This window comes from Mesorhizobium sp. B2-4-7 (genome assembly GCF_006442685.1).
Taxonomy (GTDB): Bacteria; Pseudomonadota; Alphaproteobacteria; order Rhizobiales; family Rhizobiaceae; genus Mesorhizobium.
This window is the reverse complement of the sequence record NZ_VFVH01000003.1, coordinates 202,392-313,174: the sequence shown is the minus strand read 5'-3', so window position 1 is coordinate 313,174 and position 110,783 is coordinate 202,392. Positions and strand designations below refer to the sequence as shown.

The 110,783-nt window shown below is 64.1% G+C and carries 115 protein-coding genes, 1 tRNA gene and 1 pseudogene (2 of these 117 cut by a window edge); 56 read left to right on the top strand and 61 right to left on the bottom strand.

Going from position 1 to position 110,783, the window contains the following annotated elements; genetic code table 11:
* The 6 genes from kdpB to FJ946_RS11640 form a co-directional block, all read right to left on the bottom strand.
* Positions 1-1,030 carry the start of a potassium-transporting ATPase subunit KdpB gene (gene kdpB / locus FJ946_RS11665; protein WP_140566143.1) on the bottom strand. 1,064 nt of this gene lie to the left of the window's left edge, so 1,030 of the gene's 2,094 nt are visible here — the first part of the coding sequence; it begins with the start codon at positions 1,028-1,030; its stop codon lies beyond the left edge, outside the window.
* Positions 1,027-1,257 (bottom strand): hypothetical protein, encoded by a 231-nt coding sequence (locus tag FJ946_RS11660; RefSeq protein WP_224518924.1) that lies wholly within the window; start codon positions 1,255-1,257, stop codon positions 1,027-1,029. The genes kdpB and FJ946_RS11660 overlap by 4 nt, the downstream gene beginning before the upstream one ends.
* A 12-nt stretch (positions 1,258-1,269) precedes the next feature.
* Entirely contained in the window at positions 1,270-2,970 is a 1,701-nt protein-coding gene (gene kdpA / locus FJ946_RS11655; RefSeq protein WP_140566140.1) for a potassium-transporting ATPase subunit KdpA, read from the bottom strand.
* 22 nt (positions 2,971-2,992) lie between these two features.
* The gene (gene kdpF, locus FJ946_RS11650) at positions 2,993-3,082 is read right to left on the bottom strand and encodes a K(+)-transporting ATPase subunit F (RefSeq protein WP_015315765.1); all 90 of its coding nucleotides are present in this window, start codon (positions 3,080-3,082) and stop codon (positions 2,993-2,995) included.
* 428 nt (positions 3,083-3,510) lie between these two features.
* The gene (locus tag FJ946_RS11645; RefSeq protein WP_140566138.1) at positions 3,511-3,735 is read right to left on the bottom strand and encodes an alkylphosphonate utilization protein; all 225 of its coding nucleotides are present in this window, start codon (positions 3,733-3,735) and stop codon (positions 3,511-3,513) included.
* 202 nt (positions 3,736-3,937) lie between these two features.
* Positions 3,938-4,027 (bottom strand) — tRNA-Ser (locus tag FJ946_RS11640).
* A gap of 375 nt (positions 4,028-4,402) precedes the next feature.
* Between FJ946_RS11640 and FJ946_RS11635 the strand changes: the two genes are divergently transcribed.
* The 4 genes from FJ946_RS11635 to FJ946_RS11620 all read left to right on the top strand — a co-directional run bounded on the left by FJ946_RS11635 (position 4,403) and on the right by FJ946_RS11620 (position 7,332).
* A complete protein-coding gene (locus FJ946_RS11635) occupies positions 4,403-5,152 on the top strand; it encodes a hypothetical protein (RefSeq protein WP_246673086.1) in 750 nt (249 codons plus the stop codon).
* Between the two features lie 130 nt (positions 5,153-5,282).
* Positions 5,283-5,600, top strand: coding sequence for a hypothetical protein (locus FJ946_RS11630; RefSeq protein WP_140513730.1), 318 nt, complete (start codon positions 5,283-5,285; stop codon positions 5,598-5,600).
* Positions 5,601-5,794: 194 nt separating this feature from the next.
* Entirely contained in the window at positions 5,795-6,784 is a 990-nt protein-coding gene (locus FJ946_RS11625) for a BMP family ABC transporter substrate-binding protein (protein ID WP_140496350.1), read from the top strand.
* Between the two features lie 107 nt (positions 6,785-6,891).
* Positions 6,892-7,332 carry a GNAT family N-acetyltransferase gene (locus FJ946_RS11620; RefSeq protein WP_246673085.1) on the top strand — a complete coding sequence of 147 codons (441 nt, stop codon included), beginning with the start codon at positions 6,892-6,894 and terminating at the stop codon, positions 7,330-7,332.
* Here the strand turns inward: FJ946_RS11620 and FJ946_RS11615 are convergent.
* Complete coding sequence (locus tag FJ946_RS11615) at positions 7,327-7,713, bottom strand: hypothetical protein (RefSeq protein WP_140566135.1); 387 nt, start codon at positions 7,711-7,713, stop codon at positions 7,327-7,329. The genes FJ946_RS11620 and FJ946_RS11615 overlap by 6 nt on opposite strands.
* A 17-nt stretch (positions 7,714-7,730) precedes the next feature.
* Positions 7,731-7,940 (bottom strand): SlyX family protein, encoded by a 210-nt coding sequence (locus tag FJ946_RS11610; RefSeq protein WP_140513732.1) that lies wholly within the window; start codon positions 7,938-7,940, stop codon positions 7,731-7,733.
* Positions 7,941-8,153: 213 nt separating this feature from the next.
* Here FJ946_RS11610 and FJ946_RS11605 point away from each other — a divergent pair, with 213 nt between their 5' ends.
* From FJ946_RS11605 to deoA, 6 genes are all read left to right on the top strand, one after another.
* On the top strand, positions 8,154-9,686 hold the full coding sequence (locus FJ946_RS11605) for an ABC transporter ATP-binding protein (protein ID WP_140566353.1): 1,533 nt from the start codon (positions 8,154-8,156) through the stop codon (positions 9,684-9,686).
* Positions 9,683-10,822, top strand: a complete 1,140-nt coding sequence (locus tag FJ946_RS11600) for an ABC transporter permease (protein ID WP_140513733.1) — start codon at positions 9,683-9,685, stop codon at positions 10,820-10,822. The genes FJ946_RS11605 and FJ946_RS11600 overlap by 4 nt, the downstream gene beginning before the upstream one ends.
* Before the next feature lies 1 nt (position 10,823).
* Positions 10,824-11,795 (top strand): ABC transporter permease, encoded by a 972-nt coding sequence (locus FJ946_RS11595; RefSeq protein ID WP_140496358.1) that lies wholly within the window; start codon positions 10,824-10,826, stop codon positions 11,793-11,795.
* A gap of 65 nt (positions 11,796-11,860) precedes the next feature.
* Entirely contained in the window at positions 11,861-12,253 is a 393-nt protein-coding gene (cdd, locus tag FJ946_RS11590) for a cytidine deaminase (RefSeq protein ID WP_140522725.1), read from the top strand.
* Entirely contained in the window at positions 12,250-13,056 is an 807-nt protein-coding gene (locus FJ946_RS11585; RefSeq protein WP_140522472.1) for a purine-nucleoside phosphorylase, read from the top strand. The genes cdd and FJ946_RS11585 overlap by 4 nt, the downstream gene beginning before the upstream one ends.
* Positions 13,056-14,375 (top strand): thymidine phosphorylase, encoded by a 1,320-nt coding sequence (gene deoA, locus FJ946_RS11580; protein WP_140566132.1) that lies wholly within the window; start codon positions 13,056-13,058, stop codon positions 14,373-14,375. Before FJ946_RS11585 ends, deoA begins: the two co-directional genes overlap by 1 nt.
* A 30-nt stretch (positions 14,376-14,405) precedes the next feature.
* On the opposite strand, the gene FJ946_RS11575 is transcribed toward deoA, so the two are convergent.
* From FJ946_RS11575 to FJ946_RS11565, 3 genes are all read right to left on the bottom strand, one after another.
* Positions 14,406-14,969, bottom strand: coding sequence for a TIGR02281 family clan AA aspartic protease (locus FJ946_RS11575; protein WP_140566130.1), 564 nt, complete (start codon positions 14,967-14,969; stop codon positions 14,406-14,408).
* Positions 14,970-15,156: 187 nt separating this feature from the next.
* Positions 15,157-15,786 carry a uracil phosphoribosyltransferase gene (upp, locus tag FJ946_RS11570; RefSeq protein ID WP_140496366.1) on the bottom strand — a complete coding sequence of 210 codons (630 nt, stop codon included), beginning with the start codon at positions 15,784-15,786 and terminating at the stop codon, positions 15,157-15,159.
* A 130-nt stretch (positions 15,787-15,916) separates the two neighbouring features.
* A complete protein-coding gene (locus tag FJ946_RS11565; RefSeq protein ID WP_140513737.1) occupies positions 15,917-16,891 on the bottom strand; it encodes an adenosine deaminase in 975 nt (324 codons plus the stop codon).
* A 133-nt stretch (positions 16,892-17,024) separates the two neighbouring features.
* On the opposite strand from FJ946_RS11565, the gene ubiE reads away from it, so the two are divergent.
* The 4 genes from ubiE to coaBC all read left to right on the top strand — a co-directional run bounded on the left by ubiE (position 17,025) and on the right by coaBC (position 21,148).
* Positions 17,025-17,801: a bifunctional demethylmenaquinone methyltransferase/2-methoxy-6-polyprenyl-1,4-benzoquinol methylase UbiE gene (gene ubiE, locus FJ946_RS11560; RefSeq protein WP_140513738.1), complete on the top strand. Its 777-nt coding sequence runs from the start codon at positions 17,025-17,027 to the stop codon at positions 17,799-17,801.
* Between the two features lie 13 nt (positions 17,802-17,814).
* On the top strand, positions 17,815-19,389 hold the full coding sequence (gene ubiB, locus FJ946_RS11555) for a 2-polyprenylphenol 6-hydroxylase (protein WP_140566124.1): 1,575 nt from the start codon (positions 17,815-17,817) through the stop codon (positions 19,387-19,389).
* A gap of 74 nt (positions 19,390-19,463) precedes the next feature.
* Positions 19,464-19,673 carry a plasmid stabilization protein gene (locus FJ946_RS11550; RefSeq protein WP_140496375.1) on the top strand — a complete coding sequence of 70 codons (210 nt, stop codon included), beginning with the start codon at positions 19,464-19,466 and terminating at the stop codon, positions 19,671-19,673.
* 2 nt (positions 19,674-19,675) lie between these two features.
* Positions 19,676-21,148, top strand: a complete 1,473-nt coding sequence (gene coaBC, locus FJ946_RS11545; RefSeq protein WP_210240090.1) for a bifunctional phosphopantothenoylcysteine decarboxylase/phosphopantothenate--cysteine ligase CoaBC — start codon at positions 19,676-19,678, stop codon at positions 21,146-21,148.
* Between the two features lie 74 nt (positions 21,149-21,222).
* On the opposite strand, the gene FJ946_RS11540 is transcribed toward coaBC, so the two are convergent.
* Positions 21,223-21,771, bottom strand: coding sequence for an invasion associated locus B family protein (locus FJ946_RS11540; protein WP_246673084.1), 549 nt, complete (start codon positions 21,769-21,771; stop codon positions 21,223-21,225).
* Positions 21,772-22,164: 393 nt separating this feature from the next.
* Here FJ946_RS11540 and FJ946_RS11535 point away from each other — a divergent pair, with 393 nt between their 5' ends.
* Both FJ946_RS11535 and FJ946_RS11530 read left to right on the top strand, forming a co-directional pair.
* On the top strand, positions 22,165-22,443 hold the full coding sequence (locus tag FJ946_RS11535) for a hypothetical protein (protein WP_224618054.1): 279 nt from the start codon (positions 22,165-22,167) through the stop codon (positions 22,441-22,443).
* A gap of 122 nt (positions 22,444-22,565) precedes the next feature.
* A complete protein-coding gene (locus FJ946_RS11530; RefSeq protein ID WP_140496381.1) occupies positions 22,566-23,042 on the top strand; it encodes an NUDIX hydrolase in 477 nt (158 codons plus the stop codon).
* A 5-nt stretch (positions 23,043-23,047) separates the two neighbouring features.
* Here FJ946_RS11530 and FJ946_RS11525 read toward each other — a convergent pair whose 3' ends face one another.
* The 5 genes from FJ946_RS11525 to FJ946_RS11505 all read right to left on the bottom strand — a co-directional run bounded on the left by FJ946_RS11525 (position 23,048) and on the right by FJ946_RS11505 (position 28,281).
* Entirely contained in the window at positions 23,048-23,893 is an 846-nt protein-coding gene (locus FJ946_RS11525) for a citryl-CoA lyase (protein WP_140496383.1), read from the bottom strand.
* Between the two features lie 16 nt (positions 23,894-23,909).
* Positions 23,910-25,094, bottom strand: coding sequence for a CoA transferase (locus FJ946_RS11520; RefSeq protein WP_140566121.1), 1,185 nt, complete (start codon positions 25,092-25,094; stop codon positions 23,910-23,912).
* 15 nt (positions 25,095-25,109) lie between these two features.
* On the bottom strand, positions 25,110-26,633 hold the full coding sequence (locus FJ946_RS11515; protein ID WP_140556474.1) for a tripartite tricarboxylate transporter permease: 1,524 nt from the start codon (positions 26,631-26,633) through the stop codon (positions 25,110-25,112).
* 4 nt (positions 26,634-26,637) lie between these two features.
* Positions 26,638-27,174 carry a tripartite tricarboxylate transporter TctB family protein gene (locus FJ946_RS11510; protein ID WP_140522492.1) on the bottom strand — a complete coding sequence of 179 codons (537 nt, stop codon included), beginning with the start codon at positions 27,172-27,174 and terminating at the stop codon, positions 26,638-26,640.
* 129 nt (positions 27,175-27,303) lie between these two features.
* Positions 27,304-28,281 (bottom strand): tripartite tricarboxylate transporter substrate-binding protein, encoded by a 978-nt coding sequence (locus tag FJ946_RS11505; RefSeq protein ID WP_140496391.1) that lies wholly within the window; start codon positions 28,279-28,281, stop codon positions 27,304-27,306.
* A 183-nt stretch (positions 28,282-28,464) separates the two neighbouring features.
* On the opposite strand from FJ946_RS11505, the gene FJ946_RS11500 reads away from it, so the two are divergent.
* Complete coding sequence (locus tag FJ946_RS11500; RefSeq protein WP_224680568.1) at positions 28,465-29,313, top strand: IclR family transcriptional regulator; 849 nt, start codon at positions 28,465-28,467, stop codon at positions 29,311-29,313.
* Between the two features lie 112 nt (positions 29,314-29,425).
* On the opposite strand, the gene FJ946_RS11495 is transcribed toward FJ946_RS11500, so the two are convergent.
* Positions 29,426-29,965, bottom strand: a complete 540-nt coding sequence (locus FJ946_RS11495) for a GNAT family N-acetyltransferase (protein WP_140560257.1) — start codon at positions 29,963-29,965, stop codon at positions 29,426-29,428.
* A gap of 309 nt (positions 29,966-30,274) precedes the next feature.
* Between FJ946_RS11495 and FJ946_RS11490 the strand changes: the two genes are divergently transcribed.
* From FJ946_RS11490 to FJ946_RS11480, 3 genes are all read left to right on the top strand, one after another.
* Entirely contained in the window at positions 30,275-31,252 is a 978-nt protein-coding gene (locus tag FJ946_RS11490) for a tripartite tricarboxylate transporter substrate-binding protein (protein ID WP_140513748.1), read from the top strand.
* A gap of 75 nt (positions 31,253-31,327) precedes the next feature.
* Positions 31,328-31,789 (top strand): tripartite tricarboxylate transporter TctB family protein, encoded by a 462-nt coding sequence (locus FJ946_RS11485; protein WP_140513749.1) that lies wholly within the window; start codon positions 31,328-31,330, stop codon positions 31,787-31,789.
* 10 nt (positions 31,790-31,799) lie between these two features.
* A complete protein-coding gene (locus FJ946_RS11480) occupies positions 31,800-33,308 on the top strand; it encodes a tripartite tricarboxylate transporter permease (RefSeq protein ID WP_140732225.1) in 1,509 nt (502 codons plus the stop codon).
* 1 nt (position 33,309) lies between these two features.
* Here FJ946_RS11480 and nth read toward each other — a convergent pair whose 3' ends face one another.
* Positions 33,310-34,113 (bottom strand): endonuclease III, encoded by an 804-nt coding sequence (gene nth, locus FJ946_RS11475; RefSeq protein WP_140560249.1) that lies wholly within the window; start codon positions 34,111-34,113, stop codon positions 33,310-33,312.
* A gap of 22 nt (positions 34,114-34,135) precedes the next feature.
* On the opposite strand from nth, the gene FJ946_RS11470 reads away from it, so the two are divergent.
* The gene (locus FJ946_RS11470) at positions 34,136-34,630 is read left to right on the top strand and encodes a DUF2244 domain-containing protein (protein ID WP_140500184.1); all 495 of its coding nucleotides are present in this window, start codon (positions 34,136-34,138) and stop codon (positions 34,628-34,630) included.
* A gap of 45 nt (positions 34,631-34,675) precedes the next feature.
* On the opposite strand, the gene FJ946_RS11465 is transcribed toward FJ946_RS11470, so the two are convergent.
* Complete coding sequence (locus tag FJ946_RS11465) at positions 34,676-35,491, bottom strand: class I SAM-dependent methyltransferase (RefSeq protein ID WP_140558411.1); 816 nt, start codon at positions 35,489-35,491, stop codon at positions 34,676-34,678.
* A gap of 114 nt (positions 35,492-35,605) precedes the next feature.
* Between FJ946_RS11465 and FJ946_RS11460 the strand changes: the two genes are divergently transcribed.
* The 4 genes from FJ946_RS11460 to FJ946_RS11445 all read left to right on the top strand — a co-directional run bounded on the left by FJ946_RS11460 (position 35,606) and on the right by FJ946_RS11445 (position 39,725).
* Entirely contained in the window at positions 35,606-36,484 is an 879-nt protein-coding gene (locus FJ946_RS11460; RefSeq protein WP_140500187.1) for a bifunctional helix-turn-helix domain-containing protein/methylated-DNA--[protein]-cysteine S-methyltransferase, read from the top strand.
* Between the two features lie 161 nt (positions 36,485-36,645).
* On the top strand, positions 36,646-37,551 hold the full coding sequence (locus FJ946_RS11455; protein WP_140500189.1) for a ribokinase: 906 nt from the start codon (positions 36,646-36,648) through the stop codon (positions 37,549-37,551).
* A 9-nt stretch (positions 37,552-37,560) separates the two neighbouring features.
* Positions 37,561-39,000 carry an amidase gene (locus FJ946_RS11450; RefSeq protein ID WP_140513752.1) on the top strand — a complete coding sequence of 480 codons (1,440 nt, stop codon included), beginning with the start codon at positions 37,561-37,563 and terminating at the stop codon, positions 38,998-39,000.
* Positions 39,001-39,110: 110 nt separating this feature from the next.
* On the top strand, positions 39,111-39,725 hold the full coding sequence (locus FJ946_RS11445; RefSeq protein ID WP_140522507.1) for a LysE family translocator: 615 nt from the start codon (positions 39,111-39,113) through the stop codon (positions 39,723-39,725).
* A gap of 173 nt (positions 39,726-39,898) precedes the next feature.
* Here FJ946_RS11445 and FJ946_RS11440 read toward each other — a convergent pair whose 3' ends face one another.
* Positions 39,899-40,840, bottom strand: coding sequence for a nucleoside hydrolase (locus FJ946_RS11440; RefSeq protein WP_140500193.1), 942 nt, complete (start codon positions 40,838-40,840; stop codon positions 39,899-39,901).
* Positions 40,841-41,141: 301 nt separating this feature from the next.
* On the opposite strand from FJ946_RS11440, the gene FJ946_RS11435 reads away from it, so the two are divergent.
* Positions 41,142-41,567 (top strand): Hsp20 family protein, encoded by a 426-nt coding sequence (locus FJ946_RS11435; protein WP_027143034.1) that lies wholly within the window; start codon positions 41,142-41,144, stop codon positions 41,565-41,567.
* Positions 41,568-41,643: 76 nt separating this feature from the next.
* Entirely contained in the window at positions 41,644-41,913 is a 270-nt protein-coding gene (locus FJ946_RS11430) for a DUF1150 family protein (protein WP_140500195.1), read from the top strand.
* A gap of 67 nt (positions 41,914-41,980) precedes the next feature.
* On the opposite strand, the gene ptsN is transcribed toward FJ946_RS11430, so the two are convergent.
* The 6 genes from ptsN to lptC form a co-directional block, all read right to left on the bottom strand.
* A complete protein-coding gene (ptsN, locus tag FJ946_RS11425) occupies positions 41,981-42,445 on the bottom strand; it encodes a PTS IIA-like nitrogen regulatory protein PtsN (RefSeq protein ID WP_135898701.1) in 465 nt (154 codons plus the stop codon).
* 58 nt (positions 42,446-42,503) lie between these two features.
* Positions 42,504-43,082, bottom strand: a complete 579-nt coding sequence (gene raiA / locus FJ946_RS11420; RefSeq protein WP_140500197.1) for a ribosome-associated translation inhibitor RaiA — start codon at positions 43,080-43,082, stop codon at positions 42,504-42,506.
* A 264-nt stretch (positions 43,083-43,346) separates the two neighbouring features.
* Positions 43,347-44,873, bottom strand: a complete 1,527-nt coding sequence (rpoN, locus tag FJ946_RS11415) for an RNA polymerase factor sigma-54 (protein ID WP_140566100.1) — start codon at positions 44,871-44,873, stop codon at positions 43,347-43,349.
* 195 nt (positions 44,874-45,068) lie between these two features.
* The gene (gene lptB / locus FJ946_RS11410; RefSeq protein ID WP_140500202.1) at positions 45,069-45,887 is read right to left on the bottom strand and encodes an LPS export ABC transporter ATP-binding protein; all 819 of its coding nucleotides are present in this window, start codon (positions 45,885-45,887) and stop codon (positions 45,069-45,071) included.
* Positions 45,887-46,471 carry an LptA/OstA family protein gene (locus FJ946_RS11405; protein WP_140566097.1) on the bottom strand — a complete coding sequence of 195 codons (585 nt, stop codon included), beginning with the start codon at positions 46,469-46,471 and terminating at the stop codon, positions 45,887-45,889. Before FJ946_RS11405 ends, lptB begins: the two co-directional genes overlap by 1 nt.
* On the bottom strand, positions 46,458-47,171 hold the full coding sequence (gene lptC, locus FJ946_RS11400; protein WP_140513755.1) for an LPS export ABC transporter periplasmic protein LptC: 714 nt from the start codon (positions 47,169-47,171) through the stop codon (positions 46,458-46,460). The genes FJ946_RS11405 and lptC overlap by 14 nt, the downstream gene beginning before the upstream one ends.
* Before the next feature lie 383 nt (positions 47,172-47,554).
* On the opposite strand from lptC, the gene sppA reads away from it, so the two are divergent.
* The 4 genes from sppA (at position 47,555) to FJ946_RS11380 (ending at position 50,285) form a co-directional block, all read left to right on the top strand.
* Entirely contained in the window at positions 47,555-48,511 is a 957-nt protein-coding gene (sppA, locus tag FJ946_RS11395) for a signal peptide peptidase SppA (RefSeq protein WP_140566094.1), read from the top strand.
* A gap of 80 nt (positions 48,512-48,591) precedes the next feature.
* Positions 48,592-48,876, top strand: a complete 285-nt coding sequence (locus FJ946_RS11390; RefSeq protein ID WP_006200394.1) for an integration host factor subunit beta — start codon at positions 48,592-48,594, stop codon at positions 48,874-48,876.
* 53 nt (positions 48,877-48,929) lie between these two features.
* Positions 48,930-49,262, top strand: coding sequence for a DUF1049 domain-containing protein (locus FJ946_RS11385; protein ID WP_140522516.1), 333 nt, complete (start codon positions 48,930-48,932; stop codon positions 49,260-49,262).
* Positions 49,263-49,319: 57 nt separating this feature from the next.
* Positions 49,320-50,285 (top strand): ornithine cyclodeaminase family protein, encoded by a 966-nt coding sequence (locus tag FJ946_RS11380; RefSeq protein WP_140566092.1) that lies wholly within the window; start codon positions 49,320-49,322, stop codon positions 50,283-50,285.
* Here FJ946_RS11380 and FJ946_RS11375 read toward each other — a convergent pair.
* From FJ946_RS11375 to FJ946_RS11365, 3 genes are all read right to left on the bottom strand, one after another.
* Positions 50,282-50,719 (bottom strand): EVE domain-containing protein, encoded by a 438-nt coding sequence (locus FJ946_RS11375; RefSeq protein WP_140566089.1) that lies wholly within the window; start codon positions 50,717-50,719, stop codon positions 50,282-50,284. The two genes, FJ946_RS11380 and FJ946_RS11375, sit on opposite strands and share 4 nt — an antisense overlap.
* Positions 50,716-51,111, bottom strand: a complete 396-nt coding sequence (locus tag FJ946_RS11370; protein WP_140566087.1) for a VOC family protein — start codon at positions 51,109-51,111, stop codon at positions 50,716-50,718. The genes FJ946_RS11375 and FJ946_RS11370 overlap by 4 nt, the downstream gene beginning before the upstream one ends.
* Before the next feature lie 102 nt (positions 51,112-51,213).
* Positions 51,214-51,900, bottom strand: coding sequence for a YafY family protein (locus FJ946_RS11365; RefSeq protein WP_140566084.1), 687 nt, complete (start codon positions 51,898-51,900; stop codon positions 51,214-51,216).
* A gap of 134 nt (positions 51,901-52,034) precedes the next feature.
* Between FJ946_RS11365 and FJ946_RS11360 the strand changes: the two genes are divergently transcribed.
* The 6 genes from FJ946_RS11360 to FJ946_RS11335 all read left to right on the top strand — a co-directional run bounded on the left by FJ946_RS11360 (position 52,035) and on the right by FJ946_RS11335 (position 58,991).
* Positions 52,035-53,108, top strand: a complete 1,074-nt coding sequence (locus FJ946_RS11360; protein WP_140566082.1) for a class I SAM-dependent rRNA methyltransferase — start codon at positions 52,035-52,037, stop codon at positions 53,106-53,108.
* Positions 53,108-53,968, top strand: a complete 861-nt coding sequence (locus tag FJ946_RS11355) for an RNA methyltransferase (RefSeq protein ID WP_140566078.1) — start codon at positions 53,108-53,110, stop codon at positions 53,966-53,968. The genes FJ946_RS11360 and FJ946_RS11355 overlap by 1 nt, the downstream gene beginning before the upstream one ends.
* Positions 53,969-53,981: 13 nt before the next feature.
* Positions 53,982-54,470: a signal peptidase II gene (gene lspA, locus FJ946_RS11350; RefSeq protein ID WP_140500223.1), complete on the top strand. Its 489-nt coding sequence runs from the start codon at positions 53,982-53,984 to the stop codon at positions 54,468-54,470.
* A 62-nt stretch (positions 54,471-54,532) separates the two neighbouring features.
* Positions 54,533-55,525, top strand: coding sequence for an MDR family oxidoreductase (locus FJ946_RS11345; protein WP_140500225.1), 993 nt, complete (start codon positions 54,533-54,535; stop codon positions 55,523-55,525).
* 85 nt (positions 55,526-55,610) lie between these two features.
* The gene (locus FJ946_RS11340; RefSeq protein WP_140566074.1) at positions 55,611-57,920 is read left to right on the top strand and encodes a PAS domain-containing hybrid sensor histidine kinase/response regulator; all 2,310 of its coding nucleotides are present in this window, start codon (positions 55,611-55,613) and stop codon (positions 57,918-57,920) included.
* Positions 57,921-58,103: 183 nt separating this feature from the next.
* A complete protein-coding gene (locus tag FJ946_RS11335; RefSeq protein WP_140500229.1) occupies positions 58,104-58,991 on the top strand; it encodes a GNAT family N-acetyltransferase in 888 nt (295 codons plus the stop codon).
* 138 nt (positions 58,992-59,129) lie between these two features.
* Here the strand turns inward: FJ946_RS11335 and FJ946_RS11330 are convergent, their stop codons facing one another.
* Both FJ946_RS11330 and grpE read right to left on the bottom strand, forming a co-directional pair.
* The gene (locus FJ946_RS11330) at positions 59,130-59,762 is read right to left on the bottom strand and encodes a trimeric intracellular cation channel family protein (RefSeq protein ID WP_140500230.1); all 633 of its coding nucleotides are present in this window, start codon (positions 59,760-59,762) and stop codon (positions 59,130-59,132) included.
* Positions 59,763-59,905: 143 nt separating this feature from the next.
* The gene (grpE, locus tag FJ946_RS11325) at positions 59,906-60,541 is read right to left on the bottom strand and encodes a nucleotide exchange factor GrpE (RefSeq protein WP_140549492.1); all 636 of its coding nucleotides are present in this window, start codon (positions 60,539-60,541) and stop codon (positions 59,906-59,908) included.
* Positions 60,542-60,780: 239 nt separating this feature from the next.
* On the opposite strand from grpE, the gene FJ946_RS11320 reads away from it, so the two are divergent.
* Together FJ946_RS11320 and FJ946_RS11315 are read left to right on the top strand one after the other, a co-directional pair.
* A complete protein-coding gene (locus FJ946_RS11320) occupies positions 60,781-60,981 on the top strand; it encodes a hypothetical protein (RefSeq protein WP_140500234.1) in 201 nt (66 codons plus the stop codon).
* A gap of 164 nt (positions 60,982-61,145) precedes the next feature.
* On the top strand, positions 61,146-62,168 hold the full coding sequence (locus tag FJ946_RS11315; RefSeq protein ID WP_140566117.1) for a fatty acid desaturase: 1,023 nt from the start codon (positions 61,146-61,148) through the stop codon (positions 62,166-62,168).
* A 110-nt stretch (positions 62,169-62,278) separates the two neighbouring features.
* On the opposite strand, the gene FJ946_RS11310 is transcribed toward FJ946_RS11315, so the two are convergent.
* From FJ946_RS11310 to cysG, 5 genes are all read right to left on the bottom strand, one after another.
* Positions 62,279-62,812 (bottom strand): DUF934 domain-containing protein, encoded by a 534-nt coding sequence (locus FJ946_RS11310; RefSeq protein ID WP_140500236.1) that lies wholly within the window; start codon positions 62,810-62,812, stop codon positions 62,279-62,281.
* A gap of 162 nt (positions 62,813-62,974) precedes the next feature.
* Entirely contained in the window at positions 62,975-63,739 is a 765-nt protein-coding gene (locus FJ946_RS11305) for a phosphoadenylyl-sulfate reductase (RefSeq protein ID WP_140500238.1), read from the bottom strand.
* The gene (locus FJ946_RS11300) at positions 63,714-65,384 is read right to left on the bottom strand and encodes a nitrite/sulfite reductase (protein ID WP_140500240.1); all 1,671 of its coding nucleotides are present in this window, start codon (positions 65,382-65,384) and stop codon (positions 63,714-63,716) included. The genes FJ946_RS11305 and FJ946_RS11300 overlap by 26 nt, the downstream gene beginning before the upstream one ends.
* Before the next feature lie 48 nt (positions 65,385-65,432).
* Positions 65,433-65,726: a DUF2849 domain-containing protein gene (locus tag FJ946_RS11295; protein WP_140500242.1), complete on the bottom strand. Its 294-nt coding sequence runs from the start codon at positions 65,724-65,726 to the stop codon at positions 65,433-65,435.
* The gene (gene cysG, locus FJ946_RS11290) at positions 65,723-67,168 is read right to left on the bottom strand and encodes a siroheme synthase CysG (RefSeq protein ID WP_140500244.1); all 1,446 of its coding nucleotides are present in this window, start codon (positions 67,166-67,168) and stop codon (positions 65,723-65,725) included. Before cysG ends, FJ946_RS11295 begins: the two co-directional genes overlap by 4 nt.
* 432 nt (positions 67,169-67,600) lie before the next feature.
* Here cysG and FJ946_RS11285 point away from each other — a divergent pair, with 432 nt between their 5' ends.
* Both FJ946_RS11285 and FJ946_RS11280 read left to right on the top strand, forming a co-directional pair.
* Positions 67,601-68,050, top strand: coding sequence for a host attachment family protein (locus tag FJ946_RS11285; RefSeq protein WP_140500246.1), 450 nt, complete (start codon positions 67,601-67,603; stop codon positions 68,048-68,050).
* Between the two features lie 215 nt (positions 68,051-68,265).
* Positions 68,266-70,050 (top strand): cation:proton antiporter, encoded by a 1,785-nt coding sequence (locus FJ946_RS11280; RefSeq protein ID WP_140560241.1) that lies wholly within the window; start codon positions 68,266-68,268, stop codon positions 70,048-70,050.
* A 136-nt stretch (positions 70,051-70,186) separates the two neighbouring features.
* Here FJ946_RS11280 and FJ946_RS11275 read toward each other — a convergent pair whose 3' ends face one another.
* Positions 70,187-70,624, bottom strand: a complete 438-nt coding sequence (locus FJ946_RS11275; RefSeq protein WP_140566071.1) for a VOC family protein — start codon at positions 70,622-70,624, stop codon at positions 70,187-70,189.
* 90 nt (positions 70,625-70,714) lie between these two features.
* Entirely contained in the window at positions 70,715-71,524 is an 810-nt protein-coding gene (locus FJ946_RS11270; RefSeq protein WP_140558379.1) for a helix-turn-helix transcriptional regulator, read from the bottom strand.
* 143 nt (positions 71,525-71,667) lie between these two features.
* On the opposite strand from FJ946_RS11270, the gene FJ946_RS11265 reads away from it, so the two are divergent.
* Positions 71,668-72,588 (top strand): zinc-binding dehydrogenase, encoded by a 921-nt coding sequence (locus tag FJ946_RS11265; RefSeq protein ID WP_140566069.1) that lies wholly within the window; start codon positions 71,668-71,670, stop codon positions 72,586-72,588.
* A gap of 27 nt (positions 72,589-72,615) precedes the next feature.
* Here FJ946_RS11265 and FJ946_RS11260 read toward each other — a convergent pair whose 3' ends face one another.
* From FJ946_RS11260 to FJ946_RS11230, 7 genes are all read right to left on the bottom strand, one after another.
* Positions 72,616-73,368, bottom strand: coding sequence for an SDR family oxidoreductase (locus tag FJ946_RS11260; protein WP_140500256.1), 753 nt, complete (start codon positions 73,366-73,368; stop codon positions 72,616-72,618).
* Positions 73,369-73,418: 50 nt separating this feature from the next.
* Positions 73,419-75,683: a transglycosylase domain-containing protein gene (locus tag FJ946_RS11255; RefSeq protein WP_140522540.1), complete on the bottom strand. Its 2,265-nt coding sequence runs from the start codon at positions 75,681-75,683 to the stop codon at positions 73,419-73,421.
* Between the two features lie 137 nt (positions 75,684-75,820).
* Entirely contained in the window at positions 75,821-75,967 is a 147-nt protein-coding gene (locus FJ946_RS11250) for a hypothetical protein (protein ID WP_140500260.1), read from the bottom strand.
* A gap of 23 nt (positions 75,968-75,990) precedes the next feature.
* Entirely contained in the window at positions 75,991-76,245 is a 255-nt protein-coding gene (locus FJ946_RS11245; RefSeq protein ID WP_140500262.1) for a GlsB/YeaQ/YmgE family stress response membrane protein, read from the bottom strand.
* A gap of 110 nt (positions 76,246-76,355) precedes the next feature.
* On the bottom strand, positions 76,356-76,559 hold the full coding sequence (locus FJ946_RS11240; protein ID WP_140547282.1) for a hypothetical protein: 204 nt from the start codon (positions 76,557-76,559) through the stop codon (positions 76,356-76,358).
* Positions 76,560-76,642: 83 nt separating this feature from the next.
* Positions 76,643-77,263, bottom strand: a complete 621-nt coding sequence (locus tag FJ946_RS11235) for a ribonuclease D (protein ID WP_140500266.1) — start codon at positions 77,261-77,263, stop codon at positions 76,643-76,645.
* Between the two features lie 148 nt (positions 77,264-77,411).
* A complete protein-coding gene (locus FJ946_RS11230; RefSeq protein ID WP_140566066.1) occupies positions 77,412-78,794 on the bottom strand; it encodes a M20/M25/M40 family metallo-hydrolase in 1,383 nt (460 codons plus the stop codon).
* A 473-nt stretch (positions 78,795-79,267) separates the two neighbouring features.
* Here FJ946_RS11230 and polA point away from each other — a divergent pair, with 473 nt between their 5' ends.
* Positions 79,268-82,219 (top strand): DNA polymerase I, encoded by a 2,952-nt coding sequence (gene polA / locus FJ946_RS11225; protein ID WP_181167738.1) that lies wholly within the window; start codon positions 79,268-79,270, stop codon positions 82,217-82,219.
* A 39-nt stretch (positions 82,220-82,258) separates the two neighbouring features.
* On the opposite strand, the gene FJ946_RS11220 is transcribed toward polA, so the two are convergent.
* From FJ946_RS11220 to FJ946_RS11185, 8 genes are all read right to left on the bottom strand, one after another.
* Positions 82,259-82,663, bottom strand: coding sequence for a Fur family transcriptional regulator (locus FJ946_RS11220; protein ID WP_140500273.1), 405 nt, complete (start codon positions 82,661-82,663; stop codon positions 82,259-82,261).
* A gap of 184 nt (positions 82,664-82,847) precedes the next feature.
* The gene (mgrA, locus tag FJ946_RS11215) at positions 82,848-83,894 is read right to left on the bottom strand and encodes an L-glyceraldehyde 3-phosphate reductase (protein ID WP_140566061.1); all 1,047 of its coding nucleotides are present in this window, start codon (positions 83,892-83,894) and stop codon (positions 82,848-82,850) included.
* Positions 83,895-84,028: 134 nt separating this feature from the next.
* The gene (locus tag FJ946_RS11210) at positions 84,029-85,171 is read right to left on the bottom strand and encodes a Gfo/Idh/MocA family oxidoreductase (RefSeq protein WP_140566058.1); all 1,143 of its coding nucleotides are present in this window, start codon (positions 85,169-85,171) and stop codon (positions 84,029-84,031) included.
* Between the two features lie 11 nt (positions 85,172-85,182).
* Positions 85,183-85,929, bottom strand: coding sequence for a sugar phosphate isomerase/epimerase (locus FJ946_RS11205; RefSeq protein ID WP_140566055.1), 747 nt, complete (start codon positions 85,927-85,929; stop codon positions 85,183-85,185).
* A gap of 39 nt (positions 85,930-85,968) precedes the next feature.
* Entirely contained in the window at positions 85,969-87,069 is a 1,101-nt protein-coding gene (gene ugpC, locus FJ946_RS11200) for a sn-glycerol-3-phosphate ABC transporter ATP-binding protein UgpC (protein ID WP_181167736.1), read from the bottom strand.
* Entirely contained in the window at positions 87,069-87,962 is an 894-nt protein-coding gene (locus FJ946_RS11195; RefSeq protein ID WP_224618053.1) for a carbohydrate ABC transporter permease, read from the bottom strand. Before FJ946_RS11195 ends, ugpC begins: the two co-directional genes overlap by 1 nt.
* Positions 87,963-87,996: 34 nt before the next feature.
* On the bottom strand, positions 87,997-88,890 hold the full coding sequence (locus FJ946_RS11190) for a sugar ABC transporter permease (protein WP_140566050.1): 894 nt from the start codon (positions 88,888-88,890) through the stop codon (positions 87,997-87,999).
* 99 nt (positions 88,891-88,989) lie between these two features.
* A complete protein-coding gene (locus FJ946_RS11185) occupies positions 88,990-90,228 on the bottom strand; it encodes an ABC transporter substrate-binding protein (RefSeq protein ID WP_140558365.1) in 1,239 nt (412 codons plus the stop codon).
* A gap of 403 nt (positions 90,229-90,631) precedes the next feature.
* Here FJ946_RS11185 and FJ946_RS11180 point away from each other — a divergent pair, with 403 nt between their 5' ends.
* Positions 90,632-91,675: a LacI family transcriptional regulator gene (locus tag FJ946_RS11180; RefSeq protein WP_140500287.1), complete on the top strand. Its 1,044-nt coding sequence runs from the start codon at positions 90,632-90,634 to the stop codon at positions 91,673-91,675.
* Between the two features lie 102 nt (positions 91,676-91,777).
* Here FJ946_RS11180 and gndA read toward each other — a convergent pair whose 3' ends face one another.
* From gndA to FJ946_RS11150, 6 genes are all read right to left on the bottom strand, one after another.
* Positions 91,778-93,226, bottom strand: coding sequence for an NADP-dependent phosphogluconate dehydrogenase (gene gndA, locus FJ946_RS11175; RefSeq protein WP_281405859.1), 1,449 nt, complete (start codon positions 93,224-93,226; stop codon positions 91,778-91,780).
* Between the two features lie 115 nt (positions 93,227-93,341).
* Positions 93,342-94,976: a copper resistance CopC/CopD family protein gene (locus FJ946_RS11170; RefSeq protein ID WP_140566044.1), complete on the bottom strand. Its 1,635-nt coding sequence runs from the start codon at positions 94,974-94,976 to the stop codon at positions 93,342-93,344.
* A 52-nt stretch (positions 94,977-95,028) separates the two neighbouring features.
* A complete protein-coding gene (locus FJ946_RS11165; RefSeq protein ID WP_140500293.1) occupies positions 95,029-95,547 on the bottom strand; it encodes a YcnI family protein in 519 nt (172 codons plus the stop codon).
* Between the two features lie 38 nt (positions 95,548-95,585).
* Positions 95,586-96,128 carry a copper chaperone PCu(A)C gene (locus FJ946_RS11160; protein ID WP_140522558.1) on the bottom strand — a complete coding sequence of 181 codons (543 nt, stop codon included), beginning with the start codon at positions 96,126-96,128 and terminating at the stop codon, positions 95,586-95,588.
* Positions 96,129-96,230: 102 nt separating this feature from the next.
* On the bottom strand, positions 96,231-96,587 hold the full coding sequence (locus FJ946_RS11155) for a DUF2946 family protein (RefSeq protein WP_140500463.1): 357 nt from the start codon (positions 96,585-96,587) through the stop codon (positions 96,231-96,233).
* 138 nt (positions 96,588-96,725) lie between these two features.
* Complete coding sequence (locus tag FJ946_RS11150; protein WP_140500297.1) at positions 96,726-97,628, bottom strand: GntR family transcriptional regulator; 903 nt, start codon at positions 97,626-97,628, stop codon at positions 96,726-96,728.
* Between the two features lie 252 nt (positions 97,629-97,880).
* Here FJ946_RS11150 and FJ946_RS11145 point away from each other — a divergent pair, with 252 nt between their 5' ends.
* From FJ946_RS11145 to FJ946_RS11120, 6 genes are all read left to right on the top strand, one after another.
* Positions 97,881-99,386 carry an altronate dehydratase family protein gene (locus FJ946_RS11145; RefSeq protein ID WP_140522560.1) on the top strand — a complete coding sequence of 502 codons (1,506 nt, stop codon included), beginning with the start codon at positions 97,881-97,883 and terminating at the stop codon, positions 99,384-99,386.
* Positions 99,387-99,498: 112 nt separating this feature from the next.
* Positions 99,499-100,497: an aldo/keto reductase gene (locus FJ946_RS11140; RefSeq protein WP_140500301.1), complete on the top strand. Its 999-nt coding sequence runs from the start codon at positions 99,499-99,501 to the stop codon at positions 100,495-100,497.
* Positions 100,498-100,833: 336 nt separating this feature from the next.
* Positions 100,834-101,829: an ABC transporter substrate-binding protein gene (locus tag FJ946_RS11135; RefSeq protein ID WP_140513786.1), complete on the top strand. Its 996-nt coding sequence runs from the start codon at positions 100,834-100,836 to the stop codon at positions 101,827-101,829.
* 62 nt (positions 101,830-101,891) lie between these two features.
* Positions 101,892-103,445, top strand: coding sequence for a sugar ABC transporter ATP-binding protein (locus FJ946_RS11130; protein ID WP_140566042.1), 1,554 nt, complete (start codon positions 101,892-101,894; stop codon positions 103,443-103,445).
* Entirely contained in the window at positions 103,442-104,410 is a 969-nt protein-coding gene (locus tag FJ946_RS11125; RefSeq protein ID WP_140500307.1) for an ABC transporter permease, read from the top strand. Before FJ946_RS11130 ends, FJ946_RS11125 begins: the two co-directional genes overlap by 4 nt.
* A 61-nt stretch (positions 104,411-104,471) precedes the next feature.
* Positions 104,472-105,491: a zinc-binding alcohol dehydrogenase family protein gene (locus FJ946_RS11120; protein ID WP_140566039.1), complete on the top strand. Its 1,020-nt coding sequence runs from the start codon at positions 104,472-104,474 to the stop codon at positions 105,489-105,491.
* 123 nt (positions 105,492-105,614) lie between these two features.
* Here the strand turns inward: FJ946_RS11120 and phnF are convergent, their stop codons facing one another.
* Positions 105,615-106,364 carry a phosphonate metabolism transcriptional regulator PhnF gene (phnF, locus tag FJ946_RS11115; RefSeq protein WP_140513789.1) on the bottom strand — a complete coding sequence of 250 codons (750 nt, stop codon included), beginning with the start codon at positions 106,362-106,364 and terminating at the stop codon, positions 105,615-105,617.
* Positions 106,365-106,480: 116 nt separating this feature from the next.
* Between phnF and phnG the strand changes: the two genes are divergently transcribed.
* The 6 genes and pseudogenes from phnG to phnL all read left to right on the top strand — a co-directional run.
* Positions 106,481-106,942, top strand: a complete 462-nt coding sequence (gene phnG, locus FJ946_RS11110; RefSeq protein ID WP_140566022.1) for a phosphonate C-P lyase system protein PhnG — start codon at positions 106,481-106,483, stop codon at positions 106,940-106,942.
* Complete coding sequence (gene phnH / locus FJ946_RS11105; RefSeq protein ID WP_140522568.1) at positions 106,942-107,553, top strand: phosphonate C-P lyase system protein PhnH; 612 nt, start codon at positions 106,942-106,944, stop codon at positions 107,551-107,553. The genes phnG and phnH overlap by 1 nt, the downstream gene beginning before the upstream one ends.
* 1 nt (position 107,554) lies before the next feature.
* Positions 107,555-108,667 carry a carbon-phosphorus lyase complex subunit PhnI gene (locus tag FJ946_RS11100; protein WP_140566019.1) on the top strand — a complete coding sequence of 371 codons (1,113 nt, stop codon included), beginning with the start codon at positions 107,555-107,557 and terminating at the stop codon, positions 108,665-108,667.
* Positions 108,664-109,503 (top strand): annotated as a pseudogene (locus tag FJ946_RS11095) (alpha-D-ribose 1-methylphosphonate 5-phosphate C-P-lyase PhnJ); the annotation flags it as partial. The gene FJ946_RS11100 and the pseudogene FJ946_RS11095, both read left to right, overlap by 4 nt.
* A 128-nt stretch (positions 109,504-109,631) precedes the next feature.
* Entirely contained in the window at positions 109,632-110,408 is a 777-nt protein-coding gene (gene phnK / locus FJ946_RS11090) for a phosphonate C-P lyase system protein PhnK (RefSeq protein WP_056577906.1), read from the top strand.
* Between the two features lie 65 nt (positions 110,409-110,473).
* On the top strand, positions 110,474-110,783 hold the 5' end (the start) of the coding sequence (gene phnL, locus FJ946_RS11085; protein WP_140566017.1) for a phosphonate C-P lyase system protein PhnL. The gene runs 398 nt beyond the window's last position; 310 of the gene's 708 nt are visible here — the first part of the coding sequence; it begins with the start codon at positions 110,474-110,476; its stop codon lies beyond the right edge, outside the window.

The window sequence follows — 110,783 nt, the reverse complement described above, 5'->3', positions numbered from 1 at the left end:
CGTCGGCGAGCGAGGCAAGCTGTGCCGCATCGGCCAGTTCCTGCTCGGTGACGCTCTTCACCGGGCGGAATTCGGTCGCCTGGCGGTTGCCGAGTGTGATGGTGCCGGTCTTGTCCAGCAAAAGCGTGTCGACGTCGCCCGCGGCCTCCACGGCGCGGCCGGACATGGCGAGCACATTGAAGCGCACCAGACGGTCCATGCCAGCGATGCCGATGGCCGACAAAAGCGCACCGATAGTGGTCGGGATCAAGGTCACGAACAAAGCGACGAGCACCGTGACCGGGATATAGCCGCCCGAATAGGAAGCGAAGCTCGGGATGGTAGCGGTGGCCAGCACGAAGATCAGCGTCATGCCCACCAGCAGGATGTTGAGCGCGATCTCGTTCGGGGTCTTCTGGCGCTCGGCGCCCTCGACCAGCGAGATCATGCGGTCGAGAAAGGTGTGGCCGGCGGCGGCGGTGATGCGCACGCGAATCCAGTCGGAGAGCACCTGCGTGCCGCCGGTGACCGCGGAGCGGTCGCCGCCGGATTCGCGAATGACAGGCGCCGATTCGCCCGTGATCGCCGCCTCGTTGACCGAAGCCACGCCTTCGATCACCTCGCCGTCGGAGGGGATGATGTCGCCGGCCTCGACCAGCACGGCGTCGCCCACCTTCAGGCTGGTGCCGGGCACCAGCTTGAATTTCGTCCGGTCCTCGCCGGTCAGGAGCTTGGCCTGGGTCTCGGTGCGCGCCTTGCGCAGCGAATCGGCCTGCGCCTTGCCGCGGCCTTCGGCGACGGCTTCGGCGAAGTTGGCAAACAGCACGGTGAACCACAGCCAGATGATGATCTGGATGGTGAAGCCGAGATTGCTGCCGCCGCTGGCGAGGTCCTTGACGAAAAGCACTGATGTCAGCGCCGAGACGACAGCAACGACGAACATCACCGGGTTCCTGGCCAATGTGCGTGGGTTCAGCTTTTTGAAGGCGCCGCCGATGGCGGGCCACAGGATGCCGGCATCCATGATGCTGGCTGATTTCGACTGGCTCATTTTGAAGCTCCAGCTTCGGTGTTGTTGGACGGCACCGAGCGGTCGGATGCCGAAAGAAGATGCGGAAGCCCGTAGGCCAGCAACCACAGAACGATCATGACGGCGGCGATGCCGAGGAATGTCGACATGGTGGGGAAAGGAGGAGGCCGTTCCTCCTTTCCGTTGTCGGCGGGATGGCGATCGTTGCGATGCCTGTTGTTGAACCAGGACATTTCCGTTTCAGCCAAGACACTTCCGTCTCAGAATGTCTGCCCGTGGATGGCGGCCAGATGCTCGACGATCGGCCCGACGGCGAGCGCCGGGAAGAAGGTCAGGCCGCCGACGATGACGATGACGCCGACCAGCAGCCCGACGAACAGCGGGCCGTCGGTCGGGAACGTGCCGGCCGAGGCGGAGACGGTCTTCTTCGCCGCCAGCGAGCCGGCGATGGCGAGCGCCGGGATGATGACCAGGAAACGGCCCATGAGCATGCCGAGACCCAGCGTGATGTTGTACCAGGGCGTGTTGCCGGTGAGGCCGCCGAAGGCCGAGCCGTTGTTCGCCGCCGCCGACGTATAGGCGTAGAGGATCTCGGAGAAGCCGTGCGGACCGCCATTGGCGATCGACGCCACGGCGCTCGGCAGGACCACCGCGATGGCCGTGAAGGTCAGCATCGCCAGCGGCAGGCACAGGATCGCCAGCATCGCCATCTTGACCTCCTTGGCCTCGATCTTCTTGCCGAGATATTCGGGCGTGCGCCCGACCATCAGGCCGGCGACGAAGACGGCGATCAGGATGAACATCAGGATTCCGTAGAAGCCGGCGCCGACGCCGCCGACGATGACTTCGCCGAGCTGCATGTTGATGAGCGGGATCATGCCGCCGAGCGCGGTGAAACTGTCATGCATGGCATTGACCGCGCCGCAGGAGGCCGCCGTGGTGATGACCGCGAACAGCGCCGAGAGCGCGATGCCGAAGCGGGTTTCCTTGCCTTCCATATTGCCGCCGTCGATGCCCAGCGCATAGACCAGCGGATTGCCCGCGGCTTCCGCCCAATAGCAGACGGCAACCCCGGCGATGAACAGCGCGCCCATGGCGGCCAGGATCGCCCAGCCCTGGCGCTGGTTGCCGACCATGCGGCCGAAGACGTTGGTCAAGGCAGCGCCGATGGCGAAGATCGACAGCATCTGGATCAGGTTGGAGATGGCGTCCGGATTCTCGAAGGGATGCGCGGCATTGGCGTTGAAGAAGCCGCCGCCATTGGTGCCGAGCATCTTGATGGCGATCTGCGAGGCGACCGGCCCGACGGCGATGGTCTGCTGCGCGCCTTCGAGCGTGGTGGCGCCGACATAGGCTCCCAGCGTCTGCGGCATTCCGAGCCAGACATAGACCAGGGTGAGCACGACGCAGAGCGGCAAAAGCACGTAGAGCGTGGCACGGGTCATATCGACCCAGAAATTCCCGATCGACTTGCCGGAAGCGCTGGCAAAGCCGCGGATCAGCGCCATGGCGATGGCGATGCCGGTGGCCGCCGACAGGAAGTTCTGCACGGTGAGGCCGGCCATCTGCACGAGATAGGACATCGTGCTCTCGCCGCCGTAGTTCTGCCAGTTGGTGTTGGTCATGAAGCTGGCCGCGGTGTTGAAGGCGAGCCCCGGTTCGACCGCGCTCATGCCGGCCGGGTTGTAGGGCAGGCCGCCTTGCAGGCGCTGGAGGAAATAGAGCGCCAGGAAACCGGCAAGGTTGAACAACAGCATGGCGGCGGCATAGCCCGTCCAGTGCTGCTCCTGGTCGCCGGTTCCGGCCAGGCGATAAAGGCCCCGCTCGACGGGGCCGAGCACCGGCGACAGCAAGCTGCGGTCGCCGGTGAAGACGCGATGCATGTAGCCGCCCAGCGGCTTCACGAGCAAAACCAGGATCCCGCAATAGAGGAGGATCTGTATCCATCCGTTGATAGTCATGATTTGGCTTTCCGTGCGCCGGTCAGAAGCGTTCCGGGCGGATCAGTGCGTATGTCAGGTAGGCGAGCAGGAACAACGTCACGCCGCCACCGAGGATGTAATCGACAAGCATGGTCCGATCTTCCGCTCAAATTCTGTCGCAGGCTTTGACGTAAGCGAAGGACAGGGCAAAAAACAAAACCGCTATCCCGAGAACAACGATGTCCATTGTGCTTGTTCCTTGCTTTCACTTTTCCACTTTGCGCCCGCTCGAAGCAGCTCGGCGATTACATGAAAACGCCCCGCCCACTTGGATTGGTGGCGGCGTCTGACGTTTTTCTCAAAGCGGAATATGGTCCCGATCGCCATAAAGGTTCGAGACGGGGCAAAGCGGAAAGAAATAGGAATCTTATAAAGATTTTCGGCGGAATGAGTTTGAAGTGGTGAACGCGTCCTGGCGCTCCAGCGATATCGTCAGTCGTAAGGGGTAACAGGTTGGCCGACGAAACGGCTCGCCGCCGGTAAACGCATTCTACCCCTGCGGCTCGACCGCCTTGAGGGTCACGCCTTCTTTACGAACTCGGTTTTGAGCACGAGGCCCTTCACTTGCCTGGTACTGCATTCGATCTCACCGGGATTACCGTTAAGGCGAATGTTCTTCACCAACGTGCCCCGCTTGATCGTCTCCGAAGTGCCCTTGACCTTGAGGTCCTTGATCAGCGTAACGAAATCGCCGTCACTCAACTGAGCGCCGTTGCTGTCGCGCACCATTACATCGTCCGGCATGCCATCTCCTGTGATCGGGATTACCACTACCAGATCACCAGGAATTCCAAAACCGGGTCGTGTGCGGACAGCTGCTTTTTTAATCGTGCAAGCCGGTCGGCAAGGTTGATGACCCTGCCCTCCTACGCTGAAGCTTCGGAGGGCATCCTGCTTCGCGTCGTCGATTGAGCCAATCCTGCGAAGCTCGAAGAGCGAAGCAGGATGGCGGAGAGAGCGGGATTCGAACCCGCGTTACGGTTTCCCGTAAACACACTTTCCAGGCGTGCGCCTTCAACCACTCGGCCACCTCTCCGTCCTTGCCTTTCGCGTCGGCCGGTTTCGCCGCGCGGGTTGGGGAGATGCTCTCCCTTTGGGGATGCGTGCGGAACTGCCCGCACCGGGCGCCGCCAACCAGCGGACGCCCTGCCCGCACCTGAGCCGTCGAAGCAACAGGCGCGGGGCTCATCTAGTCGATCCGGCGCCGAATGCCAAGCCATAACGGCGGTCAATTCGCTTTGCCGGCCACACGGCGTTCATGGGGGCCGCCGGCACGTCCGTTTGGAGTCCCGCCACTTCAATCGCTGCTTGATGATGTGCACGGGCAAGGCTGCGAGGCCAGCCGCGCTTGACTTCGTCCCGAGCGGCCTGTCGAGTGTCCGAAAGGCTTTGCGGGGGGCATCGTCGCAACATGACGTCAAGCAGCGGAATTCCGGGCGGTAGGCCGGACAACGGACAGCCACCGGCCGAGGGAAAGATCCCGGCCCGACATCTGGACAGCGGACTTTCCTATGTCCCGGTGGGCTGGCTGGTTATCGTTATGGCCCTGTCGGTCTATTGGCTGGCGTCGGCCTTGTGGCTGGTGGGGAGTTCAGGCCTGCCGGACGCCGTTTTCTATTTCCTCTTCAGCGGGCTCGTCGCCGACGTCATCACCATCCTATGGGGACTTTACCTGCTCGGCCTCGCCTTCGGCCGTTCGGCGCGCTTCCCCAGCCACTTCACCATCTGGCAGGCCGCCACGATCATATGGCTGCTGGCAAGTCACGCTTACGCACTTGCCGTGCCGGGCTTCGTCTTCTCCGCCAGAAGCCTGGCCATCACCGCCGCCGAGATCGCCATCGGCCTGCTTTGCATCTACCTGTTGCGCCGCGGCTCCGGCGCCGAGACCGTTTATGCCAAGCCGCGAGCCGAAGCGCCGTCGGTCTTCGTTTCCATTGTCGCCGCGCTGCTCGGCATCATCCTCGGCGCGGTCGTCGGCGCGGTGGGCGGTTTCCTGGCCGGTTCGCTCATCGCCGATGTCACCGACGTGAGTTGCTTCGAGGGTGCGTGCGGCTACTTCGCCGCATTCATCGGCCTGGCCGGGCTGGTGGTCGGCGCCATTGCCGGCGGCATTCTCGCCGTCTGGCTCGCCAACCGGCGCAAGCGCAGGCCGGCCGGCTAGGCTGCGTCGGCCGCGATTCAATTCGCGTGCCGTGATTGCGAACGGGGCCCATGCGCTCTATTTCTCATTTCGGAACACCGCCGGAGATCCTCGGGAAGATGTTGAGGATCGGCCAGGGGAAAGGTCTCTGATGTTTCGCTTCGTCTTTCGTCTCGCGGCCATGGTCGCGCTGTCGATTTCGGTCATCATGGCGGTGCTTGACACGACACGCACGGTGGCCGCCTCGGCACTGGTGCTGACCCCGCTCAATGCAAGCTGGCTGGCCGTGTCGCCCGACACGCGCGCCGCCTTTGAAAGCTTCGTTCGCGCCAAGGCCGGCCCGCTGCTATGGGACGGCGCCATCGCCTGGGTGCTCAACCAGCCGGGCTTTGCCGTGTTCGCGGTGCTGGCCTTGCTGCTCTATGCCATCGGCTACAGGCGGCAGCGGCGCACCGGGCAGTTCGCCTGAAGGGCACGGGCATCGCACCCCGCCATGCTTTTCCAAAAGGTCAAAATTCCACGTGAATTTTGTTTCGGGCCGTGCCAGATTGCCGCTGAGCGGGAGGGGAATATACACTCCTGCCTGACGTCGCGCGCATGCCGCAGAACCGGGCAGGCGGGCGGGGCGTAACGGAAAAAAATAACCGACAGGGTGTGGATCACATGAAACGTATCGTTCTCGGCCTTCTGGCCGCAACTGCAATGGTTCTTCCGGCTTTCGCCGCGGATGTGCAGCCGGCCATCCTTTATGATCTCGGCGGCAAGTTCGACAAATCCTTCAACGAGGCGGCCTACCATGGCGCCGAAAAGTTCAAGACCGAGACCGGCGTCCCCTATGTCGAGTTCGAAGTGTCCAACGCTTCGCAACGCGAGCAGGCGTTGCGCCGCTTCGCCGAGGACGGCCACAACCCGATCGTCATGGCCGGCTTCGCCTGGGAGGATGCGCTTAAGAAGGTCGCGACCGAATATCCTGACCTCAACTTCGCCATCATCGACGATGCCGTCGACCTGCCCAATGTCCGCTCGCTCGTATTCAAGGAGAATGAAGGCTCCTATCTCGTCGGCATCATGGCGGCGATGGCCTCCAAGACGAAGAAGGTGAGCTTCGTCGGCGGCATGGACATTCCGCTGATCCGCAAGTTCGAATGCGGCTATGTCGGCGGCGCCAAATCGGCAGGCGCGACCGACGTCATCCAGAACATGACCGGCGACACGCCGGCCGCCTGGAATGACCCGGCCAAGGGCGGCGAGATCGCCAAGACGCAGATCGACCAGGGTTCCGACGTGGTCTATGCGGCCGCCGGCGGCACCGGCGTCGGTGTGCTGCAGGCGGCGGCTGATGCCGGCAAGCTCGGCATCGGTGTCGATTCCAACCAGAACGGCCTCCAGCCCGGCAAGGTCCTGACCTCGATGCTGAAGCGCGTCGACGTTGCCGTCTACACCGCCTTCATGGACGGCAAGAACGGCACCTTCAAGGGTGGCGTCGAAAATCTCGGCCTCAAGGAAGGCGGCGTCGACTACGCCATGGACGACAACAACAAGGCGCTGGTGACCGACGAAATGAAGGCGGCGGTCGAGAAGGCCAAGGCCGACATCATCGCCGGCAAGGTCGAGGTGCACGACTACACCGCCGACAACGCCTGCCCGTATTGATCGGTAAGCACTAAGTTTCGAACCGCCGGGCCTTGTCCCGGCGGTTTTGTTTTTGGAAGACCTTGATGACATGCACCGAGGCAAGAGTGACGCCGATGATAGAACCCATGACCGAAAGCGACGTCGAGGCGATGGCACGATTGCGGGTTGCCGCCTTTTTCGAGGGTAGCGCAAGGACCCCGGACGAGGATGCCGCCGGGCTCCGCAGGCTGTTGGCCGGGGACGGCTTCGAGACGGCGCTTGTGGCCCGGATCGGCGAAGTATCGGTTGGCACATGCCTGCTGGTTCGCCACGAATTGGAACCTTCGCACGACCTGACGCCATGGCTTGCCGGCTTGGTCGTGGATCGCAACCACCGCAACAAAGGGATCGGTGGCGCACTGGTCCGGGCCATCGAAGCACATGCGGCGTCAATCGGTGCGGAGCGACTCTATCTCTATACGTGGGAAGCGCGTGATTTCTATGCTGGGCTCGGTTGGGTAGTCGTCGAGCCGTTTGAACAGGACGGTCACCCAATGCTGCTAATGGTGTGTGAGCTTCGGCTATAGCTGGCCCACCAGATAACCGAGCACGAAAACCGCGATCAGCAAGATGGCGATGACCGCGCCGCGCCGGCCGCCGAGCGCGTGCATGCCGACGCCGTAGGGTTGGCGTTCCAGCTTGCGGATTACCACCGAAGTTTTCGCCTCGTCATCGCCGGGCGGGCGCATCTGCGGCAGTTCGGCGAGGTGTTGCGTGATCTGCCGCCAGCGCTCCGCGCCACCGGCGGCTTCGGTGCGGTCGAAAACATGCAGGTGCTCAGCAAGCTGGACCACGGCATCGCGAAAGGCGGGATCGATCTCCAGATCGCGCTCGGCCCGTTCGCGCTCTGCATCGTTCATCAGGCCAAGCACGTAGTCGCCGGCTCTTGCGATGCGATCGCTGGCCATCGCTCGGCTTCCCTCCCCTACCAGTGCGGCGGCTTGGTCACCGGCACGTCGGGTGCCGCCTGTTCCTCCAGCGCCAGGAAGCGGTCGGTCAGCGCGTCGAGCTTGCGCTGCATGCGCTCGATCACCTTCCACTGCTCGGCGATCTGGCCGGACAGTTCCTCGATGGTCTTCTCCTGCTCGGCGGAGCGGATCTCCAGCGTCGTCAGCCGGTCGGCGGGCATGGTCATGCAAAGTCCTCAGGTGTCGCGCGCAGTGTCAAATCGGCTTGCCATATTAGCGAATATGAGAGCTTCGGCCACGTTCGAAATTGACAAGCGCGCCGGGATTTGTCGAGAGTGGACGCTGCTCCGGCCAATTGGCACGGGCGGAGCGTCATGCTAGGCATTTTGACCAAGCGATAAAAAAATAAGAGTGGGACAGGCTGCATGGCGCATGCCGCGATTGAACTGGCCGCAATCGAACTGATTGGCATCAACAAGAGCTTTGGCGCCGTGCGCGCCAACCGCGACATCAACCTGGAAATCGCGCGCGGCACCATCCACGGCATCGTCGGCGAGAACGGCGCCGGCAAGTCGACGCTGATGTCGATTCTGTATGGCTTCTACCAGGCCGACAGCGGCGAGATCCGCGTCGGCGGCAAGCCGGCATCGATAACCACGCCCAACGATGCGATCGCGCTCGGCATCGGCATGGTGCACCAGCATTTCATGCTGGTCGACAATTTCTCGGTCCTGGAGAACGTCATCCTGGGCGCCGAAAGCGACGCCTTGCTGAAGAAAAGCATCGCCAAGGCGCGTTCCGAACTGGAGCGGCTGGAGCGTGAATACGGCCTCGAGGTCGATCCCGACGCCATCGTCGAGGAATTGCCGGTCGGCCTGCAGCAGCGCGTCGAGATCCTCAAGGCGCTTTATCGCGGCGCCGAGATCCTGATCCTCGACGAGCCGACGGGCGTGCTGACGCCGGCCGAGGCCGACCACCTCTTCCGCATCCTCAAGCAATTGAAGGAGCAGGGAAAGACGGTGGTGCTGATCACCCACAAATTGCGCGAGATCATGGCCATCACCGACACGGTTTCGGTGATGCGCCAGGGCACGATGGTGGCGACCAGGGAAACGAAGAAGACCACCGTCGCGGAACTGGCCGAGCTGATGGTCGGGCGCCGCGTGCTCTTGCGGGTGGAGAAGGGCGAAGCGGAAGCCGGCGCGGTAAAACTCGCGGTCAAGAACCTGACGGTCAAGGATTCCCGCGGCGTCACCATGGTCGACGACATCTCCTTCGACCTGCACGCCGGCGAGATCGTCGGCATCGCCGGTGTCGCCGGCAACGGCCAGTCCGAACTGCTCGAGGCGATCTCCGGCATCAGGCACGCCGTTTCCGGTTCGGTGATGCTCGAGGGCAAGCCGATCGATCTCACCGGCAAGGCCGATCCCGGCGAACTGCGCGACCGCGGCCTCGCCCATGTGCCTGAGGATCGCCATCATGTCGGGCTGGTGCTGGCCTTCGAGGAGAACGAGAATTCCATCCTCGGCTATCATGACGATCCCCGCTACCTCAGAGGACCCTTCCTCAACATCGATGCCATCGTTGCCGATGCCAAGGACAAGATCGAGAAATACGACATCCGCCCCGGCAATCCACGGCTGAAGACCGCCAACTTCTCCGGCGGCAACCAGCAGAAGATCGTGCTCGCGCGCGAAATCGAACAGGACCCCGGCGTTCTCATCGTCGGCCAGCCGACGCGCGGCGTCGACGTCGGCGCCATCGAGTTCATCCACAAGCGCCTGATCGCCATGCGCGACCAGGGCAAGGCCGTGCTGGTCGTGTCGGTCGAGCTCGATGAGATCCGCTCGCTCTCCGACCGCATCCTGGTCATGTTTGCCGGCCGCATCGTCGGCGAACGCGGCCCGGAGGCGAGCGAGGGCGAGCTCGGCCTGCTGATGGCGGGTGTTGACCGCCAGGAGGCGGCGCAATGAGCACGCCCTATGCCAAATTGCCGGCCTGGGCCGACTATGGGCTGATCCCGCTGATCAATCTGTCTGTGGCCTTCATCGTCGCGGGCTTCGTCGTGCTTCTGGTCGGCGAGAACCCGTTCCGTGCCGCCGTCATCCTGGTCGAGGGCGCCTTCGGCAAGGGAACAGGTATCGCCTTCACCCTCTTCTATGCCACCACCTTCATCTTCACCGGGCTTTCGGTGGCGGTGGCAGCGCATTGCGGCCTGTTCAACATCGGCACCGAGGGGCAGGCCTACATCGCCGGCCTTGGCATCGCCATCGTCTGTCTCTCCTTCGACAGCGTGCTGCCATGGTGGCTGACATTTCCGCTGGCCATCGTGGCTTCGGCGGCCGTGGGCGCCTTGTGGGCGCTGATCCCCGCCTATCTGCAGGCCAGGCGCGGCTCGCACATCGTCATCACCACCATCATGTTCAACTTCATCGCTGCTTCGATCATGGTCTACCTGCTGGTCGGCCCGTTGAAACCGGCAGCCTCGCAGGCGCCGCAGACGCGCAACTTCCTGGCGGGCGCGGAATTGCCGAAACTCAACTGGGTCATCGAGCTGTTCGGCGCCAAGATCCGCTCGGCACCACTCAACATCTCCTTCCTGCTCGCGCTGCTCATGGCCTTCCTGGTCTGGCTGCTGATCTGGCGCACCAAGCTCGGCTATGAGATGCGCACCTACGGCCACAGCCCAAAGGCGGCGCGCTATGCCGGCATTTCCGAAACCCGCATCATCATCACCGCCATGATGATCTCGGGTGCGCTCGCCGGCATGATGGCGCTCAACCCGGTGATGGGCGACCAGCACAATGTCGCGATCGACTTCGTCAGCGGCGCCGGTTTCGTCGGCATCGCCGTGGCGCTGATGGGTCGCCTGCACCCTGTCGGCATCGTGCTGGCGGCCATCCTGTTCGGCATGCTCTACCAGGGCGGCGCCGAACTCGCCTTCGAGATGCCTGCCATCAGCCGTGACATGATCGTGATCATCCAAGGGTTGGTCATCCTGTTCGCCGGTGCTCTCGAACACATGTTCAGGCCTTACATCCAGGCGCTGTTCGCCTCGCTCAGCCCGAGGTCGGTCGGCATGGAAGCGGTCAAGGGAAAAGGCGCCTGAGATGGACACCTTCAACGCCATCGTCCAGACGCTGGACTCCACCATCCGCCTCTCGGTGCCGCTGCTGCTCGCCTGCCTGGCCGGCCTCTATTCGGAACGCGCCGGCATCTTCGACATCGGCCTCGAAGGCAAGATGCTGGTCGGCGCCTTCGCCGGTGCGGCGGCCGCGTCGGTCTTCCATTCGGCCTTTCTCGGACTGGGCATGGCGATCCTGATCTCGGTCGCGTTCGCGATGATCCACGGCTTTGCCTCGATTACCCATCGCGGCAACCAGATCGTTTCCGGCGTGGCGATCAACTTCATCGCCGCCGGCTCGACCATCATCCTCGGCCAGGCCTGGTTCCAGCAAGGCGGGCGCACGCCGGCGCTGGAACCAGCCGAGCGGTTCGAGGCGATCACATGGCCCGGCGCCGAGACGATCCGCGACGTGCCGTTTCTCGGGCCGATCTATTCGGAACTGCTGTCGGGCCACTCGATACTGGTCTATCTCGCCTTCGCGATGGTGCCGTTCACCTGGTGGGTGCTGTTTCGCACGCGCTTCGGGCTGCGGCTGCGCGCGGTCGGCGAAAACCCAGCCGCCGTGGACACCGCCGGCATCTCGGTCGCCTGGCTGCGCTACAGGGCGCTGATCTGCACCGGCATCCTGACCGGCGTCGCCGGCGCCTATCTGTCGATGGTGCAGAATGGCGGCTTCGTGAAGGACATGACCGCCGGCAAGGGCTACATCGCGCTGGCCGCATTGATCTTTGCCAAGTGGAAGCCGGTCAACGCCATGTTCGCCTGCCTGCTGTTCGGCTTCCTCGACGCCCTGTCGATCCGCCTGCAAGGCTCGCCGCTGCCGCTCATCGGCAAGGTGCCGGTGCAGTTCATGCAGGCCCTGCCCTATATTCTCACCGTCATCCTGCTCGCCGGTTTCATCGGCAAGGCGATCCCGCCGCGCGCCGGCGGCGTGCCTTATGTCAAGGAACGCTGAGGATCGAGGGCGCGACGCAAAAGGCGCGCCGGCTTATGGACAAGATCATCGGAGAGAACACCGAAATGTCGCATGAATTATTCGAAGCGGCGAAGGCTGCCATGGCCAAGGCCTATGCCCCCTATTCGAAATTTCCGGTCGGTGCCGCACTTCGCACCGAGGACGGGCGCGTCTTCACGGGCGCCAATATCGAGGTCGCCTCCTATCCGGAAGGCTGGTGCGCCGAGACGACGGCGCTCGGCCATTACATCATGGGCGGCGGCGGCAAGATCATGGAAATCGCCGTCCTTGCCGAGCGCATGGCCAAATGCTCGCCTTGCGGCGGCTGCCGGCAGCGGCTGGCCGAATTCTGCCGTCCGGAAACGAAACTCTATCTCTGCGACAATGCGGGCGTCGCCGAAACCGTGACCATGGGCGACATGCTGCCTTACGGCTTTCGCGGCGACATGCTGAAATGAAGGAAGCGCTCGACCATCTGATCGAACGGCTGGACGGCCTGGCGCCGACCACGGCGCTGGTGCTGGGCTCTGGCCTGGGAGGGCTGGTCAGCCAGGTCGAGAACCCGATCCGTGTTTCCTATGCCGATCTGCCCGGCTTTCCCAGAAGCGGCGTTTCCGGCCATGCCGGAGAGGTGGTGGTCGGGCTGCTTGCCGGCACGCCGGTGCTGATGCTGTCGGGCCGCGCCCACTATTACGAGCACGGCAACGCGGCGGCGATGCGGCCGGTGCTGGAGGTGCTTGCCGGCACCGGCATCACCAAGCTGATCCTCACCAATGCCGCCGGCTCGGTCGATCCGGAGATGGGGTCGGGTTCGGTGATGCTGATATCGGACCACATCAATTTCTCCGGCACCAACCCGCTGATCGGCGAGCCGAGCGATCGCCGTTTCGTCGGCCTGACCGAAGCCTACGATGCCGGCATCCGCAAGGCGATCGAACAGGCGGCGAAGGCGACCGGCACGGCGCTGCACAAGGGCGTCTACATGTGGTTCTCCGGCCCGTGCTTCGAAACGCCGGCCGAGATCCGCATGGCGCGCATCATGGGCGCCAACGCGGTCGGCATGTCGACCGTGCCGGAAGTCATCCTTGCCCGCTTCCTTGGCCTGCGTGTCGCCGCCTGCTCGATCATCACCAATCTTGCCGCCGGCATGACCGGAGCCGAGCTTTCGCACCAGGAGACCAAGGATATGGCCCCGGTCGGCGGCGCGCGGCTGGCGACGATCCTAAAGCGTGTGTTCCGCGACGGACTGTTGGAGAACTGATGCTTCCGCAGGAAATCATCCGCCACAAGCGTGACGGCCACAGACTGCCGGCGCGCGAAATCGCCGACTTCATCGCTGGCGTAACCGATGGCGCCGTCACCGATGGCCAGGTCGCGGCTTTCGCCATGGCGGTGTTCTTCAACGGCATGAGCCGCGACGAGGCCGTGGCGTTGACATTGGCCATGCGCGATTCCGGCGACGTGCTCGACTGGTCGGACCTGCCCGGCCCGGTCACGGACAAACATTCGACAGGCGGCGTCGGCGACAACGTCTCGCTGATGCTGGCGCCGATCGTCGCTGCCTGCGGCGCTTATGTGCCGATGATATCCGGCCGCGGCCTCGGCCACACCGGCGGCACGCTGGACAAGATGGATTCCATCCCCGGCTACGCCAGCCAGCCCGACATCGCGCTGTTTCGCAGGGCCGTGCTGGAAGCGGGTTGCGCCATCATCGGCCAGACCGCGGACCTCGCGCCGGCCGACCGCCGGCTCTATGCCATCCGTGACGTGACCGGAACCGTGGAGTCGGTGCCGCTGATCACCGCCTCGATCCTGTCGAAGAAACTGGCGGCGGGCCTGGGCTCGCTGGTGCTCGACGTCAAGGTCGGCAATGGCGCCTTCATGGAGAAGTCGCGCGACGCGACGGCGCTCGCCAACAGCCTGGTCGAAGTCGCAAGCGGCGCCGGATTAAAAGTTTCGGCGTTGATCACCGGCATGAACGAACCGCTGGCCTCGGCCGCCGGCAATGCGGTCGAGGTGCGCAACGCCGTCGATTTCCTGACCGGCCGCCTTCGCGACCGGCGCCTGGAGGATGTGACGCTGGCGCTCGCCGCCGAAATGCTGCAGGCGGCGGGTCTGGTGCCGTCCAACCAGGACGGCATGCGGCGGGCCACCGAAACGCTTGCCAGCGGCCGCGCCGCCGCCACCTTCGCGCGCATGGTGACGGTGCTCGGCGGCCCCGCCGATTTCATCGACAAGCCGGAACGATATTTGCCCGTTGCGCCAACGGAACACGCGGTGAGAGCGATCGCGGACGGCTTCGTCACCGGCATTGCCACGCGCGATATCGGCCTTGCCGTGGTCGGGCTGGGCGGCGGCCGCACCCGACCAGACGACAAGGTCGACCCGGCGGTCGGCATCACCAGGCTGTTGCCGGTCGGCGCCGAGGTTCGAGCTGACGAGCCGCTGGCGCTGGTCCATGCCCGCTCGGTGTCCGACGCCGAAGCCGCGGCGGCAACGGTGCTTTCGGCCTATGCGATCGGCGCTTCCAAGCCGCCTGCCGACAAGTCGGTCATCCGGCGCATCCTGCCGCGTGGCTGATATGACCCAGCCCCGAACGGCCGTGCCCGCTCACTGGACAAGAAGCAGCGTGCCGTTTTCGGCCTGATATTTGCCCAGCCGATTGAGAAAGCTCATGCCGATCAAATTGGTGTGCAGCGCCTTGTCGTCGAGCACGATGGCCTGCACGTCGTTGACGGTGATGCTGCCGATCTGCAAGCGGTCGATCATCACCACCGGCGCCTTGATCGTGCCGTTGGCCGTGTTGACCTCATGACTGAAATCCGACGGGTTCAGCGACAATCCGATCCTGCGCGCCGTCGAGGTGTTGACGGCGACCAGTGTCGCTCCGGTATCGATCATGCCGTCGATCTGGCGTCCGTTCAGTTTGAAGGCCGACGAGAAATGCCCTCGCGCGTCGGCCGTGACGACAACCTTGCGGCCCATCGGCAACGGCGCCACCGGCTTGTCGGGAGCCGCTGCCAAGGCGACCTCCGGACGGGCGTCGGCCGCTGGCTTGGCCGTCACCGCCGTTTTCAGCAGGCTTTCGAACATCTGCGGATTCGACTGATAGACAATCGGGATGGATGCCGATGTACCGGCAAAGACGCTGAGGATAAGTAGCTTGCGCAGCATGGATCGGCCCCCGGCGCATGACCCCGAAAATCGAGATCGATTTCGGAAAGGATCACGCGCAAATCAAAGTGCCGCAGCGTCCGACAGGACGCGCGGCGCTGTCGTGAAGGCCGATTCTTAACGCCGGGATGGTGTTTGCCGTTTTAACGCCGCTCGAAACCGCGCCGTTGCGTAAACTTTCGGTAAATCACTTTGTCCCGTACATGCGGTCGCCGGCGTCGCCGAGGCCGGGCATGATGTAGCCCTTCTCGTTGAGCTGGCGATCGATGGAAGCCGTGAAGACGGGAACGTCGGGATGTGCCTTGGTGAAGCGCTCGATGCCTTCGGGCGCCGCCAGCAGGCACAGAAAGCGGATGTTGGTGGCGCCGCGCCCCTTCAACTTGTCGATCGCCGCGATGGCGGAATTGGCGGTGGCCAGCATCGGATCGACGACGATGACCAGCCGGTCGGCGAGGTCGCTCGGCGCCTTGAAGAAATATTCGACCGCCTCCAGCGTCTCATGGTCGCGATAGAGGCCGATATGGGCGACGCGGGCCGCCGGAACCAGGTCGAGCAGGCCTTCGAGCAAGCCATTGCCGGCGCGCAGCACCGAGGCGAAGACCAGCTTCTTGCCTTCCAGCGTCGGCGCCTCCATCGTTTCGATCGGCGTTTCGATGGTCGTCGTCGTGAGTTCGAGATTGCGTGTCACCTCATAGCCGAGCAGCAGCGAGATCTCGCGCAGCAGCCGCCGGAAACCGGCCGTCGAGGTCTCCTTCTTGCGCATGATGCTCAGCTTGTGCTGGACAAGCGGGTGGTCGACGACGGTGACGCCCTTCATGATGTGCTCCGACGTGGTTCGTGGTGAGTAGCCAATAGTGAGTAGTGAATAGTGAGCCGATTTGCGAGTCCCGATGCGCGCTCCGCCAAACTGCTCACTGCTGGCCACTCCCTGTCCACCCAGCCTTCATTCACCTGGCCTTCGCATCCAGCCGGCTGAGCAGCGTTGCCTTGGTCTTCCTGTCGACGAAAGCGGCCTCGATGGCCGTTCGGGTAACGGCCGCCAGCGCCTTCTCGTTCATCGAGAAATACTCGGCCGCAATGTCGTATTCGCGTTTCAGCGAGGTCCAGAAATAGGGCGGATCATCCGAGTTGAGCGTCACCTTGCAGCCGGCCGCGAGCAGGGCGGGGAACGGGTGGGCGGCGAAACTGTCGAACACTTTCAACGCAATGTTGGAGCCGGGACAGCATTCCAGCACCACGCCCTCATCGGCGATGCGCCGGACAAGATCGGGGTTTTCGATGGCGCGCACGCCATGGCCGATGCGCGACGGGCGGATGTGATCGAGCGCCGCCTGGACCGTCTCCCACCCCGTCAGTTCGCCTGCGTGAACGGTAATGCCGAGCCCGGCCTCGCGGGCGATTTCGAATGCCCTGACGTAGTCCTCCATCTCGCCGACCCTCTCGTCGCCGGCGACACCGAAGCCGGTTACCAGCGGATGTCCGCAGCGCGCGGCAAAGCGCGCTGCCTGCTCGATGGACTCGACGCCGGCATGGCGCACGCCGGTGACGATCATGCGGCCCTCGATGCCGGTCTTGGCCTTGGCGCGGGCCATGCCTTCGCCGAGCGCGTCAGTATAGGCCTTGGGCGACAGGCCCGCCTTCATGGCATGATCCGGCGAGGTGAAGACCTCTGAGTAGATGGCGCCGTCACGAGCCAGGCTGGTCAGATAATGGTCAGCCAGCCGCGCATAGTCTTCCTCGGTCCGGAACAGGTCGGAGGCGAAATCATAGGCGGCGAGAAAAGAGGTGAAATCGTGCCAGACGAAAGAGCCGTTCTGGATATAGGGCGAGATGTCCTTGCCGTATTTCTGCGCCTGTCGGATGACGAGTTCCGGTGCCGCTGCCCCTTCGATGTGGCAGTGCAGTTCCGCTTTCAAAGGCATTCAAACATCCCGTCGGTCAGTCCAGGTCTCGAAACCCGCCACCTGGAAGCGCGGCCGAACACCGCGCCTTAAACAATAGCGCCCGCACCATCGATCGGCTATGGTCCCGCCGGTTTTATGACGGATCAAAAAAATGTCAGTTGAGAGAACCACGGCCGCCGGCGGCATGGAAACCTCCTATGGTTTCAAGCGTGTAGGGGCAGGCGACAAGCAGCCCCTGGTCAACGATGTTTTCCACAAGGTCGCCAACCGCTACGACCTGATGAACGACCTGATGTCGGGCGGCCTGCACCGGCTGTGGAAGGATGCCATGGTAACCTGGCTCAATCCGCCGAAGCGGCCGGGCTGGCGCGTGCTCGATGTCGCCGGCGGCACCGGCGACATCGCCTTTCGCATCGTCGATGCCAGTCATGGGCATGCTCATGCCACCGTGCTCGACATCAACGGCTCGATGCTCGCCGTCGGTCGCGACAGGGCGCAAAAGAAAGGCATGTCCGGCAACACCGACTTCGTCGAAGCCAATGCCGAGGAACTGCCGTTCGCGGACGCCACCTTCGACGCCTACACCATCGCTTTCGGCATCCGCAACGTCCCCAGGATCGACGTCGCTCTCAGCGAAGCGTTGCGCGTGCTGAAGCCGGGCGGGCGATTCCTGTGCCTGGAATTTTCCGAGGTCGAGATGCCGTTGCTCGACAGGGTCTATGAGGCCTGGTCGTTCAAGGCCATTCCGAAGATCGGCAAGGCCGTCACCGGCGACGGCGAGCCTTATTCCTATCTGGTCGAGTCGATCGCGAAATTCCCCAACCAGGCGAATTTTGCTTCCATGATAACCCGCGCGGGCTTCGATCGGGTCTCGTTCCGCAACTATTCCGGCGGCATCGCCGCGCTTCATTCGGGCTGGAAACTTTGAGGCAGGCCCGGGCATGAGCACCGTCAGCGCTGGATTTCGGCTCATGCGGGCCGGCTGGGTGCTTGTGCGCGAGGGCGTCGTCGCCGCTTTGCCCGGCGAGGAACTGTCCGGCCTGCCGAAATTGGGCTGGCGGCTGGCGCGGCTGTTTACCCGCCGCCGCGCGCTCGCCTATGAGCGCAGCGATCGGCTGGCCAAGGCGGTGGTCCGGCTCGGGCCGTCCTATGTCAAGCTTGGCCAGTTTCTGGCGACACGACCCGATGTCGTCGGCAACGACATGGCGCTCGATCTCGCCATGCTGCAGGACAAGATGCACACCTTCCCGACGGCCGAGGCGGTGGCGGCCATCGAGGGCTCGCTCGGGCGCAAGCTCGGCGACCTCTACACGCAGTTCGGCGACCCGGTCGCCGCGGCCTCCATCGCCCAGGTCCATGCCGCTGAAACGGTCGATGGCGGCGTCGTCAGGAAGGTGGCGGTCAAGGTGATCCGGCCGGGCGTGCGCCGCCGCTTCTTCCAGGATCTCGAAAGCTATTTCCTCGCGGCCCGCCTGCAGGAGAAATACATCCCCTCCTCACGCCGGCTGCGGCCCGTGGAGGTGACCGAGACGCTGGCGCAGACCACCAAGATCGAGATGGACCTGCGCCTCGAGGCGGCCGCGCTTTCCGAACTTGGTCAAAGCACCAGGGAGGATTCGGGCTTTCGCGTCCCTTCCGTCGACTGGGAGCGCACCGGCCGCGACGTGCTGACCATGGAATGGGTCGACGGCATCAAGATGAACGACATCGCCGGACTCGCCGCCGCTGGACACGATCTGAGGGCAATCGCGGCCAACCTCATCCAGTCGTTCTTGCGCCATACGCTGCGCGACGGCTTCTTTCACGCCGACATGCATCCGGGCAACCTGTTCGTCGAGGCTGATGGCACGATCGTCGCGGTCGATCTCGGCATTGCCGGCAGGCTCGGCAAGAAGGAGCGCCGGTTCCTCGCCGAAATCCTCTACGGCTTCATCACGCGCGACTATCTGCGCGTCGCCGAGGTTCATTTCGAGGCCGGCTACGTGCCGCGCCAGCACAATGTCGCGGCCTTCGCCCAGGCAATCCGCGCCATCGGCGAGCCGATCCATGGCCAGCCGGCCGAAACCATTTCCATGGCCAAGCTTCTGACGCTGCTGTTCGAGGTGACCGAACTCTTCGACATGGCGACGCGGCCCGAACTGATCCTCCTGCAGAAAACCATGGTGGTGGTCGAGGGCGTGGCGCGCACGCTCGATCCGGCCTTCAACATGTGGAAGACCGCCGAACCCGTGGTCAGCGGCTGGATATCAGGAAATCTCGGACCAAGCGGCCTGCTGGCCGACGCCCGCGACGGCGGCAAGGCGATGCTGACGCTGATCCGCCAAGCCCCCGAGTTGGCAGCGCGAACCGAGCGGCTGTCGCGCGAGATCGACCTGATGGCCGAGCATGGCCTGCGCTTCGACGAGGCGACGGCCCGTGCCATCGGCAAGGCCGAAGCGCGCTACAACCGCTCCGGCCGCGTGGCGCTTTGGGTGATAGCCCTGACGCTGGTCTATATAGCCTGGAAGCTGCTCTAAGTGACTGCAATGACAGCGATGCTGTCATTGCAGTCGAAAGGCGGGATAGCTATATTGTGCGCAGGAGTGCGACTATGGCCAGGATTACTGTCCGGAATCTGGAAGATCATGTCATGCAGCGATTGCGTGAACGCGGTGCCGCGCGCGGCGTTTCCATGGAGCAGGAGGCGCGGGATGTGCTCGCGGCATCAGTTGGGCTTCCGACCACGAAAGGCTTCGATGGCGGACGCCTGACATTTAAGGACGAGGCCAAGGTTCAACCAATGGCAGGCAGGCAAAGTTAGCCATGGGTACCCTGACCATTCGCAATCTCGACGAGGATTTGAAACAAAGACTGCGCGAGCGGGCTGCCCGTCATGGTGTGTCGATGGAGCAGGAGGCAAGAAGTCTGCTGCTCAAGGAAGTGGCGCCCACCTTCAAAGGTGCCGAGGATTTCGTTACGGCGGAGGAGATCCTCGAATTCGGCCGGGAGCTGCAAAAAGTAGATTTTGATCAGAAGAAACTCGCTGATGATCTCTGGTCCTCCATGAGCCTCTCCGGCAAGCGCATCCTGCTCATCATCGGCGGCGGCATCGCCGCCTACAAGGCACTCGACCTGATCCGCCGTCTGCGTGAAAGGGGTGCGGCGGTGCGCGTGGTCATGACGTCGGCTGCGCGGGAATTCGTCACCACGCTGTCGGCCGGTGCGCTCTCGGCAGACCATGTCTTTACCGATCTCTTCGATCGCAATGACGAGCACGATGTCGGCCATATCAGGCTGTCGCGCGAGGCCGATCTGCTGGTCGTGGCGCCCGCCACCGCCGACCTGATGGCCAAGCTCGCCAACGGCCACGCCAATGATCTTGCCTCCACCGTGCTCCTGGCCACCGACAAGCCGGTGTTGATGGCGCCGGCCATGAACCCCAGGATGTGGGCGCATCCGGCGACGCGGCGCAACCGTGCGGCGCTGCACAAGGATGGCATCACCTTTGTTGGCCCCGCCAAAGGCGAGATGGCCGAGAGCAACGAGGCTGGCGAAGGCCGCATGGCCGAGCCGCTGGAGATCGTCGCCGCCATCGAGGCGCTGCTCGATACCGGACCCAAGCGGCTGGCCGGCAAGAAGATCATCGTCACGTCAGGCCCGACGCACGAGCCGATCGACCCCGTTCGCTACATCGCCAACCGATCGTCCGGCAAGCAGGGCCATGCCATAGCGGCGGCATTGGCCAGGCTCGGCGCCGACGTGAGGCTGGTCTCCGGTCCCGTCAGCATCGCCGATCCGGCTGGTGTGAAAACCATCCACGTCGAGCGGGCGCAGGAAATGCGCGATGCCGTGGAACAGCTTCTACCGGCCGATGCGGCGGTATTCGTCGCCGCCGTCGCCGATTGGCGCACCGACAGCCCAGCCGGCGAGAAGATCAAGAAAGCGCCGGGCGAAGGCCCGCCGGTGCTGCGCATGATCGAGAACCCCGACATCCTTGCGGGCGTCGGGCATCACAAGCAGCGGCCGGCGCTGGTGGTCGGCTTCGCCGCCGAGACGCAGGACCTTTTGCGCAACGCCGAAGCCAAGCTGAGGAAGAAGGGCGCCGACTTCATTGTCGCCAACGACGTGTCGCAGACCAGCGGCGTCGGCCCATCCGGTGTGATGGGCGGCGACCGCAACCGTGTTCGCATCGTCTCGAAGACCGGCGTCGAGGAATGGCCCGAGATGAGCAAGGACGAAGTCGCGGCCCGGCTCGCCACCCTGATCGCAGAACGGCTGAAAACGATCGTGGTTTGACGAGCTGGATCGTCGGAATTCCGCAAAAACAAAGGTTTAGCGCGGGCTGGCGATTCTATCGAACGCTGAACGTGTTAGTCGGCAAGAAGCTCCGCGGTCCGTGCAAGCGCACTGCCGAAGCCATTGAGCGGAATGGAGAAGCTAACCGCTTGCCCCGTATCCGCCGCGAAGGCATCGACCTTCAAGGTGGTGCCCGCCTTGAGCACGGGGACGACATTGGCATCGAACGCCACCGGCACCAGGCAGCCGACAGCCTGGCAAGTGTTAAACTGCAGGCTGCCGTCCAGCTTCTGGTCGTCGATCGTTAGGCTGACGCCCTTGGCGAGCGCCAGGCCGAACGGCAAAGCGAGCGTGCCGGTCGCGTCTTCGCCCGTCTTGCTCGACAGCTCTATCGCCAGCAGACGCTGGTTGCTTTGCTTGTTGAACTGCTGGTGTGACAGGCTGCATGCCTTGGCCGCGCCCGATATCTGGCAGTTGACCGCCCAGTCGCCGTGGGTTTCGGACAAGGCCGATGCGCCGCCGGGCAGCTGTGGCTGGTTGGCGGCGGGCGCGGCCGCCGCTTTGTCGCCTTTTGTCTGCGCCGCCGTGGCCGGAAGACCGGCGATGCAGGCAGCCGCCAGCATCGCCAGCAGATACGCATGCTTCCTCATAAGGACCCCTTTTGCCCGGCTCCATCCCTGAGCCAGCTGGATGCTGACCCTGAGGACGCACTGTCGGCGTTCTGTTTGACCGTTTCCTCGAAGGCGCCGTTGCATCCGACGGACATGCCGACGCCGTTGACGCCATGGAATTCGAGGCCAGCGTCAACCCGATAGAGCGGTGAATCGACCGCTTCCGTCAAGTGCGATGCGGGCGGCGGGGCAGATTCTCCTCCGCCGCGAAGGGGGCGCGATCACGCGATTTCCTGTTAATCGGCACTCTGGCGTGGCACGAGGGGACAAACGCACTATATGTAGAGTGAATTTTGTTTGTGCGGGAATGAGCAGATGTTGGCGCTTCGGCCATCAACGGTTTTCATGACGGCGGCATTGGCAGCCTCGACGCTGGCGGGCATCCGTCTGCCTGCTTCCGCGCAGGTGCTCATTCCCTCCGTCGACAACAACGCGTTGATCCAGCAGAACGATCTGCAGGCCTTGCAAAACCGTGTCCAGCGGCAGCAGTTTCAGCAACAGCAGCAACAGAATCGAGCTCAGGACCGGGTGATCGTGCAACAGCCGCCGCCCATCGTGCCGCGGGTCAGGCCGAACTGCCAGACCCAGATAATCGGCAACACCGCCGTAAGCACCTGCCGCTGAGGCGGGCTTCCCTTTTATTTAGCCGACTTACATGGTAGGGGCGTTCAGGTGCCCCTGCCGCAGTTTGAGTTTTGTAACGACACCGCGTCACGGTATGGGCACTGCACCGACTGGATTTTCGAATGGCAGCCACCAAGAAAAAGGCCGTGCGCAAGGCCAAGAAGGGCGAGACGATCCGCCAGGTCGCGGCTATCCCTTTTCGGCTGGACCAGCGCGGCGACATCGAGGTCATGCTGGTCACCTCGCGCACCACCAGGCGCTTCATCGTACCCAAGGGCTGGCCGATGAAAGGCAAGAGCGGACGCAAGGCGGCCACCATCGAGGCGCAGGAAGAAGCGGGCGTGCTCGGCAAGACCCTGAAGCAGCCGGCGGGCACCTATTCCTATTGGAAGCGGCTGGCCAACCGGTTCGTGCGCGTCGATGTCATCGTCTATCTGTTGGAAGTAACGCAAGAGCTTGCCGACTGGCAGGAAGCCAAACGGCGGCAACGGGCCTGGCTGGCGCCGGCCGATGCGGCCATGCTCATCGACGAACCCGAACTTTCGACGCTGGTAAGGACCTTGAAGCTTCCCCAGCCGGCACAAATCGGCCCTACGTAAAGGCCTCACGCCCCGGCGCCGTCCTCTTCGGGGAGCGGTCGCACTGGCGTCCCGGCATAGGCCCACAGCCATTCGCGTGGCAGCGGACCTTTGTTCCGCTCGGCTTGCTGGGATTGTTCCCAGGCATGCGCCAGGATGCCGACCGAGCGCGACAGCACGAAAAGCCCCCGCGTTAGCGGTGGCGGAAAGCCGAGCTCGCCGTAAATGACGGCGGTCGCGCCATCGATGTTGAGCGGTATCTTTTTGCCCTTGCGTCGCGCGACCTCCGCCTCGATCGCCTCGGCGATGTCGGCGAAGCGGCCATTGATCACGCCGCGCGCGGCAAACTCCCGCGTCAGTTCCATCAGGCGCGGCGCGCGCGGGTCGACCGGATGGAAGCGATGGCCCAGCCCCGGCACGTAGCCCTTTTCCCCGGCGAAGAACCGGTCAAGCCGTCCCGAGACAGCCTCTTTCAGCGTCGTGCCGCCATCGAGCGCCGCGGCAATGTCGCCATAGAAGGCAAGCGCCTGCTCGCCGGCGCCGCCATGGACGTCGCCAAGCACGTTGATGGCCGAAGCCATGGCGCTGTTGATGCCGACACCGCAGGTCGCCGCCATGCGGGCGATGGCGATCGACGGCGCCTGCGGCCCGTGGTCGACTGCGGCGCCCAGCGCAATGCCGAGCAGCGCGGCCTGTTCCTCGCTGGGCAATTCGCCGCGCAGCATCAGCCAGATGACAGCCGGGAAGCTGACGCGGCCGATCAGGTCCTGGATTTCATAGCCGCGCAGCCGGATGACGCCCGGCCGCATTTCGATAATGCCGGTCTGCCACCACTCCTCTGCACGCTCGCGGCCCGTCTTTTGCTCACTCATATCGTCTTTTGCTCGTTCATGTGAATGCCTTTGTCTTCGCTCGCGGCGACAGGCCGGCGAAAACCTCGTCCATGTGCTCGCCCAGGGCCGGTGGCGGGGAGGCCGGCAATGGAGCCGTGCCATCGACCATGAAGCCGCCGCGCAGAACCGTCAGCGGTCTCTCCATGTCAGCCACGCCGTCGAAAGCCCTGGTCATCTGGCGCTCCAGCACCTGCGGTTCGGCCAGCACTTGCGGGATCGTCAGCACCCTGCCCGCCGGCACCCCGGCGCGGTTCAGTTTTTCTTCCCACGCAGCCGCCGGGCCATTCGCCAGGGCCCCCTCGATCTCGATCTTCAGCGCCGCACGGTTCCGCTTGCGCGTCTCGCGCTCGGCAAAGCGTGGATCCGACGCCAGCTCCGGCCGTTCGATAAGCCGGCAAAGCGTTACGAACTGCTCCTGCTTGTTGGCGGCGATGTTGAGCAGACCGTCGCCGGTGCGAAAGGCGCCCGACGGTGCCGCCGTCATGTTCTCATTGCCCATCGGCTTGGGATCGACCCCGGCCGTCAGATAGTTGGAAACCGGCCAGCCAAGCGCCGACAATGTGCATTCAAGCATCGACACGTCGAGAAAAGCACCCTCGCCGCTCGTCTTCTGCCTTACCAGCGCCGAGACGATGGCGAAGGCCCCGACCAGTCCGCCCAGCGTGTCGGCGACGGGATAGCCGACCCGCAAGGGTGCCGTCTCCGGCGTGCCGGTGATGCTCATAATGCCCGAAAGGCCCTGGATGATCTGGTCATAGGCCGGATTGTCGCGCATCGGCCCGGTCTGGCCAAAGCCCGATATCGCGCAGTAGACAAGGCTGGGGCGAACCGCCTTCAGCGCCTCGTAACCGAGGCCAAGCCGGTCCATGACGCCGGGGCGGAAGTTTTCCACCAGCGCATCGGCGCTGGCGACCAGGTCGAGGAAGCGTTCGCGCTCGGCTTCCTTCTTGAGGTCGAGCGCGACGGAGCGTTTGCCGGCATTCTGAGCCAGGAACGAAGCTCCCATGCCGGCCTGGTTGAGTTCCGGCGAACCGCCGAGCTGTCGCGCCAGGTCGCCGCCTTGCGGCGCCTCGACCTTGATGACGTCGGCGCCGAGCAGCGCCAACTGGTAGGCGCAGTAGGGCCCGGCCAGGACGTTGGTCAGGTCGAGCACGCGAATGCCGGAAAGCAGGTCTGTCATGTCACTTCAAATCGATCAGGCATCGCCCGGCACATGCTCCGGCCCCCGCAATCGGCGGCGTTCGATGTAGGCCCAGATATGCGGCCCGACCAGGCCGATGAAGGCCAGCGTCAGCAGGGTCAGCGACAGCGGGTGCTTGTAGAACACCGACCAGTCGCCGTTCGAGATCGTCATGGCGCGGCGGAATTGAGTTTCGGCGAGCGGTCCCAGGATCATGCCGATGATGACGGGCGCGGTCGGGAAATCGAAGCGCCGCATCAGGAAGCCGGCAGCACCCAGGAGATAGAGGATGGCGAGGTCGATCGGCGACTGCGAAATGCCGTAGGTGCCGACGGTGGCGAAAACCAGGATGCCGGCATAGAGCTGCGGCGCCGGGATCTTCAGCAGCCGCACCCAAAGCCCGATCAGCGGCAGATTGAGGATGACGAGAATGACGTTGGCGATGAACAGGCTGGCGATCAGTCCCCAGACCAGGTTGCCTTGTGTCGTCAGAAGCAGCGGGCCTGGATTGATGCCGTAGCTCTGGAAGGCCGAAAGCATGATTGCCGCCGTCGCCGAGGTCGGCAGCCCGAGCGTCAGCATCGGCACCAGCACGCCGGCGGCCGAGGCATTGTTGGCGGCCTCCGGACCGGCTACCCCCTCGATGGCGCCAACCGTGCCGAATTCCTGCTTGTGCTTCGAAAGCTTCTTTTCGATGGCATAGGACAGGAAGGTCGGGATCTCGGCGCCGCCGGCCGGCATGGCGCCGATCGGGAAGCCGATCGCGGCGCCGCGCAACCAGGGCTTCCACGAGCGCCTCCATTCGGCCGCCGTCATATAGAGCGAGCCCTTCAGCGGCACGATCTCGTCCTTGCCAGCATAACGGCGCGAGGCCATGTAGAGCGTCTCACCGACGGCGAACAGGCCGACGGCGGCGATGATGACGTCGACGCCGTCGAGCAGTTCGGTCATGCCGAAGGTGAAGCGCGGCTGGCCGGTCTGCAGGTCGACCCCGATCATGCCGATAACAAAGCCGGCGAACAGGCTGGTCAAGCCGCGCACCGAGGACGAGCCCAGCACCGCCGAAACCGTGATGAAGGCCAGCACCATCAGCGAGAAATATTCGGCCGGGCCGAAGGCCAGCGCGAACCTGACCACGATAGGCGCCAGGAAGGCGACGCCCAGCGTGCCGAGAGTGCCGGCGACGAAGGAGCCGATCGCCGAGGTGGCAAGTGCGGCGCCGCCGCGCCCGGACCGGGCCATCTTGTTGCCTTCCAGCGCGGTGACGATGGTAGCGCTTTCGCCTGGCGTGTTGAGCAGGATCGAGGTCGTCGAGCCGCCATACATGGCCCCGTAATAGATGCCGGCAAACAGGATGAAGGAGGCCTCCGGCGCAACCTGGTAGGTGATCGGCAGAAGCAGCGCGATGGTCAGCGCCGGTCCGAGGCCGGGCAGCACGCCGATGGCGGTGCCAAGCGTGGTGCCGAGCAGGCACCACAGAAGGTTGACCGGAGTGAAGGCGACGGCGAAACCGTGTGCCAGATGGCCTAGCGTTTCCATGGCGTCAGCCCCTCAGCGTGCTGGTGAACGCATCGATCACCGTATTCAGCTGGTTCTCGATGAAACCGGCGCCGATATTGACGCCGAGCGCCCTGGCGAAGCCGAAATAGGCGGCCAGCGCCAGCACGAGGCCAGTGAGCGCATCGCGCAGCGTATGCCGGCTGCCGAAGCCGTAGCAGACCAGAACGAACATGATGACGGATGCCGCGGTAAAGCCGAGCGGCTGGATCAGGAGCAGGTTGGTGACAAGGCCGATGACGACGAAGCCCATCGCCTTCCAGTCGGTCGGCGTCTCCTTTTCCTCTTCCGGCTGCCAGCCGCCGCGCAGTGCGGCGACGATGAGCAAGAGCGAAAGAACCACCAGGCCGAACATGGTGAGGTAGGGAAAGACGGTCGGGCCGACCTTGGAGTAGAGCGGCGACACCGGGATCGCCAAGGTCTGCCAGGCGACCGCCCCGGCACAGGCCAGAAGCCCGATGCCGATCAGCAGTTCGGGTACGGCAAGGCGCGAGGACGCAGCCTGCTGGTCGCTGGTGCTCATGAATGTCCTCCCAAGACAGCCGGCGTCTCACAGCCGGCTTTTATCCTATCTTCATCCCCGGTGGATCGCATGTCCATGCGAACGGCGGGAGGAAAAAGGGCGGACCATGGACCCGCCCCTTCAGGGAAATCAGGCGAGCCCGAGATCCTTGAGGATGGCTTCGATGCGAGCCGTATCCTCGGCAAGGAACTTCGCATAGTCGTCGCCGGTGAGCAGGATGGGCGTCCAGTTGCGGTTCTTGCATTCCGTGGCCCAGGCATCGCTCTTGGCCATGGTCTCGACCAGCGTGATCATCGCCGCCTTATCGGTATCGGAGACGCCGGGGGGTGCGAAGACGCCGCGCCAGTTGAACAGTTCGACGTCGATGCCGGCTTCCTTCAGCGTTGGCGCATCGATGCCCTCCTGCCGCTTGTCGGCGGAAATGGCGAGCAGCCTGAGCGCCCCGGCCTTGACCTGTTCGGAGAACTCGCCAAAGCCGGAAATGCCCGCCGCCACCTGGTTGCCGAGCAGCGCTGACAGCGCCTCGCCGCCGCCCGCGAACGGCACGTAGGACAGGTTTGTCGCCGGCACGCCCGCCGTCTTGGCGATCAGGCCGAACAGGATATGGTCCGAACCGCCGGCCGAGCCGCCGGCGACGGGAACCTTCGTCGGATCCTCTTTAAGCGCGGCGACGAAGTCGGCGGCCGTCTTGAACGGCGAGGCCGCCGGCACCACCAGCGCTTCGAACTCGCCGGTGAGCCGGGCGATCGGCGTGACCTGCGTCAAATTATTGGCAGCCTTGTTGGCGATGATGGCGCCGACCATGACCATGCCGCCAACCATCAGCGAATTGCCCTTGCCGTTCCATTGACTGATGAATTGCGGCAGCCCGACCGTGCCGCCGGCGCCGCCGACATTGGTGATCTGCGAGCCGGAGATCAGCTTCTCGCTGCGCAGCACCTGGTCCATCGTGCGCGCGGTCTGGTCCCAGCCGCCACCGGGCGCCGCCGGCACGAAAATCTGTATCTGCGGCGTGCCTTGGGCAAGAGCGGGAGAAAGACGCGACGCCACCAGCCCGGCGGCCCCCGCGGCAGCGGTGCTCATCAAAAATTTGCGTCTGTTCAGCATGGGATTCCTCCAAATCACGACACCTCCTCCGGTGCCCGCCAAAAACGCGCCTGAAACCAGACCCGTGCTTGAGTTCAAGCAGACTTTACCGCGTTCCGTCAACAGGAACGATATTCTGCTGGACAGAATGCTTGAGCTGCGCGACACAATCGCGCCGCTCGACCTTTGTTCGACTGGGAACCAATGAATTCGGCAGGCAAACCAGCTGGCATCGAAATCCGGAGCGCGTCAGCCGACGGTGTTGCCGCGCTTGACCGGGCCATTGCCATCCTCGATGCATTCACCACGGCGGACCGCTCGCTCAGCCTTTCCGAGATCGCGGCCCGAACCGGCCTCTATAAGAGCACCATTCTGCGCCTGGCCAATTCGCTTTTGCGCGGACAATTGCTCGAACGCCTGGACGACGGACGCTACCGCATCGGGCCGGCCAGCTTCCGGCTCGGCGCGCTCTATCAGCGGTCGGTCGTGGCGGTCGACATCCTGCTGCCGATCATGCGCGATCTCTGCGAGCTAAGCTGGGAAAGCGTTGCGTTCTATGTCCGGTCGGGAGACGTGCGCACCTGTCTCTATCGCGTCGAGTCCAAGCATCCTATCCGCTATACGATCCGCGAGGGTGACGTCCTGCCGTTGCTGGTGGGCTCCGGCGGGCGTGTGCTGGCGGCGTTTTCCGGACAGCCGGGCGAACCGTACGAAACCATCCGCAAGACCTGCAACTGCCTCGCCATCGGCGACCGCGACCCGCAGACGGCGGGCGTCTCGGCGCCGGTGTTCGGGCCTGGGCGGGTTCTGCTCGGCGCCTTGACCCTGGCCGGCCCGAGCACACGCGTCGACGCGGCCTTCCTGCGGCGCATGCGGCGGCCGCTGCTCGAGGCGGCGGCCCGTGCCACCCGCGCCTTCGGCGAGGATGCCTCGATGCTCGATGAAGCGGCTCGCGAAGCCGCGGTGCAAACGGATAATGCCAGTCCCGGCGCGGTTATCAGGAGCAGACGGCGTTCTCGGATCATTTCGACGCCCTTGCGGAACGACCGCTAATGCATGCCGCCCAAAGGGACCTCGGCTTTGGGAGAACGACGTAAAACAAGAAAGCTAAGCGCAGCGCATGAATCCGTTTCGACGCCGCGCGCTTTAGGCACTTGGCGAGTGCTCAGGCCAACCGCTCCAGCAGGATGGTCGGGGTTTCGTGATAGATGGTCCGCGCCACCTCCCGGTAGCCGCACTTCGTCGCCACGTTCAAGGAAGCGGTGTTTTCGGGGTCGATGATGCAGACGGTTTTGCCACGTCCGAAGGTCTCGTCGCCCCAGCCAAGCACGCGGCTGACGATCTCGGTGGCGAGGCCGGCGCCGTGGGCGGCCGGAGCGAGCGCCCACCCGGCCTCCGGAATGCCCTCTATCGGCGGCTCCATATCGCGCTTGAGGTCGTGAAACCCGGCCTCACCGACGAAACGGCCCGTCGCCTTGTCCTCGATCGCCCAGAAACCGTAGCCGAGCAGCGACCAGAGCCCGGCGTGACGCAGGAAGCGCATCCAGCTCTCTTCCCGCGTGCGCGGCCTGCCGCCGATGAAGCGGGTGACGACCGGATCGGCCCACATGGCGACATAGGCGTCGAAATCCTCCAGCCGGTGCGCTCGCAGGATGGCGCGCGTCGTTTCGATAATCGGAACGCCGCTTGTGTCGTGATGGTTCATGGGTCGCCCTCGCTCAAACCTGCAAAGCACCTAGCAAATCACCGGCCGCGAGCAAGGGCCAGGCCGGCGCGGATCATCTTCCAGACAGACGGCGCGCGCTTGGCGTGTCTCGATCCAGCCGGGACAGTCGTTCCTCCGATGGTCCGGCCGCGCCTCATGGGCCGCCAGCCAGAACGGTTGCGGATATCAGCACTTTGCCATTTGAGTACGATTGCAATCTGTTAGCCTGCCCTAGTTGTATCCGTGCAGCCGGTGTCGAGGAGAACTCCGCGCGGCGGTTGAAGATTTAAGCTCTGGGAGGAAATCACGATGAGAAGATTTGTCGCCGCTCTGGCTGCCGCCGTGGCGGTCATGCTTTATCCCGTCGCCGCAGGCGCGCAAACCTATCCCGAACGCACCATCACCGTCGTGGTGCCGTTTGCGGCCGGCGGCCCGACCGACACGGTCACGCGTCTTGTCGCGGAAGCCATGTCCAAGGATCTCGGCCAGCAGGTCATCGTCGAGAATGTCGGCGGCGCCGGTGGCACGCTGGGCGCTGGCCGCGTCGCGAAGGCCGAGCCGGACGGTTACACCCTGCTCCTCCATCACATCGGCATGGCCACCAGTGCCACACTCTACCGAAAGCTCGCCTACGACACGCTGAACGCCTTCGAATATGTCGGCCTCGTCACCGAGGTGCCAATGACCATCGTTGGCCGAAAGGACCTCGAGCCGGCCGATTTGAAGGGATTGGTCGAGTACGCCAAGGCCAACAAGGATAGCGTCACCGTAGCCAATGCCGGCATAGGTGCTGCCTCGCATCTCTGCGGCATGCTGTTCATGAGCGCTATCAAGACGCCGCTGGTCACCGTCCCCTACAAGGGCACCGGCCCGGCCATGACCGATCTCCTCGGCGGCCAGGTCGACATCATGTGCGACCAGACGACCAACACCACCAAGCAGATCCAGGGCGGCACGATCAAGGCTTACGCCGTCACCTCGCCGGAGCGCCTCGATGTGCTGCCCGATGTCCCGACGACGACGGAAGCCGGCCTTCCCGACGTGCAGGTCAGCATCTGGCACGGTCTTTATGCCCCCAAGGGCACTCCGGCGGAGATCACCGAACGGCTGTCGAAATCCCTGCAGGTCGCGCTGAAGGACGAGAACGTCGCCGCCCGCTTCGCCGAGCTCGGCACCAGGCCGTCGCCGCAGGCCGACGCGACGCCGGCCGCGCTGAAGGCCAAGCTGGAAAACGAGATCGCGCGCTGGAAGCCGATCATCGAAGCCGCCGGCCAATACGCCGACTGAGTTTTGAACGGGGCGCCGCCGGCGCCCCGTTTTCGCTTCGGTATCGTCGCGCGCCCGCAGCTTGGGAGGAATGTCATGAAGGCTTTCGCAATCGACAGGACGAACGGCATATGCGCTGCGCTGTTCATCGTTTTCGGCGCATTTTTCGCGTTGCAGTCGCTCGGCCTGGAAATCGGCACCGCCTTCCGCATGGGGCCGGGCTATTTCCCGCTGGTGCTGGCGATCGTGCTGATCCTGCTTGGCCTCGTCATCCTCTTCCAGGCGGTGCGATTCGAGGGCGATCCGATCGGCTACATTGCGTGGCGTGGCTCGCTGTTCATCCTTCCCGCTCCGATCTTCTTCGGCCTGACGGTGCGCGGCCTTGGCTTCATTCCGTCAATCTTCCTGACGGCGCTGATCGCATCGTTCGCCAGCGGCCGCATGAAACCGCTGACCGCGTTCGTGCTGTCGGCTGGCCTGACCCTGTTTGCATTTTTCGTCTTCAGCTACGCACTCGGCCTTCCGTTCCGACGCTTTGGCCCATGGCTGCCATTGTGAGGAGATGAGCATGGAGCTCATCGACAATCTGGCGCTCGGCTTTTCGACCGCTTCATCGCTGACGAACCTTGGTTTCTGCCTGATCGGCGTCCTTCTTGGCACGCTGATCGGCGTCCTGCCTGGAATTGGCGCCACCGCGACCATCGCCATGCTCTTGCCGATCACCTTTCAGATCGGCGACCCGGTTTCCTCCCTCATCATGCTCGCCGGCATCTATTACGGTGCGCAATATGGCGGCTCGACCACGGCCATTCTCATCAACATGCCCGGCGAATCGTCCTCGGCCGTCACGGCGATCGACGGCTATCAGATGGCCAGGAACGGCCGCGCCGGCGCGGCACTCGCGATCGCGGCGATCGGTTCGTTCTTCGCCGGCACGGTGTCGACCTTCCTCGTCGCCATCTTCGCCCCGCCGCTGACCTCGATCGCGCTGGAATTCGGCGCGGCCGAATATTTTTCGCTGATGGTCGTCGGCCTCGTCTCGTCGGTCGCGCTTGCGCACGGTTCGATCGTCAAGGCGCTGGCGATGGTCGTGCTCGGTCTGTTGCTCGGCATTGTCGGCACCGATATCTACACCGGCACGCCGCGCTTCACGCTCGGTATCCCCGAATATGCCGACGGGCTGAATTTCGTCGCCGTGGCGGTCGGCGTCTTCGGCATCGCCGAGATCCTTCGCAACCTCGAAAACGAGCATGAGCGCTCGGTGATGATCCGAAAGGTTTCCGGCCTCATGCCCACCCGCGACGACTTCAGGCGCATGGCGGCGCCCATCGTGCGCGGAACGATCATCGGTTCAGCGCTCGGCATCCTGCCGGGAGGCGGCGCGATCCTCGCGGCCTTTGCCTCCTACACGGTCGAAAAGCGCGTATCGAAAAACCCCGAAGAATTCGGCAAGGGCGCGATCGCAGGTGTCGCCGGGCCGGAATCGGCCAACAATGCCGGCGCGCAGACCTCCTTCATCCCGATGCTGACGCTCGGCATTCCAGCCAATCCGGTCATGGCGCTGATGATCGGCGCGATGATCATCCAGGGCATCGTGCCCGGCCCGAATGTCGCGACCGAACAGCCGGCGCTTTTCTGGGGCATCATCGCCTCCATGTGGATCGGCAACCTGATGCTGATCGTCCTGAACCTGCCGCTGATCGGGCTCTGGGTGAAGCTGCTTACGATCCCCTATTACGTGCTTTTCCCGATCATCATGGCGTTCTGCTCGATCGGCGTTTACAGCGTCAACACCAATGTCTACGACCTCTACGCCGTCGCCTTTTTCGGCTTCCTCGGCTATCTCCTGACCAAACTGCGCTGCGAACCCGCGCCCCTGCTGCTCGGCTTCGTGCTTGGCCCCCTGCTTGAGGAAAATCTCCGCCGGGCCATGATTCTGTCGCGTGGCGATCCCAGCGCCTTCCTGACGAGACCGATCAGCGCCGGCCTGCTCCTCATCGCGCTCGCCGTGCTCGTCATCGTCTTCCTGCCCGCGGTCAAGAAGAAGCGCGAAGAGGTGTTTGTGGAGGAGAGTTAACTTATTGAATTCCGCTCGCTTCCTCGAGCGGAGCGATCTCGACCAGCGGCGCCGGCACGCTGGTCGTCTTTTCCTGCGCCTTGCAGAGGTCGGCGATGACGCAGGCCGGGCAATCCGGCTTGCGCGCCTTGCAGACGTAGCGGCCATGCAGGATCAGCCAGTGATGCGCGTGGCGCATATATTCGTCGGGAATGATCTTCAACAGCCCCTGCTCGACCTGGTCGGGCGTCTTGCCGGGCGCCAGTCCTATGCGGTTGCCGATGCGGAAGATGTGCGTGTCGACGGCCATCGTGTGCTGGCCGAAGGCCATGTTGAGCACGACATTGGCGGTCTTGCGCCCGACCCCCGGCAATTTGACCAGTTCGTCCCGGCTGTCCGGCACCTCGCCACCATGATCGCGAATCAATGCCTGCGACAACGCGATGACGTTCTTGGCCTTGTTGCGCCACAGACCGATGGTCCTGATATAGTCGCCGACCCTGGCCTCACCCAGATCCAGCATTTTGCGCGGCGTATCGGCGATCTTGAACAGCGCCCGTGTCGCCTTGTTGACGCCGGCGTCGGTCGCCTGCGCCGACAGCACGACGGCCACCAGCAGGGTGAAGGGGTTTACATGTTCGAGCTCGCCCTTCGGCTCCGGCCGCTGGACGGCAAAGCGCCGGAAAATCTCGTGCACCTCCGCCGGACTGTAGAGCGTTCTGGATCGGGCCGGCCTGGGGCTCGGCTTGGCGTTCGAGCCGTCGCGCCGTCCAGGCGGTGGCTTCTTTTCGGATTGTGCGGGTACTTTGGACTTGGGGCTTGCCATTTCCTTCCTATAATATCCAGATATGAACGACACAAATGCCTCGTTCCAGGCGGACGAACCCTTCTTCAGCGCCTTGCTGACCCCGCACCGGTCGCTGGGCAAGACCGGCTTCGCCGTGCTGATGGTCGCGCTGCTGTTCGGCTGGCTGGTGACCGGGGCTTTTTTCCTGTCGCGCGGCGCCTGGCCGGTTTTCGGCTTCTTCGGTCTGGACGTTGTCGCCGTCTACATTGCCTTCCGCATGAACTACCGTGCCGCCCGCGCCCGCGAGGAGGTGTCGATCTCGCGCACCAGTCTCGATATCCGCAAGACCGCGCCGTCGGGAAAATCGGAAGCGCACCGCTTCAACCCGTTCTGGGCGCGCTTTTCGGTCGCCCGTCACGCCGAAATCGGCATCACCCGGATGGCGGTCGAGGCGCAGGGACAAAACGTGGCGATCGGCGGCTTTCTCGACCCCGATTCCCGCGAAAGCTTCGCCACCGCCTTTTCACGTGCGCTCGCCACCGCCAAGGCGCGCTAGCCGAACAGCTTGCGTCCGGACCGCGTCGAACAAGGGTACGACGTTTCAGAAGCGATAGCGCAAAAGCCTGCCGATCTTGCGCAGTGCGGGAATGTATTTCCAAAGCCGAACGAACAGCTGCGCGGGCCAGCCCATGCGGGCGGCGTGTTCAGGTCCATAGGCCGGAATGTCTTCGATGAATCGCAGCTTCGGGACAGCCAGTTCCAGTTCGCGCGGATCCTCGATCGCCCAGTGGACCTCGGCGCCTGTCGCCCTGATCGCCGGATTGAGGCGCAGCAGCTTCAGGCCGAAACCGCTGTAAGCGTCGAAAATCAGGTCGCCGCCGGCAAGATGTATGACTAGGCGCGAGAACAGGCGGAACCCTTCCTCGGCCGGGAGATAGGGCGTCAGCCCCTCCGCCACCACGATGGCCGGTCGGTTGCGGGGCACTTCAGCCAGCCAGTCCGGCTCTGTTACCGACGAAGCGATGAGGCGATAGCGGTCGCGCGGCGGGTAAAGCTTGCGCCTGAGTTCAATGACTTCCGGATAGTCGACATCGAACCAGTCCACGCCTGGCGGCGGATCGACCCGGAAGATGCGCGTGTCGAGCCCGCACCCCAGATGCAGCACGATGGCATCAGGATTTCTGGCCAAAAACTCCTCGACGCGGACGTCCAGCGTCTTTGCCCTGATCGCCAGGCCGATGCCGAGATTGCTGTCGACCTTGAGTCTTGAGAAATCATAGTCGATCTTACGCACCGCCTCGTCGGCGAAACGATCCCCAAGCAGCGAATGGGGCATCCGGCTTTCCAGCGCCTTGCCGTAGAGCGTCATCAGCAAGGTTTCTTTCGCGCCGGCGAGATTTACCTTTTCACCCGCCATGGCGACTCCTGGGCTCGAAAACCAGAGTTTATCTGGGTATGCGCCGCAAGAAGGCAAGTTTCGGGTGGTGATCGGCGCCCCAAGGGCTGATATTCCGGCTCAAGGAGAAGTCCCATGAGTACACAGACAGCAGTCCTCAAGAAGGACATCACGCCCGAAGGCAGCGACTACGAAATCGTGCGCCGCGCCATCGAGAAGATCAGCCTCGACTATCGCGACCAGCCTTCCCTCGAGGAGCTTGCAGAGGAGGTCGGCGAGACGCCGACCGGCCTGCAGAAGCTGTTCACACGCTGGGCCGGCCTTTCGCCCAAGGCTTTCCTGCAGGCGGTGACGCTGGACCATGCCCGCAGGCTGCTCGATTCCGGCATGCCGCTGCTTGAAACATCGTTCGAGCTCGGCATGTCCGGCCCCGGCCGGCTGCACGACCTGTTCGTCACCCATGAGGCGATGTCGCCGGGCGACTACAAGACGCGCGGCGCCGGGCTCACCATCCGCTATGGCTATCATAGCTCGCCATTCGGCACCGCCCTGATCATGGCCACCGACCGCGGGCTTGCCGGCCTCGCCTTTAGCGATCCGGGCGAGGAACGCGCCGCTTTCGCCGATATGTCCAGCCGCTGGCCGAATGCCGTCTATGTCGAGGACATGGCCGCGACCGGTCCCTACGCCGCACGCATCTTCGACCCGACGCTGTGGCGCCCGGACCAGCCGCTGCATGTCGTGATGATCGGCACCGACTTCCAGGTTCGCGTCTGGGAGGCCTTGCTCCAGATTCCGATGGGCAAGGCTCGCACCTATTCCTCGATTGCCGCCAGCATCGGCGCGCCGAGCGCCAGCCGCGCCGTCGGCGCCGCCAACGGCGCCAACCCGCTCTCCTTCGTGGTGCCTTGCCACCGCGCCATCGGCAAATCCGGCGACCTCACCGGCTACCACTGGGGCCTGACCCGCAAGCGCGCCATTCTGGGCTGGGAGGCTGGACAGGTCACCTCTTGAAATCGGGAACGCCGGCAACTTCCGCCGGCATTGTCACGTGGAAAACGACGACGCCCCGCTGACTCGCATGACGCGGCACCGCGGCGCTTGCCATATCGGCATGCACTGGAAAGCAACGATCTTACAGGATAGCTTCCCGCTCATTCATGAGGAGGCATTCCTTGATCATCGTCGTCGGCTCGATCAATCTCGACCTTATTGCCAATGTCGACCGCTTGCCGAGCCCTGGCGAGACGGTGAGCGGCTCCGGTTTCGCCACCGCGCCCGGTGGCAAGGGCGCCAACCAGGCGTTGGCCGCCGCGCGCGCCGGCGCCAAGGTGCGCATGGTGGGAGCCGTCGGCAAGGATAGTTTCGCCGGCGAGGCCCTGGCGCTGCTGCGCCAGGCCAAGGTGGATCTGTCTGGCGTGGGCGAAACTTTTGCCTCGACGGGCACCGCGCTGATCATGGTCGGCGACGATGGCGAGAACATTATCGCCGTGGTGCCGGGTGCCAACGCCTCGGTGCTGCCCGGCGACCTGGCCAAGGCCTTCCCCCGAAAAGGCGATGTCGTGCTCCTGCAACACGAGATCCCGCTTGCGACCGTCGAAGCCGCGCTCGATCAGGCAAGCGCGGCCGGTGCCGTCACCGTGCTCAACACCGCACCCTTCCATCGCGACGCGGCCGGCTTGCTCGGCAAGGCCGACTATGTCGTCGCCAACGAGACCGAGTTCGACCTGTATGGCGAGGTGCTGTCGCTGAGCGGGCGCGACCGCGCGGCACGGATGCGCGACTTTGCCGGGAAAACCGGCCGCACCATCGTCGTCACGCTCGGCGGCGACGGCGTGATGGCGGCGACGCCGACCGATTCCCTGACGGTTCCCGCATTGAAGATCACCCCGGTCGACACGGTTGGTGCAGGCGACACCTTTTGCGGCTATTTCGCCGCCGGCCTGTCGTCGGGCCTGCCCCTCGAACAGGCGCTCGCCCGGGCCGGCGCGGCCGGCTCGCTGGCATGCCTGAAGCCGGGCGCCCAGCCGGCCATCCCGTTGGCCGCCGATGTCGACCAGGCACTCCTGAAATCCCGCTGAGACGACAGAATGCGCCCCCAGACAAAGCATGCCGCGCCACCGGCCGGCGACATCTGCCGCCTGTCTGCCGTCGAACTGGCCGACGCGATCCGGCAAAGGAAACTTTCGGTACGTGAGGTCGTGACGGCATTCCTCGACCGCGTCGAAGCCGTCAACCCGCTCGTCAACGCCATCGTTTCCTTGCGCGATCGTAGCGATATCCTGCGCGAGGCCGACGCAGCCGATGCCCGTCCGGACCGGGCCGGTGCGCTCTTCGGCCTGCCGATCGCGGTCAAGGATCTCGCAATGACCCGCGGCCTGCGCACCTCCTTCGGCTCGCCGATCTTCGCCGATTTCGTGCCGCAGGAGGACGATTTCTTCGTCGAGCGCATGCGCAAGGCCGGCGCCATCATCATCGGCAAGACCAACGTTCCCGAATTCGGCCTCGGCTCCAACACCTACAATCCCGTGTTCGGCCCGACGCTGAACGCCTTTGATCCAGATTTGAGCGCCGGCGGCTCGAGCGGCGGCGCCGCGGTGGCGCTGGCGCTGGACATGGTGCCCGTCGCCGACGGCAGCGACTTCGGCGGCTCGTTGCGCAATCCAGCCGCCTGGAACAATGTCTATGGTTTCCGGCCATCGCAGGGGCTCGTCCCCGGCGGCCCGGACGTCGAGGTCTTTCATGCCCAGATGGGCGTCGATGGGCCGATGGGTCGCAATGTCGGCGACATGGCGCTGCTGCTCGACGTGCAGGCGGGCCATCATCCGCGCGCACCCTTGTCCTATGAGAAACAAGGCTCCTTCCTCGAAGGCCTGCATATGCCCGCCAAAGGCGGCCGTGTCGCCTGGCTCGGCGATCTGGGCGGGCATTTGCCCATGGAGCCCGGCATCCTCGAGCTCTGCCAGGCCGCGCTCGACCGCTTCGGGGAGGCCTCGTTCAAGGCCGAGGCACTGGTGCCGGATTTTGATTTCGAGGCCTTGTGGCAGGCCTTCGTGACGTTGCGCCAGGCAAGCAGCGGCTGCGCGCTGAAAGTGCATTATGACGATCCTGCCAGGCGCGCCCTGTTGAAGCCCGAAGCCGTCTGGGAGGTGGAGAACGCGCAACTCCTGACGGCGCCTCGGATTCGCGCCGCCTCGGTCGTCCGGACGTCCTGGTACCGGACGCTGCTGTCGCTGTTCGACCGCTTCGACCTGATTGCATTGCCGACCGCGCAAGTCTTTCCGTTCGACGTCGGCACCCATTGGCCGCGCGAGATCGCCGGCCGGCCGATGGACAGCTATCACCGCTGGATGCAGGTTTCGGCGCCCGCCACCATGGGCGGCTGCCCGGCCGTCAGCGTGCCGGTCGGCTTCGACGCCAGAGGCCGGCCGATGGGCATGCAACTGATCGGCCGGCCGCGTGGCGACATGGCTGTGCTGAAGGCGGCGGCGGCCTATGAGACGACACTGCCGTGGCCGTCCGGCGCCTGAATCCGGTGTATCTGCGTATCGCGCGGCTCCATGTGCCGGCTTGCACCGGCATCGCCGCCATGCATTGATTGTGGCGCCGCACAGGCGGCATTCTGCCCGAGGGAAAAATCATGTCGCTGGAACTCTATGCCGCCTATGTCCTTGCGTGCGTCGTCATCATCCTGGTGCCAGGGCCGACGGTCACGCTGATCATCGCCAACAGCATCCGTCATGGCTCCCGCGCCGGCCTGGCCAATGTCGCCGGCACGCAGGCCGGCCTGGCGGTCATGATCGCCATCGTCGGCATCGGCCTCAACACGCTGATATCGGGTATGGGGCACTGGTTCGAATGGGTGCGGCTGATCGGTGCCGCCTACCTGATCTGGATGGGCGTGCAGATGTTCCGGTCCAAGGGCAAGCTGAACGCCGACGGAACGGCGCGGAAGCCGCGCGGCGGCTTTTTCGTGCAGGGCCTGCTGGTAGCGCTCAGCAACCCGAAGACGCTGATCTTCTTCGGCGCCTTCTTTCCGCAATTCATCGCGCCGCAAGGCAATTATTCGCTGCAGATCGCCGTCATGGGCCTCACCGCCATGATCTTCGCCGCCATGTCGGATTCGACTTATGCGCTGGCCGCCGGCCGCGCCGGTCGCATCCTGTCCGCCCGCCGCGTCAAGCTCCTGTCCAGGATCAGCGGCAGCTTCATGATCGGCGGCGGCCTGTGGCTGGCGTTTTCACGGTCGAAGTGAGCACCGCCGCCTTTCCTTCCCCCTTGTGGGGGAAGGTGGATCGGCGCGCAACGCCGAGATGGTTGAGGGGTGCGTGACGGAGTGAGGCGTCGGCGTTCCCCGGAACACCCCTCATCCGACCTCGCTTCGCGAGGCCGCCTTTTCCCGCGAGGGGAGAGGGTAAGGAGGCGGATTTAAAGCCGCCCCAGCCGTTCCAGCAACAGCGCGAAGAAGCCGTCATGGTCGATGTCGCCCATCACCTTGGCGTTCTTTTCCCGCTTGGTGACGCCCCACCAGTCGATCACGGTCATGCCCATGGTCAGTTCCGAGCTGGTTTCCACGCTGACATTGCAGTTACGGCCTTTGAACAGCTCCGGTTTCAACAGGTAGGCGATGACGCAGGGGTCATGCAGCGGCCCGCCATCGGTGCCGTATTTCTCCTCGTCGAAACGCTCGAAAAACTCCAGCATCTCGGCCGTTGCGGTACCGACCTTGGTGCCGAGCTTGCGAAAGGCCTGGGTGCGCTTGGCGGTGGTCAGCGCCTTGTGGGTGACATCGAGCGGCATCAGCACGATCGGAATGCCGGATTTCAACACCACCTCGGCCGCGTGCGGATCGACATAAATGTTGAATTCGGCCGCCGGCGTGACATTGCCGCCTTCGAAGAAGCCACCGCCCATCAGGATGATTTCCTTGATGCGCGGCGCGATCTTCGGCTCGCGGATCAGCGCCAGCGCGATATTGGTGAGCGGCCCGAGAGCGCACAGCGTGATGCTGCCGCTCTCTTCCTTCATCAGCGTCTCGACGATGAAATCGACGGCGTACTTATCCTGCAGCTTCATCGTCGGTTCGGGCAATTGTGGCCCGTTGAGGCCAGTTTGGCCATGCACCGCCTCGGCCGTAACCAGTTCACGCGCCAGCGGACGGACGGCGCCGGCATAGACCTTGATGTCGGGTCGGCCGGCCAGTTCGCAGATCTTGCGGGCGTTCTTTTCGGTAAGGTTCAGCGGCACGTTGCCGGCTACGGCTGATATGCCGACGATCTCCAGCTCGGGGCTGCCAAGCGCCAGCAATATGGCGACGGCATCGTCCTGGCCAGGATCCGTGTCGATGATGATCTTGCGTGTTTGGGGCATTTCAATTCCTTGTTTGGCCATGAGCTCATGCGTCCGAGCGAGCATGCGAAACGCACCGAACCGGCCTTGAGCTGCCGAACCGCTCCGCCCGGGGGACGAATCCCGGCGCAGCGCTTCTCCTTGCATCTCACTGCCGTTTCAAGCGCCATGTCGATCATTCTTGTGAGTCCACGACGTGGTCTTTTTGGGCGGGTGTTTTGATGGCTTGAACTTGGTCGTGGGGCGGACCATATCAAGACCATCGGGAAAAATGCCATCTGGGTTTTTCCAGTTTATGTCGCTCTTGAGAGGACAATGTAACATGAGCCGAATGACGCCTTTCTCCAGCCCGCTTCTCCTGGGTTTCGACGCCATGGAAAAGACGCTGGAGCGCCTGGCGAAATCCGGTGACAGCTATCCTCCTTACAACATCGAGCGGCTCAGCGGCGCCGACGGCAAGGCCGAAAGGCTGCGCATCACGCTCGCTGTCGCCGGTTTCGCCGAAAGCGAGCTCGATGTCACCACGGAGGAAAACCAGTTGGTCGTGCGCGGTCGTCAGACCGACGATACCGAGCGCGAATTTCTTCACCGCGGCATCGCCGCACGCCAATTCCAGCGCTGCTTCGTGCTGGCCGACGGCATGCGGGTGATTGCGGCGGAGCTGAAGAACGGCCTTTTGTCGATCGATCTCGATCGGCCCGAGTCCGAGCGGCTGGTACGGAAAATAAACATATCGGTGAAAGACTGATCTTTGCCGATGGCTCTCATGCGGGATGGCCTACTGCCCAGAACCAGGGCGGCGTCTCGCGCCAAGGAGGCTTGAAATGACCAGAACTGACCAAAATCCTACACAAAATCCCACCATGACCAGCGGTGAATTCGCCCATCTCGGCGAGGGCTCGGTCGCTTATCTGCGCAAGGTTACGAGCGAGGAACTGCTCGGCCGTTTCCCGGGCATTGGCGAAATCGCGCCCGGCATGGAATTGTGGGCGCTGTTTGCCGCCAACGGCCAGCCGATCCTGCTTTCAGATGCGCGCGATCGCGCGCTGGCCGGCGCCATGGAAAACGACCTGACCACGGTCGCCATTCATTAAGGCGATTTTCCGCTGAAAACGAACGGGGCCGCCCGTGGCGGCCCTACCATTGTTCATCCAGAAAACGTCAGGCCGCGTGCGAGGCCTGGGTGTCCGATAAAAGCGCGTGGATCGCCACGGCGTCGCGCGTTCCCCTGATCTTGGCCACCGTATCGGCGTCGCGCAGCACCCGCGCGATGCGCGACAGCGCCTTCAGATGATCGGCGCCGGCCCCTTCAGGGGCCAGCAGCAGGAACACCAGGTCGACCGGCTGGTCGTCGAGCGCCTCGAAATCGACCGGCGTCTCCAGGCGGGCGAACACGCCGGCGATGCGCTTCACGCCGGCCAGCTTGCCGTGCGGAATGGCGATGCCGTTGCCGACCCCCGTCGAGCCGAGCCGCTCGCGCTGCAGGATCGTGTCGAACACCTCCCGCTCCGGAATGCCGGAAATCGCGGCCGCCCTCTCCGACAGCAATTGCAGAAGCTGCTTCTTGGAGTTCGCCTTCAACGCCGGCAATATCGCCGGAACGTTGATGAGATCGCTCAGATCCATACTTGAAAATCCCTTGTTCGCCTGCCGTCACCAGTCCCCACCCCTCGTGCGGCCGGTTTTATCCCTGTGCGACCTTGGTCGTGGACGGATCGATCCAGCCGATGTTCCCATCCGGCCGGCGATAGACGATGTTGACGTGATTGTTTCCGGCGTTGCGGAAGACGAAGACCGGACTGTCCTTTGTGTCGAGTTCTATGACCGCCGACGCCACCGACATGGTCTTCAGCGTCATGGTCGATTCGGCGACGATGGCCGGCGCAAAATCCTCCGGAATGTCCTCGTCGTCATCGGCGAGTGGCGCCATCACCGTGTAGGCGATATCGGTGAGCTCGCCATTGCCCGAATTGTGCGATTTCAGCCGGCGCTTGTAGCGCCGAAGCCGGGTTTCCAGACGATCCGCCGCGGCCTCGAAAGCCAGCGTCGGGTCCTGGGCATCGCCGGTCGCCTGCAGCGAAGCGCCGGAATCCAGCCGGATCATGCAATCCGCCGAATAGCGCGAGCCCGATTTGATGACGGTGACATGTCCGGCAAAGCCGCGGTCGAAATATTTGCCGATCGCCTCGCCGACACGATCGTTGATGCGCGTACGGAACGCATCGCCGATATCCATGTGTTTTCCCGATATGCGCAGATTCATCTGAAAACTGACCTTCCTTGCTCAGGCTTCAAACTGGCCGGAGTTTATACTCGTGGTCCGTGCGCACAAGCTTTGCGGCGTCACTCGCGCCGATTTAAATCCAAACTTTCCGGTTGATCACAAGCCGCCTTCTTGACCATCCCTAGGCCATTGTCGTGACGGACCATCCGCTAGCGGGCGCCGAGCCCGTCTCATGCGGGCGGGCTTCTAGCCACTTCACCGCAGCTTGTCAATGAAGCACGAACCCTGTGGAAATCGCCGAACCTAGCGCCCGGCGCTGGCAAGGGCCCGCTTCTCGCGCCGGCGCTGCACCGAGGACGGGATATTCATGCCTTCCCTGTATTTGGCGACCGTACGCCTGGCGATATCGACGCCGCTTTCGCGCAACATGTCGACGATCGCGTCGTCGGACAGGACGTCGACGGTTTTTTCCTCGTCGATCAATTGCTTGATGCGGTCACGCACCGCTTCCGACGAATGCGCCTCGCCACCGCCCGACGAGGCGATCGAGGCGGTGAAGAAATAGCGCAGTTCGAACACGCCGCGCGGCGTCAGCATGTACTTGTTCGCGGTGACCCGGCTGACGGTCGATTCGTGCATGCCTATGGCGTCGGCCACCGTGCGCAGGTTGAGCGGCTTCAGCTGGCGCACGCCATGGACGAGGAAGGCATCCTGCTGGCGCACGATCTCCGATGCGACCTTGAGAATGGTCTTTGCCCTCTGATCGAGGCTGCGCGTCAGCCAATTGGCGTTCTGCAGGCACTCGGCCAGGAAATCCTTTTCGGCCTGGTTCTTGGCGTGCGGCGAAACCTGGGCGAAATAGATGTGGTCGACCAGCACGCGCGGCAGCGTTTCGGCGTTGAGCTCGACCGTCCAGCTGCCGTCATTGGCCGCGCGCACCTCGACATCGGCAATGACGGCGTCGCTGGCGCCGCCCGAAAATGCCATGCCCGGCCGCGGATCGAGCGCCCGGATCTCGGCCAGCATGTCCAGCAGGTCCTCTTCGTCGACGCCGCAGATCCGCTTCAGCGTGTGGAAATCGCGGCGCGCCAGGAGTTCGAGATTGGCAATCAGCGCCTTCATCGCCGGATCGAGCCTGTCGCGCACGGCAAGTTGCAGCGACAGGCATTCGGCAAGGTCGCGGGCGAACAGGCCGGCCGGCTCGAAGGTCTGGCACACCGACAGCACCTTGGCCACGGCGTCGGCGCCGCTACCAAGGCGCGAGGCTATCTCAGCCATATCGGCGCGCATATAGCCGGTCTCGTCGAGGCCGTCCACGAGTTCGCCGGCGATCAGGCGCGCCGCCGGATCGGCGAAAGCGAGCGCGATCTGCTCGCTGACATGATCGCGCAGCGTGATCGCGGTCGCCGCCATGTCGCCGGCATCGAAGCCTTCGGACGAGGACGTGCCGCCATTGCCGGTCGCCGATTTCCACTGTGCCGTGAGGTCTGGTCCGAGCCGCTCGCTGGTGCCCGGGTCGTCCGGGAACAGGTTCTCCAGCGATGTGTCGAGCTTTTCCGAGATCGCCTCGGCGCTCCATCCCGCTTCGGTCTCGAACCAGTCGCCGTCGTCGGCCGTTTCCGGTGCCGCCTCGGTCCTCGGCGCCTGGTCGCTGGCGGCGTCGTCCTGCGGCTCGGCGCGCTCCAGCAACGGGTTGCGCTCGATCTCCTCGTCGATGAAGTGCTCGAGTTCGGCATGGGTGAACTGCAGCAGCCGGATCGACTGCATCAGCTGTGGCGTCATCACCAGCGACTGCGACTGTCGTAGCTGTAGTTTCGCCGCCAACGCCATGGTTCGGTTTCAAACGCCTCGTCTGCATCCGGACTGCCGGAAGGAATTTTCGCGAACCGATAGAAACTGGCCCGGCTTTTGCTTGTCAAGGCAAACGCTAGCAAAACCCGCTTACCGGAGCGTTATCCCGGAGCAAAATCACGAAAAAGCGGCCCCTGACAGGCAAAAAATCGCGTCAGGAAACAAATTTCACGCTCAAAGCGTGAATCCCTCGCCCAGATAGAGCCGCCGCACGTCGGGATTTGCGACCACTTCATCGGCCCGGCCATGAGTGAGCACCTGGCCGGCATGGATGATGTAGGCGCGGTCGATCAGGCCGAGCGTCTCGCGCACATTGTGATCGGTGATGAGCACGCCGATGCCGCGCGCCGTCAAATGACGCACCAGTTGCTGGATGTCGGCGACGGCAATCGGGTCGATGCCGGCGAAAGGCTCGTCGAGCAGCATGTAGGCCGGGCGCGTGGCCAGCGCACGCGCGATCTCCAGGCGCCGACGTTCGCCGCCGGAAAGCGACATCGACGGCGCCTTGCGCAGATGGCTGATGTGGAACTCCTCGAGCAGTTCGTCGAGGCTGCGCTCGCGCTCCTTGCGGCTCTTTTCGACCACTTCCAGCACGGCGCGAATGTTCTGCTCGACGCTGAGGCCGCGGAAGATCGAGGCCTCCTGCGGCAGATATCCGATGCCCAGACGAGCACGCCGGTACATCGGCATGGAGGTGACATCGAAGCCGTCGATCTCGATCGTGCCCTCGTCCACCGGCACCAGGCCGGTGACCATGTAGAAACAGGTGGTCTTGCCGGCACCGTTCGGACCGAGCAGCCCGACGGCCTCGCCGGCACGCACCCCGAGCGTGACGCCGCTGACCACCTTGCGACCCTTGTAGCTCTTGGTCAGGCCCTTGGCGATCAAGGTTCCCTTGAACTTCGCCTTATCGGCGGTGACCGTGGCCGGAGCCGAAACCTTGCCGGCGGCCCGCCCCGGAAGACGCGCCGTCAGCGACGACAGGCTGGCCATCAGGGGTTCGTCGCTCCCGATTTCGGCGGTGGCGTCATCGACATGATGACACGTCCGCCGCAGCCGTCGACATTGGCGAGGCCAGTCTTCATCTGCACGGTGAGCTTGCAGCCCTTGAGGACATTGGGGCCTTGCGACAGCACCACTTCCTTGCCGGACAGGACCAGCACCTGCGTCTTCATGTCGAAGGTGCCATTGTCACCGGTCGCGATCTGGTCATTCGACTTGATGTAAACTTTTCCGCTGACTTCAAGGTGGTCGATGTTGGCGGAGCCGGTCATCGCCGCTCCCGCTGCTTCCGTCCCCTTTGCGGCCGCGTTCGGGTCCTTGACGTAGTAGACCATCATCTTGCCGGACTTGAGCAGGGTCGGTCCCTGCACGACCGTGACGTTGCCGGTGAACACCGCGACGTTGTCCGCCTGCCGGACCTCCAGCTTGTCGCTCTCGATCTGGATGGGCTTGTCGCCCGACAGTTTAAGCCCGGACGCGCTCTCGGCGCTGGATTGCGCCAGCGCCGGCGCAAGCCCCAGCAAAAGCAGCGCCGAAGCTGCGGCGGCAAGCCGTGTCGAACTAATGAGCCACATTCGCTTCTTCGCCCTTTGCCTCTGCCGCCTTCAGATTGGCGGGATCGATATTGACGCGCACTTTGTTCTCGAACACCAGAACCTTGCCATTGTCCTGCACCGACAAGGAATTCGCGGTGATCTGCGACCCGTCACGGCTGACGTCCACGGGGTCATCCGTCTTCATAGTGCCTTTGCCCATGTCGAGGAAGACCGATTTGAACTTGGCCTGAAGGCCGTCGGTCGTGGCGATCGTGACGTCGCTGGTCAGGTGCATCGTATTGCCTTCGCGATCGTAGGTACCATGCGTGGCTTTGATCGCAGCGACATTGTCGGCCGCGATCGGCACCTTGGCGTCGATGCCGTCGAGTTCGATGATGCCTTGCGTGCTGACGTCCTGTATGGCGCGCAATGCCGTCATGGAATAGGGCAATTTCTGCTTGGTGAAGCCGTTGAGCTTAGGGTTGGCCATCACCAGCTTGCCGTTGGAAAAGGCGGTGCCTTCCGCCTGGACCGCGACGGACACCGGTGCGGCGAGGTAGGAATAGACCGGGAAGGCAATGGCGATCAACGCCGCCAGCACCGGCACGGCGAATTTGAGCACGCGCACCCGGCGCGAATGCCGCCGTGCGCGATCGAACGCGTCCCCCCTCGCCGGGCCGTCCGCCGGGGGAGCCAACTCCGTCTCGGTGCTGCTCGCTTCACTCGTTCGCGCTAACATAACTGCTTTCTTCTAAAACCCCTGCCCCGCCGGGCAACACCGCCTATAGGTGGGACGTCGGCGCTTTCAAGCAAGCACAAGCCGACGAAAACCGCGAAAATGTGACAGTTGCTGTCGTGCAGATCAGAACGGATCAACACCGACAGCCCTGCTTCATAGCAGAAATAGACGTCTGGCGTACATTTTTCGTTACCATCGGCTCTCCCCTTACCTGCCGTTCGTTTCACGGACCAATCACGAAACCGACGTCTTGGCGGACGCTGACGCGCACTTGCCTCGCGTGCGCCGCGCGCGGATTGCCGCGTCCTGCGCAGACGGAATTGCTTCCAGACCGGGACGTCATGGTCTAAAAGCATCTCTTTCCATCGACCGTGAGGCTGACCATGGCATTGAGAGCCGACGACCTGATCGACCGCCGCCGCTTGCGGCGTAAGCTGACCTTCTGGCGCGCTGCGGCCATCGCCATCGTTGCGCTCGGCGTCATTGCGATCTCGGCCTGGTTCTATCGCGACGATTTCGGCGGCTCGGCCGTCGATCATATCGCCAAGGTCAGGATCGAAGGCACCATCACCGAGGACGACGAACTGATCGAGCGGCTGGAAGCCATCCGCAAGTCGCCGAGGGTGAAAGGCGTGATCCTCGCCATCGATTCCCCCGGCGGCACCACCGTCGGCGGTGAATCGATCTATGAGGAGGTGCGCAAGCTCGCCGCCGACAAGCCTGTCGCGGCCGAGGTCGGCACGCTCGCCGCGTCGGCCGGCTACATGATCGCGAGCGCCACCGATCACATCGTCGCCCGCAAGACCTCGATCGTCGGATCGATCGGCGTGCTGATCCAGTATCCTGATGTCAGCGGCCTGATGGACAAGCTCGGCGTCAAGCTGGAGGAAGTGAAATCCTCGCCGCTCAAGGCCTCGCCCTCGCCTTTCAAGCCGACCAACGACGACGAGCGCGCCATGGTCCGCAAGCTCATCCTCGACAGCTACGACTGGTTCGTCGGCATCGTCGCCGAACGCCGCAAGATGACCCGCGAGCAAGCGCTGGCGCTCGCCGACGGATCGATCTTCACCGGTCGCCAAGGGGTCTCCAACGGCCTGATCGACGCCGTCGGCGGCGAGACCGAGGCGATCGACTGGCTGGCGACCAAGGGCGTCGACTCGAAACTCAAGGTGGTCGAATGGAAGGACACGGAGCGGCGCGGCGGCTTCCTGTTGTCCAAAGCGATGGTGAGAACGATCGCCGGCGCGCTCGGCCTGCCGGACTACAGCGGCGATATCATCCATGAACTTGGCGCCGACCGCTTGTTTCTTGACGGTCTCGTTTCCGTCTGGCACCCTTGAGACGCCGTTTGGGGTGGATGAAAAAGCAAACAAAATCATCCTCATAATTTCGACCGCACCGATTTCAGGGGACCCGTCCGATGATCAAGTCCGAACTTGTGCAGATTATTGCCACGCGCAATCCGCATCTTTTCCTGCGCGACGTTGAAAACATCGTCGGCGCGATTTTCGACGAGATCACCGACGCGCTCGCCGAAGGCAACCGGGTCGAATTGCGTGGCTTCGGTGCCTTTTCGGTGAAAAATCGCCCCGCCCGCACCGGCCGCAACCCGCGCACCGGTGAATCCGTCGAGGTCGAGGAGAAATGGGTGCCTTTCTTCAAGACCGGCAAGGAACTGCGCGAAAGGCTGAATGGCGGAAAGTAGGCGCGACGCCAGACCGGCCCTTCCCGGGAGGCCGGTTTCCGACGGAAAACATCATGCTCAATCGCTTCATGCTCATCGTGGTCTTCGTGCCCCTGGCGGTCATCCTGATCGCGCTGGCCGTCGCCAATCGCGAACTCGTCGCCTTCACGCTGGATCCGTTCAATCCCGGCAATCCGGCGCTGACGCTCACTTTGCCGCTGTTCATCTTCCTGTTCCTGGCCCTCGCCGTCGGCATGGTCGTCGGCAGCCTGGCGACCTGGGTCAAGCAGGGACGCTACCGCAAGCTGGCGCGCCAGCGCGGCGTCGAGGCCGAGAACCTGCGCCAGGCGATCGGCCGCACCCCGTCGACACCGCAGGGACCGGTGCTGCCGAAGCCGACCAACTGACCGCCGCACGGCGCTGTGGGCCCTCTCGGGCCCGCGATTTTCTTCACGGAGTTTCCCATGCTGACCATTTCGGCCGCAGAGGTCGACCAGGCGTTGACCTTCCCAGGGCTGGTGGAGACGCTGCGCGGGGCTTTCCGTGACGGCGCGGTGCAACCTGTCCGGCACCATCACACGGTCGAACGGCCGGACGGTGCGGCCTCGACCTTGCTGCTGATGCCGGCCTGGACCGACTTCAACGCAGCCGGCATCTCGGCCGGGGGGCATATCGGCGTCAAGATCGTTACCGTCTCGCCCGACAACAATGCCATCGGCAAACCGGCAGTGATGGGGGTCTATCTCCTGCTCAACGGCGCCACCGGCGAACCGGAGGCCCTGATCGACGGCCAGCGGCTGACGCAATGGCGCACGGCCTGCGCCTCGGCGCTCGCCGCATCCTATCTGGCGCGCGAAGACGCTTCCCGGCTGCTGGTGATCGGGGCCGGTGCGCTGTCGCCATTCCTCGCCAAGGCGCATTGCGCCGTGCGGCCGATCAGGACCATCCGCATCTGGAATCGCACCTTGGACAACGCCGAGAAGGTCGCCGCCGGACTGCGCGCCGAGGGCTTCGCGGCGAGCGCAGCGGCCGATCTCGATGCCGAGCTCGGCCAGGCCGATATCGTCTCGTCGGCGACGATCGCCACCGATCCGCTGATCAAGGGCGCCCGCCTGAAGCCGGGAAGCCATGTCGACATGGTCGGCGGCTTCACCCCGACAATGCGCGAAAGCGACGACGAGGCGATAGGGCGCGCCCGCGTCTATGTCGACACCCGCGCCGGCGCCACCAAGGAAGCGGGCGACATCGTCATACCGCTCGCTTCGGGCGTGTTGAAACCGGAAGCCATCATAGCCGACTTGCACGAGCTGGCGCGCGGTCAAAAGCAAGGGCGCCGGAGCGCCGACGAGATCACGCTGTTCAAGTCGGTCGGCGCCGCGCTCGAGGACCTTGCCGCCGGCATTGCCGTCTACAAGGCGCTCCGGACCTAGCTTACTGTCCCGGCTGCTTTAGCGCCCATTGCTTCGGCGATTACGGCGAAATCGGCCGCGCTTACCGAGAACAGGCCGAAGCGCAGTTGATACCCCCAATTCGGCTTGCCGGCCGTGAAGTCCAGCCTGTCGAGCAATGGCTTGATCGGCGCTTCCCCGGCCGCCGCCCAGTCGACGTCGCGGCGAAAGGGCGTGAAGCCGCCGCCCATGTCGCCTTGATAGGGTTCTCCCTCCCGCACCGTGCCGATCGCCGTGAACGCCCGCAGCCCGCCTTTCTCGCCCAAAATCGTTGTCGGCGAATAATAAACAATGCCGTCCCCGGGCTGGACCCGCCGCAGCGGCGCCGCCTTGCCGTGGTTGACCTGCATGAAGCCGCCCTCGCGGCCGCGCCGGACGTGCTGCGCCGACGCCACCGCGATCCAAGACGCGCTCATTCCTGCTCCCCGTCTGCCTGCTGCCCGTCCGACAGCCAGTAGACCCGCAGGCGATGGTTGTCGGGATCGAGCGCAACGAAGGTGCGGCCGAAATCCATGTCGGTCGGCGCCTGCAGGATCTTCAGCCCACGTCCGGACCAGTCGGCCTGGGCGGCATCGACTGCCTCGGGCGTATCCAGGGCAAAGACGATCTCGGCGCCGCCACGGGTCGCTGCCGCCGCCGGTTCCACCGTATGCCTCGACCAGAGACCGAGTTTGAAACCGTTGTCGAGCACGAACAGCACGAATGTCGGCGCGCTTTCGACCGGCTCGCGGCCGAGCAGCGCGCTGTAGAAGGCGCCGCTACGCTGCGGCTGGTCGACGTAGAGGATGACGAAATTGGGGGTGACCATGACTGTTCTCCAGGGGTTTCGACCGGGACAGACATAAAGCGCATCACTGTCAGATTCTGGCAGTATCCGTCACGAAAGGCGCCCTGGACAGCTTACACACCGCTAACGCCGTGGGATGTCGAGCGTTGCCCGCCATTCCTTCAGCAGCGCCTGACGGCGGCGCGGATAGCGCAGATCCGTCGTCTTGAGCTCGGCTATGCGGTCGGTGCGAAAATGCCGGAAATCCTGCCGCATTTCGCACCACGCCACCACGACCCGCACCTTGTCGAAGAAGCCAAGCGCGAACGGCCACACCACGCGCCGCGACCCCGCGCCGCTGGCATCGCGATAGAAAAAGTCCAGCTTGCGCTCGTTACGGATCGCCTGCCGCACCAGGCCGAGATCGATGCTTTCAACAGTCGGGGCGGGCGGCCCGACCAGCAGTGTGGTGGCGTCGAGATCCTCGCGCAGATCATCAGGCAGCACCGACGCGATCTTGGCAAGCGCGTTGACGGCCGCTGACGAAAGCCGCGAATCCGGCTGCTTGGCGACCCAGCGCGAACCGAGCACAATTGCCTCGATCTCCTCGTCGCTGAACGTCAACGGCGGCAGCATGAATCCGGGCTTCAGCACATAGCCGAGCCCCGCCTCGCCCTCGATCGGCGCCCCCTGGCCCTGCAGCGTTGCGATGTCCCGGTAAAGCGTGCGAATTGAAATCCCGAGTTCGTCGGCGAGCGACTGCCCGCTCACCGGCATGCGATGCCGGCGCAATGTCTGGATCAGGTCGAGCAGGCGTTCGGAGCGGGACATATCGAAGATTTGCCTGTTTCTTTGACATTGGTCCATCGCAAGCCGACATGACCAGGCGACGCTTGCGCGGCGGACTTGGTTGCGAAGCCGGTTGCCCTATGTCAAAAGCGGCCACGCCTCGGAGATGCTCCTGCTTGAAATCTTTTCGCGACAAACGCCGCGACAGCCGTCCGCCCGCAAAAAGCGGTGCGCAACGGGTGCGTCCGCATGAAGGCCGTGGAACGGCCAGGCCGCAGGAGCGGCCCGAGGCCAGGGCCGACGAGCGCCCGGAACCGAAGTCGGCGCCCCGCATCCTGGCCCGTCGCGACGGCGCTCTTCCGGCCGAACAGCTTCCGCTGATCCTCGAAGTGGCACCCAATGCCGATTATGCGCTGCTCGACAGCGGCGCCGGCCAGAAGCTCGAACAATACGGTCCTTATCGGATCGTCCGCCCCGAGGGCCAGGCGATCTGGCAGAAGGCGCTACCGGCAAGGGAATGGGACCGCGCCGACGCTGTCTTCACCGGCGATACCGACGAGGAAGGCATTGGCCGCTGGCGCTTCCCCGGGACGCCGCTCGGCGAGACCTGGCCTATGAAGCACGACGGCATCGACTATCTCGGCCGCTTCACCTCGTTTCGCCACGTCGGCGTGTTTCCCGAGCAGGCCTCGCACTGGGATCACATGGCCGGACTGATCGCGGCGGCCAGGCGGCCGGTCAAGGTGCTCAACCTGTTCGGCTATACCGGCCTTGCCTCGCTGGTGGCGGCGCGCGCCGGCGCCGAGGTCACTCATGTCGATGCCTCGAAAAAGGCGATCGGCTGGGCCCGCGAAAACCAGGAGATGGCCGGGCTTGGCAACAAGCCGATCCGCTGGATCGTCGAAGACGCGGTGAAATTCGCCGAGCGCGAGGAGCGCCGCGGCAGCCGCTATGACATCGTTCTGTTCGACCCGCCCGCCTATGGCCGCGGCCCCAAGGGCGAGGTCTGGCAGTTGTTCGAGGACCTGCCGGCATTGACCGATCTCTGCCGATCGATCCTGACCCCGAAACCGCTTGCCGTGGTGCTGACCGCTTATTCGATCCGCGCCTCCTTCTTCGCCATCCATGCCCTCATGCGCGACACCTTTGCCGGCATGGGCGGCAGGGTTGAATCGGGCGAATTGATCATCCGCGAAAAATCGGCGGGCCGCGCGCTGTCGACCTCGCTGTTCTCGCGCTGGGTGGCCTGATGAGTGGATATGACGGCGCCCGTCCGGTCGGGCAGGTGAAAGAGGTCACCAGCCTCGCCAATCCGCTGGTCAAGGACATCAAGGCGCTGGCCTTGAAAAAATTCCGCGACCAGCAGAACGCCTTCATGGCCGAGGGACTGAAGCTGGTCATCGATGCGCTCGACCTCGGCTGGCATATCAGGACCCTGGTCTTCGCCAAGGCCGGACGCGGCAACGCGGCGGTGGAGAAGGTCGCTGCGCGCACGGTGGCTTCCGGCGGCACGGTGCTTGAAGTCTCGGAAAAAGTGCTTGTCGCCATAACCCGCCGCGACAATCCGCAAATGGTGATCGGCGTTTTCTCGCAGAAATTCCTGGCCCTGAAGGATATCCGCGCCGACAATGGCGATGTCTGGGTGGCGCTCGACCGGGTGCGTGATCCCGGCAATCTCGGCACCGTCATCCGCACGGTGGACGCCGTAGGCGCGAAGGGCGTGATCCTGGTCGGAGACACCACCGATCCCTTTTCGGTGGAGACGGTGCGCGCCACCATGGGCTCTATCTTCGCCGTTCCGGTGGCCAAGGCGACGACCGAGGCATTCCTCGCCTGGCGCGGCGGGTTTTCGGGTCTCGTCGCCGGCACACACCTCAAAGGCGCGGTCGACTACCGCTCGGTCGATTTTTCCCGGGGGCCGGTGCTGCTGATGATGGGCAATGAGCAGCAAGGCCTGCCCGAAAGCCTGGCGGCGAGTTGCGACAGGCTGCTCAGGATTCCGCAGGCAGGGCGTGCCGATTCGCTCAATCTTGCCGTCGCCACCGGCGTCATGCTGTTCGAGATCCGCCGCGGCGCGCTGAAACTGGACCCTATGGTGGATTCGCAATGAGGGTTGCCCAATCGTGAAATCATGGTCTCCCTATGCGCTGCTGGTCGTCGCGGCCATCGCGCTCGACCAGTGGATAAAACATTTGGTCGAGATCGGCCTTCCCTTTCAGGAAAAGCTCGATCTCCTGCCCTTCCTGGCGCTGTTTCGCACCTATAATACCGGCATCGCCTTCTCGATGTTCTCATCCTTCGGCGATACCGGGCTGGTGATCATCGCCGTTCTCGTCGTCGCCTTCGTGCTCTATCTGGCCACGCACACGCCAGCGGGCCATGTTATTGCCCGCACCGGCTTTGCCCTGATCATCGGTGGCGCGCTCGGCAATCTGATCGACCGCGCCGTCTACGGCCACGTCATCGACTACATCCTGTTCCACACTCCGGTCTGGTCCTTCGCCGTGTTCAATCTCGCCGATGCCTTCATTTCGGTCGGCGCCGCGCTGGTCGTGCTTGACGAAGTTTTGGGCTGGCGGCGCCAGCCCAAGCCCCAGGGTCCCGACGCCTGACCGATTGACCCGGCGCGGCCGCCGCAGCAGAGTCCAAACGTCGATAGATCGAGGAGAGAAAAATGCCCGAAACCTTCAAAGCCATCCTCGTTTCGCGCGACGCCGAAAAGAAACAGTCGGTGGCGGTGACCGACCTCACCGAAGCCGATCTCATGGACGGTGACGTCACCGTCGCAGTCGAAGCGACGACGGTGAACTACAAGGATGGGCTCGCAATATCAGGCAAGGCGCCGGTCATTCGCCGCTGGCCCTTGGTGCCAGGCATCGATTTCGCCGGAACGGTCTTATCCTCTTCCCATCCCGACTGGCGCAAGGGAGACAAGGTCATCCTGAACGGCTGGGGTGTCGGCGAGACGCATTTTGGCGCCTATGCCGGGCGCGCCCGCGTCAACGGCGACTGGCTGGTGCCGCTCCCCGACGGCATCAGCGCGCATGACGCGATGGCGGTCGGCACCGCCGGCTATACCGCAATGCTGTGCGTCATGGCACTGGAGCGGCACGGCATCGTGCCCGATCGCGGGCCCGTGGTGGTGACGGGCGCGGCCGGCGGCGTCGGCTCGGTCGCGGTCTCCATCCTGTCCAGCCTGGGCTATCACGTCATTGCCTCGACAGGGCGCAATGCCGAAAGCCCGTATCTCATCGATCTTGGCGCCGCGGAGGTGATATCGCGCGACGAACTCAGCCAGCCGACCAAGCCGCTCGCCAAGGAGCGTTGGGCGGGCGGCATCGATTCCGTCGGCAGCCACACACTGGCCAATGTGCTCTCTATGACCTCCTATGGCGGTGCCGTCGCGGCCTGCGGCCTGGCCGGCGGCATGGACCTGCCGTCGAGCGTGGCACCTTTCATCCTGCGCGGCGTTTCGCTGCTCGGCATCGATTCGGTGATGGCGCCGAAACCGGTGCGGCTCGAGGCCTGGCGCCGCATCGGCGCCGACCTGGATCTGCGCAAGCTCGCCAGCCTGTCCACGACCATCGGCTTCGACAACATCATCGACGCCGCGCGCGACATCGTCGACGGCAAGATCCGCGGCCGCGTCGTCGTCGACATGCAGTGAGTTCGCCGGGGTAAAACAACCTATCCGCTAAAATTCGAACGATCCCCCGCAGGCTTCCATAATTTCTGTCCGGTAGGATTTTCGCATGGTCGCGGAATCCGGCATCCAGGAAGTGGAGACTGGCGAAGACGTCGATGCGGTACCTCCGCCGGCGTCGGCGCGGCGGTTCGTCGCCGCACCGCCGCTGGCGCCTGAGCCGCAACAGGCCAGGAATGAGCCGCGATTGGCCGGCCGCGAAGGCTTGCCGCTGCTGACCTTCGTCGCCATCATCATGCTGGCGGGGCTGACGCACCTGACCGGCGCGCCGATCTTCATCAGCCTCGCTTTGCTGGCGACCGGCCTTGCCGGCTTCGGCCTGCACCTGCGCGCCAGAAGGAACGAATACCGCACCGCCGCGCTGCTTGATGAAACCACGGCTCGCAGCCGTGCCGAGATCGAGACGCTGGCCGATCGCATGTGGGAGATGCAGGAGAGCGAAGAGCGCTTTCGCGGCCTGATCGACGCGCTTGGCGATCTCGTCATTCATCGCGACCGCGACGGCTATATCGTCTATGCCAACAAGGTGTTCGCCGATCTCGTCGACGTCGACCAGCGCGACCTCGCCGGCAAGACCCTGGCGGAACTTGGCATCGAAGTCGGTATCGTTCCCGACGCCGCCTTTTCCGACCATGAATGCCTGAGTTCCACCGACGTCGCCATCCGCACCCCTGGCGGTTCGCGCTGGTTCTCGTGGATCGAACTGTCGGTGCGCGACAAGGACAGCGGTTCTGTCTCGCATCGCGCCATCGCCCGCGACATCACCGCCCGCAAGCGTGCCGAATCCTCGCTGATCACCGCGCGCGAGCGGGCCGAATACGCAAGCCAGGCCAAATCGCGCTTCCTCGCCACCGTCAGCCATGAAATCCGCACGCCGATGAACGGCATCATGGGCATGGCCAGGCTGTTGGCCGATACCAGCCTGTCGCCGGAGCAGCAGACCTATGTCGGCGCCATTTCGACCTCGGCCAGCGCGCTGCTGGCCCTCATCGAGGACCTGCTCGACTATTCCAAGATCGAGGCGGGACGCTTCGATCCCGAACCGCAGCCAATGTCGGTGCGCGAGATCGCCGACAACGTTGTCGAGCTCCTCGCCGCGCGCGCCTTCTCCAAGGATATCGGCCTCGGCTGCCATGTCGAGCCCGACGTGCCGCAATTGATCACCGCAGATCCGGGCCGGGTCAGGCAGGTGCTGCTCAACCTGATCGGCAACGCCATCAAGTTCACCGACAGCGGCGGGGTGCTGGTGAGTATAGCGCGCGCCCGCACTGAAACCACCGACCGCATATGCTTCACCATCGCGGATACCGGGCCAGGCCTGCATGAAGACGACATGGAGCGCATTTTCGAGGAGTTCGAGCAGGCCGACGGCACCTCGACGCGCGCGCATGGCGGAGCCGGTCTCGGTCTTGCCATCTCCAAGCGCCTGGTGACCGCCATGGGCGGCACGATTTCCGTCTCCAGCCGGTTGGGTCAGGGTTCGGAATTCGTCTTCGATATCCCGGCCATCTCCGCGAGCGAGCCACCACCGGGCCGGATGGACGCGCTTCAGGGCAGGCACGCGGTAATCCTGTCGAGAAATATCGTCGAGGCCGACGCCATCGCCCGCAGCATCCGCGCCAACGGCGGCGCGGTCGATATCGCCACCACCGTGGCGCAGGCGGCATCGTTCTCCGGCGATTGCGACGTGCTGCTGGTCGACGCGGCCATGGAAGAGGGCGACGGAAGACTGCTCAAGCGGCTGCGCCAAAGCGGTTTTTCCGATTGCGAAGCCATCACGCTGATCGCCCCGACCGATCGCGGCATGCTCGGCGAGTTCCGCGCCAGCGGCTACGCGACCTTCCTCGCCAGACCGGTGCGAGGCGGAACACTTTTGCGTGTGCTTCTGAGCAGTCATGCGCCGGCGCTTGCCCCGACACGGCCGGAAAAGCCCCACCCGCCGGCGCTTCGCGCCGCCAGTGATCGCCAGCGTGGCCTGTCGGTGCTGATCGCCGAGGACAATGACATCAACGCCATGCTCGCTCGCGCCACGCTGCTGAAGGCCGGTCATCGCGTCAAGGTTGTCGGCAACGGCAAGGCGGCGGTCGAGGCCGTTACCGGTGCCGGACACAAACACCGCTTCGACGTGGTGCTGATGGACCTGCACATGCCGGTGATGGATGGGATGGACGCCATCGCCGCCATCCGCCGCCATGAGGAGGAGACGGCCGTGCCGCCAGTGCCCATCATGGTGCTGTCGGCCGACAGCCAGGAAAAGACCCGCCATGCGGTGCTCGCCCACGGCGCCAGCGGCTTTGTCACCAAGCCGCTCGACCCCGATGCACTGGTCGACGCCATCGAGGGGCAGGTCGCCGCCTGAGACTTTTTTTCTTCAATCTCCTGCCGAGCGGCGCCACCTTGCTTTTGCATAACGTAGCCGGTTGACCGTATTCGCCAGCCGACGAAGTATTGCCCGCGACGCCGTATCACGGTACTGTCACAATCCTGTTGCACCTACACCGTATCCCCGTGCCAAGAGGGATGGCTCGAAGGAGAATCACTCGTGCATACAGTTATGCCGGAATGTGACACTCGGCCGAACGCCGGCGGCGCCTTGCTTGCCGGGCGCAATGTCGATTCCGTCACAAAGGGCGCAGCGCTCGGCCGTATCGGCAACCTCGAAGTGCGGCTGGCCCGCAACGAGGCCGAGATCGCGGCCGCGCAGGAAGTGCGCTACCGGGTATTCTACGACGAGCTTGGCGCCAGGAAGAACCTGTTTCAGGTGCAGGACCGCCGTGATGCCGACCGCTTCGATCCGCACTGCGATCACCTGCTCGTCTTCGATACCTCGCTTTCCGGCCCCGAACATCGCCGCATCGTCGGGACCTACCGGCTGCTGCGGCAAGAAATCGCTGCGGCCGCCGGCGGCTTCTATTCCGAAGGCGAGTTCGAGCTGACCAAGCTCATCGCCCGTCACCCCGGCCAGCGCTTTCTCGAGCTCGGCCGCTCCTGCGTCTTGCCGGAATACCGTTCGAAGCGCACCATCGAGGCATTGTGGCAAGGCATCTGGGCCTACATCAACCACTACGGCATTGGCGTGATGACCGGCTGTGCGTCTTTCCAGGGCACGGTGCCGGCGGCCCATGCCGAGGCGCTCACCTATCTGGCGCATCACTGCCGCACGAATTCGGCCTGGGACGTGCGCGCCGTCGCCGGGCGCTATTGTTCCATGGACCTGATGCCGATCGAGGCGGTCAATGCCAAGGCAGCGATCGCTGCGATGCCGCCCTTGGTCAAGGGCTATCTCAGGGTCGGCGCCCGCATCGGCGACGGCTGCGTCATCGATCGTGAATTCTCGACGGTCGATGTGTTCGTGGTGATGCCGGTCAAGGAGATCGGCGCCCGCTACGTCAATTATTACGGCGGGGAAGCGCAGCGTTTTGCTGCGTGAGTAGTAGTCGGTAGTCAGTAGTCAGTAGTCAGTAGTGAAGACATCATAGTTTACATCTACTGATTAACCCTACTCACTACTCACTACTCACTACTCACTACTCACTACTCACTACTCACTACTCACTAATCCCTTCTCTCACGAAATATCCTCCGGCCGCCTGCCGGGCCGGCTCTTGTAGGACGCAAACGACCAGCCGAATTTGAGCGCGCCGCCGCGCACGGCGAATGCCGCGGCGAAACCGGCCAAGCCTGACACGATCTGCGGCAGTCCGGCGACATCGCCCAATGTGAAGATCGACGCGCCGACCAGGGCGGCCGTAACATAGATTTCCGGCCTCAACAGCACCGAAGGCTCCCCTGCCAGCACGTCGCGCAGGATGCCGCCGAATGTGGCGGTCAGCACGCCGGTGATGACGGAAACGACCGGCGAACCGGTGATGGCCAACCCTTTGGCCGCACCCATCACCGAAAAAGCGGCCAGCCCGACGGCGTCGAGCCAGAGCAGCCACTTCCAGCGGGATTCGACACGGTGCGCGCTGAAAAAGACCAGCACCGCAACCGCCGCGCAGATCAGCACATAGCTGGAATTGGCGATCCAGAAAACCGGCAGGTTAAGGATGACGTCGCGAAGAGTGCCGCCGCCGATGCCGGTGACGCACGCCAGGAAAAGGAAGCCGATAACGTCGAGCTGCTTGCGCGACGCGGCAAGCGCACCTGTCGCCGCGAAGACCGCAACGCCGGCATAGTCGAGAAGCGCGATGGGGTTCAAGGGCGGGACCAGGGAGTAAGGCAGCAGGGGAGTAGGGGAGTAGGGGAGTAGGGGAGTATGTTTAGCACGAAGCCGTACTGTTGATACGCCCCTTACTGCCTTACTGCCTTACTGCCTTACTGCCCTATTCCCTATTCCGCCAACTACGCATCCTTCTCCGCCTGCTCGTTGACGGGCCCCGGCTCGACCGGCGCTTCGCCGGCGGCGAGTTTCGGGCCGCCCTTGGCAACGCCGACCATGGCCGGGCGCAGCACCCGCTCCCCGATCGAATAGCCCGGCTGCACGACCTGCACCACCGTGTTGGCCGGCACATCGGGATTGGGCACTTCGAACATGGCCTGGTGGAAATTGGGATCGAACTTCTCGCCTTCCGGCGCGAGCTTCTTGACGCCGTGCCGCTCCAGTGCGGACAGCATGGCACGCTCGGTGAGATCGACGCCGTCGATCAGCGCCTTGAAACCCGCATCGCCGGACGCCTTGGCCTCGGCGGGAATAGCGTCCAGCGCGCGGCGCAGATTGTCCGAAACCGACAGCATGTCGCGGGCGAAGTTCGCGACCGCATAGGTACGCGCGTCATGCACGTCGCGCGCGGTGCGGCGACGCAGGTTCTCCATCTCGGCCGCAACGCGAAGCGCCCTGTCCTTCAGCTCTTCATTCTCCTTCAGGAGCCGCACAACCGCTTCATAATCGCCATCGACGCCACCTTCCGTGCGCTCGGCATTGGCTTCGGTCGCCTCAATTTCGTCGGGCGCGCGTTCGTCTTTTGCCTGGTCGCTCATCGCCGTTTCCCATCATCTCGAATAGTGTGGATTTTGAGCCCGATATCGAGGTTTGGTGGGCAAAAATCAAGGGGTAAGCGAAGGCACGCGCCCAGCCGTTCAAACCGAATGGCGATCAGTGCGATGCTTCGATTTTAATTCAAACTTTACCATAGCTTCCACCTTTGCTTGCCCCGGCGGCGCGATCGGGGAACCATTTGCTGGCTGGAGGATTTTCGAACCGACACAGGATTTTTGAAATGACACCCCGCGACAAGGGCGAAAAGAAAGATCGGATCGCCGCCGAAATCCGGCGCCAGCTAGGCACGGCGGCGGTGAGACGCTTTCTGCATGCGCTGCCGGCCTTTCGCGCCGAGAAAGACATTCCCGACCGCTTCCGGGACCAGCTCGAACGTCTCGACGGCCTGGAGAACAGCATGGCTGGCGGCGCGCGCCATTGATGCATGTGACCGGATGCGATCCGGGTTGGCAGAGTTGCAAGGGTTAGAACAGAACCTGAAGTCGCGGCCTGGATCGAGGATCCACGCCCTATCGCGACAATTACGCGCGGTAATTTCTCGTGATTAGCCTTGCGGGAGCCGGGCCCCTCCGCTTATGCTTCATGATGAACATGATTTCCCCCGAGACTGCCGCCAGCAGCAAGCGTGCCTGGTTGAAGATCCTGGCGCGCTACAAGAAGCCGGACAGGCGGCGCAGCGCCGTCGAACTGGCGATCACCCTGATCCCTTTCGCAGCACTCTGGGCGCTGTCCTCGATCGCCTTTGCCTATGGCCATTGGTGGGGGCTGGTGCTGATCTTGCCGGCGGCGGGCTTCCTGGTGCGGATTTTCATGATTCAGCACGATTGCGGGCACGGATCTTTCTTCGCCAACCGCACCGCCGATGACTGGATAGGCCGCGTCCTGGGCGTGCTTACGCTGACGCCTTATGATTGCTGGCGGAGTGCTCATGCCACCCATCATGCCAGCGCGGGTAATCTCGACGAGCGCGGCGTTGGCGATATCAAGACGTTGACGGTCGCGGAGTACCGGCGGATGTCCTGGAGAGGTCGCCTCGCCTATCGTCTCTATCGCCATCCCCTGGTCATGTTCGGACTGGGGCCGATATGGCTCTTCATCTTCGAGCAAAGGCTGCCGGTCGGGATGATGCGCGGTGGCCTGAAGCCCTGGGTATCCTCGATGGCCACCAACCTCGCCATCGTGCTGGCAGCGTCGATCCTGATATGGTTCGTCGGTATTGGCGCTTTTCTGGTCGTCCACCTGCCGATCGTCATCCTTGCCGGATCGGCCGGCATCTGGCTGTTCTATGTCCAGCACCAGTTCGAGGAGACCGAATGGGCGAAGGACGATGAGTGGGAGTTCCAGCGTGCCGCCTTGCACGGATCCTCCTATTATGACCTGCCGCCGGTGCTGAACTGGTTCACCGGCAACATCGGTGTCCATCATGTCCATCACCTCTCCGCGAAGGTGCCAGGCTACCGCCTGCAGGAAGTGCTGCGCGATTATCCGGAACTGCGCGGCATAGGCCGCATCACCCTTCTTGAGAGCCTGCGCTGCGTCAAGCTGGCGCTGTGGGATGAAAACAGCGGCAAGCTGGTATCGTTTCGTCAGGCACGGATGGCGGCGTAGCCATCTTCTGCCTGGCTCTGCTGTCGCCGATCCGCCGGCCGGCGCCTTCCCGCCGTCGTGACGGGGAGAGGACAGACGGCGTAAACCTGTCGCTGGGAAGTGTCGTGACGTCAGCCGGCACGCAGCCGACGCCAGGAGTATTTTGGTCCCTTGGGCTTCGGCACGGCGGCAGGCTGGTAGTAGAGTCCCAATCCGCCGGTGCGGCCTTCGTCCAGCCGCTTCAAGAGCACGGGATTGGAGATTTCGAATTCATCGAAACCGAGCCGCAGCATATGCGGCAGTTGGTCGACCAGCACCTGGCCGGTGGCGCGCACGGCACCTTCGAAATGATGTCGGCTGCGCAGCAATTCGCCCTTTGAGAAGGAGCGGCCATCGCTGAACGACGGAAAAGCCAGCGCCACCAGCGACAGTTGGTCGAGCAGGCCAGCAATCCTTTCGAGCTGATCGCCGGGTTGCAGCACGACACCGATCCTTTCCTTGGCCGACCGGCGCACCTCCGGATCGAGATCGAGAAACGCCTGCAGCGGCAGGATGAAGCGGCCATTGCCGGACAGCGCTTCCGCGCCTTCGGCATGAGCCCACTCATCCTCGCGAAAACCCGTCGGGGTCCAGAGGCGGGTCTCCGGTATCGTCGGTTCAGTCATCGAAATTTCCTAAAATTCAAAGAGCTCAAGGTGTGTGTTGAGATTCAAGCAGGCCCTAGTCGAAAACGGTAGCTTCCGAGAGCCGGAGCGGAGCGTACTTGTAGTACGTGAGCCTCCGAAGCCGCCGTTTGCAGGCCGGCCTCACCTGAATATCAGCATACCCTATAGCGATGCGTCGGTCAGCGACTTCTCCAGTCCCGACAGGTGAATGCCGCACTCGGTCTTGGCATGGCCGGCCCAGCGGCCGCTGCGCGCGTCCTCGCCCGGCTGCACCGGCTGGGTGCACGGGAAGCAGCCGATCGACAGATAGCCATAGGCGACCAGCGGATTTTCCCGCAGTGCATGCGCGCGCATGTAGTCCGCCTGGTCCGACGTCGTCCAGTGCGCCAGCGGATTGATGCGGATACGTGGGCCGACCGCCTCGAACACCGGAAGTGCTGCGCGCGTCGAAGCCTGGAAGCGCTTGCGGCCGGTGAACCAGGCGCGGAAAGGCGCCACGCCCCGTGCCAGCGGCTCGACCTTGCGCACGTCGCAGCAGGCGTCGGTGTTGGTCTGGTGCAGATTGCCGGTCGGATCGATCCGCTCGAGTGCTGCCTCGTCGGGCTTGATCACCTGGATGTTGGTCAACCCGAAATCGGCGACCAGGGCGTCGCGATAGCCGAGCGTCTCCTCGAAATGCTTGCCAGTATCGAGAAAGATGACCGGCAGCGAGCGATCGACTTCGGAAATCATGTGCAGTAGCACGGCCGAATCGGCACCGAAGGAAGACACCGCGGCAATCTCATCGTGAAACAGGTCGCCTGCCGCGCGTTCGATGATGTCGAGCGGATTCAGGTGGCCGTAAAGCGCGTCAAACCCCGCCGCTTTGGCGGCGATGCCGTCATCGGCGTCGACGATAGGGTCAAGCGGCCTTGGCTTCGCCAGCATAGAGCGCCTCCTTGAACGGCGCGGGACCGACACGGCGGTAGGCGTCGATGAATTTCTCTTGTGAGTTGAGCCGAAGGCCGAGATAGGTCTCAACGATCTGCTCGATGGCGTCGGTGATCTCTTCCGACGAGAAGCCGCGGCCGATGATCTCGCCCACCGAAGTGTTCTCGTCGGCCGAACCGCCAAGCGTCACCTGGTACAGCTCCGTGCCTTTCTTTTCGACTCCGAGAATGCCGATATGTCCGACATGGTGATGGCCGCAGGCATTGATGCAGCCGGAGATCTTCAGCTTCAACTCGCCGATCTCGCGCTGCCGCTCCAGCGAGGCGAAGCGACGCGAGATCTCCTGCGCGATCGGGATCGAACGCGCTGTGGCCAGCGCGCAATAGTCGAGGCCCGGGCACGAGATGATGTCCGATATCAGGTTCGAATTGGCGGTCGCCAGGCCGATATCGACCAGCGCGTCATAGACCGCCTTCAGGTCGGCGCGCGCCACATGCGGCAGGATCAGGTTCTGCTCGTGGCTGACGCGCAACTCGTCGTATCCATACTTCTCGGCGATATCGGCAATCGCTTCCATCTGGCTGTCGGTCGCATCGCCCGGCACTTCGCCGATACCCTTCAGCGAGATGGTCACCGCCGCATAGTCGGGGTGGCGATGCGTCACCACGTTCTGGTCGAGCCAATCCGAGAAGCCCTTGGAATCGAGGCGTGCCAGCTTTACAGCCTCGTCGCCGTCCGGCCGCGCGGTCAGCGCTGGTGGCGCGAAATAGGCGTCGATGGCGCGGATGTCTGCTTCCGGCAGCTTCAACTCGGCGTCCTTCAATTGCTGCCATTCCGCCTCGACCTGGCGCGTGATCTCCTCGACGCCGGTCTCGTGGACCAGGATCTTGATGCGCGCCTTGAACTTATTGTCGCGGCGGCCATGCAGGTTGTAAACGCGCAGGATCGCCGTGCAGTAGGACAAAAGGTCGGCTTCCGGCAGGAAATCGCGGATCTTCCTGGCGACCATCGGCGTGCGCCCCTGGCCGCCGCCGACATAGACGGCGAAGCCGAGCTCGCCGGCCGCGTTCTTCTTCAGGTGCAGGCCGATGTCGTGGGTCTGGATGGCGGCGCGGTCGCGCTCCGCGCCGGTTACCGCGATCTTGAACTTGCGCGGCAGGTAGGAAAACTCCGGATGAACAGATGACCACTGGCGCAGGATTTCCGCATAGGGACGCGGATCGGCGACCTCGTCGGCCGCCGCACCCGCGAAATGGTCCGCGGTGACGTTGCGGATACAATTGCCGCTGGTCTGGATGGCGTGCATCTCGACACTCGCCAGATCGGCCAGGATCGCAGGAATGTCGGACAGCGCCGGCCAGTGGAACTGGATGTTCTGGCGCGTGGTGAAATGGCCGTAGCCCTTGTCGTATTTGCGCGCGATGTGGCCGAGCATGCGCAACTGCTTGCTGTTCAGCGTGCCATAGGGCACCGCGATGCGCAGCATATAGGCGTGCAATTGCAGGTAGACGCCGTTCATCAGCCTGAGCGGCCGGAACTGGTCCTCGGTGATCTCGCCGGCGAGCCGGCGCTGGACCTGGTCGCTGAACTCGGCGACGCGGGCCTGGACAAAATCGTGATCGAACTCATCGTAGCGGTACATGCTTCGTCTTTCAGGGCGCGTCCGCCCGTGTTCACTTCTGGTCTGGGCTTACGCCGCCCGGGAGGCCTGCTTGCCAAGATCGTTGCGAATGGTCGGGCCCGCGGCGCGGATCTTCTCGCGCAACCGCACCGGCTCGACAACGCCGTTCACGATTTCGGCATCGATGAGGTTGACGTCGAGGACTTCGTTGTCGGCGTGGGCCTTGGCACCGATCGCTTCCAGGCGATCCTCGGCCGCCTTGTCATGGGCGAGGTCGGCATGGTCCGCCCTCTCGGCCCAGCCGCCGTCTGCGTACCAGACGGCGATGCCGTCGGCGAGCCGGTTGGCGGTCAGTATCTTCATTGCTGAACTCCCTCGGTGGCAGCTATGGGCGCACCTTCATGCCTGTGTGCCGCGAGCGGTTCGGACCGTTCGAAATTGGCGCCGGCGACCGCATCGCCGATGATGGTCATGACCGGACCTGAGAGATCGGCGCGCGCTTCCAACGACGGCAGGTCGGCAAGCGTGCCGTGGAAACGGCGGCGATTGCCGAGGCTGGCATTCTCGACCACGGCTACCGCCGTATCGGGCGAAAGCCCGGCCTCGATCAGCCGGCCGGCAATCTCCGCGGCCACCGAGCGGCCCATATAGACAGCAACGGTGGCACCCGAAATGGCAAGCTTGGCCCAGTCGGGCAGCGAATTGCCCTTGAGATCATGACCGGTGGTGAACACCATCGAGGAGGAAACCCCGCGCAGCGTCAGCGGCAATTCGAAATCGGCGGCGGCAGCGAAAGCAGCGGTAACGCCCGGAACCACCTCATAGGCGATGCCGGCATCACGCAGCGCCGCCATCTCCTCGCCGGCCCGGCCGAACACCAGGGGATCGCCCGACTTCAGCCGCACCACACGCTTGCCTTCGCGGCCAAGCTCGACCAGCAGCGCATTGATCTCGGCCTGGCTCTTGGTGTGACAGCCTTTGCGCTTGCCGACCGCCAGGCGCTCGGCGTCGCGTCGGCCCATGGCGACGACAGCCTCCGGCACCAGCGCGTCGTGGACGATGACATCGGCCTCCATCAGCAGGCGATGCGCACGCAGCGTCAAAAGGTCCTCGGCACCGGGGCCCGCGCCAACCAGGGCGATATGGCCTGAAGCGGATGCAGCCGAACGCAGAAGATCGGCGGCTGCGTCATGCGCCTGCGAAAGCTTGCCAGCTTCGACGGCGCGCGCCGGCGCACCGCCGAAGAACTCGCTCCAGAACCGGCGGCGCGAATTGCCCCTGGGCAGGCTTTCAGCGGCGGCCCGGAACGACGCGGCGAGAGCCGCCAGCCTGCCCAACGAAGGCGACAGCATGCGGTCGATGCGGGCACGCAGCATCTGCGCCAGCACCGGCCCAGCGCCTTCCGTGCCGATGGCGATCGCGACCGGTGCGCGATTGACCAGCGCCGGGGTGAAAAAATCGCAAAGCTCCGGCCGGTCCACCGCATTGACGGGGATGCCGAGCCGGCGCGCATCCTGGACAACGCGCCGGTCGAGCGCCTCATCGCCGCTGGCAGCGAACACCATCACCGAGCCTTCCAGCCGGCTCGCCTCATAGGCCGCGATGTGGGTGGCGCCACTCTGCGCGATGAAGCCGAGCATGTCCGGTGAGGCGCTCTCCGCGACGATGCGCAGCGTAGCGCTGGACTGCCCAAGCAATCGTGCCTTGGCCAACGCTTCGTCGCCGCCGCCGACGATCGTTACGGCTTCGTCCTCGACCCGTACGAAGACGGGGAAGGCATTGAGCTTGGGGGCGGGCTGCGGCATGGATACGAACGGAATCCTGATCTGGTCTTCACTTCTACGCGTGGGCGCGAAAAAGCTGAAGAAACCCACTCGCGCATCACCTTCCGGGATGCAATCGCTTTTTCTAAAGGGCCGCGGCCAAGAGAAAAATATTCCACCTTGTTGCGGAGACCGGCATCAAGCCGCTGTCGCGGGCCTTGATTTCTCCTCTTTTTTGGGCCGAACGCGCTTTATGACAAAACCGTTTTTTCTAAATTCTACTAATTTAGTAGATTAAAGCTGCCTGGCGGTCGTGCGCGCGCCTCCACCTCGACGGAGCGTCCGTATGACCTGGCTTTTTGGCTGGAACATTACCGGATCGAGGCGCGTTCCTTCCGCATGCGCAATTCAAAATCATACCTGGCCGCGGCGTGAAGCCAAGCGTGGCGGCAGCGAAGGAAGGAGCCCGGCGTCATGAGCGCGATCAAGTTGAAGCACGGCATCTGGATCATGGTGGCCGACGGAGAAAAAGCGCTCTTCCTCAGAAATGCAGGTGACACCAAATTTCCGAACCTCGAAGTGGTGCAGGAAGTGAGGCAGGACAACCCGCCAACGCGCGAGCAAGGCAGCGACAGTCCCGGTCGCTACAATGACGGTCCCTCGGTTCACCGCAGCGCGGTCGAGGAGACGGATTGGCATCGGATCGGCAAGGAGCGCTTTGCCGACGAACTCGCCGAACGGCTCTACAAGCTGGCTCATCGAGGCTCTTTTGACGAAATCATCCTCATCGCGCCGCCGCTCGTGCTCGGCGCGATGCGCAAGATCCTGCACAAGGAAGTCAGCGACAAGGTCAGCGCGGAAATTCCCAAGACGCTGACCAACCACGCGGTATTCGAGATCGAGGCTCTGTTGCGGGCAGCTTGATCGTTGCCTATCGAGCGCCGCCATTGCGGCGCATGATTTCGGCTGACCTCGGATTCCGGCTTGCTTGCCCACCGGCGAGGTATTTGTCGCTTCACCGGCAATTCCCGGTTTTGCGGGGTTGCGTGGCCGACACCCAATCCACCATATTGCAAACAGGCGGCGGCTTCGGGCGGCGCATATCCTGCATCGCTGGCTTGAAAGGCGCTCCATAGACAATGCCGCATGACACTCCCCTTATCGCCACCATCGTAGCCGGTCTGGGGCTCGCTTTCGTCTTCGGCGCTCTCGCCAACCGCTTCCGCATTCCGCCGCTGGTCGGCTATCTCGTGGCCGGCGTGCTGGTTGGGCCGAACACGCCCGGTTTCGTCGCTGACGCCGGCCTTGCCAATGAGCTCGCCGAAATCGGCGTCATCCTGTTGATGTTCGGCGTCGGCCTGCATTTTTCGCTGAAGGATCTCCTGTCGGTCCGCGCCATTGCCGTGCCCGGCGCCATCGTTCAGATCGGCTTTGCCACGGCACTCGGCGCGGGGCTTTCCTGGATGCTCGGCTGGTCGGCGGGAGCAGGACTGGTCTTCGGCCTGGCGCTGTCGGTGGCCTCGACCGTGGTGCTGCTGCGCGCCCTGCAGGAGCGCCGCCTGATCGAGACCGAGCGCGGCCGCATTGCCGTCGGCTGGCTGATCGTCGAGGACTTGGCCATGGTGCTGGCCCTGGTGCTTTTGCCAGCGCTTGCCGGCGTGCTTGGCGGCCAGGAGCAGGCGGATGCCCATGCGAGCGGCCTGCTGTCGCTGCCCGCGAGCTACGGCATCTGGGGTGTCGTCGGCATCACGCTGGCCAAGGTCGCCGCCTTCGTCATCGTCATGCTGGTGGTAGGCCGCCGCGTCATTCCCTGGATCCTGCACTATGTCGCCCATACCGGCTCGCGCGAGCTGTTTCGGCTTTCGGTGCTGGCGATAGCGCTTGGCGTCGCCTTCGGCGCGGCCAAGCTGTTCGGCGTCTCGCTGGCACTGGGCGCTTTCTTCGCCGGCATGATCATGAGCGAGTCCGAACTCAGCCACCGCGCCGCGGAGGAATCGCTGCCGTTGCGCGATGCCTTCTCGGTGCTGTTCTTCGTCTCGGTCGGTATGCTGTTCGACCCGTTCAGCCTGTTCAGCAACGGCTTGCCGATTCTGGCAACGCTCGCCATCATCGTCGTCGGCAAGTCGCTGGCGGCCTTCCTCATCGTCGTCGCCTTCGGTTATCCCCTGGCGACGGCGCTGATGATTTCGGCGAGCCTTGCCCAGATCGGCGAGTTCTCCTTCATCCTGGCCGAACTCGGCGTCGGGCTGAAACTGCTGCCCGAACAGGGGCGAGACCTCATCCTGGCGGGCGCCATCCTGTCGATCGTGCTCAACCCGGTGATGTTCCTGGTCATCGACTGGATGAAGCCATGGCTCGAGGCCCGCGCCGCCAGGACGGCGCCGCCTGTTGAGCCCAAACCGGTCGGCCCGGCGACGGAGCCCGGCCAGGTGGCTTCCGTCGCCTCGGCGGCGAAGCAGGAGGATGGGCCGCCGCCAAGAACGGCCCTCAGCGGCCACGCTATCCTGATTGGTTACGGCCGTGTCGGCAGTCTCGTCGGCGCTGCGTTGAAGGAAGCCGCCCTGCCCTTCCTGGTGGTCGAGGATGCCGACAAGACACTGGTGAAGCTCAAGGCCGAGGGCACCGAGACAGTGGCGGGCAACGCCGCCAATGCCGAAGTGTTTGCAGCCGCCAATCCCGAAGGCGCGAAACGGCTGATCCTGGCCATCCCCAATGCCTTCGAGGCCGGTCAGATCGTTCTGCGTGCGCGCGCCGCCAATCCCGCCATCAACGTCGTCGCCCGCGCCCATTCCGATGCCGAGGTCGAGCATCTCAAAGGGCTCGGCGCCGATACGGTGATCATGGGCGAACGCGAGATCGCGCGCGGCATCGTGGAAGAGGTGCTTGGTCACAAGCCGCGGGCGGCTGAACCGTCCGCCGCCTGAGCCGATCCTGCACGGACCTAATCCGTGCTTAGCGAGAACGCGGCCGATTGTGGAGGGCTGGACCTCGAACAGGTGGGGCGGCCTTGGACGCGCCCGCTGACATCGGTCACTCCTGCCATTTGTCTTCGTATCGCGCTCAACCGAGTTCTTGGGCGAGTCCGATGAGCAACCCCTCAGGCCCACGGATGTAGCAGAGCCGATACACGTCTTTATACTGGATTACTTCGCCTACGAGCTGCGCGCCGCGCGTGCGGAGCCTTTCAAGCGTCTCGTCGATGTCATCCACGGTGAACATGACGCGCAGGTACCCTAGGGCGTTGACCGGGGCGTTCCGGTGATCTGCGACGACAGGCGGCCTGAGGAACCGGGAGAGCTCGAGCCGGCTATGGCCGTCCGGTGTGCGCATCATGGCAATCTCGACATGCTGATCGCCCAGTCCGGTGACACGTCCGGCCCATTCTCCTTCGATCGTGGCCCGTCCTTCAAGCTCGAGGCCGAGTTCGCGAAAGAAATCAACCGCCTCTCCGAGGTCTTCGACGACGATTCCTACGTTGTCCATCCGCTTGAGCGCCATGTTTCCATCTCCAAGGTGTCGTTCGAATCTACAAGGCGTCGCCTGGTCTAACAATGGATGCTCGAGGTGCTCCGCCTGCAGCCAGGTTGATCACGCCACGAAGGCAGAGCCGCCATTTTGCGCGACGCTGCCGAGGTATTTTGCCGGCGGCTTGCCAAGCGCCTTTTTGAACATGGTGATGAAGGCGGTGACGGAATCATAGCCGAGATCGCCGGAGACCTGCTGCACGCTCGCACCGGAGGCAAGTTCTCGAATTGCGACGATCAGATGCAACTGCTGGCGCCAGCGTCCGAAGCTTAAGCCAGTCTCCTTCACGACGAGACGGGCGAGACTGCTCTCGCTGAGCGCAACCCGGCTGGCCCATTCCGACAATGTGCTGCGGTCGGCGGGATCCTGCGCCAACGCTTCGGCGATCCGCCTCAATCGCGGCTCGGATGAGATCGGCAGATGCAGCCGCTGGACAGGCATGCGCGGCAGCTCAGCAAGCAGCATCCTGATCAAAAGCGCATCCCTCGCCTCATCATCCCCCACGCCATCGGACAGTTCGATGATCAGTTCGCGCAGCAGCGGCGAGACCGAAAGGGTGCAGCACCGGTCCGGCAATTCGGCGGCTCCCGGCTCGATGTAGACGAAGAAGATCCGGGCGTTGGCGGTCGCGATATTGCTGTGCTCCATGTCGCCGGGAATCCACACCCCGCAATGCGGCGGCACCATCCACAGGCCGCTCGGGACGCGGCATGTGACGCCACCGCCGAGCGCGAAGACGAGTTGGCCTTTGCGATGCCGATGGGAGGGGACTTCGGCCCTGGTTTCGGTAACGTCGACGCGCACGGCGATTGCCGGTGCGAGGACGTCATCCACATTGAAATCGAGCCATGGGTAACGAAGAGGTTGTCTCATGATTGACGGCTTTTAGCGATTAAACGCCACGATAGCTAAATTCTTCAAGCTGGGAAGTCGATAGGTTCCAGCTTGCCCATGCACCCGGTTGATCAGGATGCCACCGCGCTTTGCATCCACAAACCAGCAGGAAGGTACGTCTCATGCTCGCCCTAGCCATATCTTCCGACAGCCCCGCCGGACTGACGCTTGCCGAGGTCGAGGACCCACGGCCTCTCGCAAACGAGGCGCTTGTCTCGGTCCACACAACCTCGTTGAATCGCGGCGAATTGCGCCTGCTCACCATACGCCCGGACGGCTGGATACCCGGCCAGGACATCGTCGGGATCGTCGAACGGCCAGCGGCCGACGGCTCCGGGCCAGCCGTGGGCGCCCGCGTCGCGGCCTTGGTCGACCAGGCCGGCTGGGCCGAACGCGTCGCGGTTTCGACCGACCGCCTCGCCGTCCTGCCGGATGAGGTCAGCTTCGTTTCCGCGGCCACGCTTCCGGTCGCGGGCACCACCGCGCTCAGGACTTTGCGCCATGGCGGCGACCTTGCCGGCCAACGGGTCCTGATCACCGGCGCAAGTGGAGCGGTCGGCCGTTTCCAGATCCAGATCGCGCGCGAACAGGGCGCGAGCGTGACCGCGGTCGCGGCCTCCCGGCATGGCGAGGATCTCCGCCGCCTGGGTGCCGGGCAAGTCGTCGAGTCGATCGAACTGGCCGTGGGGCCGTTTTCGCTGATTACCGAATCGGTCGGTGGCCAAAGCCTCGCCCACGCGATCGAACGCGTCGCTCCTGGCGGGACGATCGTCATGTTCGGCTCAAGCAGTGGCGAACTCACGCCAATTGGGTTCCGCCAGTTCGTTCCGGGTCACGAGGGGGCGAGGCTTCAGACTTTCGCCTACTACACGTCTGGCGCGGGCATTGGCTCGGACATCGCCTCGCTACTCGCTCTCGTTGCGGCCGGCCGGCTGGAAACCCGCGTCGCCCTGACCATGCCATGGACCGACATCGCCCAAGCCCTGGACGCTCTGCGACAGCGCAGCTTCAGCGGCAAGGCCGTTCTCACCATGACCGGATGAACGATCCCTAGCCTGAGATCAGTCCGCTCACACGTGCTGGCCGCCATTGATGTGGATTTCCGAACCGGTCACATAAGACGCCTGCCCGGAGCACAGGAAGAAGATGATGTCGGCGACCTCGGCCGTGGTACCCAGCCGCCTGAGCGGAATGGTCTCGACGATCTTGTCCGTGCCTGGCGACAGGATCGCGGTGTCGATTTCGCCCGGCGCAATGGCGTTGACGCGGATCCCGTGCGGCCCGAAATCATGCGCCATCTCGCGCGTCAGCGAGCCGAGCGCCGCCTTGGATGTCGCATAGGCGGTGCCGGCGAAGGGGTGCACCCGGGTGCCGGCGATCGAGGTGACGTTGACGATCGACCCTTTCGCCGATGCCAGTTCCTTGAACAGCCCGCGCGCCAGCATGATCGGCGCGAAGAAATTGACCTGGAACACGTCGCGCCAGACATGCATCGGCGTGTCGATGGAGTTCATGCGGCTGTTGCCGTCCTTGAGCTTTGGCGAAATGCCGGCGTTGTTGACCAGCGCGTGCAGCTGCCCGCCATGCGCCTCGAGCCGGTGGCGGATTTCGGAGACGGCGATGCCGACATCCTCCTGGTCGGCGAGATCGACCTTGATGTGGTCCTCGGGCCCGGCCGGCCACGGGCAATCCTCGGCAAACGCCTGGCGCGAGCAGGTGATGACGCGCCAGCCCTCGCGCGAGAAACGCTTGACCGTGGCATGGCCGATGCCACGGCTGGCGCCGGTCAGCACAATGGTCTTCCTGGTGTCGATCTCTGCCATGTCGGGAGGTGTAGCCGAACGGTGTGGCGCTGGCGAGAGGCGAGTTGCCGCTAGCCTCCGCCGAGAATGTCGAGGATCGACGTCTGCCGCTTCTTGAGCGGACCGCCGACACTGCCCGGCGGCACCGGATGTCCGACCGAGGCGGTGGTTCCGGAGTCGCCCGGCATATCGAAACCGTCGGCGTCGACCGTCTGGGCCGGGCGGGGCGCGCGAACCGGCGCTGGCTGCGCCGCGACGGCAGCGGGCGCCGACTGGCCGACAGGCGCTTGCGGCTTCGGAGCCGGCTGTGTCGCATCGGCCGACGGGATTTCGTCCGGCACGATCCTATCGGCCGGCGTCGATTTCCAGGTACCAGGCAGCGGCCGCACGGGCACGCCCTCATGCGCGGCGACCATGAACTCGTGCCAGGCCTGCGCCGGCAGCGCGCCGCCGGTGACCTTCTTCATCGGGCTGCCGTCGTCATTGCCGAACCATACGCCGGTGGTGAGATTGGCGGTGTAGCCGACGAACCAGGCGTCGCGCGAATTCTGGCTGGTGCCGGTCTTGCCGGCCGACGGCCAGGTGAAGGCCGCCTTCCTGGCCGTGCCGATCTCCACCGTCCCGGTCATCATCGAGTTCATCATGCCGACGATCTCGGGCTTCACCACGCGCGGCGCGCTGCCGCTGCCGGCGTCGTACAGCACCTTGCCCTCGGCTGATGTCACGCGGCGGATGAAATGGATGTCCGGCTTGTAGCCGCCATTGGCGAAAGGCACATAGGCCGAGGTCAGCTCCAGCGGCGTCACTTCCGACGTGCCTAGCGCGATCGAGGTGTTGGCCTGCAGATCGGACTGGATGCCCATGCGATGCGCCGCCTCGACCACTGCGTCCGGCCCCACTTCCATGGTCAGCTGGGCCGCCACCGAGTTCAGCGACTTCGCCAAGGCGGTTGCCAGCGTCACCTTCCCGAAATACTTGCCGCCGTAATTGTCGGGTGTCCATTTGCCGATCTTGATCGGCGCATCGTTGCGCACGCTGTCGGGCGTGCGGCCGGCCTCGAGGGCGGCCATGTAGACGAACGGCTTGAACGCCGAACCGGGCTGCCGGCGCGCTTCCGAGGCGCGGTCGAACTGGCTGGTCGAATAATCGTAGCCGCCGACCATGGCACGCACCGCGCCCGAATCGTCGATCGACACCAGCGCGCCCTGGGTGACGTTGAGCTTCTTGCCGCTTTCATCGATCAGCCGGCGGATCGATTGTTCCGCGAGCTTCTGCAGGTTCAGGTCGACGGTGGAATCGATGACGATGTCGCCGCGCACGTCGCCGATCAGATCGGGCAGCTCTTCCATGATGGTGTCGGCGACGTAGTTTTCCGAGCCTGTCCAGTAGGACGGCGCGCGCGTCGCCGGCGCGCTCATCGCCGTGGTCAGTTCCTTGGCGCTGATTTTGCCTTCGTCGCGCATAGCGGCGAGCACCAGCTGCGCGCGGTCCTCGGCGGCCTTGGGATCGCGCGCCGGCGACAGTCGCGACGGCGCCTTCAGGAGACCGGCAAGCAGCGCCGCCTCCGACAAGGTGACATCGCGCGCGCTCTTGCCGAAATAACGGCGCGAGGCCGCTTCGACGCCATAGGCGCCCGAGCCGAAATAGACCCGGTTGAGGTACATTTCGAGGATCTGGTCCTTGGTGTGCTTGTGCTCCAGCCACAGCGCCAGCAGCACCTCCTGCACCTTGCGCTCCAACGTCCGGTCTGGCGTCAGGAACAGGTTCTTGGCCAGTTGCTGCGTCAGCGTCGAACCGCCTTGCGAGAAATGCCCGCCGGCGAGGTTGGCGACCATGGCGCGCGACAGGCCGATCGGATCGACGCCGAAATGCGAATAGAAGCGGCGGTCCTCGATGGCGATGACCGCCTCGGGGATGTAGGGCGACATTTCGTGCAGGCCGACCGCCTCGCCGCCGCTCATGCCGCGATTGGCGAGCAGCTGGCCGTCGGCGGAGACGATCTTGATGTTGGGCGCGCGATCGGGGATCGACCAGGTCGTGGCCGCCGGCATCTTGGCGCCGTAGTAGACGACGACTCCGGCCACCGCGATGCCGCCCCAGATGGCCAGCACGAAGCACCAGTAGACCAGCCGGCCGAGCACGCCGAACAGGCCGCGCCGGCTTCGGTCGCGCCTGGCACGCGACGATTTTGCCTTCGGCGGTTTGCGTTTGGCGGAGGCTTTGCGGTTGCTGGGCACGACGCGATCCTCCTCGCTCACCGAAAGACCGGTCTGGGATCTCGCTTGTGGCGGTCCCTCGAAACTGGGTTCGATGCGGCTGTCTCTGCGGTTCGCCATGCGCTGCGCTTGATATCCCGATGCCTATGGCGTTCGGGTTGCAGAGTAGATGCGGCGGTTTAAAGGCGGGTTAAATCCGGCAGGCAGCGATAGTCAGGCGTGGGGAGCAATGCGGAGCCGGCAAGCCCGGGCTCCGTTCAGTTCTGCTGGATCGAGATGCCCTTGTCGTCGATCTTGAGCTCCACGCCTTTCGGCTTGGTCTGTTCGCGGTAGACGTAGACGCCGAGCGCGATGACCACGACGACGAGCGCGCCAATGACGAGATAAAGCGTATTCTGTTTCATGGCGCGCTCCTCGGTGCCCGGCCTCAGGCTCGCTTCAGGACCCTGACCAGGATCAGCAGGATGATGGCGCCGATCGTGGCGTGGATGATCGAGGCGAGGATGCCGCCGCCGATGGACAAGCCGATCCGCGGGAACAGCCAGCCCGCGATGAACGCGCCGATGATGCCGACGATGATGTTGCCGATCAGGCCGAAGCCGAAACCGGAGACGATGAGACCGGCGAGCCAGCCGGCGATGGCACCGATGATGATGAAGACGAGCAGGCTTTCGACGCCCATGGCGATTTCCCTCCGAGCAAGAGGCGAGCGCGGAGCGGAAAGCCCCGAATCGGCCTCGATATCAACGGCTTCAGGCTATGCGAAAGCCGCCGCCCTCGCCAGCGGCCTGCTCATTGGTCGCCGTCGTCGCTCCCGGCGGGCCGCCAGCTCGTCGGCTCGACCTTCTTCTGCGTATCGCTGTCGATGTAGACCCACCAGCCGCCGTCCCGGTATTGCGCGATGGATTCGTTGAGCACGCCGTCGCCGTCCTTCCAGGTCACGGTGACCTTGGAGCCGTCGGTGGGCGCGGTCGATATGGGCTTCCTATCCGCCATGTCATCCCTCTTTTCGAGCCGACGGAACACGACGGCCGGCATCTGGTCCCGGACGGAACATCGGCGGCAGCGCCGCGACGCCGTCAGCTATGAGCGAAAATATCCTCTTCGTCCCAGCCCATGAGGTCAAGCTTGGCGCGTGTCGGCAGGAAGCGGAAACAGGCGTCGGCCTCTTTCGTGCGATCCTCGCGCGCCAGCCGCGCCGCCAGCACGTCGCGCAGCCGGTGCAGATAGAGCACGTCGGATGCGGCGTATTCGAGTTGTTCGGGCGACAGCGTTTCGGCCGCCCAGTCCGACGATTGCTGCGCCTTGGACAGGCCGACGCCCAGAAGCTCGAAGCAGATGTCTTTGAGACCATGCCGGTCGGTGTAGGTGCGGGTCAGCCGCGAGGCGATCTTGGTGCAGAATACCGGCTCGGGCATCACACCGAACGCATGGTAGAGCACGGCAAGGTCGAAGCGCCCATAGTGGAACAGCTTGGTCACGCTGTGGTTTCCCAAGAGCTTGACGAGGTTCGGCGCTTCCTTTTGGCCCGGCGCGATCTGGATGACGTCGGCGCTGCCGTCGCCGGGTGAAATCTGCACCACGCACAACCGGTCGCGATGCGGGTTCAGGCCCAGCGTTTCCGTATCGATGGCAACCGCCCCGACATTGTAGCGGGACAGGTCGGGCAGATCGTTTTTGTGGAAACGGATATCGCTCATCGTCTTCTCCGGGGTCGCGCTTTCGGCATCGCGCATCCATCGAGCGGACGCGCGCGCTCCAGCACGTTGCGCTGGCAACCCGTCCTTGCCGTGATCGGCGGAAAAATCAACATAAACTTGATTTTCCCGCCTTTCGTGAGTTCCCGGCTCAGCGCGTGAGCGCGTCCAGAATGCGCGCCCAGGAGCGCTGGCCCTTGTGGAAGGAACTCAACTCGTACTTTTCATTGGGCGAGTGGATGCGGTCGTCGTCGAGGCCGAAACCGACCAGCAGCGACTCCATGCCGAGATAGGTCTGGAAGTCGCCGACCACGGGGATCGAGCCGCCGCCGCCGATCGTCACCGCCGGCTTCGGCCATTCGTCCGACAGCGCCGTCTTGGCCTTGGCCAGGAACGGCGAGTCGTAGGAAAGCTGGATCGCCGGCGAGCCACCATGCGGGTGGAACTCCACCGAACAGTCGGCCGGAATGCGCTCCCTGACGAATTGCTGGAAGGCGGCGCGGATCTTCTTGGGATCCTGCTTGTGGACGAGGCGGAAAGATACTTTCGCCGAGGCCTGCGCCGCAATCACTGTTTTGAAGCCCTTGCCGGTATAGCCGCCGGTGATGCCGTTGAACTCGGCCGTCGGCCGTGCCCAGGTGAGTTCCAGCAGCGAGCGGCCCTTTTCGCCCGACGGAATCGACAGGCCGACGGGGCCAAGGAACGTCTCGGCCGTTTCGCCCAGCGTTTCCCATGATTTCAGGATCTGCGACGGCGTTTCCTCGACGCCGTCATAGAAGCCCGGGATGGTGATATGGCCGTCCTTGTCGTGAATGTCGGCCAGCACCTTTGCCAGGATGCGGATCGGGTTGGCAGCGGCGCCGCCATAGAGACCCGAATGCAGGTCGCGGTCGGCGGCCTTCACGATGATCTCCTCGCCAACCAGCCCGCGCAGCCCCACGCAGATCGACGGCGTGTCGCGGTCCCACATGCTGGTATCGCAGACCAGCGCGAAATCAGCCTTGAGTTCATCGGCATTGGCTTCGAGGAAGGGCTTCAGCGACGGCGAGCCCGACTCCTCCTCGCCCTCGAACAGGATGGTGATGCGGCACGGCAGATTGCCATGCACCTGCTTCCAGGCCCGGCAAGCCTCGACGAAGGTCATCAACTGACCCTTGTCGTCGGCCGAGCCGCGCCCGGTGATCACCTTGTGGCCGGGCTCGATCTCCTTGACCGCCGGCGCGAACGGGTCGTTTTCCCAAAGCTCGATCGGATCGACCGGCTGTACGTCATAGTGGCCATAGAACAGCACATGCGGTGAACCGGCCGGCCCATCATGATGCGCAACCACCATCGGGTGGCCGGGCGTGTCGCGCACGCTGGCGTCGAAGCCGATCACCTTGAGTTCTTCCACCAGCCATTCGGCCGCCTTGCGGCAATCGGCGGCATAGGCCGGATCGGTGGAGATCGACCTGATCCGGAGCAGGCCGAACAGGCGCTCCAGGCTCTGGTCGAGATTCTTGTCGAGACGGTCGAGAACGGGGGAAATTGACATTGGCGAGCCTTTCGATTCAGTGCCGGAACCGTAAAGGCAGAGCGGGCAAACGAAAAGCCCGGGAGCATTGGACCACGGGCTCAAGCGTTATTCGAAACAAAAAAGACCGCCGTGGTGGAGGGGGAACCACGGCGGCCCTTCTACTCGAAACGATGCGGCAGCCCGGAGAGGGGGGATAGGCTGCCGCAGGTGTCCGGGATAGGCGGGGGACGGGCCTTGCTCCGGACGTCGGCGAAAATTGCCGATGACATTTATCTGTGTCCTCGAACGTGGCGATTCAAGGGCACGAATATTACACTTTTGTAACATGGCCGTGAGCTGCCGTTCGACAGGTGGGACCAAGCCCTCCCGCGGGCGAAAATAATGCCGATTTCAGCTCTTTCCAACCAACCCGTCGCCTGCCTGTCAGGGTGTTGCTGGAAGCGGTGCCTTTGGCATGGACCAAGCCGCCGCGCCGCGCTATCCCTGCCGGCATGAAAAAAGGCGATCATCTCTTTCTTGTCGACGGCTCCGGCTACATCTTCCGTGCCTATCATGCGCTGCCGCCGCTGACCCGCAAGTCCGACGGCCTGCCGGTCGGCGCCGTGTCCGGCTTCTGCAACATGTTGTGGAAGCTGATGCAGGATGCGCGCAACACCGATGTCGGCATCGTGCCGACGCATTTCGCCGTCATTTTCGACTATTCGTCGAAAACCTTCCGCAACGATCTCTATCCCGAATACAAGGCCAACCGTTCGGCGCCGCCGGAAGACCTGATCCCGCAATTCGGCCTCATCCGCCAGGCGACCAGGGCGTTCAACCTGCCCTGCCTTGAGATGGAAGGGTTCGAGGCCGACGACCTCATCGCCACCTATTGCCGGCTTGCCTGCGAGGCCGGCGGCGACACCACCATCATCTCCTCCGACAAGGACCTGATGCAGTTGGTCGGCCCGACGGTGAGCATGTACGATCCGATGAAGGACCGCCAGATCGGCATTCCCGAGGTCATCGAGAAATGGGGCGTGCCGCCGGAGAAGATGATCGACCTGCAGGCATTGACCGGCGATTCCGTCGACAATGTTCCCGGCGTGCCGGGCATCGGACCGAAGACCGCGGCGCAATTGCTCGAACAGTTCGGCGACCTAGACGGACTGCTTGAGCGCGCCGGCGAGATCAAGCAGGAGAAACGACGCGAATCCATCATCGCCAATGCCGACAAGGCGCGCATCTCGCGCCAGCTGGTGACGTTGAAGAACGATGTGCCGGTGGCCGAGGGGCTGGACGAATTCGTCCTGCACGCGCCGGACGGGCCGAAGCTGATCGGCTTCCTCAAGACCATGGAATTCTCTTCGCTGACCCGCCGCGTGGCGGAAACGACGGGAACCGAGGCAAGCGACGTGCAGGCGGTCGCGGTGACGGTCGAACGCGCTGATTTCGCGCATGGACCCGATGTCGGCGCCGGCGCGCCGGTCGCGCCCAGCGCCGAGGCGAAGCAGGACGGCGAGACGGCCCTGGAAGCAGGCGGCGGCACGAAGGAGGGCAACACCCCTTCGCTTCTGTCGGCGCTTCGCCTGGAGGCCGCCACCGCCCGCAAGATCGACATTTCGGCCTATCAATGCATCCGCGATGTCGCCAGCCTGAAGGCCTGGGTCGCCGAGGCGCTGGAGACCGGCATCGTCGCCTTCGATGCCCGCGCGACGTCGCCCGATCCGATGCAGGCCGAACTGATCGGCTTGTCGCTGGCGACGGCGCCAGGTCGCGCCGCCTATGTGCCGTTCGCCCACAGGAGCGGAAATGGCGACCTGCTCGGCGGTGGTCCGATCGACAACCAGATCCCGCTGCGCGAGGCGCTGACCGTGCTGAAACCGCTGCTCGAGGACAAGTCTGTCCTCAAGATCGCGCAGAACCTGAAATACGATCTCGTCATCATGAGCCGCTACGGTATCGACGTCGGCCCTTTCGACGATACCATGCTGATCTCCTACGTGCTCGATGCCGGCACCTCGCATGGCCACGGCATGGACGCGCTTGCCGAGAAATGGCTGGGCCATAGTCCGCTTCAGCTCAAGGACGTGACCGGCTCCGGGAAAAATTCCGTCGGCTTCGACCAGGTCGACGTCGACAAGGCGACCGCCCACGCGGCCGAGGACGCCGATGTGACGCTCAGGCTCTGGCTGGTGCTGAAGCCGCGGCTCGCCGCCAAGGGCCTGGTGTCGGTCTATGAACGGCTGGAACGGCCGCTGGTGCCGGTGCTGGCGCGCATGGAACAGCGCGGCATCTCGGTCGACCGGCAGATCCTGTCGCGGCTGTCGGGCGAACTGGCCCAAGGCGCAGCCCGGCTCGAGGAAGAAATCTACCAGCTCGTCGGCGAGCGCATCAACATCGGCTCGCCCAAGCAGCTCGGCGATATCCTGTTCGGCCGCATGGGTCTGCCCGGCGGCTCCAAGACCAAGACCGGCCAATGGTCGACCTCGGCGCAGCTTCTGGAAGACCTCGCCGCCGAAGGCCACGAACTGCCGCGCAAGATCGTCGACTGGCGCCAGCTGACCAAGCTGAAATCGACTTACACCGATGCGCTGCCCGGCTTCGTCAACCCGGACACCAAGCGCGTCCACACCTCTTACGCGCTCGCCGCGACGACGACGGGGCGGCTGTCATCCTCCGACCCGAACCTGCAGAACATCCCGGTGCGCACCGCCGAAGGCCGCAGGATCAGAACGGCCTTCATCGCCGACAAGGGCAACCGCCTGGTTTCGGCCGACTACAGCCAGATCGAATTGCGCGTGCTCGCCCATGTCGCCGAGATCCCGCAATTGCGGCAGGCCTTCGCCGACGGCGCCGACATCCACGCCATCACGGCCTCGGAAATGTTCAACGTGCCCGTGGAGGGCATGCCTTCGGAAGTGCGCCGCCGCGCCAAGGCGATAAATTTCGGCATCATCTACGGCATCTCGGCTTTCGGCCTTGCCAACCAGCTGTCGATTCCGCGCGAGGAGGCCAGCAACTACATCAAGAAATATTTCGAGCGCTTCCCCGGCATCCGCGACTATATCGAAGAGACCAAGGCCTATGCCCGCGAGCACGGTTTCGTCGAAACCATCTTCGGCCGCCGCATCCACTACCCCGAGATCCGGTCCTCCAATCCCTCGATCCGCGCCTTCAACGAGCGCGCCTCGATCAACGCGCGCCTGCAAGGCACCGCCGCCGACATCATCCGCCGCGCCATGGTGCGCATGGACGAGGCGCTGGAGAAGGCCAGGCTTTCGGCCCGCATGCTCTTACAGGTGCATGACGAGCTGATCTTCGAGACGATCGAGGCGGAAGTGGAGGCGACGATCCCCGTCGTGCGCCATGTCATGGAGAATGCGGCCATGCCGGCGGTGTCCATGTCGGTGCCGCTGCATGTGGACGCTCGAGCGGCGAACAATTGGGACGAGGCGCACTAGCGCCGGGCCGGCATCACCTGAATATCAACACACCTTAGACTAGGCAGCTTGTGCCCGGCACTTGGCACAGGTCCCGCGGAACTCGATCACCGCCTTCTTGGCGGCAAAGCCGGTGGAGCGCACCCATTCGTCCAGCCGGTGACCGACATCATGGTCGGACATTTCGCTCACCTGGCCACATGTGTCGCAGATGGCGAAGGCGGTCATGGAATGGCTGTGATCGTGCGGCTCGACGCAGGCGACGAAGGAATTGAGGCTTTCCAGCCGATGCACGAAGCCGGACTTCACCAGCGTATCGAGCGCGCGGTAGACCTGCAGCGGCGCGCGGAAACCCCGCTCGCGCAGTTGGTCAAGCAAGGTGTAGGCGCTGAGCGGCCCGCTGGCGGCCTCGAGTTTCTCGAGCACGCACAGCTGGTTCTTCGTCAGCACATCCCTTGCCGCCATGATCCTGTTTCCGACCTGCCTTGTGTCACATACAAGCCGTTTCCACATGCAAACGGCCCGTCCCATTCAGATAGCGACGAACCGCTGTCTTTGCTACTCCTCTATTGAAACGCGCTGGCGCGGCATTCCGCGAACGACAACGACGGGAGGGGCTCCCGCCGTCGTTGTCTACCGGCTTCCATGCCTACTTCCTCGGCGGGCCGTTGCGCTCGGCCGAGGCTGCCCACAGATTGATGTCGGACTCGCGCGCGTAATTGTCGATCTCGGCAAGCTCGGCGTCGCTGAAGTCGGGCGCCTTCAGCGCGCCGACGCAGTCCTCCACCTGCTCCGGCCGGCTGGCGCCGATCAGCGCCGATGTCACCTTGCCCTTGCGCAGCACCCACGCCAGCGCCATCTGCGCCAACGTCTGGCCGCGGCGGCCCGCGATCGCGTTCAATGCCTGTATGTTGGCGATGGTCTTGTCGTTGATGAAGGCCGGCCGCAGCGACTTGCCCTGGGAGGCACGGCTGCCCTCGGGGATGCCGCCGAGATATTTGTCGGTCAGCATGCCCTGTGCCAGCGGCGAGAACACGATGGAGCCGACGCCCAGCCCATCAAGCGTATCGAGCAGGCCATCGTCCTCGACCCAGCGGTTCAGCATCGAATAACTCGGCTGATGGATTACGCAAGGCGTGCCGAGCCGCTTCAGTATATCGGCCGCCTCGCGCGTGCGCTGCGAATTGTAAGACGAGATGCCGACATAGAGCGCCTTGCCCGCGCGCACCGCATGGTCGAGCGCGCCCATCGTTTCCTCCAGCGGCGTATCCGGATCGAAGCGGTGCGAATAGAAGATGTCGACATAGTCGAGCCCCATCCGCTTCAGGCTCTGGTCGAGGCTGGCCAGCAAATATTTGCGTCCACCCCATTGGCCGTAGGGCCCCGCCCACATCTCGTAGCCGGCCTTGGTCGAGATGATGAGTTCGTCGCGGTAGACGGCGAAGTCGGTGCGCAGTATCTCACCGAATGCAATTTCGGCCGAGCCGGACGGCGGCCCGTAATTGTTGGCGAGGTCGAAATGCGTGATGCCGAGGTCGAAGGCCTTGCGCACGATCGCCTGCTTGGTCGTGTGCGGCGTGTCGTTGCCGAAATTGTGCCACAGCCCCAGCGAGATCGCCGGCAGCTTCAGGCCGGACCGCCCGCAGCGGTTATAGACCATTTTTTCATAGCGGTTTTCGGCGGCGACATAGGGCATGGGGAAAATCCTCGAAGCTGGATGGACTGGGCACTGTCATCGCGAACGCGACGCGCAGGCCCTGCGCCCCAACCCTTACCCTCTCCCCGCGAAAACGGGGAGAGGGTTCATCAAAATTATCGATAATCCGCGATCTAGCTCTTCTTCGCCATCAGCGCCTTGGCTTCCTTGATGCCGAGCGCGGCTGGACGTTCGCAGGTGGTCTGCATGGCGACGAACTTGCCGGTTTCGCCCGAGCGCAGGATTCCCGTCATGACGTCGACGGCGTGCAGCGCCAGCTCCATCGAGCAGCGGTGCGGCCTGCCCTCGGAGATCGCAATCGCCATGTCGGCGAGACCGGCGGTGCGATAATTGGCCATCATGCCCTGCGAATGCATCTCGTTGGGTACGCCGAACGGATGCTGCCATTTCGGCAGCTTCTTGACCGGCTTGGCCGCTTCGGTGAAGCGCACGTCGCCGCCGAAGAAGTTCGGATCCGGCACGAACACGCTCCCCATCTCGCCATAGAGCTCCATCGGCGCATGGCCGTGGCTCCAGACGTCCCAGCTGGTGTTGAGCGTGATCACGGCTCCGTTCTCGAACTCCAGCAGGCCGTGGATGGTGGTCGGCGTGTTGACCGGGATCCTTTCGCCCGCGCGCGGCTTCGAACTGATCGTGCGTTCCTTGGCCGGGGTTGTGGCGAAGGCCGCCACCTGCTTCACCGGTCCGATCAGCTGGATCAGATTGGTGATGTAATACGGCCCGATGTCGAGCACGGGGCCGGCACCCGGCTGGAAGAAGAAGTCCGGATTGGGGTGCCAGTGCTCCATGCCGTGCCCCATGACATGGCAAGTGCCGCTGGTGATCCTGCCGAGCTTGCCGGTATCGATCAGGTTGCGCACCAACTGATGCGCGCCGCCGAAGAAGGTGTCGGGTGCCGAGCCGATGCGAAGTCCCTTCTTCTCCGCCCGCTTCTTCAAGTCGAGCCCCTCCTTGACCGAAAGCACGAAGGGCTTTTCCGAATAGACATGCTTGCCCGCGTCGAGCACCTGTTTCGACACTTCGTAGTGCACGGCCGGAATGGTCAGGTTGACGATGATGTCGATGTCGTCGGCCTTGAGCAGGTCCTCGACCGTCTCGGCGCGCAGCTTGAACTCCTTCGCCCGCGCTTTCGCGGCGCCCATGTTGATATCGGCGCAAGCCCGCATCCTGATGCCGCGAAACAGCGGCGCCAGCGAGAAATATGCCTTCGAGATGTTGCCGCAGCCGATGACGCCGACGCCAAGTTTGTTTGCCATGATGCTTGTTCCTAATAGGCCGTTACGGTTGCGATCGAACGGCGGGCGAAGCGCTCGATGTCATTGGGATTGTCCTGTTCCATGACGAAATATTTGGCCGCGCTCTTGGCCCGCAGCGCCTTGATCAGGCCGGCCCAGTCGATCGTGCCGTGGCCGACATCCGACCAGCCGTCCTCGTCCAGCCCCTCGCCCGGCCTTGCCATGTCCTTGACGTGAACGGCAACGATGCGCTTGCCGTGCCTTTCGATCCAGGGCAGCGGATCGGCGCCGCCGCGCACCACCCAGGCGACATCCATCTCCCAGCCGATGTCGGGCGCGGAAGCCAGGATGTGATCCTGCGGCAGCGAGCCGTCGGCGAGTTTCTTGAACTCGAAATCATGATTGTGCCAGGCAAAGCCGTAGCCGGCCTTCTTCGCCGTCTCGCTGACCTTGGCAAGGCGTTCGCCGAAGCCGCGCCAGCCGGCAGCGTCCGACGGCCTGGACTCAGGCATGAGATAGGGGCAGATCAAAAGCTTGATGCCGAGCGCTTCAGCTATCCTGCGCACGCCGTCGAAATCCTTCTCCAGCGCATCGATGGAGAAATGCCCGGTCGGCATGGCAAGGCCGTTTTTGTCGAGTTGAGCGCGGAAGGCCTTGGGATCGTCATAGACGCCGCCGAAGCCTTCGACCTCTGTGTAGCCGAGCTTGCCGAGCATCTCGAGCACGCCTTCCCAGGGCTGAAAATTGCGCGCGCTGTAAAGTTGGAATGACCAGTTCATCGTCTTTGTCCGTTCTGCTTGGGGGATGGTTATCGGGCTTTAGATGCGGCTGCCGGTTTGGGCGTCGAAGAGCGAGGCGCGCATCGGGTCGAAGCCCACCGTCACCGCCTCATCGTTCTTGGGCGTCCGTTCCGAGGTGACCCGGACGCTGAAATTCTGCTGCGCAAGTTTCAGCCACACCAGCGTGTCGGACCCCATCGGTTCGACCACCTCGACATTGGCCGCCGTCGAGAACGGCCAGCCCGTGCCGCTGTTCAGGCTGACATGCTCGGGCCTGATGCCGAACACGGCAGGGCCGGCTTCCGGTTGCTTGTCGAATTGATAGGTGCCGAGTGGAACCTTGAGATTGTCGACCACGAAAAACCAGTCGCCAGCGTGTTTCTCGAGCCTGCCGTCGATGAAGTTCATCGCCGGCGAGCCGAGGAAGCCGGCGACGAACCGGTTGACCGGTTTGTTATAGATGGTCTGCGGCGCGTCGAGCTGCTGGATGACGCCGCCGCGCATGACCGCGATACGGTCGGCCAGCGTCATCGCCTCGATCTGGTCATGAGTGACGTAGATCATGGTATTCTGCAACTTGCGGTGCAAAAGCTTGATCTCGACGCGCAGTTCGGAGCGCAGCTTGGCGTCCAGGTTCGACAGCGGCTCGTCGAACAGGAACACGTCGACGTCGCGCACCAGCGCGCGCCCGATCGCCACGCGTTGGCGCTGGCCGCCGGAGAGCGCCGCGGGCTTGCGCTGCAACAACGGCTCGATCTGCAGGATCTCGGCGGCGCGCGCTATGCGCTTCGCGATCTCGTCCTTGGGCACGCCCGCGACGCGCAGCCCGAAGGATAAGTTCTTCTCCACCGTCATCTGCGGATAGAGTGCGTAGGACTGGAACACCATGCCGATGCCGCGGTCCTTGGGCTCTTCCCAGGTGACGTTCTTGCCCTTGATGAAGATGCGGCCGTCCGAAATGTCGAGCAGTCCGGCGATGCAGTTGAGCAAGGTCGACTTGCCGCAGCCCGAGGGTCCGAGCAGCACTATGAACTCGCCCTCGGCGACGTCGAGGTTGAGCGTCTGCAGCACCGAGACCAAGCCGAAGTTCAGCGACAGGTCCTGGATCGAAACGCTGGTGCCGTTTGCCGCCATCGACATCACCCTTTCACCGCGCCGGCGGCAATGCCGCGCACGAACAATTTGCCGGAAATGAAGTAGACGACCAGCGGCACCAGCCCGGTCAGGATGGTGGCGGCCATGTTGACATTGTATTCCTTCACCCCCTGCACCGAGTTGACGATGTTGTTGAGCTGCACCGTCATCGGATAGGTGTCGGGGCGCGTATAGACGACGCCGAACAGGAAGTCGTTCCATATGCCGGTCACCTGCAGGATGACGGCGACGACGAAGATCGGCAGCGACATCGGCAACATGATGCGCAGATAAATGCCCCAGAAGCCGGCGCCGTCGACGCGCGCAGCCCTGAACAGTTCCTCCGGCATGGAGGTGAAATAGTTGCGGAACAAGAGCGTCAGGATTGGCATGCCGAAAATGGAATGCACGATCACCAGGCCGCTCAGGCTGCCATAGAGGCCGATCTCGCGCAGGATGATGACGATCGGATAGATCATCACCTGATAGGGGATGAAGGCCCCGACGATCAGGATGACGAAGAACGTGTCGGCGCCCTTGAAGCGCCAATTGGCCAGCGCGTAGCCGTTCACCGAGGCGATTGCGATCGACAGGATCACCGAGGGGACGGTGATGCGCACCGAGTTCCAGAAGCCGCGAGAGAGACCGTCGCAGTTGAGACCGGTGCAGGCCTGCGACCATGCCTTGACCCACGGCTCGAACGTGATCTCGACCGGCGGCGAGAAGATGTTGCCGAGACGAATTTCCGGCATGCCCTTGAGCGAGGTGACAACCATCACATAGAGCGGCAGCAGGTAATAGAGCGCCACCACGATGAGCGTGCCGTACAGGAAGATGTTGCGGCGCGAGAACATGTGCCGGGGCTTCGGTCCGCTCGGTCCCGAGGCATCGGCGCGAATGGCGGCTTGGGACGCGGCCAGGGAGACGGCATGATCAGACACGCTTGCGGCCCCCGAATTCGAGATAGGCCCACGGCACGATGACGATCATCACCGACAAGAGCATCATGGTCGAGGCGGCAAAACCCTGGCCGAGGTTCTGGGCGAAGAACATGTAGTCGTAGACATATTTTGCTGGCACTTCAGAGGAAATGCCGGGACCGCCGCTGGTCTGCGCGACGACGAGGTCGTAGACCTTGACGATGCCCGACGCGATGATCACCAGCGTGGTTATGAAGACCGGTCGCATCATCGGGATGATGATGAAAAGATAGGTCTTCCAGGTGGGGATGCCGTCCACCCGCGCGGCCTTCCAGATGTCCTCGTCGATGCCGCGCAGGCCGGCCAGCATCAGGCACATGATCAGCCCGGTGCCTTGCCACAGCGCGGCGATCAATATGCCGTAGATGACGATGCTCGAATTGTAGAGCGGATCGAAATTGAAGCTCGTCCAGCCGAGGTCGCGAACCACTCCCTGAATGCCGAAATCGGGGTTGAGCAGCCATTGCCAGACCAGGCCGGTGACGATGAAGGAAAGCGCGAAGGGATAGAGAAAGATGGTGCGGAACGTGTCCTCGAAACGGATCTTCTGGTCGAGCAGGGCGGCGAGCAGGAAGCCGATTACCAGCGAGAAGATGAGCGACAGCACGCCGTAGATCAAGAGATTCTCGATCGAGACGAGCCAGCGCGGCGTCGCCCACAGCCGGTAGTACTGGTCGAGCCCGACGAAATGCAGCCGCGGCAGAAGCTTCGAATTGGTGAAGGAATAAAGCACCGTCCAGGCCGTGCCGCCGACAAACACCACCAGCGCGGTGAGGATCATCGGGATCGAGGCGACCTTCGCGTTGAGATTGCGGAAGAGTTGGCTCGGGCGTTCGCTCTTGCTCATCGGTGCAGCCATGCTGGATCGGGTAAGGGCGGCAAGGTCGGCACGCCTCGCTCCCGGCCCTGCGGTGGCCGGGTCGGGAGCGAGGCGGCTCGTCGGCGGTCAATCGGCCGAGGCGATGATGTCGGCGAAGCGCTTTTGCGCTTCTTCGAGCGTCATGTCGGGCTTGGCGAAGAACTCCGAGAACAGGTCCTCCTTCTGCTTCTGGCTGTCCTGCGAGAGCAGTTGGTCCGTCCAGGGAATGACGGCGCCCTTGGCCAGGATGTCGAGCCCCTTCTTCATGCAATCATTGGCAGCGTTGAGGTCGACGTCGCCGCGCACCGGCAGCGAGCCTTTCTTGAGATTGAAGGCGACCTGGGTCTTGGGATCGAGCAAGGTCTCGGCCAGCACTTCCTGCGCCTTGGACTTGTCGGCGTCCTTGAGCAGCGGGAAGTAGAAGGCGTCGCCGCCGGTGGCGATGACCTCGTTCAGGCCAAGCCCGGGAAGGCAGGTATAATCCTTGCCGGCTGTCTTGCCGGCGACCTGGAATTCGCCTTGCGCCCAGTCGCCCATGATCTGGCCGCCGGCCTTGCCGGTGATGACCATGTTGGTCGCCTGGTTCCAGTCCTGCACATTGGTGTTCTTGGCCATCTTGCGCGCATCGTCGGCCGCCTTGAAGACCTTGGCGACTTCGGGACCGGCGGCGAACGTCGCATCCTTGTCCTTGTAGACCTTGAGGAAGGTGTCGGTGCCGCCCACTGCGGCGAGCAGTACGTCGAAGGCGCCCGATGCCTGCCAGGCCTGCCCGCCGACCGCGAGCGGGACGATGCCGGCCTTTTCCAGCGCCGGGGCGGCGGCGACATATTCGTTCCAGTTCTTCGGCACCGGCACGCCCGCCTTCTCGAAGGCCGCGTTCGACAGCCACAGCCACTGCCAGGAGTGAATATTGACCGGCACGCAATAGATCTTGCCGTCGATGGTACAACCGTCGAGCAGGCTCTTCGGCCGCACGACCTCGGTCCACTTGCCCTTGGTGGCGACATCGGTGAGGTCGCGCATCAGGCCTGCCTGCACCAGCTCTTCCGCCTGCCGGCCGTGATTGAACTGGGTGGCACCCATCGGGTCGCCGCCGGTGATGCGGCTGATCATGATCGGCCGCGCCGTGCCGCCGGACCCGGCGATGGCGCCGTCGACCCAGTGGTTGCCGGTTGCGTCGAAGGCCTTGGCGAGTTCGGCGACCGCCGCGGCCTCGCCGCCGGATGTCCACCAATGGGTGACTTCCAGATCGGTTGCGGCCGCCGGCCCGGCAAAATTCAACGCCACCGTCGCCGCAAGCGCGGCGGTCAGGAATTTGTATCGCATTTCGGTTTCCTCCCAGAATCTGAAACGTTACAGATTTTCGATACGGCAATTGCAAGATATGCGCAACCCTTCCCTTGAAAGTCAGTTCGATATTTTTCGAGCCGCGAACAAAATCCTTTCGGGATGGAGCCCGTTGTGCAGCGCAATACGCAAAATCCCACATGGCAAGACAGAAAGCTCGCAAGAAGCTTGCTCCCAATGCCTTTCCTGCTGATTCCCAACGCTTTTCGGCGGCGAGCCCATGCGGACTTTCGACCTCGGCCACAGCCTGGTCGAACACCGGTCGTGACAATCTGTAACGTTTCAGTATAGGCTTGTTCAGCTAAGGAGACGCGCCATGGGAGCGACGGCGGCGATTGCCGGCCTGGCCGGCGGCTGCTAAGCGCCTGACGGGGCGGGACGAATGGACAGACGGCGCACGGACAGCGATGACGAGACGTCGGCCAGGGAGCGGCCGACGCTGAAGACGCTTGCCTTCATGACCGGGCTCGGCGTCACCACCGTGTCGCGGGCGCTGAAGGACGCGCCGGAGATCGGCGCCGAGACCAGGCGCCGCGTCCAGCTCGTGGCCAAGCAGATCGGTTACCGGCCGAACCGCGCCGGCGTGCGCCTGCGAACCGGCAAGACCAACGTCATCAGCCTCGTGCTCAACACCGAGCACGAGATCATGAGCTTTGTCTCGGACATCATCTACGGCGTCACCGAAGTCATCGCCGATACGCCCTACCATCTGATCGTCACGCCCTACTCGCGCTCACAGGATCCGCTGGATCCGGTGCGTTATCTCGTCGAGACCGGCTCCGCCGACGGCGTCATCATTTCGCGCACGCAGCCCAACGATCCAAGGGCCCGCTACATGCTGGAGCGCGGCATACCTTTTGCAACGCACGGCCGCACCGATATGGGGCTCGTGCACCCCTATCATGATTTCGACAATTACGCCTTCGCGGCCGAGGCGGTGCGCCATCTGGCCGGCCTGGGCCGGCGTCGGCTGGCCCTGGTGACGCCGCCGGTAGGCCTGACCTATCACGGCCACACCGTGAACGGCTTTGCCGACGCGCTGAGCGAAGTCGGCGCCTCGGAGGTGCCGTTCAACACCGTTTCGATCGACCACTCGATCGAGCAGATCAGGATGAGGACCGCGCAGCTGATGCGGCGCGACATCAGGCCGGACGGCATCGTCAGCAGCGCCGCGGCCGCCACGCTTGCCATTGTTGCCGGCATCGAGGACGCCGGGTTGAAACTCGGCCGCGACATCGACGTGGTGTCGAAGCAATCGTCGGAACTGCTGCATCTGTTCCGCCGGGAACTGCTGATCGTCAACGAGAACTTCCGGCTGGCCGGCTCCGAGCTCGCCCGCGCCGTGCTCGGCTGGATCGGCGGCGCGGCGCCCGGCTCGCTGCAGTCACTCAGCGCGCCGGGCGAAGTTGTGGCCTATCGCGGCTGATTGAAGCCCCGCCGCCAGAGCAATTCCCGCGTAGCTTTCCTAAGGCATTGCCCAAAAAACAAAGAGATAGAGCGGTACGCCGTTCCGCGAAACGCTGAACCGCTAGCCGGCGGCGCCGCTCCCCCAGGGTCCATGGAAGGCGCCCTTGTCATCGATACGCTCGAAGCCATGCGCACCGAAGAAATCACGCTGTGCCTGGATCAGGTTCGAGGTCCCGCGGCCCTGGCGATAGCTGTCGAAATAGGCAAGGGCCGAAGACAGCGCCGGCACCGGCGATCCGGCTTCGGAAGCCCTGGCCACGACGCGCCGCAGTGACGGATGCGCCTCCTGCATCATGGTGATGAAGGCCGGCGCCATCAGGAGATTGGTCGAAGCGCCGCCGCGGCCGAAGGCTTCGGCCATGGTGTCGAGCATCTGCGATCGGATGATGCAGCCGGCACGCCAGATCTTGGCGATGGTCGGCATCGGCAGGTTCCAGTTGAACGCCTTCGAAGCGCCGCTCATCACGGCGAAGCCTTGCGCGTAGGCTGATATCTTGCCGGCGAACAGCGCCAGTTCCAGATCCTTGAGCAGGTCTGCCTTGTCGCCCGAAATCCTGGTGACGCCGATGTTGCCATAGGCTTTTTCCGCCGCAAGCCGCTCGTCCTTGATCGATGACAGGACGCGTGCCGCCACCGCCGCCTCGATGGCGGTCGCCGGAATGCCGAGTTGCTGTGCCTCGATAACGGACCATTTGCCGGTACCCTTCTGGCCGGCGCGGTCGAGGATGATGTCGACCACCGGCTTGCCGGTCTTGGGATCATCTGACGCCAGCACCTTGGCGGTGATCTCGATCAGGTAGGAGTTGAGCCGGCCCTTGTTCCAGCCGGCGAATACGGCGCCGATCTCCTTCGGCGCCATGCCCAGGCCATCGCGCAGGATGCCGTAGATCTCGCCGATCATCTGCATGTCGGCATATTCGATGCCGTTGTGGATGGTCTTGACGAAATGGCCGGCGCCGTCGGTGCCGAGCCAGGCCGCGCATGGCTCGTCCTTGAACTTGGCGGAGATTGCCGTCAGCACCTTCTCGACGCGCTTCCAGGACTCCTCGGTGCCGCCGACCATGATCGACGGCCCGTGGCGCGCACCCTCCTCGCCGCCGGACACGCCCATGCCGATGAAGGTGAGGCCGGAGCCCGCCAGCTCGGAAAAGCGCCGCATCGTGTCGCGGAAATTGGCGTTGCCGGCATCGATGACGATGTCATTATGGGACAGCACGCCGCGCAATGCGGCGATCTGTTCATCGACCGGCTTGCCGGCCAGCACCATGATGATGATCGGACGCGGCGGCCGGATCGCGGCGGCAAGTTCTTCCAGGCTGTAGCAGGGGACAACCATATCCCTGAGCGCGCCGGCATTCTCGACAAAGGCATCCGTACGCGCCTTGGTGCGATTGAAAACAGCGATGCGGTGCCCGTGCTCGGCGATGTTGAGCGCCAGGTTGGAGCCCATCGTGCCAAGGCCGATCAGGCCGATTTCGGCTTTTTCCATGTTTCTTCCCTGCTTTCGGATCTTGTTTGTTCGAGCCCGCGATTGCCCGGGTTTTTGCCAAGATGCATCCTGCCAGGATGATTGACGGGCCTTCAGGCTCGCGTCAACCGCCTCGCCGCATTGTGTTGGACAGCCATCACGGCCTGATGTCCACAAGCGCCTCGATCTTCACCATCTCGAAGTCGGAGACCAGTATGTCGATGCGCGCCATCCACCGGCCAGGAACCGGGATGACGAGATCGTCGACACGCCAGCTGCCGTCATCGGACTTTGTCGCCGCCCGCTTCAGCGGCTCGATGCCGGAGTCCGGCTTCGACAGCACCAGCGTCACCTCCTTGGCGTCGAGCGGCCCGAAATCGCCGGTCATGATGATCATCGAGGCGGCGACCGGCCCGGCATGGCCGGGCGTGATACTAAGGTCCGCCATCGCCTTCAGCGCGTGGATATGAACCGACACCGGCTGCGCCGCGGCAATCGCCAGCGCCCGTGGCGGCGGCGTGAAGCGCCAGCCGGCGGCAACACCGAAGATGGCGAGCACGATCAGTATTTCGACGCCGATCGAACGGGTGAGCCTGCGCCGCACTTCCGTCGCCCCCGCCTCGGCCATTGCCGTCAATCTCCAGCGGTTGACGGCGGCGAGCGTGAACAGGAAGACCAGCAGCGCAAGCTTGACCAGCAGCAGCCGGCCATAGGCGGTGTTGACCAGCGCTGCGGGTGTTTGCACCTGGATGACGGCCAGCACCACGCCCGCGGCGGCGAGCAAGGCCACCACCGGCATGATAGCGGCGGAGAACCGGCGAAGGAACGTGACCGCTTCGGCATCCTGCCGTTTCAGCGCGAGTCCGAGCGGCGCCAGCGCACCGGCCCAGAAGGCAATGCCGGCGCCGTGCAGGAACACCATCGGCCGCGTCAGCCATTGTGGCTCGGCGGCACTCGCGTGGCCGCTGGCCGCGAGCGCGAGGCCCGTTCCGGCCAGGCCGGCGAGCGCGAGGGGCCTGGCGGCCGCGCGCGGCCCGGCCAGCGACAAAAGACCGAGCCCCAGCGCGATCAACGCGATCAACGCCGTCCAGCCGAAGCTGGTGCCGAGACCGGCGGTCCAGATGGCCGGCTGCGCCATATGCGAGAGCGGCGCGCCGAGCGCATCCAGCCCTTGAAAGCCAAGCGACAGGGTTGCCGCGACCAGCCCGCACAGGATTGCGGCGGCGACGAAGCGCTGTCCGGCGCGGCCACCCCGCGCCAGCCAGGCGAGAGCGAAGGCGCCGCCGACCCCGAGGAATAGGCCGATATAGAGGCAGACCTTGCCGATCCAGATCGCCGAGCGCAATTGCCAGTCGACGGCTTCGGAAACAGCCGGCGGCTGGCTCGCCGCGCCGATGGAAAACAGCAGAGAGCCGCCGACCGGATGACCGTCGGCGGAAATCACTCGCCAGCTCAGCACATGCGTGCCCGATCCAAGTGCCTGCGGATCGTCGATCACGACGGTCTGGTCGCTGAGGCGGAAGGACGTCAGCGGAACGGGCGTGCCGTCGGGCTTCACCAGCGTCAGCACCAGTGGCGAGACCGGTTCGCTGAAAGTCAGCGCGAATTGCGCCGGGGCCTGCGACAGCACGGCGCCGTCGGCCGGATCGGTCTTGATCAGCGCGGCGTGCGCAAAGGCCTGATTTGTCGTGGCCACGGCAATCAGCATGGCCAAGGTCAGCAGCCCTATGGCAGCTCGGCCGATGAGCTTGCCGGTCGCGCGAACCGTCCTGGAAGGGAATATCACCGTCATGTCATTGCCATAAATGCGGCGCGCTCCGGACAATGGAGCGCACCGCGAGAGCTTACTTTTTCGGCGTGAGCTCGATGCCGGGCGCGGGGTTCTCCAGGGCGTCTTCGTCCTGCCCGGCCGCCGGGATTTCGATCCAGCGGTCGGCGGCGCCATCGCACTCCTGCACCACCGGGAAATAGAGTTTCTGACCCGCCGGGAGGTCTGCCGTCAGCATCGCACGGAAGACGAACTCGTCGTAGAATTCGTCTGGCAGATTGCCGCCGCTCCAATCGACCTCCTTGACGCCGTCGGCCACCGCCTGGCCGTAGAGCTGGTAGGATTTCTCGTACTTGCCCTTCTTGGTCTGCAGCGTCCAGCCGGGCTTCGGCATCGGCTTCACCGCGATCACCCCTTCCGGGATCTGCACGCGCACGGCGGTCGTCGCCTTGCCGTCACAGCCATGCGGCACCCGCAGGATGGCCTTGTAGGTCGAACCGACCGCCGCTTCCTGTGTTTCGAGCGTGACATGCGCAAAGGCGGCACTGGTCCCCAGCGCCAGAAGCGCGCCGGCCGACAGAAGATACTTGTTCATGATGGTCCCTCTGAATTCAATAGTTGTGGATGGCGCGGTCAATTGGCGTGGTCGTCCATGCCACCGCCCATGCCTTCGACAGCGAACTCGACGTTGACGGCGCCAGCCTTTTCGAAGGTCAGCGTGGCTGCGAATTCTTCGCCCTGCTTGGGTTGCCGCTTCAGGCCGATGAACATCAGGTGATAGCCGCCGGGTGCTAGCGCCACCTTGCCGCCGGCCGGGATTTCCAGGCCGCCCGTCACCGGCCGCATGGTCATGACGCCGTCCTTGACGCCCATTTCATGCAGCTCTGCTTTTTCGGAGACGTCGGAGGAAATCGACAGCAGCCGGTCGGGTGCATTGCCCTTGTTGGTGATGGTGAAATAGCCGCCGGCCACCTTGGCGCCTGTGGGTGTCGCGCGCGACCAGGGATGCTCGATCTCGAGATCGCCGGCCTTGAATTCATGCGCGCAGACGGCCTGGGCACCGAAGAACAACAGCACAAACGCCAGCACGGCAAGGCCGACACGTTCATTGAAACGGCGCAGGAATTTGGTGCGGCCGCCCGAAGGAGGCGCCGCGATATGAAAAGCTTGGGACATGGTTTGCTCCATGAATAGGGGATCGCGCCGTTGGCCAGTCGCGAACGATTCGTTCTTTGGATGAAAGCACCGGCGGAAGGTTCCGCCGGGCGTACAGCAGGCTCAGGCCGAAAGCGGCGGCGCGCGCGGGTTCGACGGCGACCGCTGGCGCGCGAAATTGAGATGCGTGGCCGCCGGAAAGATGAAAACGACGGCTTCGAACGAAAGCGAGGCCAGCGCAAGCCCGGCATCGGGTGGCGGCGCAAAGGCCGCTGAAACCATGCTGCAGCCCAGCATGCAGCATGCCGGCAGATGCGACGGATGCGGGCCGCCATCGGGAAGCTGGGCAGTGCCCTCGTGGGTGCAGATGACGTTGCCGAAGGCGTCGATTTGCGAGGCGGCCGGTCCGGTGGCGAAGGCGAATGCGCTCAGCGTCGACTGAAGCAGCAGCAGGTAGGCCGCGACAAGCGCGACCGGAATGCTCCACCGTCTCCCCTTTTTGGTCAAATGACTTGCCTGTTCAAACCATCTGCATCTTCAAGCGATCACCGGAAGATGTCTACCACGGCAGCAAGAGACGGAAAATCGGCAAATCGGTGCTGCGGCAACGCGGCGCGATCAGGGCCTCTGTGGGTGCCGGCTCTCGGGGATCGAGGTCAGCAGCGTCTGGCGCGCCGACTTCAAATGCTTGCGGCAGGCGGCATCGACCTTGCCCAGGTCGCGTGATTTGAGCGCCGCGATATAGGCCAGATGCTCGCCGATCGCGATTTCGTTGCGCTCGCGCTCCTGCGCCTTGTTCCACTGGTAGTGGTAATGGAAGATCATGGCGATGACATCATAGAAATCGACGATGAAGCGGTTGTGCGAGGCGCGGTGGATCAGCCGATGGAAGCGCTCGTCGAGCTCCGAGAATTCGTTGAAGCGCGTGGCGATGTCACGGGCGAGGCCGCGGTGTTCCTCTTCGAGATTGTCGAGATCGGCCCACACCGCGCTGTCCTGCGGCAGTGCGGTGAACGCCGATGCCGAGCGCAGCTCGAACATCTCGCGGATTTCCGTCAACTCCAGCGCGAAGGCGCGGGTGAAACCCTTCAGCACCCAATGGCTGTTGCGGCGCTTCTCGATCAGGCCGAAGCGGGAGAAGCGGATCAGGAACTCGCGCACGCTGGTGGTGCCGACGCCGATCTCGCGCGCCAGTTCGAGCTCATTGATCTGCATGCCGGCCTCGGCGCCGCCGGCGAGCAGCCTGCGCATGAACGACCGCTCGATGATCTCGGCCAGCGTGTCGGTCTCTTCCTCGGGAAAGAAATCATCGGGGCGCGTTTCGCGCAGCACCGTCTTGGCGCGCTTGTTCCAGGCGATCAATCCGGTTTCTTCCATGCGCGCAAGGATGCTGCGCACAGTGGTGCGGCTGACGCCGAGCAGCGTACCCAGCTCCGGTTCCGAAGGCAGGCTGCGCGTCTCGTCGAGCAGCCTGAGGCACCTGTTATAGGCATCCTTGTAGACGTTGTTGCTCTTCGACATGCCCTGACCCATCGCTGGCCGGCGCTTGCGGCGGCCGGCTTGAAGCGCAATATGACGTTCCTATCGCCCTCGAAAGCGGAATCGCTTTGCCGAGGGGCTCGCTTACCGGTTGCAGCGCCGCTACTCATCCAGCCGCACAGGAACTGCCGGAAAAAACAATTGACGCAAAACTGTTTTTTCACGATAAAAGACATTAACTCTTAACAGGCGCGTGTCAATCCGCGCCTCCCAGGATCACCCCAGGAAACGCCCGTGAACGCCTCCAACTCAATTCTTCTGTCCCCAGCCGACAATGTCGCGGTCGCCAATGGCCGCATCGAGACCGGCACCGCGCTGCCCGGCGGAGCGCTTGCCGCCGCCATCATCGAGCCCGGCCACAAGGTGGCGATCAAGCCGATTCCCGCCGGGTCCGCCGTGGTCAAATATGCCCAGGCAATCGGCCGCGCCACGCAGGACATCGCGCCCGGCGAGCATGTCCATTCGCACAATCTGGTGTTCGAGGCCGGCCGCCTGCCGGTGGTACCGCCAAGCGAGGCCGAGCATGCGACCGAGGCCGACCGCGCCCGCACCTTCATGGGTTATCGCCGCGCCGACGGCCGCGCCGGCACGCGCAACTTCATCGGCATCATCGCCAGCGTCAACTGTTCGGCCACCGTCTGCCACGCCATCGCCGACGCGGCCAACCGCACGCTGCTGCCAAAATATCCCGGCATCGACGGCTTCGTCCCGATCGTTCACGGCCAGGGCTGCGGCATGAGCGCCACCGGCGACGGCATGATGGTGCTGCACCGCACATTGGCCGGCTATGCCCGCCATCCCAATTTCGGCGGCGCGCTGATGGTTGGGCTCGGCTGCGAGGTCAACCAGCTCACGCTGTACGGCCAGAAGGGTGCGGCCGCCGGTAAGCGCCATTTCAACATCCAGGACGCCGGCGGGTCGCGCAAATCGGTCGAAAAGGCCATGGGCGTACTGGCCGAGATCGCCGAGGAAGTCGGCGAGCTCAAGCGCGAACCGATCCCCGTGAGCGAGATCGTCGTCGGCCTGCAATGCGGCGGCTCCGACGGCATGTCGGGCATCACGGCCAATCCGGCGCTGGGCGCTGCGGTAGACATTCTGGCCGGCGTCGGCGGCATCGGTATTCTCTCCGAGACGACGGAAATCTACGGCGCCGAACATCTGCTCGCCTATCGCGCCGCGACGCCCGAGATCGCCAAGAAGCTCGATGGCTACGTCAAGTGGTGGGAAGACCACGTCGCCAAGCACGGCGCCTCGATCGACAACAACCCCTCGCCCGGCAACAAGCGCGGCGGCCTCACCACCATCCTGGAGAAATCGCTGGGCGCGGTAGCCAAGGGCGGCCAGACGCCGCTCAACGGCGTCTTCGGCTATGCCGAAAAGGTCACCGGCAGCGGGCTGGTGTTCATGGACACGCCCGGCTACGACCCGGTGTCCGCCACCGGCCAGGTGGCGGGCGGCGCCAACATCATCGTCTTCACCACCGGCCGCGGCTCCTGCTTCGGCTGCCGGCCGACGCCGTCGATCAAGGTCGCCACCAACTCGACCATGTATCATCAGATGGAAGAGGACATGGACGTCAATTGCGGCGTCATCGCCTCCGGCGAGAAGACCATCGCCGGCATGGGCCGCGAGATCTTCGAACTGATCGTCGAGACGGCCTCCGGCCGCAAGACCAAGAGCGAGGATTTCGGCTACGGCGACAACGAGTTCGTGCCCTGGCATCTCGGCGCGACGCTCTAGCTCTTTGAAGTCGCGCAGTCCGGAAAGTGGCCACGAACTTTCCTGGAATGCTGCGGCTTGAGGTCTTGGAATCTGCCGCGCCGGATAATGGCGGGCAACGGGGAGGTTGTGCATGGAAAAACGCCGCATCGGCCAGACGGCGCTCGAGGTCACCGAAGTAAGCTTCGGCGGTGCCGCGATCGGCGGGCTCTACCGCGCCTGTTCGCGCGAGGCGGCGATGGAAACGTTGCAAGGCGCGTGGGAGGCGGGCCTGCGCTATTTCGACACCGCGCCCTTCTATGGTTTCGGCCTGTCGGAGCGGCGTTTCGGCGACTTCCTGCGCTATAAGCCGCGCGATTCCTATGTGCTGTCGACCAAGGTCGGGCGCCTGTTCCGGCCCGTTCCGGAGGATCAGGTTCCCGATCACTCCTATGTCGATCCGCTGCCCTTCGCGCTCGACTACGACTATTCCTATGACGGCATCATGCGCTCGGTCGACTTCAGCTATGCGCGGCTTGGTCTAAACAGGATAGACATCCTGTTTGTGCACGACATCGGCGTGTACACGCATGGCGTCGAGAAGACCAAAATGCACTTTCGCCAGTTGATGGACGGTGGGCTCAAGGCGCTCGAAGAACTGAAAGACTCCGGCGTCATTTCCGCCTACGGGCTCGGCGTCAACGAAGTCCGGATATGTCTCGACGTGATGCGTCGCGCGCCGCTCGATTGTATCCTGCTCGCCAGCCGCTATTCCTTGCTCGATCGCAGCGCCGAAGCCGAACTTTTGCCGCTCTGCCGCGCCCGACAGACTTCGCTGGTCATCGGCGGTGTGTTCAACTCCGGCATATTGGCGACCGGACCGGTGCAGGGCGCCCATTTCGACTACAAGCCCGCCAGCGGTGACGTGCTCGACCGCGTCGGCGCGATGGAGCGGATCGCCGCCGAAGGTGGTTACCCGCTCGCCGCCGCCGCGTTCCAGTTCCCCCTCCAGGAATCCTCGGTCGCCACCGTGCTGACCGGCACCGCCAAGCTGGCGAACCTGACCCGCAATCTCGAACTGCTTGATGTCGACGTGCCTCAGGCGGACTACGCCAGATACCGCCCCTACACCGTAGTGCAGGAATTGGCATGAAGTGCCCGATCCGCCCGGGCGAAGGCGTGCGATCGCGGGGCTTCACGATCCCGCGAACCGAAGAAGGAACGGGCATTCTATGTTGACTAATTTATGGAATTAATATTCCATACGTTAGTCACGCGAAACGGAAGCGTCGGGCAGCGTGGGGAGAGCAAGGCGCCAGTGCGGTCATGACCGCCGTGCCCCGAGGATGGCATAAACACCGCTTGCATCGACCGGATCGATGCACTATCAAAATGCTGCAACTGTTTTTTATTGATAAAGTTCTGTTTGGCTACGCCTATCCGAACCGAGCTTCCGTATCGTTCACCGGGCGACCTAGGGAGGAATTCCATGAAATTCGTGACCAGCATTCTCAATCGCCGCGCTGTCATGGCGCTGGCGGCCGCGTCGATGCTTGCCGGCGTCATGCACTCGGCGCCGGTTTCGGCGGCGGACGTGACCATTCCGATCATCGTCAAGGACACCACGTCCTTCTACTGGCAGATCGTCCTGGCCGGGGCCCGCAAGGCCGGCAAGGATCTCGGCGTCAACGTGCCGGAGCTCGGCGCCCAGGCAGAGACCGACGTAAACGGCCAGATCTCGATCCTCGAAAACGCCGTCGCCAGCAATCCGGCGGCGATCGTCATCTCGCCGACCGAGTTCAAGGCGCTCGGCAAGCCGATCGACGAAGCCGCCGCCAAGGTCAAGGTTATCGGCATCGATTCCGGCGCCGACTCCAAGGCCTTCACCTCCTTCCTGACCACTGACAACGTCCAGGGCGGCCGCGTCGCCGCTGACGGCCTCGCAGCGGCCATCGGCGAAGCCAATGGCGGCAAGATCGAGGGCGACGTTGCCCTGATCACCAACACGCCTGGCGCCGGCTCGCTCGAACAGCGCAAGCAGGGCTTCATCGAACAGCTCAAGGCGAAGTATCCAGGCCTGAAGCTGGTCGCCGACAAATATGCCGACGGCCAGGCCACCACCGGCCTCAATATCGCCACCGACCTGATCACGGCCAATCCGAACCTCAAGGGAATTTTCGCTTCCAACCTGATCATGGCGCAGGGCGTCGGGCAGGCTGTCGCCGAAAACAGCCTCGGCGGCAAGCTGGCGCTGGTCGGCTTCGACAGCGACGAGAAGCTGATCAAGTTCCTCAACGACGGCGTCATTTCCGCCCTCGTCGTCCAGGATCCCTACCGGATGGGCTATGACGGCATCAAGACCGCACTTGCCGCCTCCAAGGGCGAAAAGGTCGAGACCAATGTCGACACCGGCGCCAACCTGGTCACCAAGGCCAACATGAAGGATCCCAAGATCGACGCGCTGCTCAACCCGAAGCTCAACTGAGCATCGGCACGCGCAACTGTTTCCGGGGCCTCTGCGCCCCGGAAACAACAGGGAGGATTGCCATGACGCCGACCGCGCAGGAACTGCATCCGGCCCCCGTGCTGGAGCCCGGTAGGACCATCCTCGAGCTGCAGGGTCTGGAAAAGCGCTATCCCGGCACGCATGCGCTGAAGCCTGTGACCCTGGCCTTCAAGGCGGGAGAGATCCACGCCATCGTCGGCGAGAACGGTGCCGGCAAGTCGACCCTGATCAAACTTCTGACCGGCGTCATCCCGCGCACCTCCGGAGAGGTTGTGTGGGAAGGCAAGCCGGCTGCCCTGGCGACGCCGCACGAAGCCATGGCGCTCGGCATCAACGCCGTGCACCAGGAAGTCGTGCTCTGCCGCCACCTGACCGTCGCCGCCAACATGTTCCTCGGCGAGGAGAACTCGCGCTTCGGCATCCTCCAGCAACGAGCCATGGTCAGGGAAGCGCAGAAGATCATCGACGGTCTCGGCTTCGACCTGCCGGCGCATGTCGTGCTCGGCGATCTCACCATCGGCCAGCAGCAGCTGATCGCCGCCGCCCGAGCCACCGTGCGCGGCACCAAATTCCTGATTTTCGACGAGCCGACCGCCTACCTCACCCGCAAGGAGGCCGACCAGCTGTTCACGCTGATCCGCCGCCTGAAGGGTGAAGGCGTCACCATCATCTACATCAGCCATCGCATGGAGGAGGTGTTCGAGCTCGCCGACCGCGTCTCGGTGCTGCGTGACGGCACGCTGGTCGGCACCCGCAACATCGCCGAGACCAATGAGCCGGAGCTGGTCAAGCTGATGATCAACCGCTCGATCGAGCAGATCTATCACAAGGAGCATTTCACGCCGGGCGCCGTCATCGCCGAGGCGCGGAACCTGTCCGGCAAGGGTTTCGAGAATGTCTCTCTGTCGGTGCGCGCGGGCGAGATCGTCGGGCTCTACGGCCTGATCGGAGCCGGCCGCAGCGAATTCGTCACCACCCTCTACGGCCGCCACCGCAAATCGGCCGGCCAGGTGTTGTGGGAAGGCAAGGAGGTGCAGGTCAACTCCGAGCACGACGCCATCAAGCTCGGCATGGCGCTGGCACCGGAAAGCCGCCGCGACCAGGGCCTGTGCCTCAACCTGCCGGTCGCATTGAATCTCAACCTGCCGATCTACAAGCGCATATCGAAAAATCTGCTGATCTCGTCTGCGCAGGAGAAGGCCGAGGCGGACCGGCAGATCGCCGACCTCAGGATCAAGACGCCGACGCGCGGCGCGCTGGCCTCCAGCCTGTCGGGCGGCAACCAGCAGAAGATCGTCATCGGCAAGTGGCTGGCGCACGGCGCCAAACTGTTCATCTTCGACGAGCCGACGGTCGGCGTCGATGTAGGCACCAAGGCCGAGATCTACCGGCTGTTCAGTGTGCTGTTGTCCAAGGGCGCGGGCATCATCCTGATCTCGTCCTATCTGCCTGAGGTCTACGAACTGGCTGACACGCTGCATGTGTTCAGGCGCGGCAAGCTGGTGGCCACGCATGGTTTCCGCACCGCCGATCACGAGGACATTCTGGGCCAGGCCCTGGCCGAGAAACAAGAAAAGACGGGAGGACAGACATGAGCACCGAGGCGATCCCTGCCGAAAAGCCGAAGCGCAACTACAATGCCCTGTTCGGGCTGACGCTGCTTGGCCTGCTGCTTCTGATGTGGGTCATCCTGGCGGTCGCCACGCCGTCCTTCGCTTCGGCGCTCAATATCACCAACCTGCTGCGCCAGGGTTCTCTGATCGCCATCCTGGCCGTCGGCCAGACCTTCGTCATCATCACCGGCGGCATCGACCTTTCCGTCGGCGCCATCGTCGGCTTCGCCACCGTCATCGTCGCGCTGCTGATCAATGCCGGCTGGCCGGTCTGGATCGCGGTTCTGGCGACGCTGCTGGTGGGGGTCGCCATCGGCCTGTTCCACGGTTTCGGCATCGTCAGGATGGGCCTGCCGCCCTTCATCATCACGCTGGCGACCATGACCTCGCTGCGCGGCATCGGTCTCCTGATGACCAATGGCAATTCGATATCGATCAACAGCGACGCGTTCCAGGCGTTTTCGCGCGGCTCGCTGCTGGGGATCCCCTATCTGTTCTGGATGGTAATCGTGGTTGCCCTGCCCTCCTACGTCTTCCTGCACCACACGCGATGGGGACGCTATCTCTTCTCCGTCGGCTCGAACGCGGAAGCCGCGCGCCTCTCCGGCGTCAACGTGCCGCGCACGATCTACATGGCCTATGTGCTGTCCGGCCTGTGCGCGGCTTTCGTCGGCGTGCTGCTCGCGTCCCGCATCGGCATCGGCAATCCGACGCAGGGCGACACCTACGAGCTGCAAGCCATCGCCTCGTCGGTGATCGGCGGCACGTCGTTGTTCGGCGCTATCGGTTCGGTGCACGGGCCGCTGATCGGCTCGTTCATCCTCTCCACCATCAACAACGGCGCCAACCTGCTCAACGTCAACACGTTCTGGCAGCGCGTCATCACCGGCATGTTGATCATCGTCATCGTCTACTTCGACGGCCTGCGCCGCCGAGGTGGCAAGTAAAATCGATCGCCGGCCGGGTCGAAAATCGGCCGACGATTCCATGAACCGACTGGATTGAAGCATGAAAGCCGTTGTCTGCCGTTCGCCCGGCGACCTTGTCGTGGAAGACCGTCCCGCGGCTGGCTCGCCGCCTCCCGGCTGGGCGCTGGTGGCGGTCAGCCATGTCGGCATCTGCGGCACCGACTACCACATCTTCGAGGGCAAGCATCCCTTCCTCGCCTACCCCCGCATCATGGGCCATGAAGTGTCGGGGACCATCGTCGAGGCGGGCGAAGGCGTTGGTCTTGCCACGGGCGAGCCGGTCATCATCAATCCCTATCTGGCGTGCGGCAAATGCATCGCCTGCCGGCACGGTAAACCCAATTGCTGTGTCCGGATCGAAGTGCTCGGCGTGCATCGCGACGGCGCCATGTGCGAACAGATCCTTATCCCGGAACAAAACCTCTATCCAGCCAACGGCCTGTCGTTGGCCGATGCCGCGGCCGTCGAATTCCTGGCCATCGGCGCCCATTCGGTGCGGCGCTCGCGTGCCGATCCCGGCGCACGGACGCTCGTCATCGGCGCCGGACCGATCGGGCTCGGCACCGCCATCTTCGCCCGCATCGCCGGGCTCGACGTGACGCTGCTCGACATGAGCAGCGAAAGGCTCGGCTTCGCCGCCAATGAACTCGGCTTCAAGACCCTCGACGGGTCGCGCGGCGCGGCATCCGATCTGGTCAGCGAAGCGACATCAGGCGAAGGCTTCGACGTGGTCTTCGACGCCACCGGGAACACCGCCTCGGTGCAGTCGGCCTTCGCTCATGTCGCGCATGGCGGGACATTGGTGCTGGTCAGCGTCGTAAAGGACGACATCGCCTTTTCCGACCCCGAGTTCCACAAGCGCGAGATGACGCTTGTCGGCAGCCGCAATGCCTTGAGGGCCGACTTTGACCACGTCGCCGCTTCGATCCGCGATGGCGCGGTGCCGCTGGCCAAGCTCGTCACCCACCGCACCACGCTTGCCGACACGCCACGTGACCTCGCCCGCTGGGCGCATGAGAAATCCGGGCTGATCAAGGCCGTGATCGAGGTAGGGGCATAACATGGCAGGCCGTGAACCCGGCCCGAATTGACCACACCCCCGCGCAGGTCGCCCCCCAAACGCCAAGCCGCTGACAAGTGCGCGCGACCGGGCTGGTCTGATTCCAGCGTTAGGCCGACACGCCTACAGCGCCGACAGTTTCAGCTCCACCCGCTCCGCCGGGAAGCGCGCCTCGGCGAATTGGATCGGCCGGCCGTCCGGCGTCATGTTGACGGCCACCGTGACCAGCACGATGCCGCCCGGCTGCAGATCGAGGTCGGCAAGGTCGGAAGCATCGGCGTGACGCGCCGACAGCACCGTCGATTGCCTGAGATAATCGTCTATGCCGAAACGCTTGAGCGATGCGGTGATCGACCCGGTCTCGGCCATGGCCACATCGATGCCGGCGAAGCGCCTGGCGTCGAACCAGCCGGAAGCGCGCGACACCGGCTTCCCATCGGCCTCGCCGCGCGTCTCCAGGCGAATCACATCCGATCCCCTGGCAACGCCCAGGGCTTCGGCGACGCGCCGGCTGGCGGGCTCGACCGATGAGGCCAGCAGCACGATATGCCGCTCCGACGCCTGGCCCTGCAAGCCGGTTGAAAATCGCGTGCGCGCGCCGATCGGATAGGACAGCCGCTTGCGCGACAGCACGAAAGTGCCGCGCCCCTGCTCGGCCCGCAGTACCCCGTCTTGCACGAGCGCCGCGATGGCGCTGCGCACCGTGTGACGGTTGACGCCATAGCGCTCGGCCAGCGCCACCTCCGGCGGCAGCGCGGCATTCTCGGCAAAATCGCCGGCAGCGATCGATTGCAGGATTCGGTCGGCGATCTGGCGCCACAACGAGACGCCGCTGCGCCGCTCGATACCGTCAGCCACGTGTTTTCCGTTCACGGTTTCGCCCCTGGCCGGCCCCTGTCACGCACCCGTCATGGACTCGCGTTAGGTAATGGGTATAATTCGTATGGTTGTCTATATCAATAGACAAATTAGAAGCAAGGATGTTGCTCATGCGAGGACAGGAAGCGCGCGACCAGGCCGAACGCAAGGCGGCCATGGCAACCCTGGCGCAGTCCAGCGGCGACGACATCGTTCGCCTCTGGAACGAATCCGGCCTGCCTGCCGAGGTCGAACTGCTGCGCGGTCCCGAGACCGGCCTGGTTACCATGCGCGGCCGCATCGGCGGCGGCGGCGCGCCGTTCAATGTCGGCGAGGCCACCGTGACCCGCGCCACAGTGCGCCTGCCGTCCGGACAGGTCGGCCATTGCTATGCGCTCGGCCGCGACAAGCAGAAGGCGAAGCTGGCGGCCATCGCCGACGCGCTGTGGCAGGACCCCGCCCACCGAGAGGCGGTCGAAACGGGCCTTCTCGCGCCGCTGCGGGCTGCCTTGACCACGGCACGAGAAAGGCGCCGCGCCGAAACGGCGGCAACGAAGGTGGATTTCTTCACCATGGTTCGCGGAGAAGATTGATGGATATCGCAGCGCAATCGATCGAGGGCGGGTTCGCCGATCCGGTGTTCAACGCCCAGACGGTGTTTCGCGCCGTCATGGACGCAATGGCGCGGCCGGGCAGCGTGCAACCCTTGCCGGCCCTGGCCCGCCCGCCGGCGCCGCTTTCGGCGATATCGGGCGCGGTTGCGCTGGCATTGTGCGACAACGACACGCCGCTCTGGCTGGACCCGGCCCTGCACGCCTCGGCAGCGGTCATGTCCTGGCTCGGCTTTCACAGCGGCGCGCCGCTGGCCAACACCCCGGCCGACGCGCATTTCGCCTTTGTGGCCTCGCCGGCCGAGATGATGGCGCTCGACGGTTTCTCGCAAGGCACGCAGGACTATCCCGACCGCTCGACCACATTGATCCTGCAGGTCGGCGATCTCACGTCAGGCACGCCGCTGCTGCTCGAAGGTCCTGGCATCGAGAAGACGGCGACGATCGCGCCGGCCCTCATGCCGCGTCATTTCATCGAGCAGTGGAAGCAGAACATCAACCGCTTTCCGCGCGGCGTCGACATCATCCTGGCGGCACATGACAGCCTCGCCTGCCTGCCGCGTACGACACGCATCAAGACGACGGAGGCCTAGCATGTATGTCGCGGTAAAAGGCGGCGAAGCTGCAATCGCCAACGCCCACAGCCTGCTCGCCGACCGTCGGCGCGGTGACCGCTCGGTACCGGCACTGCGCCTCGACCAGATCGTCGAACAGCTGGCGCTCGGCGTCGACCGGGTGATGAGCGAAGGCTCGCTTTACGATCGCGAACTCGCCGCACTCGCTATCGTGCAGGCGCGCGGCGACATGATCGAGGCGATCTTCCTGGTGCGGGCCTACCGCACCACGCTGCCGCGCTTTGGCTATACAAATGCCATCGACACCGCCACCATGCTGGTCGAACGCCGCGTTTCGGCGACCTACAAGGACCTGCCCGGCGGCCAGTTGCTTGGGCCCACCTTCGACTACACGCACCGGCTGCTCGATCCCGAGCTTGCCGCCGGCGCCGATGTCGCCGGGCCCTTGCGGCGCGAGACGGAAGCGCAGGCAATGCCGCGCGTCTCGGCGATCCTCGCTCGCGATGGGCTGATCGAGCCGGACGGAGACATGCCTCAGGACCATGTCCCCGGCGACATCACCCGCGAGCCGCTGGAGTTCCCGATGGCTCGCGACATCCGCCTGCAGGCGCTGTCGCGCGGCGACGAGGGGTTCCTGCTGGCGCTCGGCTATTCCACGCAGCGCGGCTATGCCCGCAACCATCCCTTCGTCGGCGAGATCCGCATCGGCGAGGTCGAGCTGGAGCTCGACGTGCCCGAACTGCCTTTCGCCGTGCCGCTCGGCACGGTGCGCGTCACCGAATGCCAGATGGTCAATCAGTTCAAGGGCTCGGCAAAGGCACCACCGCAATTCACCCGCGGCTATGGCCTGGTCTTCGGCCAGAGCGAGCGCAAGGCGATGGCCATGGCACTCTGCGACCGCGCTCTTCGTGCAAGCGAACTCGGCGAGGACATTGTCGCCGCCGCCCAGGACGAGGAATTCGTCATCTCGCACTCCGACAACGTCCAGGCGACCGGCTTCGTCGAACATCTGAAGCTGCCGCATTATGTCGACTTCCAGGCCGAACTCGACCTCGTGCGCCGCATGCGCGCCGAGTACGACGCCCGCGAAAATCCCAGCAAGATTGAAGAGAAGAAAGAGGCCGCGGAATGAGCGCGCAACCGACCGACATCGCCGCCTATAACTTCGCTTATCTCGACGAACAGACCAAGCGGATGATCCGCCGCGCGATCCTCAAGGGCATCGCCATTCCCGGCTATCAGGTGCCGTTCGCCTCGCGCGAAATGCCGATGCCCTATGGCTGGGGCACCGGCGGCGTCCAGGTTACCGCTTCGATCATCGGCCCCGACGATGTGCTGAAGGTCATCGACCAGGGCGCCGACGACACCACCAATGCGGTCTCGATCCGCGCCTTCTTCAAGAAGGTCGCCAATGTCGCGGTGACGACCGACACGGCCAGCGCCAGCATCATCCAGACCCGCCATCGCATTCCCGAACATCCGCTCGCCGCGGGCCAGGTGCTGGTCTATCAGGTGCCGATCCCCGAGCCCCTGCGCTTCCTCGAGCCGCGCGAGACCGAAACGCGCAAGATGCATGCGCTGGAGGAATACGGCCTCATGCATGTGAAGCTCTACGAGGACATCGCCAAGCACGGCCGCATCGCCACCACCTACGCCTATCCGGTGAAGGTTGAGGGCCGCTATGTGATGGACCCGTCGCCGACGCCGAAATTCGACAATCCCAAGATGCACCGCTCGCCGGCTTTGCAGCTGTTCGGCGCCGGCCGCGAGAAGCGCATCTATGCGCTGCCGCCCTTCACTGATGTGGTCAGCCTCGACTTCGAGGATCATCCGTTCGAGGTGCAGACCTTCGACCAGCCCTGCGCGCTATGCGGAGCCGAGAACGTCTATCTCGACGAGGTCATCCTCGATGATCACGGCGGCCACATGTTCGTCTGCTCCGACACCGACCACTGCGAGAAGCGGCGCAGCACCCCTACCTCCCCCTTGTGGGGAGGTCGCGCCGAAGGCGCGGGTGGGGGTAGCGACCCATCGGCAGCCCCCACCCCGGCGCTGCGCGCCGACCCTCCCCACAAGGGGGAGGGTAAGGAGATACAATGACCGACGAACCCTTGCTACGCGTTTCGGCGCTCTCGAAATTCTACGGCTCGCGCGTCGGCTGCGACAACGTCACCTTCGATCTGTGGCCGGGCGAAGTCCTGGCTGTCGTGGGCGAATCCGGCTCCGGCAAGACGACATTGCTCAACTGCCTGTCAACGCGGCTGCTGCCCTCATCCGGCACCGCCAGCTACCGCATGCGCGACGGCCAGTTCCGCGAACTCTACCGCATGAGCGAGGCCGAACGCCGCTTCCTGATGCGCACCGACTGGGGCTTTGTCCACCAGAATCCGGCCGACGGCTTGCGCATGACGGTGTCGGCCGGCGCCAATGTCGGCGAGCGGCTGATGGCGGTGGGCGACCGCCACTACGGCAAGATCCGCGCCACCGCCGTTGACTGGCTGTCGCGCGTCGAGATCGAGGAAGACCGCATCGACGACGAGCCGCGCGCCTTTTCCGGCGGCATGCGCCAGCGCCTGCAGATTGCCCGCAACCTCGTCACCGGCCCGCGGCTGGTGTTCATGGATGAACCGACAGGCGGCCTCGACGTCTCGGTGCAGGCGCGCCTGCTCGATCTCTTGCGCGGCCTCGTCACCGATCTCGGCCTCGCCGCCATCGTCGTCACCCACGACCTCGCGGTGGCGCGGCTTTTGTCCCAGCGCATGATGGTGATGAAAGACGGCCGCGTCGTCGAAAGCGGCCTCACCGACCGTGTGCTCGACGACCCGCGCGCGCCGTACACGCAATTGCTTGTTTCCTCGATTCTGCAGGTTTGACGATGGCGCCAAGTCACCCCCCCTCTGTCCTGCCCGCAAACGAATAACGATTGGAGTACCTTCTGATGCCGACGCCTCTCGTTGTCTCCGATCTCGCCAAGAGCTTCACCATGCATCTGCGCGACGGCATCAAACTGCCTGTCGTCGCCGGTGTCTCCTTCTCGATCCGCGCCGGTGAATGCACCGTGCTCGGCGGCCCGTCCGGGGCCGGCAAGAGCTCGATCCTGAAGATGCTCTACGGCAATTACGCCGTCGACGAAGGCCAGATCATCGTCACGCACGAAGACGGGCTCATCGATCTCGCCAGCGCCAGCCCGCGCACCGTGCTTGCCGTGCGCCGCCAGACCATCGGCTATGTCAGCCAGTTCCTGCGCA

Excerpts from the sequence above, each read along its gene's own strand:
- FJ946_RS11620 (WP_246673085.1), top strand. The coding sequence starts at position 6,892 with ATGACCGAAAGCGACGTCGAGGCGATGGCACGATTGCGGGTTGCCGCC.
- FJ946_RS11260 (WP_140500256.1), bottom strand. The coding sequence starts at position 73,368 with ATGGCAGAGATCGACACCAGGAAGACCATTGTGCTGACCGGCGCCAGC.
- phnH (WP_140522568.1), top strand. The coding sequence starts at position 106,942 with ATGGATATCGCAGCGCAATCGATCGAGGGCGGGTTCGCCGATCCGGTG.
- FJ946_RS11600 (WP_140513733.1), top strand. The coding sequence starts at position 9,683 with ATGAGCACGCCCTATGCCAAATTGCCGGCCTGGGCCGACTATGGGCTG.
- FJ946_RS11610 (WP_140513732.1), bottom strand. The coding sequence starts at position 7,940 with ATGACCATGCCCGCCGACCGGCTGACGACGCTGGAGATCCGCTCCGCC.
- FJ946_RS11435 (WP_027143034.1), top strand. The coding sequence starts at position 41,142 with ATGAGCCGAATGACGCCTTTCTCCAGCCCGCTTCTCCTGGGTTTCGAC.
- FJ946_RS11565 (WP_140513737.1), bottom strand. The coding sequence starts at position 16,891 with ATGCCTTTGAAAGCGGAACTGCACTGCCACATCGAAGGGGCAGCGGCA.
- FJ946_RS11265 (WP_140566069.1), top strand. The coding sequence starts at position 71,668 with ATGCTCGCCCTAGCCATATCTTCCGACAGCCCCGCCGGACTGACGCTT.
- FJ946_RS11635 (WP_246673086.1), top strand. The coding sequence starts at position 4,403 with ATGACGTCAAGCAGCGGAATTCCGGGCGGTAGGCCGGACAACGGACAG.
- FJ946_RS11645 (WP_140566138.1), bottom strand. The coding sequence starts at position 3,735 with ATGCCGGACGATGTAATGGTGCGCGACAGCAACGGCGCTCAGTTGAGT.
- upp (WP_140496366.1), bottom strand. The coding sequence starts at position 15,786 with ATGAAGGGCGTCACCGTCGTCGACCACCCGCTTGTCCAGCACAAGCTG.
- FJ946_RS11630 (WP_140513730.1), top strand. The coding sequence starts at position 5,283 with ATGTTTCGCTTCGTCTTTCGTCTCGCGGCCATGGTCGCGCTGTCGATT.
- lptC (WP_140513755.1), bottom strand. The coding sequence starts at position 47,171 with ATGTTAGCGCGAACGAGTGAAGCGAGCAGCACCGAGACGGAGTTGGCT.
- FJ946_RS11210 (WP_140566058.1), bottom strand. The coding sequence starts at position 85,171 with ATGGCAAACAAACTTGGCGTCGGCGTCATCGGCTGCGGCAACATCTCG.
- FJ946_RS11495 (WP_140560257.1), bottom strand. The coding sequence starts at position 29,965 with ATGAACCATCACGACACAAGCGGCGTTCCGATTATCGAAACGACGCGC.
- FJ946_RS11300 (WP_140500240.1), bottom strand. The coding sequence starts at position 65,384 with ATGTACCGCTACGATGAGTTCGATCACGATTTTGTCCAGGCCCGCGTC.
- FJ946_RS11100 (WP_140566019.1), top strand. The coding sequence starts at position 107,555 with ATGTATGTCGCGGTAAAAGGCGGCGAAGCTGCAATCGCCAACGCCCAC.
- FJ946_RS11120 (WP_140566039.1), top strand. The coding sequence starts at position 104,472 with ATGAAAGCCGTTGTCTGCCGTTCGCCCGGCGACCTTGTCGTGGAAGAC.
- FJ946_RS11525 (WP_140496383.1), bottom strand. The coding sequence starts at position 23,893 with ATGAGTGAGCAAAAGACGGGCCGCGAGCGTGCAGAGGAGTGGTGGCAG.
- FJ946_RS11245 (WP_140500262.1), bottom strand. The coding sequence starts at position 76,245 with ATGGGCGTCGAAAGCCTGCTCGTCTTCATCATCATCGGTGCCATCGCC.
- FJ946_RS11510 (WP_140522492.1), bottom strand. The coding sequence starts at position 27,174 with ATGAGCACCAGCGACCAGCAGGCTGCGTCCTCGCGCCTTGCCGTACCC.
- FJ946_RS11380 (WP_140566092.1), top strand. The coding sequence starts at position 49,320 with ATGCTGACCATTTCGGCCGCAGAGGTCGACCAGGCGTTGACCTTCCCA.
- FJ946_RS11315 (WP_140566117.1), top strand. The coding sequence starts at position 61,146 with ATGAACATGATTTCCCCCGAGACTGCCGCCAGCAGCAAGCGTGCCTGG.
- FJ946_RS11190 (WP_140566050.1), bottom strand. The coding sequence starts at position 88,890 with ATGAGCAAGAGCGAACGCCCGAGCCAACTCTTCCGCAATCTCAACGCG.
- FJ946_RS11365 (WP_140566084.1), bottom strand. The coding sequence starts at position 51,900 with ATGTCCCGCTCCGAACGCCTGCTCGACCTGATCCAGACATTGCGCCGG.
- FJ946_RS11470 (WP_140500184.1), top strand. The coding sequence starts at position 34,136 with ATGAACGACACAAATGCCTCGTTCCAGGCGGACGAACCCTTCTTCAGC.
- FJ946_RS11430 (WP_140500195.1), top strand. The coding sequence starts at position 41,644 with ATGACCAGAACTGACCAAAATCCTACACAAAATCCCACCATGACCAGC.
- sppA (WP_140566094.1), top strand. The coding sequence starts at position 47,555 with ATGGCATTGAGAGCCGACGACCTGATCGACCGCCGCCGCTTGCGGCGT.
- deoA (WP_140566132.1), top strand. The coding sequence starts at position 13,056 with ATGCTTCCGCAGGAAATCATCCGCCACAAGCGTGACGGCCACAGACTG.
- FJ946_RS11505 (WP_140496391.1), bottom strand. The coding sequence starts at position 28,281 with ATGCTGAACAGACGCAAATTTTTGATGAGCACCGCTGCCGCGGGGGCC.
- grpE (WP_140549492.1), bottom strand. The coding sequence starts at position 60,541 with ATGAGCGACCAGGCAAAAGACGAACGCGCGCCCGACGAAATTGAGGCG.
- FJ946_RS11240 (WP_140547282.1), bottom strand. The coding sequence starts at position 76,559 with ATGGCGGATAGGAAGCCCATATCGACCGCGCCCACCGACGGCTCCAAG.
- FJ946_RS11550 (WP_140496375.1), top strand. The coding sequence starts at position 19,464 with ATGGCCAGGATTACTGTCCGGAATCTGGAAGATCATGTCATGCAGCGA.
- FJ946_RS11490 (WP_140513748.1), top strand. The coding sequence starts at position 30,275 with ATGAGAAGATTTGTCGCCGCTCTGGCTGCCGCCGTGGCGGTCATGCTT.
- FJ946_RS11520 (WP_140566121.1), bottom strand. The coding sequence starts at position 25,094 with ATGACAGACCTGCTTTCCGGCATTCGCGTGCTCGACCTGACCAACGTC.
- FJ946_RS11585 (WP_140522472.1), top strand. The coding sequence starts at position 12,250 with ATGAAGGAAGCGCTCGACCATCTGATCGAACGGCTGGACGGCCTGGCG.
- FJ946_RS11445 (WP_140522507.1), top strand. The coding sequence starts at position 39,111 with ATGTCGCTGGAACTCTATGCCGCCTATGTCCTTGCGTGCGTCGTCATC.
- raiA (WP_140500197.1), bottom strand. The coding sequence starts at position 43,082 with ATGAATCTGCGCATATCGGGAAAACACATGGATATCGGCGATGCGTTC.
- FJ946_RS11255 (WP_140522540.1), bottom strand. The coding sequence starts at position 75,683 with ATGGCGAACCGCAGAGACAGCCGCATCGAACCCAGTTTCGAGGGACCG.
- FJ946_RS11150 (WP_140500297.1), bottom strand. The coding sequence starts at position 97,628 with ATGTCGAAGAGCAACAACGTCTACAAGGATGCCTATAACAGGTGCCTC.
- FJ946_RS11310 (WP_140500236.1), bottom strand. The coding sequence starts at position 62,812 with ATGACTGAACCGACGATACCGGAGACCCGCCTCTGGACCCCGACGGGT.
- FJ946_RS11295 (WP_140500242.1), bottom strand. The coding sequence starts at position 65,726 with ATGAAGATACTGACCGCCAACCGGCTCGCCGACGGCATCGCCGTCTGG.
- FJ946_RS11480 (WP_140732225.1), top strand. The coding sequence starts at position 31,800 with ATGGAGCTCATCGACAATCTGGCGCTCGGCTTTTCGACCGCTTCATCG.
- FJ946_RS11345 (WP_140500225.1), top strand. The coding sequence starts at position 54,533 with ATGCCCGAAACCTTCAAAGCCATCCTCGTTTCGCGCGACGCCGAAAAG.
- mgrA (WP_140566061.1), bottom strand. The coding sequence starts at position 83,894 with ATGCCCTATGTCGCCGCCGAAAACCGCTATGAAAAAATGGTCTATAAC.
- FJ946_RS11625 (WP_140496350.1), top strand. The coding sequence starts at position 5,795 with ATGAAACGTATCGTTCTCGGCCTTCTGGCCGCAACTGCAATGGTTCTT.
- FJ946_RS11390 (WP_006200394.1), top strand. The coding sequence starts at position 48,592 with ATGATCAAGTCCGAACTTGTGCAGATTATTGCCACGCGCAATCCGCAT.
- FJ946_RS11160 (WP_140522558.1), bottom strand. The coding sequence starts at position 96,128 with ATGTCCCAAGCTTTTCATATCGCGGCGCCTCCTTCGGGCGGCCGCACC.
- FJ946_RS11530 (WP_140496381.1), top strand. The coding sequence starts at position 22,566 with ATGGCAGCCACCAAGAAAAAGGCCGTGCGCAAGGCCAAGAAGGGCGAG.
- nth (WP_140560249.1), bottom strand. The coding sequence starts at position 34,113 with ATGGCAAGCCCCAAGTCCAAAGTACCCGCACAATCCGAAAAGAAGCCA.
- FJ946_RS11220 (WP_140500273.1), bottom strand. The coding sequence starts at position 82,663 with ATGGCGGCAAGGGATGTGCTGACGAAGAACCAGCTGTGCGTGCTCGAG.
- FJ946_RS11280 (WP_140560241.1), top strand. The coding sequence starts at position 68,266 with ATGCCGCATGACACTCCCCTTATCGCCACCATCGTAGCCGGTCTGGGG.
- FJ946_RS11270 (WP_140558379.1), bottom strand. The coding sequence starts at position 71,524 with ATGAGACAACCTCTTCGTTACCCATGGCTCGATTTCAATGTGGATGAC.
- FJ946_RS11575 (WP_140566130.1), bottom strand. The coding sequence starts at position 14,969 with ATGCTGCGCAAGCTACTTATCCTCAGCGTCTTTGCCGGTACATCGGCA.
- FJ946_RS11535 (WP_224618054.1), top strand. The coding sequence starts at position 22,165 with ATGACGGCGGCATTGGCAGCCTCGACGCTGGCGGGCATCCGTCTGCCT.
- FJ946_RS11180 (WP_140500287.1), top strand. The coding sequence starts at position 90,632 with ATGGACAGACGGCGCACGGACAGCGATGACGAGACGTCGGCCAGGGAG.
- FJ946_RS11370 (WP_140566087.1), bottom strand. The coding sequence starts at position 51,111 with ATGGTCACCCCCAATTTCGTCATCCTCTACGTCGACCAGCCGCAGCGT.
- FJ946_RS11230 (WP_140566066.1), bottom strand. The coding sequence starts at position 78,794 with ATGTCAATTTCCCCCGTTCTCGACCGTCTCGACAAGAATCTCGACCAG.
- FJ946_RS11440 (WP_140500193.1), bottom strand. The coding sequence starts at position 40,840 with ATGCCCCAAACACGCAAGATCATCATCGACACGGATCCTGGCCAGGAC.
- FJ946_RS11285 (WP_140500246.1), top strand. The coding sequence starts at position 67,601 with ATGAGCGCGATCAAGTTGAAGCACGGCATCTGGATCATGGTGGCCGAC.
- FJ946_RS11500 (WP_224680568.1), top strand. The coding sequence starts at position 28,465 with ATGAATTCGGCAGGCAAACCAGCTGGCATCGAAATCCGGAGCGCGTCA.
- polA (WP_181167738.1), top strand. The coding sequence starts at position 79,268 with ATGAAAAAAGGCGATCATCTCTTTCTTGTCGACGGCTCCGGCTACATC.
- FJ946_RS11540 (WP_246673084.1), bottom strand. The coding sequence starts at position 21,771 with ATGCTGGCGGCTGCCTGCATCGCCGGTCTTCCGGCCACGGCGGCGCAG.
- coaBC (WP_210240090.1), top strand. The coding sequence starts at position 19,676 with ATGGGTACCCTGACCATTCGCAATCTCGACGAGGATTTGAAACAAAGA.
- FJ946_RS11235 (WP_140500266.1), bottom strand. The coding sequence starts at position 77,263 with ATGAGCGATATCCGTTTCCACAAAAACGATCTGCCCGACCTGTCCCGC.
- FJ946_RS11135 (WP_140513786.1), top strand. The coding sequence starts at position 100,834 with ATGAAATTCGTGACCAGCATTCTCAATCGCCGCGCTGTCATGGCGCTG.
- FJ946_RS11250 (WP_140500260.1), bottom strand. The coding sequence starts at position 75,967 with ATGAAACAGAATACGCTTTATCTCGTCATTGGCGCGCTCGTCGTCGTG.
- kdpF (WP_015315765.1), bottom strand. The coding sequence starts at position 3,082 with ATGCTTGTCGATTACATCCTCGGTGGCGGCGTGACGTTGTTCCTGCTC.
- FJ946_RS11165 (WP_140500293.1), bottom strand. The coding sequence starts at position 95,547 with ATGAACAAGTATCTTCTGTCGGCCGGCGCGCTTCTGGCGCTGGGGACC.
- FJ946_RS11595 (WP_140496358.1), top strand. The coding sequence starts at position 10,824 with ATGGACACCTTCAACGCCATCGTCCAGACGCTGGACTCCACCATCCGC.
- rpoN (WP_140566100.1), bottom strand. The coding sequence starts at position 44,873 with ATGGCGTTGGCGGCGAAACTACAGCTACGACAGTCGCAGTCGCTGGTG.
- FJ946_RS11385 (WP_140522516.1), top strand. The coding sequence starts at position 48,930 with ATGCTCAATCGCTTCATGCTCATCGTGGTCTTCGTGCCCCTGGCGGTC.
- FJ946_RS11320 (WP_140500234.1), top strand. The coding sequence starts at position 60,781 with ATGACACCCCGCGACAAGGGCGAAAAGAAAGATCGGATCGCCGCCGAA.
- FJ946_RS11275 (WP_140566071.1), bottom strand. The coding sequence starts at position 70,624 with ATGGCGCTCAAGCGGATGGACAACGTAGGAATCGTCGTCGAAGACCTC.
- FJ946_RS11130 (WP_140566042.1), top strand. The coding sequence starts at position 101,892 with ATGACGCCGACCGCGCAGGAACTGCATCCGGCCCCCGTGCTGGAGCCC.
- FJ946_RS11375 (WP_140566089.1), bottom strand. The coding sequence starts at position 50,719 with ATGAGCGCGTCTTGGATCGCGGTGGCGTCGGCGCAGCACGTCCGGCGC.
- lptB (WP_140500202.1), bottom strand. The coding sequence starts at position 45,887 with ATGGCCAGCCTGTCGTCGCTGACGGCGCGTCTTCCGGGGCGGGCCGCC.
- FJ946_RS11615 (WP_140566135.1), bottom strand. The coding sequence starts at position 7,713 with ATGGCCAGCGATCGCATCGCAAGAGCCGGCGACTACGTGCTTGGCCTG.
- ubiE (WP_140513738.1), top strand. The coding sequence starts at position 17,025 with ATGTCAGTTGAGAGAACCACGGCCGCCGGCGGCATGGAAACCTCCTAT.
- FJ946_RS11515 (WP_140556474.1), bottom strand. The coding sequence starts at position 26,633 with ATGGAAACGCTAGGCCATCTGGCACACGGTTTCGCCGTCGCCTTCACT.
- phnG (WP_140566022.1), top strand. The coding sequence starts at position 106,481 with ATGCGAGGACAGGAAGCGCGCGACCAGGCCGAACGCAAGGCGGCCATG.
- ubiB (WP_140566124.1), top strand. The coding sequence starts at position 17,815 with ATGAGCACCGTCAGCGCTGGATTTCGGCTCATGCGGGCCGGCTGGGTG.
- FJ946_RS11305 (WP_140500238.1), bottom strand. The coding sequence starts at position 63,739 with ATGCTGGCGAAGCCAAGGCCGCTTGACCCTATCGTCGACGCCGATGAC.
- cdd (WP_140522725.1), top strand. The coding sequence starts at position 11,861 with ATGTCGCATGAATTATTCGAAGCGGCGAAGGCTGCCATGGCCAAGGCC.
- cysG (WP_140500244.1), bottom strand. The coding sequence starts at position 67,168 with ATGCCGCAGCCCGCCCCCAAGCTCAATGCCTTCCCCGTCTTCGTACGG.
- FJ946_RS11140 (WP_140500301.1), top strand. The coding sequence starts at position 99,499 with ATGGAAAAACGCCGCATCGGCCAGACGGCGCTCGAGGTCACCGAAGTA.
- ugpC (WP_181167736.1), bottom strand. The coding sequence starts at position 87,069 with ATGTCGATGGCGGCAAACGGCACCAGCGTTTCGATCCAGGACCTGTCG.
- FJ946_RS11170 (WP_140566044.1), bottom strand. The coding sequence starts at position 94,976 with ATGACGGTGATATTCCCTTCCAGGACGGTTCGCGCGACCGGCAAGCTC.
- FJ946_RS11465 (WP_140558411.1), bottom strand. The coding sequence starts at position 35,491 with ATGGCGGGTGAAAAGGTAAATCTCGCCGGCGCGAAAGAAACCTTGCTG.
- FJ946_RS11460 (WP_140500187.1), top strand. The coding sequence starts at position 35,606 with ATGAGTACACAGACAGCAGTCCTCAAGAAGGACATCACGCCCGAAGGC.
- FJ946_RS11450 (WP_140513752.1), top strand. The coding sequence starts at position 37,561 with ATGCGCCCCCAGACAAAGCATGCCGCGCCACCGGCCGGCGACATCTGC.
- FJ946_RS11205 (WP_140566055.1), bottom strand. The coding sequence starts at position 85,929 with ATGAACTGGTCATTCCAACTTTACAGCGCGCGCAATTTTCAGCCCTGG.
- FJ946_RS11485 (WP_140513749.1), top strand. The coding sequence starts at position 31,328 with ATGAAGGCTTTCGCAATCGACAGGACGAACGGCATATGCGCTGCGCTG.
- FJ946_RS11405 (WP_140566097.1), bottom strand. The coding sequence starts at position 46,471 with ATGTGGCTCATTAGTTCGACACGGCTTGCCGCCGCAGCTTCGGCGCTG.
- ptsN (WP_135898701.1), bottom strand. The coding sequence starts at position 42,445 with ATGGATCTGAGCGATCTCATCAACGTTCCGGCGATATTGCCGGCGTTG.
- FJ946_RS11355 (WP_140566078.1), top strand. The coding sequence starts at position 53,108 with ATGAGTGGATATGACGGCGCCCGTCCGGTCGGGCAGGTGAAAGAGGTC.
- FJ946_RS11125 (WP_140500307.1), top strand. The coding sequence starts at position 103,442 with ATGAGCACCGAGGCGATCCCTGCCGAAAAGCCGAAGCGCAACTACAAT.
- FJ946_RS11340 (WP_140566074.1), top strand. The coding sequence starts at position 55,611 with ATGGTCGCGGAATCCGGCATCCAGGAAGTGGAGACTGGCGAAGACGTC.
- FJ946_RS11185 (WP_140558365.1), bottom strand. The coding sequence starts at position 90,228 with ATGCGATACAAATTCCTGACCGCCGCGCTTGCGGCGACGGTGGCGTTG.
- kdpA (WP_140566140.1), bottom strand. The coding sequence starts at position 2,970 with ATGACTATCAACGGATGGATACAGATCCTCCTCTATTGCGGGATCCTG.
- phnK (WP_056577906.1), top strand. The coding sequence starts at position 109,632 with ATGACCGACGAACCCTTGCTACGCGTTTCGGCGCTCTCGAAATTCTAC.